Annotated in this window: 117 protein-coding genes, 1 tRNA gene and 1 riboswitch (2 of these 119 cut by a window edge); of the genes, 69 read left to right on the forward strand and 49 right to left on the reverse strand. The window is 63.6% G+C overall.

Annotated features, from left to right (window positions below; all coding sequences use genetic code 11):
• Window positions 1-199, reverse strand: the 5' portion of a protein-coding gene (locus BJ6T_RS46965; RefSeq protein ID WP_167541692.1) for a hypothetical protein. The gene continues 194 nt to the left of window position 1, outside the view; the window shows 199 of its 393 coding nt (coding positions 1-199); the start codon lies at window positions 197-199; its stop codon lies beyond the left edge, outside the window.
• On the opposite strand from BJ6T_RS46965, the gene BJ6T_RS48140 reads away from it, so the two are divergent.
• Window positions 113-382 (forward strand): DUF6314 family protein, encoded by a 270-nt coding sequence (locus BJ6T_RS48140; protein WP_014491562.1) that lies wholly within the window; start codon window positions 113-115, stop codon window positions 380-382. The two genes, BJ6T_RS46965 and BJ6T_RS48140, sit on opposite strands and share 87 nt — an antisense overlap.
• A 35-nt stretch (window positions 383-417) precedes the next feature.
• Here BJ6T_RS48140 and BJ6T_RS06795 read toward each other — a convergent pair whose 3' ends face one another.
• Entirely contained in the window at window positions 418-720 is a 303-nt protein-coding gene (locus BJ6T_RS06795) for a hypothetical protein (RefSeq protein ID WP_014491563.1), read from the reverse strand.
• Window positions 721-1,303: 583 nt separating this feature from the next.
• On the opposite strand from BJ6T_RS06795, the gene BJ6T_RS06800 reads away from it, so the two are divergent.
• Window positions 1,304-1,897, forward strand: coding sequence for a HamA C-terminal domain-containing protein (locus BJ6T_RS06800; RefSeq protein WP_240537950.1), 594 nt, complete (start codon window positions 1,304-1,306; stop codon window positions 1,895-1,897).
• Window positions 1,894-4,410 (forward strand): DEAD/DEAH box helicase, encoded by a 2,517-nt coding sequence (locus tag BJ6T_RS06805; RefSeq protein WP_014491566.1) that lies wholly within the window; start codon window positions 1,894-1,896, stop codon window positions 4,408-4,410. Before BJ6T_RS06800 ends, BJ6T_RS06805 begins: the two co-directional genes overlap by 4 nt.
• A 406-nt stretch (window positions 4,411-4,816) precedes the next feature.
• On the opposite strand, the gene BJ6T_RS45255 is transcribed toward BJ6T_RS06805, so the two are convergent.
• On the reverse strand, window positions 4,817-5,074 hold the full coding sequence (locus tag BJ6T_RS45255) for a hypothetical protein (protein WP_014491568.1): 258 nt from the start codon (window positions 5,072-5,074) through the stop codon (window positions 4,817-4,819).
• Between the two features lie 275 nt (window positions 5,075-5,349).
• Between BJ6T_RS45255 and BJ6T_RS06810 the strand changes: the two genes are divergently transcribed.
• Window positions 5,350-5,595, forward strand: a complete 246-nt coding sequence (locus BJ6T_RS06810) for a DUF6894 family protein (protein WP_014491569.1) — start codon at window positions 5,350-5,352, stop codon at window positions 5,593-5,595.
• Between the two features lie 114 nt (window positions 5,596-5,709).
• Here BJ6T_RS06810 and BJ6T_RS06815 read toward each other — a convergent pair whose 3' ends face one another.
• Window positions 5,710-6,057 (reverse strand): hypothetical protein, encoded by a 348-nt coding sequence (locus tag BJ6T_RS06815; RefSeq protein WP_014491570.1) that lies wholly within the window; start codon window positions 6,055-6,057, stop codon window positions 5,710-5,712.
• Between the two features lie 346 nt (window positions 6,058-6,403).
• Between BJ6T_RS06815 and BJ6T_RS06820 the strand changes: the two genes are divergently transcribed.
• The 3 genes from BJ6T_RS06820 to BJ6T_RS06830 all read left to right on the forward strand — a co-directional run bounded on the left by BJ6T_RS06820 (window position 6,404) and on the right by BJ6T_RS06830 (window position 7,299).
• A complete protein-coding gene (locus BJ6T_RS06820; protein ID WP_014491571.1) occupies window positions 6,404-6,670 on the forward strand; it encodes a hypothetical protein in 267 nt (88 codons plus the stop codon).
• Window positions 6,663-6,959, forward strand: coding sequence for a hypothetical protein (locus BJ6T_RS06825; protein WP_014491572.1), 297 nt, complete (start codon window positions 6,663-6,665; stop codon window positions 6,957-6,959). Before BJ6T_RS06820 ends, BJ6T_RS06825 begins: the two co-directional genes overlap by 8 nt.
• Window positions 6,960-7,020: 61 nt before the next feature.
• On the forward strand, window positions 7,021-7,299 hold the full coding sequence (locus BJ6T_RS06830) for a DUF1488 family protein (RefSeq protein WP_014491573.1): 279 nt from the start codon (window positions 7,021-7,023) through the stop codon (window positions 7,297-7,299).
• A gap of 495 nt (window positions 7,300-7,794) precedes the next feature.
• Here the strand turns inward: BJ6T_RS06830 and rpsU are convergent, their stop codons facing one another.
• Window positions 7,795-8,073, reverse strand: a complete 279-nt coding sequence (gene rpsU / locus BJ6T_RS06840; RefSeq protein WP_014491574.1) for a 30S ribosomal protein S21 — start codon at window positions 8,071-8,073, stop codon at window positions 7,795-7,797.
• A gap of 450 nt (window positions 8,074-8,523) precedes the next feature.
• On the opposite strand from rpsU, the gene BJ6T_RS06845 reads away from it, so the two are divergent.
• The 3 genes from BJ6T_RS06845 to BJ6T_RS06855 all read left to right on the forward strand — a co-directional run bounded on the left by BJ6T_RS06845 (window position 8,524) and on the right by BJ6T_RS06855 (window position 9,343).
• Window positions 8,524-8,733, forward strand: coding sequence for a cold-shock protein (locus BJ6T_RS06845; RefSeq protein WP_014491575.1), 210 nt, complete (start codon window positions 8,524-8,526; stop codon window positions 8,731-8,733).
• Window positions 8,734-8,829: 96 nt separating this feature from the next.
• Window positions 8,830-9,072 (forward strand): hypothetical protein, encoded by a 243-nt coding sequence (locus tag BJ6T_RS06850; RefSeq protein WP_014491576.1) that lies wholly within the window; start codon window positions 8,830-8,832, stop codon window positions 9,070-9,072.
• A gap of 55 nt (window positions 9,073-9,127) precedes the next feature.
• Window positions 9,128-9,343, forward strand: a complete 216-nt coding sequence (locus BJ6T_RS06855) for a hypothetical protein (RefSeq protein WP_014491577.1) — start codon at window positions 9,128-9,130, stop codon at window positions 9,341-9,343.
• Between the two features lie 14 nt (window positions 9,344-9,357).
• Here the strand turns inward: BJ6T_RS06855 and BJ6T_RS06860 are convergent, their stop codons facing one another.
• From BJ6T_RS06860 to BJ6T_RS06870, 3 genes are all read right to left on the reverse strand, one after another.
• On the reverse strand, window positions 9,358-9,540 hold the full coding sequence (locus BJ6T_RS06860) for a hypothetical protein (RefSeq protein ID WP_014491578.1): 183 nt from the start codon (window positions 9,538-9,540) through the stop codon (window positions 9,358-9,360).
• 311 nt (window positions 9,541-9,851) lie between these two features.
• Entirely contained in the window at window positions 9,852-10,859 is a 1,008-nt protein-coding gene (locus BJ6T_RS06865; RefSeq protein WP_028170121.1) for a zinc-binding metallopeptidase family protein, read from the reverse strand.
• On the reverse strand, window positions 10,856-11,230 hold the full coding sequence (locus BJ6T_RS06870) for a hypothetical protein (RefSeq protein ID WP_014491580.1): 375 nt from the start codon (window positions 11,228-11,230) through the stop codon (window positions 10,856-10,858). The genes BJ6T_RS06865 and BJ6T_RS06870 overlap by 4 nt, the downstream gene beginning before the upstream one ends.
• Window positions 11,231-11,248: 18 nt before the next feature.
• Between BJ6T_RS06870 and BJ6T_RS06875 the strand changes: the two genes are divergently transcribed.
• The gene (locus tag BJ6T_RS06875) at window positions 11,249-12,058 is read left to right on the forward strand and encodes a transglutaminase-like domain-containing protein (protein WP_014491581.1); all 810 of its coding nucleotides are present in this window, start codon (window positions 11,249-11,251) and stop codon (window positions 12,056-12,058) included.
• Window positions 12,059-12,118: 60 nt separating this feature from the next.
• Here BJ6T_RS06875 and BJ6T_RS06880 read toward each other — a convergent pair whose 3' ends face one another.
• The 4 genes from BJ6T_RS06880 to BJ6T_RS06895 form a co-directional block, all read right to left on the reverse strand.
• The gene (locus tag BJ6T_RS06880) at window positions 12,119-12,358 is read right to left on the reverse strand and encodes a DUF6894 family protein (RefSeq protein ID WP_014491582.1); all 240 of its coding nucleotides are present in this window, start codon (window positions 12,356-12,358) and stop codon (window positions 12,119-12,121) included.
• A 477-nt stretch (window positions 12,359-12,835) separates the two neighbouring features.
• A complete protein-coding gene (locus BJ6T_RS06885) occupies window positions 12,836-13,072 on the reverse strand; it encodes a DUF6894 family protein (protein WP_014491583.1) in 237 nt (78 codons plus the stop codon).
• Window positions 13,073-13,331: 259 nt separating this feature from the next.
• Window positions 13,332-13,532, reverse strand: a complete 201-nt coding sequence (locus tag BJ6T_RS06890; protein WP_014491584.1) for a hypothetical protein — start codon at window positions 13,530-13,532, stop codon at window positions 13,332-13,334.
• 263 nt (window positions 13,533-13,795) lie between these two features.
• On the reverse strand, window positions 13,796-15,055 hold the full coding sequence (locus BJ6T_RS06895) for a GAF domain-containing sensor histidine kinase (RefSeq protein ID WP_049824956.1): 1,260 nt from the start codon (window positions 15,053-15,055) through the stop codon (window positions 13,796-13,798).
• A 68-nt stretch (window positions 15,056-15,123) separates the two neighbouring features.
• On the opposite strand from BJ6T_RS06895, the gene BJ6T_RS06900 reads away from it, so the two are divergent.
• From BJ6T_RS06900 to BJ6T_RS06920, 7 genes are all read left to right on the forward strand, one after another.
• The gene (locus BJ6T_RS06900; RefSeq protein ID WP_014491586.1) at window positions 15,124-15,540 is read left to right on the forward strand and encodes a response regulator; all 417 of its coding nucleotides are present in this window, start codon (window positions 15,124-15,126) and stop codon (window positions 15,538-15,540) included.
• Between the two features lie 866 nt (window positions 15,541-16,406).
• Window positions 16,407-16,604, forward strand: a complete 198-nt coding sequence (locus tag BJ6T_RS43105; RefSeq protein ID WP_014491587.1) for a hypothetical protein — start codon at window positions 16,407-16,409, stop codon at window positions 16,602-16,604.
• 609 nt (window positions 16,605-17,213) lie between these two features.
• A complete protein-coding gene (locus BJ6T_RS45260) occupies window positions 17,214-17,426 on the forward strand; it encodes a hypothetical protein (protein ID WP_141378927.1) in 213 nt (70 codons plus the stop codon).
• Between the two features lie 431 nt (window positions 17,427-17,857).
• Window positions 17,858-18,322: a hypothetical protein gene (locus BJ6T_RS06905; RefSeq protein WP_014491588.1), complete on the forward strand. Its 465-nt coding sequence runs from the start codon at window positions 17,858-17,860 to the stop codon at window positions 18,320-18,322.
• A gap of 4 nt (window positions 18,323-18,326) precedes the next feature.
• Window positions 18,327-19,037, forward strand: coding sequence for a P-loop NTPase family protein (locus BJ6T_RS06910; RefSeq protein ID WP_014491589.1), 711 nt, complete (start codon window positions 18,327-18,329; stop codon window positions 19,035-19,037).
• Window positions 19,038-19,043: 6 nt separating this feature from the next.
• Window positions 19,044-19,601, forward strand: a complete 558-nt coding sequence (locus tag BJ6T_RS06915; protein WP_014491590.1) for a hypothetical protein — start codon at window positions 19,044-19,046, stop codon at window positions 19,599-19,601.
• Between the two features lie 137 nt (window positions 19,602-19,738).
• Window positions 19,739-20,347, forward strand: coding sequence for a DNA-binding protein (locus BJ6T_RS06920; RefSeq protein WP_014491591.1), 609 nt, complete (start codon window positions 19,739-19,741; stop codon window positions 20,345-20,347).
• A 554-nt stretch (window positions 20,348-20,901) separates the two neighbouring features.
• Here BJ6T_RS06920 and BJ6T_RS06925 read toward each other — a convergent pair.
• The 3 genes from BJ6T_RS06925 to BJ6T_RS06940 all read right to left on the reverse strand — a co-directional run bounded on the left by BJ6T_RS06925 (window position 20,902) and on the right by BJ6T_RS06940 (window position 23,683).
• Entirely contained in the window at window positions 20,902-22,671 is a 1,770-nt protein-coding gene (locus tag BJ6T_RS06925) for a type IV secretory system conjugative DNA transfer family protein (RefSeq protein WP_240537952.1), read from the reverse strand.
• Between the two features lie 97 nt (window positions 22,672-22,768).
• Window positions 22,769-22,984, reverse strand: a complete 216-nt coding sequence (locus BJ6T_RS06930; RefSeq protein ID WP_014491593.1) for a hypothetical protein — start codon at window positions 22,982-22,984, stop codon at window positions 22,769-22,771.
• 411 nt (window positions 22,985-23,395) lie between these two features.
• Window positions 23,396-23,683, reverse strand: a complete 288-nt coding sequence (locus tag BJ6T_RS06940) for a hypothetical protein (RefSeq protein WP_141378929.1) — start codon at window positions 23,681-23,683, stop codon at window positions 23,396-23,398.
• 39 nt (window positions 23,684-23,722) lie between these two features.
• Here BJ6T_RS06940 and BJ6T_RS45265 point away from each other — a divergent pair, with 39 nt between their 5' ends.
• The 6 genes from BJ6T_RS45265 (at window position 23,723) to BJ6T_RS06965 (ending at window position 31,068) form a co-directional block, all read left to right on the forward strand.
• Window positions 23,723-23,926: a hypothetical protein gene (locus tag BJ6T_RS45265; protein ID WP_141378931.1), complete on the forward strand. Its 204-nt coding sequence runs from the start codon at window positions 23,723-23,725 to the stop codon at window positions 23,924-23,926.
• Between the two features lie 147 nt (window positions 23,927-24,073).
• Window positions 24,074-25,624 carry a hypothetical protein gene (locus tag BJ6T_RS45270; protein WP_141378933.1) on the forward strand — a complete coding sequence of 517 codons (1,551 nt, stop codon included), beginning with the start codon at window positions 24,074-24,076 and terminating at the stop codon, window positions 25,622-25,624.
• An 811-nt stretch (window positions 25,625-26,435) separates the two neighbouring features.
• On the forward strand, window positions 26,436-29,102 hold the full coding sequence (mobF, locus tag BJ6T_RS06950) for a MobF family relaxase (protein ID WP_014491597.1): 2,667 nt from the start codon (window positions 26,436-26,438) through the stop codon (window positions 29,100-29,102).
• Complete coding sequence (locus BJ6T_RS06955) at window positions 29,095-29,370, forward strand: hypothetical protein (RefSeq protein ID WP_014491598.1); 276 nt, start codon at window positions 29,095-29,097, stop codon at window positions 29,368-29,370. The genes mobF and BJ6T_RS06955 overlap by 8 nt, the downstream gene beginning before the upstream one ends.
• Before the next feature lie 22 nt (window positions 29,371-29,392).
• On the forward strand, window positions 29,393-29,761 hold the full coding sequence (locus BJ6T_RS06960; RefSeq protein ID WP_014491599.1) for a hypothetical protein: 369 nt from the start codon (window positions 29,393-29,395) through the stop codon (window positions 29,759-29,761).
• Between the two features lie 95 nt (window positions 29,762-29,856).
• Window positions 29,857-31,068: a recombinase family protein gene (locus BJ6T_RS06965; RefSeq protein WP_014491600.1), complete on the forward strand. Its 1,212-nt coding sequence runs from the start codon at window positions 29,857-29,859 to the stop codon at window positions 31,066-31,068.
• A gap of 458 nt (window positions 31,069-31,526) precedes the next feature.
• Here BJ6T_RS06965 and BJ6T_RS06970 read toward each other — a convergent pair.
• Window positions 31,527-31,611: transfer RNA gene (locus BJ6T_RS06970), tRNA-Leu, on the reverse strand.
• Window positions 31,612-31,769: 158 nt separating this feature from the next.
• On the opposite strand from BJ6T_RS06970, the gene BJ6T_RS06975 reads away from it, so the two are divergent.
• The gene (locus BJ6T_RS06975) at window positions 31,770-32,312 is read left to right on the forward strand and encodes a disulfide bond formation protein B (RefSeq protein ID WP_014491601.1); all 543 of its coding nucleotides are present in this window, start codon (window positions 31,770-31,772) and stop codon (window positions 32,310-32,312) included.
• 120 nt (window positions 32,313-32,432) lie between these two features.
• Here the strand turns inward: BJ6T_RS06975 and BJ6T_RS06980 are convergent, their stop codons facing one another.
• Both BJ6T_RS06980 and BJ6T_RS06985 read right to left on the reverse strand, forming a co-directional pair.
• Window positions 32,433-33,518, reverse strand: a complete 1,086-nt coding sequence (locus tag BJ6T_RS06980) for an AbrB family transcriptional regulator (RefSeq protein WP_014491602.1) — start codon at window positions 33,516-33,518, stop codon at window positions 32,433-32,435.
• Window positions 33,519-33,619: 101 nt separating this feature from the next.
• Entirely contained in the window at window positions 33,620-33,907 is a 288-nt protein-coding gene (locus tag BJ6T_RS06985; protein ID WP_014491603.1) for a PsiF family protein, read from the reverse strand.
• Between the two features lie 199 nt (window positions 33,908-34,106).
• Between BJ6T_RS06985 and BJ6T_RS06990 the strand changes: the two genes are divergently transcribed.
• On the forward strand, window positions 34,107-34,589 hold the full coding sequence (locus BJ6T_RS06990; RefSeq protein WP_014491604.1) for a hypothetical protein: 483 nt from the start codon (window positions 34,107-34,109) through the stop codon (window positions 34,587-34,589).
• Window positions 34,590-34,634: 45 nt separating this feature from the next.
• Here the strand turns inward: BJ6T_RS06990 and BJ6T_RS06995 are convergent, their stop codons facing one another.
• Window positions 34,635-35,183, reverse strand: a complete 549-nt coding sequence (locus tag BJ6T_RS06995) for a TetR/AcrR family transcriptional regulator (RefSeq protein WP_014491605.1) — start codon at window positions 35,181-35,183, stop codon at window positions 34,635-34,637.
• 110 nt (window positions 35,184-35,293) lie between these two features.
• Here BJ6T_RS06995 and BJ6T_RS07000 point away from each other — a divergent pair, with 110 nt between their 5' ends.
• From BJ6T_RS07000 to BJ6T_RS07010, 3 genes are all read left to right on the forward strand, one after another.
• Window positions 35,294-35,719, forward strand: coding sequence for an acyl-CoA thioesterase (locus tag BJ6T_RS07000; RefSeq protein WP_014491606.1), 426 nt, complete (start codon window positions 35,294-35,296; stop codon window positions 35,717-35,719).
• A 3-nt stretch (window positions 35,720-35,722) separates the two neighbouring features.
• Window positions 35,723-36,199, forward strand: coding sequence for a PaaI family thioesterase (locus tag BJ6T_RS07005; protein WP_014491607.1), 477 nt, complete (start codon window positions 35,723-35,725; stop codon window positions 36,197-36,199).
• Window positions 36,200-36,297: 98 nt separating this feature from the next.
• Window positions 36,298-36,957, forward strand: a complete 660-nt coding sequence (locus BJ6T_RS07010; RefSeq protein WP_014491608.1) for a DsbA family protein — start codon at window positions 36,298-36,300, stop codon at window positions 36,955-36,957.
• Window positions 36,958-37,036: 79 nt separating this feature from the next.
• Here BJ6T_RS07010 and BJ6T_RS07015 read toward each other — a convergent pair whose 3' ends face one another.
• From BJ6T_RS07015 to BJ6T_RS07025, 3 genes are all read right to left on the reverse strand, one after another.
• Window positions 37,037-37,225 (reverse strand): hypothetical protein, encoded by a 189-nt coding sequence (locus tag BJ6T_RS07015; protein ID WP_014491609.1) that lies wholly within the window; start codon window positions 37,223-37,225, stop codon window positions 37,037-37,039.
• Window positions 37,226-37,324: 99 nt separating this feature from the next.
• The gene (locus tag BJ6T_RS07020; RefSeq protein WP_014491610.1) at window positions 37,325-38,395 is read right to left on the reverse strand and encodes a carboxylesterase family protein; all 1,071 of its coding nucleotides are present in this window, start codon (window positions 38,393-38,395) and stop codon (window positions 37,325-37,327) included.
• 35 nt (window positions 38,396-38,430) lie between these two features.
• Window positions 38,431-39,402, reverse strand: coding sequence for a S1C family serine protease (locus BJ6T_RS07025; protein ID WP_014491611.1), 972 nt, complete (start codon window positions 39,400-39,402; stop codon window positions 38,431-38,433).
• Between the two features lie 284 nt (window positions 39,403-39,686).
• Here BJ6T_RS07025 and BJ6T_RS07030 point away from each other — a divergent pair, with 284 nt between their 5' ends.
• The 10 genes from BJ6T_RS07030 to BJ6T_RS07075 all read left to right on the forward strand — a co-directional run bounded on the left by BJ6T_RS07030 (window position 39,687) and on the right by BJ6T_RS07075 (window position 51,339).
• Window positions 39,687-41,105 (forward strand): M20 family metallopeptidase, encoded by a 1,419-nt coding sequence (locus BJ6T_RS07030; protein WP_014491612.1) that lies wholly within the window; start codon window positions 39,687-39,689, stop codon window positions 41,103-41,105.
• A 262-nt stretch (window positions 41,106-41,367) separates the two neighbouring features.
• Window positions 41,368-43,158, forward strand: coding sequence for a peptide ABC transporter substrate-binding protein (locus tag BJ6T_RS07035; RefSeq protein ID WP_028170111.1), 1,791 nt, complete (start codon window positions 41,368-41,370; stop codon window positions 43,156-43,158).
• 30 nt (window positions 43,159-43,188) lie between these two features.
• Entirely contained in the window at window positions 43,189-44,148 is a 960-nt protein-coding gene (locus tag BJ6T_RS07040) for an ABC transporter permease (protein ID WP_014491614.1), read from the forward strand.
• Window positions 44,114-45,031, forward strand: a complete 918-nt coding sequence (locus BJ6T_RS07045; RefSeq protein WP_014491615.1) for an ABC transporter permease — start codon at window positions 44,114-44,116, stop codon at window positions 45,029-45,031. The genes BJ6T_RS07040 and BJ6T_RS07045 overlap by 35 nt, the downstream gene beginning before the upstream one ends.
• Window positions 45,031-46,026, forward strand: a complete 996-nt coding sequence (locus tag BJ6T_RS07050; protein ID WP_014491616.1) for an ABC transporter ATP-binding protein — start codon at window positions 45,031-45,033, stop codon at window positions 46,024-46,026. The genes BJ6T_RS07045 and BJ6T_RS07050 overlap by 1 nt, the downstream gene beginning before the upstream one ends.
• Window positions 46,023-46,991 (forward strand): ABC transporter ATP-binding protein, encoded by a 969-nt coding sequence (locus tag BJ6T_RS07055; RefSeq protein ID WP_014491617.1) that lies wholly within the window; start codon window positions 46,023-46,025, stop codon window positions 46,989-46,991. The genes BJ6T_RS07050 and BJ6T_RS07055 overlap by 4 nt, the downstream gene beginning before the upstream one ends.
• A 222-nt stretch (window positions 46,992-47,213) precedes the next feature.
• The gene (locus BJ6T_RS07060) at window positions 47,214-48,350 is read left to right on the forward strand and encodes a TRAP transporter substrate-binding protein (RefSeq protein ID WP_014491618.1); all 1,137 of its coding nucleotides are present in this window, start codon (window positions 47,214-47,216) and stop codon (window positions 48,348-48,350) included.
• A 103-nt stretch (window positions 48,351-48,453) separates the two neighbouring features.
• Window positions 48,454-49,122, forward strand: coding sequence for a TRAP transporter small permease subunit (locus BJ6T_RS07065; RefSeq protein ID WP_028170110.1), 669 nt, complete (start codon window positions 48,454-48,456; stop codon window positions 49,120-49,122).
• Entirely contained in the window at window positions 49,122-51,020 is a 1,899-nt protein-coding gene (locus BJ6T_RS07070) for a TRAP transporter large permease (RefSeq protein WP_028170109.1), read from the forward strand. The genes BJ6T_RS07065 and BJ6T_RS07070 overlap by 1 nt, the downstream gene beginning before the upstream one ends.
• A 124-nt stretch (window positions 51,021-51,144) precedes the next feature.
• On the forward strand, window positions 51,145-51,339 hold the full coding sequence (locus BJ6T_RS07075; RefSeq protein WP_014491621.1) for a hypothetical protein: 195 nt from the start codon (window positions 51,145-51,147) through the stop codon (window positions 51,337-51,339).
• Between the two features lie 58 nt (window positions 51,340-51,397).
• Here the strand turns inward: BJ6T_RS07075 and BJ6T_RS07080 are convergent, their stop codons facing one another.
• The 4 genes from BJ6T_RS07080 to BJ6T_RS07095 form a co-directional block, all read right to left on the reverse strand.
• The gene (locus tag BJ6T_RS07080; RefSeq protein ID WP_014491622.1) at window positions 51,398-52,045 is read right to left on the reverse strand and encodes an HAD family hydrolase; all 648 of its coding nucleotides are present in this window, start codon (window positions 52,043-52,045) and stop codon (window positions 51,398-51,400) included.
• A gap of 64 nt (window positions 52,046-52,109) precedes the next feature.
• A complete protein-coding gene (locus tag BJ6T_RS07085; RefSeq protein WP_014491623.1) occupies window positions 52,110-53,135 on the reverse strand; it encodes a helix-turn-helix domain-containing protein in 1,026 nt (341 codons plus the stop codon).
• A 241-nt stretch (window positions 53,136-53,376) separates the two neighbouring features.
• Window positions 53,377-55,281: a diguanylate cyclase domain-containing protein gene (locus BJ6T_RS07090; RefSeq protein WP_014491624.1), complete on the reverse strand. Its 1,905-nt coding sequence runs from the start codon at window positions 55,279-55,281 to the stop codon at window positions 53,377-53,379.
• A 180-nt stretch (window positions 55,282-55,461) separates the two neighbouring features.
• Entirely contained in the window at window positions 55,462-55,683 is a 222-nt protein-coding gene (locus BJ6T_RS07095) for a dodecin (protein ID WP_014491625.1), read from the reverse strand.
• A gap of 146 nt (window positions 55,684-55,829) precedes the next feature.
• On the opposite strand from BJ6T_RS07095, the gene BJ6T_RS07100 reads away from it, so the two are divergent.
• Window positions 55,830-56,711, forward strand: a complete 882-nt coding sequence (locus BJ6T_RS07100; protein ID WP_014491626.1) for a DMT family transporter — start codon at window positions 55,830-55,832, stop codon at window positions 56,709-56,711.
• 5 nt (window positions 56,712-56,716) lie between these two features.
• Here BJ6T_RS07100 and BJ6T_RS07105 read toward each other — a convergent pair whose 3' ends face one another.
• Complete coding sequence (locus BJ6T_RS07105) at window positions 56,717-57,964, reverse strand: glycosyltransferase family 87 protein (protein WP_014491627.1); 1,248 nt, start codon at window positions 57,962-57,964, stop codon at window positions 56,717-56,719.
• Window positions 57,965-58,298: 334 nt separating this feature from the next.
• On the opposite strand from BJ6T_RS07105, the gene BJ6T_RS07110 reads away from it, so the two are divergent.
• The 3 genes from BJ6T_RS07110 to BJ6T_RS07120 all read left to right on the forward strand — a co-directional run bounded on the left by BJ6T_RS07110 (window position 58,299) and on the right by BJ6T_RS07120 (window position 62,020).
• Window positions 58,299-59,300, forward strand: a complete 1,002-nt coding sequence (locus BJ6T_RS07110; protein WP_014491628.1) for a glycoside hydrolase family 16 protein — start codon at window positions 58,299-58,301, stop codon at window positions 59,298-59,300.
• 2 nt (window positions 59,301-59,302) lie between these two features.
• Window positions 59,303-60,778, forward strand: a complete 1,476-nt coding sequence (locus BJ6T_RS07115; RefSeq protein WP_014491629.1) for a GH1 family beta-glucosidase — start codon at window positions 59,303-59,305, stop codon at window positions 60,776-60,778.
• A gap of 192 nt (window positions 60,779-60,970) precedes the next feature.
• Window positions 60,971-62,020 (forward strand): cupin domain-containing protein, encoded by a 1,050-nt coding sequence (locus tag BJ6T_RS07120; protein WP_014491630.1) that lies wholly within the window; start codon window positions 60,971-60,973, stop codon window positions 62,018-62,020.
• Window positions 62,021-62,077: 57 nt separating this feature from the next.
• Here the strand turns inward: BJ6T_RS07120 and BJ6T_RS07125 are convergent, their stop codons facing one another.
• The 7 genes from BJ6T_RS07125 to BJ6T_RS07155 all read right to left on the reverse strand — a co-directional run bounded on the left by BJ6T_RS07125 (window position 62,078) and on the right by BJ6T_RS07155 (window position 70,724).
• Entirely contained in the window at window positions 62,078-62,635 is a 558-nt protein-coding gene (locus BJ6T_RS07125; RefSeq protein WP_014491631.1) for an HNH endonuclease, read from the reverse strand.
• Window positions 62,636-62,856: 221 nt separating this feature from the next.
• Window positions 62,857-63,834: a peptidyl-alpha-hydroxyglycine alpha-amidating lyase family protein gene (locus tag BJ6T_RS07130; protein WP_014491632.1), complete on the reverse strand. Its 978-nt coding sequence runs from the start codon at window positions 63,832-63,834 to the stop codon at window positions 62,857-62,859.
• A 126-nt stretch (window positions 63,835-63,960) separates the two neighbouring features.
• Window positions 63,961-65,724, reverse strand: a complete 1,764-nt coding sequence (locus tag BJ6T_RS07135) for a flavin-containing monooxygenase (protein WP_014491633.1) — start codon at window positions 65,722-65,724, stop codon at window positions 63,961-63,963.
• Window positions 65,725-65,801: 77 nt separating this feature from the next.
• On the reverse strand, window positions 65,802-66,887 hold the full coding sequence (locus BJ6T_RS07140; RefSeq protein ID WP_014491634.1) for a DUF2855 family protein: 1,086 nt from the start codon (window positions 66,885-66,887) through the stop codon (window positions 65,802-65,804).
• 98 nt (window positions 66,888-66,985) lie between these two features.
• Complete coding sequence (locus BJ6T_RS07145; RefSeq protein WP_014491635.1) at window positions 66,986-68,512, reverse strand: acyl-CoA synthetase; 1,527 nt, start codon at window positions 68,510-68,512, stop codon at window positions 66,986-66,988.
• Window positions 68,513-68,522: 10 nt separating this feature from the next.
• A complete protein-coding gene (locus tag BJ6T_RS07150; RefSeq protein ID WP_014491636.1) occupies window positions 68,523-69,698 on the reverse strand; it encodes an ABC transporter substrate-binding protein in 1,176 nt (391 codons plus the stop codon).
• A 51-nt stretch (window positions 69,699-69,749) separates the two neighbouring features.
• Window positions 69,750-70,724, reverse strand: a complete 975-nt coding sequence (locus BJ6T_RS07155) for an NAD(P)H-dependent flavin oxidoreductase (RefSeq protein ID WP_014491637.1) — start codon at window positions 70,722-70,724, stop codon at window positions 69,750-69,752.
• A 181-nt stretch (window positions 70,725-70,905) separates the two neighbouring features.
• Between BJ6T_RS07155 and BJ6T_RS07160 the strand changes: the two genes are divergently transcribed.
• Window positions 70,906-71,793: a LysR family transcriptional regulator gene (locus tag BJ6T_RS07160; protein WP_014491638.1), complete on the forward strand. Its 888-nt coding sequence runs from the start codon at window positions 70,906-70,908 to the stop codon at window positions 71,791-71,793.
• Here the strand turns inward: BJ6T_RS07160 and BJ6T_RS07165 are convergent.
• A complete protein-coding gene (locus tag BJ6T_RS07165; protein ID WP_014491639.1) occupies window positions 71,790-72,443 on the reverse strand; it encodes a DNA-3-methyladenine glycosylase family protein in 654 nt (217 codons plus the stop codon). The two genes, BJ6T_RS07160 and BJ6T_RS07165, sit on opposite strands and share 4 nt — an antisense overlap.
• Window positions 72,444-72,625: 182 nt before the next feature.
• Between BJ6T_RS07165 and gluQRS the strand changes: the two genes are divergently transcribed.
• Both gluQRS and BJ6T_RS07175 read left to right on the forward strand, forming a co-directional pair.
• The gene (gluQRS, locus tag BJ6T_RS07170; protein WP_014491640.1) at window positions 72,626-73,495 is read left to right on the forward strand and encodes a tRNA glutamyl-Q(34) synthetase GluQRS; all 870 of its coding nucleotides are present in this window, start codon (window positions 72,626-72,628) and stop codon (window positions 73,493-73,495) included.
• 103 nt (window positions 73,496-73,598) lie between these two features.
• Window positions 73,599-74,873 carry an ATP-binding protein gene (locus BJ6T_RS07175; protein WP_028170107.1) on the forward strand — a complete coding sequence of 425 codons (1,275 nt, stop codon included), beginning with the start codon at window positions 73,599-73,601 and terminating at the stop codon, window positions 74,871-74,873.
• Here BJ6T_RS07175 and BJ6T_RS07180 read toward each other — a convergent pair.
• Window positions 74,800-75,693, reverse strand: coding sequence for a YihY/virulence factor BrkB family protein (locus tag BJ6T_RS07180; RefSeq protein ID WP_014491642.1), 894 nt, complete (start codon window positions 75,691-75,693; stop codon window positions 74,800-74,802). The two genes, BJ6T_RS07175 and BJ6T_RS07180, sit on opposite strands and share 74 nt — an antisense overlap.
• 162 nt (window positions 75,694-75,855) lie before the next feature.
• On the opposite strand from BJ6T_RS07180, the gene BJ6T_RS07185 reads away from it, so the two are divergent.
• From BJ6T_RS07185 to BJ6T_RS07210, 6 genes are all read left to right on the forward strand, one after another.
• Window positions 75,856-76,050: a twin transmembrane helix small protein gene (locus tag BJ6T_RS07185; protein WP_014491643.1), complete on the forward strand. Its 195-nt coding sequence runs from the start codon at window positions 75,856-75,858 to the stop codon at window positions 76,048-76,050.
• A 2-nt stretch (window positions 76,051-76,052) separates the two neighbouring features.
• Window positions 76,053-76,625 (forward strand): cob(I)yrinic acid a,c-diamide adenosyltransferase, encoded by a 573-nt coding sequence (locus BJ6T_RS07190; protein ID WP_014491644.1) that lies wholly within the window; start codon window positions 76,053-76,055, stop codon window positions 76,623-76,625.
• Window positions 76,626-76,750: 125 nt separating this feature from the next.
• Window positions 76,751-77,500 carry an electron transfer flavoprotein subunit beta/FixA family protein gene (locus BJ6T_RS07195; RefSeq protein ID WP_014491645.1) on the forward strand — a complete coding sequence of 250 codons (750 nt, stop codon included), beginning with the start codon at window positions 76,751-76,753 and terminating at the stop codon, window positions 77,498-77,500.
• A complete protein-coding gene (locus tag BJ6T_RS07200) occupies window positions 77,500-78,444 on the forward strand; it encodes an electron transfer flavoprotein subunit alpha/FixB family protein (RefSeq protein WP_014491646.1) in 945 nt (314 codons plus the stop codon). The genes BJ6T_RS07195 and BJ6T_RS07200 overlap by 1 nt, the downstream gene beginning before the upstream one ends.
• A gap of 193 nt (window positions 78,445-78,637) precedes the next feature.
• A complete protein-coding gene (locus BJ6T_RS07205) occupies window positions 78,638-79,519 on the forward strand; it encodes a 3-hydroxybutyryl-CoA dehydrogenase (RefSeq protein ID WP_014491647.1) in 882 nt (293 codons plus the stop codon).
• Between the two features lie 212 nt (window positions 79,520-79,731).
• Window positions 79,732-79,926: a hypothetical protein gene (locus tag BJ6T_RS07210; RefSeq protein WP_014491648.1), complete on the forward strand. Its 195-nt coding sequence runs from the start codon at window positions 79,732-79,734 to the stop codon at window positions 79,924-79,926.
• A 10-nt stretch (window positions 79,927-79,936) separates the two neighbouring features.
• Here BJ6T_RS07210 and tlpA read toward each other — a convergent pair whose 3' ends face one another.
• Window positions 79,937-80,602 carry a thiol:disulfide interchange protein TlpA gene (gene tlpA / locus BJ6T_RS07215; protein WP_014491649.1) on the reverse strand — a complete coding sequence of 222 codons (666 nt, stop codon included), beginning with the start codon at window positions 80,600-80,602 and terminating at the stop codon, window positions 79,937-79,939.
• 109 nt (window positions 80,603-80,711) lie between these two features.
• Between tlpA and argH the strand changes: the two genes are divergently transcribed.
• The 3 genes from argH to lysA all read left to right on the forward strand — a co-directional run bounded on the left by argH (window position 80,712) and on the right by lysA (window position 83,785).
• Entirely contained in the window at window positions 80,712-82,109 is a 1,398-nt protein-coding gene (argH, locus tag BJ6T_RS07220; protein WP_014491650.1) for an argininosuccinate lyase, read from the forward strand.
• Window positions 82,110-82,202: 93 nt separating this feature from the next.
• The gene (lptM, locus tag BJ6T_RS07225) at window positions 82,203-82,496 is read left to right on the forward strand and encodes an LPS translocon maturation chaperone LptM (protein WP_014491651.1); all 294 of its coding nucleotides are present in this window, start codon (window positions 82,203-82,205) and stop codon (window positions 82,494-82,496) included.
• Between the two features lie 23 nt (window positions 82,497-82,519).
• Window positions 82,520-83,785 carry a diaminopimelate decarboxylase gene (gene lysA, locus BJ6T_RS07230; protein WP_014491652.1) on the forward strand — a complete coding sequence of 422 codons (1,266 nt, stop codon included), beginning with the start codon at window positions 82,520-82,522 and terminating at the stop codon, window positions 83,783-83,785.
• Between the two features lie 215 nt (window positions 83,786-84,000).
• Here the strand turns inward: lysA and BJ6T_RS07235 are convergent, their stop codons facing one another.
• A complete protein-coding gene (locus BJ6T_RS07235; protein ID WP_014491653.1) occupies window positions 84,001-84,909 on the reverse strand; it encodes an NAD(P)-dependent oxidoreductase in 909 nt (302 codons plus the stop codon).
• 222 nt (window positions 84,910-85,131) lie between these two features.
• The gene (locus BJ6T_RS07240; protein WP_014491654.1) at window positions 85,132-85,515 is read right to left on the reverse strand and encodes a carboxymuconolactone decarboxylase family protein; all 384 of its coding nucleotides are present in this window, start codon (window positions 85,513-85,515) and stop codon (window positions 85,132-85,134) included.
• Window positions 85,516-85,692: 177 nt separating this feature from the next.
• Here BJ6T_RS07240 and BJ6T_RS07245 point away from each other — a divergent pair, with 177 nt between their 5' ends.
• Both BJ6T_RS07245 and BJ6T_RS07250 read left to right on the forward strand, forming a co-directional pair.
• Window positions 85,693-87,810, forward strand: a complete 2,118-nt coding sequence (locus BJ6T_RS07245) for a TIGR02302 family protein (protein WP_014491655.1) — start codon at window positions 85,693-85,695, stop codon at window positions 87,808-87,810.
• 3 nt (window positions 87,811-87,813) lie between these two features.
• Window positions 87,814-88,719 carry a DUF4175 family protein gene (locus BJ6T_RS07250; protein WP_014491656.1) on the forward strand — a complete coding sequence of 302 codons (906 nt, stop codon included), beginning with the start codon at window positions 87,814-87,816 and terminating at the stop codon, window positions 88,717-88,719.
• Window positions 88,720-88,854: 135 nt separating this feature from the next.
• Here BJ6T_RS07250 and BJ6T_RS07255 read toward each other — a convergent pair whose 3' ends face one another.
• On the reverse strand, window positions 88,855-89,229 hold the full coding sequence (locus BJ6T_RS07255; protein WP_014491657.1) for a response regulator: 375 nt from the start codon (window positions 89,227-89,229) through the stop codon (window positions 88,855-88,857).
• A 59-nt stretch (window positions 89,230-89,288) separates the two neighbouring features.
• Window positions 89,289-90,167, reverse strand: a complete 879-nt coding sequence (locus tag BJ6T_RS07260) for an MJ0042-type zinc finger domain-containing protein (protein WP_014491658.1) — start codon at window positions 90,165-90,167, stop codon at window positions 89,289-89,291.
• A gap of 181 nt (window positions 90,168-90,348) precedes the next feature.
• Here BJ6T_RS07260 and ftsE point away from each other — a divergent pair, with 181 nt between their 5' ends.
• The 4 genes from ftsE to BJ6T_RS07280 all read left to right on the forward strand — a co-directional run bounded on the left by ftsE (window position 90,349) and on the right by BJ6T_RS07280 (window position 93,531).
• Window positions 90,349-91,008: a cell division ATP-binding protein FtsE gene (ftsE, locus tag BJ6T_RS07265; RefSeq protein ID WP_014491659.1), complete on the forward strand. Its 660-nt coding sequence runs from the start codon at window positions 90,349-90,351 to the stop codon at window positions 91,006-91,008.
• Window positions 91,001-91,969 (forward strand): cell division protein FtsX, encoded by a 969-nt coding sequence (locus BJ6T_RS07270; RefSeq protein ID WP_014491660.1) that lies wholly within the window; start codon window positions 91,001-91,003, stop codon window positions 91,967-91,969. Before ftsE ends, BJ6T_RS07270 begins: the two co-directional genes overlap by 8 nt.
• A gap of 72 nt (window positions 91,970-92,041) precedes the next feature.
• Window positions 92,042-92,746: a YdcF family protein gene (locus tag BJ6T_RS07275; RefSeq protein ID WP_014491661.1), complete on the forward strand. Its 705-nt coding sequence runs from the start codon at window positions 92,042-92,044 to the stop codon at window positions 92,744-92,746.
• 11 nt (window positions 92,747-92,757) lie between these two features.
• Window positions 92,758-93,531, forward strand: a complete 774-nt coding sequence (locus BJ6T_RS07280) for a lysophospholipid acyltransferase family protein (protein ID WP_014491662.1) — start codon at window positions 92,758-92,760, stop codon at window positions 93,529-93,531.
• Here the strand turns inward: BJ6T_RS07280 and BJ6T_RS07285 are convergent.
• Window positions 93,528-94,139 carry a gamma-glutamylcyclotransferase gene (locus BJ6T_RS07285; RefSeq protein ID WP_014491663.1) on the reverse strand — a complete coding sequence of 204 codons (612 nt, stop codon included), beginning with the start codon at window positions 94,137-94,139 and terminating at the stop codon, window positions 93,528-93,530. The genes BJ6T_RS07280 and BJ6T_RS07285 overlap by 4 nt on opposite strands.
• Window positions 94,140-94,249: 110 nt before the next feature.
• Between BJ6T_RS07285 and BJ6T_RS07290 the strand changes: the two genes are divergently transcribed.
• Window positions 94,250-95,434 (forward strand): DUF2125 domain-containing protein, encoded by a 1,185-nt coding sequence (locus BJ6T_RS07290; protein WP_014491664.1) that lies wholly within the window; start codon window positions 94,250-94,252, stop codon window positions 95,432-95,434.
• 106 nt (window positions 95,435-95,540) lie between these two features.
• Here the strand turns inward: BJ6T_RS07290 and BJ6T_RS07295 are convergent, their stop codons facing one another.
• The 3 genes from BJ6T_RS07295 to BJ6T_RS07305 are packed head-to-tail and all read right to left on the reverse strand — an operon-like array spanning window position 95,541 to window position 98,455.
• Window positions 95,541-96,479, reverse strand: a complete 939-nt coding sequence (locus tag BJ6T_RS07295) for a prephenate/arogenate dehydrogenase family protein (protein WP_014491665.1) — start codon at window positions 96,477-96,479, stop codon at window positions 95,541-95,543.
• Window positions 96,476-97,570 (reverse strand): histidinol-phosphate transaminase, encoded by a 1,095-nt coding sequence (hisC, locus tag BJ6T_RS07300; RefSeq protein ID WP_014491666.1) that lies wholly within the window; start codon window positions 97,568-97,570, stop codon window positions 96,476-96,478. Before hisC ends, BJ6T_RS07295 begins: the two co-directional genes overlap by 4 nt.
• Window positions 97,571-97,606: 36 nt before the next feature.
• Window positions 97,607-98,455: a chorismate mutase gene (locus BJ6T_RS07305; protein WP_028170106.1), complete on the reverse strand. Its 849-nt coding sequence runs from the start codon at window positions 98,453-98,455 to the stop codon at window positions 97,607-97,609.
• Window positions 98,456-98,659: 204 nt separating this feature from the next.
• A riboswitch (SAM riboswitch) is annotated at window positions 98,660-98,739 on the forward strand.
• 92 nt (window positions 98,740-98,831) lie between these two features.
• On the opposite strand from BJ6T_RS07305, the gene metX reads away from it, so the two are divergent.
• The 5 genes from metX to BJ6T_RS07330 all read left to right on the forward strand — a co-directional run bounded on the left by metX (window position 98,832) and on the right by BJ6T_RS07330 (window position 103,350).
• Window positions 98,832-100,034: a homoserine O-acetyltransferase MetX gene (metX, locus tag BJ6T_RS07310; RefSeq protein WP_028170105.1), complete on the forward strand. Its 1,203-nt coding sequence runs from the start codon at window positions 98,832-98,834 to the stop codon at window positions 100,032-100,034.
• 15 nt (window positions 100,035-100,049) lie between these two features.
• A complete protein-coding gene (gene metW / locus BJ6T_RS07315) occupies window positions 100,050-100,712 on the forward strand; it encodes a methionine biosynthesis protein MetW (protein ID WP_014491669.1) in 663 nt (220 codons plus the stop codon).
• Window positions 100,713-100,898: 186 nt separating this feature from the next.
• Entirely contained in the window at window positions 100,899-102,017 is a 1,119-nt protein-coding gene (locus BJ6T_RS46970; RefSeq protein ID WP_014491670.1) for a hypothetical protein, read from the forward strand.
• A gap of 122 nt (window positions 102,018-102,139) precedes the next feature.
• On the forward strand, window positions 102,140-102,502 hold the full coding sequence (locus BJ6T_RS07325) for a hypothetical protein (RefSeq protein ID WP_141378937.1): 363 nt from the start codon (window positions 102,140-102,142) through the stop codon (window positions 102,500-102,502).
• 5 nt (window positions 102,503-102,507) lie between these two features.
• Complete coding sequence (locus BJ6T_RS07330; protein ID WP_014491672.1) at window positions 102,508-103,350, forward strand: hypothetical protein; 843 nt, start codon at window positions 102,508-102,510, stop codon at window positions 103,348-103,350.
• A 30-nt stretch (window positions 103,351-103,380) separates the two neighbouring features.
• Here the strand turns inward: BJ6T_RS07330 and BJ6T_RS07335 are convergent, their stop codons facing one another.
• Complete coding sequence (locus BJ6T_RS07335; RefSeq protein ID WP_014491673.1) at window positions 103,381-104,244, reverse strand: alpha/beta fold hydrolase; 864 nt, start codon at window positions 104,242-104,244, stop codon at window positions 103,381-103,383.
• 214 nt (window positions 104,245-104,458) lie between these two features.
• Between BJ6T_RS07335 and BJ6T_RS07340 the strand changes: the two genes are divergently transcribed.
• Window positions 104,459-105,130 carry a TIGR02594 family protein gene (locus tag BJ6T_RS07340; protein ID WP_014491674.1) on the forward strand — a complete coding sequence of 224 codons (672 nt, stop codon included), beginning with the start codon at window positions 104,459-104,461 and terminating at the stop codon, window positions 105,128-105,130.
• Between the two features lie 113 nt (window positions 105,131-105,243).
• Here BJ6T_RS07340 and BJ6T_RS07345 read toward each other — a convergent pair whose 3' ends face one another.
• Window positions 105,244-106,032, reverse strand: coding sequence for an MOSC domain-containing protein (locus tag BJ6T_RS07345; RefSeq protein WP_014491675.1), 789 nt, complete (start codon window positions 106,030-106,032; stop codon window positions 105,244-105,246).
• Window positions 106,033-106,273: 241 nt separating this feature from the next.
• Here BJ6T_RS07345 and clpB point away from each other — a divergent pair, with 241 nt between their 5' ends.
• On the forward strand, window positions 106,274-108,916 hold the full coding sequence (clpB, locus tag BJ6T_RS07350; protein WP_014491676.1) for an ATP-dependent chaperone ClpB: 2,643 nt from the start codon (window positions 106,274-106,276) through the stop codon (window positions 108,914-108,916).
• A gap of 80 nt (window positions 108,917-108,996) precedes the next feature.
• Here the strand turns inward: clpB and BJ6T_RS07355 are convergent, their stop codons facing one another.
• Window positions 108,997-109,263, reverse strand: a complete 267-nt coding sequence (locus BJ6T_RS07355; protein WP_014491677.1) for a hypothetical protein — start codon at window positions 109,261-109,263, stop codon at window positions 108,997-108,999.
• A 178-nt stretch (window positions 109,264-109,441) separates the two neighbouring features.
• Window positions 109,442-110,297, reverse strand: the 3' end of a protein-coding gene (locus tag BJ6T_RS07360) for a M23 family metallopeptidase (protein WP_028170103.1). Its footprint extends 1,208 nt past the window's final position; only the last 856 of its 2,064 coding nucleotides appear in the window; its start codon lies beyond the right edge, outside the window — the gene reads right to left on this strand; it ends in the stop codon at window positions 109,442-109,444.

Genomic DNA, 110,297 nt, shown 5'->3' on the forward strand with positions numbered 1-110,297 from the left:
GTGTCATCGAAGGCCAGGCTACGATGCAGGGTATCGCGATCTTCACGCCCCTGGACGGGGGCGGCTGGCCTATCGCGAGCAGGGATATCTGAAGCTCGCGAACGGCACCATTGTGCAGGCCGAACGCGAATACGTCTTCAGCAACAGCGGCGGAGGATTCAAGGTCTTCTTCAGGGAAGATCCGCTGCGGCTGTTTCACGAGATTTCACTGTCCGCATCTTCCGGAGGAGAGCTGAGCGGACGTGCGCGCCATCTTTGCAGGCACGACGACTATCAGTCGGCCTACATGTTTCGGCCGGATGGAACGTTCGTCGTCCGTCATGTCGTGTCGGGTCCACGCAAGGACTACACGATGAACACGACCTACAGGCGTCTCCCGTGATCAAGCCGGGGCGATGGCGGCGGCCGTGCCGTCTCTCACCGCCAGAGCTCACTCTCCGCCACGCGGTTGATGTCGGCGAGCCGGCGGTTGGCGTCGGCGTTCAGGTCGATGCTGGCCACCAGCGTCAGCAGGCGGTGATAGGCGCCGTCGGCGATTTCGACCGGCAGCGGCTCCTCGTCAAAGGCCTCGACATAGCTGCCGACGAGGCCGCTCAACAGGCGGCAAAGACCGCGCTGGGCGGGATCGTCCCGGCCGAGCGTCTCGAGCTTTTGCTGAAATGTCCGGAAGGTGCGCAGGCCGTGGTGCTGTTGCGAAAGCCACGTATGCAGGTCGTTCATGTGAGCTCCTTCGAGTTACAGAAGAAGCTACCGGTTTATACAGGCGGGATGTGACGATTGGAAGGGGAGGGGGAAATTGAGGCTGCTTCGGCGGGACAGCCTTCGCTGTTTCGCATGGATAGACTTGCGCCTGGCTCGCCCAGCCGTAGCTGCGAAGCAGCGAAGGCTGGTGCGCCATTCAGAACAAAGATGCGAACTCGTATGTTATTGAGATATCAATATAATTTCTAGCCCATTAGCCCGTGAATGCTTCTCAACCTCCCGGAATGCATCACGCGGCTAGTTGTTTGAATTACCGTGGAGCTGGAAGGCGGCCGGTTCGGTCCGGGCTAAGCCCTTCCAATCCTGAGGTTTTTTGTGCACTCGTATAAATTGCCCCTTCACGACCGAACCAACCAATGCGATATCGGACGGGTATATTGCCGGAAGCTCGATGGGACCACAGCGTCCTGTGCCGCCTAACCTCGCTTATACTTTGAGGCCGCGACAACGAACACCACGGAACGAGGAGAGGAGGCGTTTCTGTCAAGCATCACCGCAGCCGATCTGGCAGCTGTGCTCTCCGGCGACCCCGAAGCTCTGGATGTTCATCTGTCGCTCGTTGACCGAGATGTCGTCATCGACGGATACCAGGTCAAAATTCACTGTCACTGCCTCACTGTCGACGGCAACGGGCGGGTATGCCAGCGTCACCCATGAAGGGATGCTGAAGCTTTATTGGGGCGAATCTAAAATCTACAAAGATGCGGCCACCGCCATCAAAGACTGTCTGGCCTCGGTTGCGCCTTTCCTGATCGAGCCGGAGCACGAAGACGCTGGACGGGAGCGCGACCTCATTCTCTTGAGCGACAAGGCTGATTTGAGCGATCCGGCGTTGACCGAGGCGCTCAAACGCTACTTCGATAAGATGTCGCCAATGTCCAAACGCGTTAAATATTGCGCTGTCGCCCTCGTGGGCTTTGATGCTGCCTTCTATCCTGGCGACAGAGCTCAAGCTATTGCGGACGAAATGAAAGAAGCGGCGCGGATCGAACTCAAGAAATGGAGCTCAACGATCGGAACGCGCCTGAAGAAAGAAAAACTGGAGCAGGTTGAAGTCGAGCTATTTTGCCTTCCGCTGCCGTCCGCCGAAGACTTCCGGGCCGCGTTCCTAAAGGCGATGGGGCAGACCGTATGAGCCTGAACGATTTGCAAGGCTGGCTCGTTGCTGAAGGTCTGCGCGAGGACCTCGATCAATTGACCCTACATACTGTCGTGGCTGAACTGGACAATATTGTACCGCCCACCGACAAGGCTGCCTCATTCGACTGGCCTCGGCTTTTGCTGGCAGGAAGCATACTCGCGCAGTCGGATCAACGGACCTATCAAGACGCAGCGCTTCGTATCGCCACTGCGGCAATCACGCTCTCCGACAGTGAGGCCATCAAAGATTCCGGCGCGGTTCTCTTAGGAAAGTTATCAAATTTTCGTGCGGTTTCGCTCGCGACCGAACGCGGGTTGCTCACTGCCGACGTTGAGGGACGGCTAGGGATGGCGTTGCGTATCGAAGCGCAGCGCCGCCAGATGGATCAGTCGATTCTAGTCCAATCCAGTGGGCGATGGATTCAGGTCAATGACTTCCAACAGCGTTTCTGGAGCCAGGCTGACAATTACCAATGGCTTTCGGCATCCGCTCCGACAGCATCCGGTAAGACGTTCTTGGTCTTACAATGGCTGATCGACCAAATCCGATCGACCGAGATGCATGTCGCTGTCTATTTGGCGCCGACAAGGGCGCTCGTTGCTGAGATCGAAGCAAATCTGGTCTCACTGCTCGGAGCCCGCAGCGGCATAGAAGTCTCGTCGCTTCCGATACGGGAAAAGCACGACAAAGCCCACGAAGGCGGTTCACGCGCTATCTTTGTGCTGACGCAGGAGCGCATGCACCTGCTGGCTAACGCCATTGGCGGCGCCTTCAAGGTCGACCTGCTCGTTGTCGACGAGGCACATAAGATCGGGGACAATCAACGCGGCGTCATCCTTCAGGATGCCATAGAGCGCGCCAGTCGCTCCAATCGCACGCTTAAGCTCGTCTTCATCAGTCCTGCCACCCAAAACCCGCAGGAGCTTCTTGCAGACGCTCCGGAAGGAGCTCACACCGCGTCGTTTGAAAGTGACGTTCCAACTGTGCTTCAAAATCTCATCGTGGCCGAGCAGGTGCCGCGTAAGCCAAAACTATGGAAATTGTCGGCACGCAAACACGCGTCCTTGTTGCCGCTTGGTGTGGTCCAGCTCGGCAGCAGCCCGGGCTCGCTAAAGAAAAGGCTGGCATTCATCGCCGCTGCAGCTGGAGAGCGCGGCGGGACACTTGTCTACGCAAATCGCGCCTCCGATTCCGAAGACATCGCCGATCTCATCAGTCAGCTGATACCGGAAGTGCCATCTGACCCTGAATTGCTTGAGCTTGCAGATTTGGCACGCAAAGGCGTTCACCCACGCTACAGGCTCGCGCCGCTGGTCGAGCGCGGCGTAGCCTTTCACTACGGCAATATGCCGTCACTCATCCGCTCGGAGGTCGAGCGGCTGTTCCGCTCAGGCAAGATTCGATTCCTTGTCTGTACCTCGACGCTCATCGAAGGCGTCAATCTGTCTTGCCGAACCATTGTGCTGCGCGGCCCAAGAAAGGGCGTCGGACATCCGATGGAAGCGCACGATTTCTGGAACCTTGCCGGCCGTGCTGGCCGATGGGGTGATGAATTCCAGGGAAACATCATCTGCATCGATCCTCAGGACGCACAGGCTTGGCCTGATGGCGTTCCCGAGCGGGCTCGGTTCCCCATCAAGCGCGAAAGCGACGCCGTGATCGAGCAAGGAGAGAGCCTTGCGGATTATCTGGACCGCCGAGCAACAACTGATTTAGCCGAGTTCGAGGATCCCAACCAATTCGAGCAGGTCGCTTCATATCTGCTCGCTACATTTTTACGGCAGGGATCAATCGCACAATCCAGCCTCGCCAAGCGCCACAATCCGGCGATCATCGAGCGGCTTGAAGCGAGCCTTGCCAATATCGCCGCGCAGATCGCGGTAGGTCCAGATATTGCGGCCCGACATCCGGGCGTTAGCGCCTTGGGCATGCAGCGCCTCCTCGAGGCATTCCGCAATTACAAAGGTGATGTCGAAAATCTATTGCCGGCCGCCGTCGATAGCCAGGATAGCTATGATCGCTTCGTGACGATCATGCGTCGGATCAACCAGTATTTGTTTCCGGCGTTCACGCCAGACGGGATCATTCCACTTCACGCTCTGATCGTCGTGCAATGGCTAAAGGGCTTCTCTCTGTCTCGAATGATCGAGCGGAATATCGACTACCACCGTAGGAACGGCCGGTCATTCAAGCTGCCGGTCCTGATCCGCAGCACGATGGAGATGGTCGAACAAATCGCGCGGTTTCGGGCGCCGAAGTATTTGTCCGCCTATGTCGACGTACTCAATATGCATCTAGCTGCAATAGGACGGGAAGACCTGATCGATGGTGATGTCGATATAGGAACGCAGCTCGAATTCGGCGTTTCTTCACGGACCTTACTGTCGCTGATCGAGCTCGGATTGTCTCCATTGTCTTGCGACGCGATTGATTGTCTTTTCGATTGTCCCAGTAGCTCAATCGCGACAGATGCTTCCAGATTCGTCGGCGTATCGCCAACGATATAGCGCCCGGGCAACCGGATCACGCGGCGCGAACATGGCTGGGTTACTGACTGCCGGCCGGTCATCACTCATTGAACACCAGCCGTCCGCCTTAATGCAGATCTCGACTCGAGCGTCCCTTTGCGCTCGATACGGATTATTTGTCCCACCGTTGTGAGCTTCCGTCCATTTTGCCGCGTCGGAGGCCGTTAACTTGTCTGCATCATTCTCGCACTGCTTTGCGATCTGAATCAGACGGTCGCGGGGAAAAGCATAGTATCTCACGGCATGGGGAAGCAGCGCGAGCGCAATGGCTGCTGCCAACGTGAGCTTGATCAATCTCAGCAAATGGCGCCCCAACCGGCAAACAAAACAGTAGAAGAATGCTCGACAGGCTTCACCTCGGGGCCGCACGCTGCGCCAAGGTATTTCACCGCTTCACAGGCTCAGTCGGTTTCGCGGTATCCCATGGGCGTTTGCCGGACGCGTCACGATCCCATGGGCGCGCAACCGATGCTGATTTCTCTTCCAATACATCTTTAGCGCGTGCGGCCTTGATCTGGTCGCGAATTGACATTTCTGTTGCAGCAGGCGCTTGCTCGGCCGCTCGAACATTAGCACTGGATGACAAGAAGAGGATCGCGCCGACCACCAAGATCTTTTCCATCAATGCCGATAGCACGATCACCCGTTGTTGTCCGATCTATCTTCGACCCCAGCGCGGAGCTAACAACAACGATCGCCTTCCACGCAACGCAGTCGACGCAGTGATAGTCACCCGAAGGCTGCCGTGCAGCTTACGCAGGTGTGCCAGGCTAGACAGCGGACTTTGAGATCCTCGTGCGGGCCGTCGGACCAGCAACCATTTTCTGCCACATCTCTTGTCCTCCATCACCGATCGAGGCTGCACAAGGGGCATCGGTCGCTGGCACATGGAACTCCCGTCTGTCTCCGGAGTGCGTCATGACCCGGTACTATTTCGATCTCGTCGACGATGACGGCCTGTTCCTTGACGAGGAAGGTCTGGAACTTGCTGACTTTCGGGCGGCGCAGGTTGAGGCGGCAAAGTCATTGGCCGACATGGCACGGGATGCGACGTATGAATCTGGCAGTTCTTCAAAGCGCCATATGGCAATTGCGGTACGGGACGACGCCGGTCCCGTGATGCATGTGGGGTTCGAATTTGGCGACGGAGGGCGGCAACAGTGACAGGGCCTATGGGTGCCGGCGTTGCTCCTCGATCCACCTTCGAGCATCCATGAGGTGGCCCCTCGTCGCGCCGCAATAGCGGTCAAGCGTCCGCCTCACGCTTGACTGCGCCGCCTACCTCTTTTTTGCCGACCCGAAATCCGGCTGCCAGGCGACCTCTTTCCGGCTGGGCTGTGCTGCGATCACCTTGGCTTTTTCCTTCTTCGGCTTCTTGGCTTCGCGATTGCCGCGTTGCTGTCCCTTGGCCATGACGTCCATCTCCTGTTGGGGTTCAAGTTCTTTCAGTTCGTCCGACTGCAGGATGCGCCCGCGAGGCGTGCAGACGCGGACATCCATGTAACCGTCGCGCAGCAGCTTTCGCGCGAGCCGCAGTGCAACGATCGCGCTGCCACGGCCGAGATTGGCGCTGCCATATTCGTTGGTCCCCATGACCAGGTAAGGCACGCGCGTTGCCTTAGCCATTGAGGATGGCCGCAGCACACACCAGAAGCAAAAGGAATAACGGAACGATCACCGGCGGGACCATCCATTCCGAGGCGCGAAAACGCGACATCGAGCGCTCCTGCAACTCTGTCGGCGGGAGCGCACGTGACCCTCAGTCACCGGTCGATGCCGTTGAGAAGTGCGGTGATGCGACAACCCTACGCCTGCGAGGCGCCAATAGCGAGTGCTAAAACGCAGTTCGGGCAAGGCTGCACTGCGACGTCAGCGCGCGGCAATGGCGAATGTGCTGGCTATTGCTCAATGACGGGCGCATGGTCGTCGCTGTCGGTCGGTTAGGGCCCCTCTTGCAAAAAGGCAGGCGTGCATGACCATCCGCTCACGGCGAGAGACCGTCACGTTCAGACATCCGTTCCGAATCCGCGGCATCGAGCGGCTGCTGCCCGCCGGCGCCTACGAGGTCATCACTGATGAAGAAACGATCGAGAGTCTCACCTTCTCGGCCTATCGCCGCATCGCGACGATGATTATGGTGCCGGCGGAAGGCGTTCGCGACTCAATGGAGATGCTCTCGATCGGCTCAGTCGATCTCGCCAATGCGCAGGCTGCGGATGCGAGCGCCGCGCATGACTGACCATCCCGTAGATCTCGACAAGCATCGCGGCATGGCTGCGCAGAAGGCTACCGATCTGCGCCGCGCGCTGGCAGACGTCGAGGCCCATGTCAGGGAATTGCGTGAGCGGGAGGCCGAACTTGAACACCGCATGATGACGGTGCCCGCCGCTTCCTGGCCGGAGGCTGCGGTCAAGGCGCGGCACCTGCTCAACCTCTATGCCGCGAGCCTGCCCGCCGAGGATACGAGGCACCGGGCGCTGGTCGCGTCGTTGCTCGACGACTTCGTCCGGCTCTCGGGCGAGGACTGACGGCAGAGCAACTCTCCGCACGCGCGATCGTGCCAGCAACGGTCACTTAAAGGAGGAAGCCATGACGCTCACGAGCGGTCGCTACATCGGCCACGAATATGACCGGATGATCGTGCTGTTCTCGATGCAGGACGGCGGTAAGGAAATTCCCTGCGCGATCTCGACCACCGCGATGGACTACCTTGAGCGCGGCCCGCAGGTCCGCCCCGAGCAGCGCGAAGCCCAATTCGTCCGCCTACGCGACCGCATCGAGGCCCGCGCCGCCAGCAAGTATCGAGCGACGGAACTTGAAGGAGATCCTCGGGGTATCGTGCTGCGCGGCATCGATTTCAGAACCTAACAACATGCCATGTCGTGATCTGGGAATCGTTTAGGCGAATTCTTCACAAGTTGGCCCCGGCGCCCGATAACTCGCCCAGCAGCGACGGACAGGCCGATGCTCAAGACAACGTCGATGCGTTCTGGACGTCGCAAGGAACCCGTAAGCGACTGAAGGCCAGTTAACGATCAATAGTTTTTCTTGAACGATCGACGCGGACGGCCCTGAACTCCGATGGTCCCTCGATCAAACGCTGCCTTCGCATCGCTTGATCATCGCCATTCGCAGAATTGTCCGCCCTCTCGTCTATAACTTTGCCAGCCAGGTGAGCGGCACGCGCGCGTTGGGTCAGAATGCGATGATCACTCGTGCCCGTCTTCGTCATCTCGATCTCCTGGATTACAGACCGCGACTGAAATCTGGCAGCTACGCACCCCCGCTTTTGCTGCGTCGAACTCGGCGCAACCACCATGGCAATTAATCTATGGCAATAACGTTCCTCTACGCGCATTCCCGTTACGCGCGCTCCTTGCCGGCGATCTGCGGCAAGGGAGGCTTGCGCTCGGGAAGCTTCTTCTTCGGGGGCGCCGGCAGCAAACCTTCCCTGATGGCCTGCTTCCGAGCGAGCTTACGGGCCCGGCGAATAGCCTCGGATTTTTCGCGCGTCTTTCTTTCGGAAGGCTTTTCGTATGAGCGCCGCTGCTTCATTTCGCGAAAGACACCCTCGCGTTGCATCTTCTTCTTCAGAACACGAAGGGCCTGGTCGACATTGTTGTCGCGAACAAGTACCTGCAATTGACATTCCTCGCTGGGCTGCGAATGCGCAAGTCCTGCATGCAGCCAATTGCGCAGGAGTCTCGTGGCGATTGCGATGATGGGAGTGACGGCGTCTTCTTCCGCCGGCCTCGAACAAGCCGGTCTATGCGTCACGGCAATCAAGTTCGGTAGAGCAACGTGACCACTGTCAGCCGCGCTGTCAATGGATAGAGCCGTTCCCACACGTCGTTTGGAGCCCCTCGATCGCAAAGGAACGTTCGCCCACACGCGCTCGTGTAGCAGCGCTCTCGGAAACAATTTTGAGTGTTGCCTTGCAAAAAGCCGAAAATGATATATATTAAAGAAATTCGATTAGCCGCTGTGCCTTGTTGAACGCGCCCGCGGGCTCCTTTTCCAAAGACATCGACGAAGTTGAAGTAATCGCGTGCTCGTCACGCGATGCGCGCTCGTGCGCTTTGGAGAATGAAAATGACGACAGGTACTGTTAAGTGGTTCAACGGCCAAAAAGGCTTTGGATTTATCCAGCCGACCGACGGCAGCAATGATGTGTTCGTTCACATCAGCGCGGTCGAACGGGCTGGCCTTGCGGGTCTCGCCGAGGGCCAAAAGGTTAACTTTGAGGCCAAGACCGACAAGATGCGCGGCAAAGTGAGCGCCGAAAACCTCTCGCTGGCTTGATTTGTCGACGTCGCTTTCACGGATGTACTGAAACGGCAGGCTGCCCGCTCGATCTTCGGATGGAGCGGGTTTTGTTTTTCATAATGCGGGTTGAGGATGATCGCCAGGAAATCGGCAGAGCCGTCGCCCGAAGGCATCGCGCGCTCGAACCGCAAGCGATTGGCCGCTGAAGACGGCGCGCGGGCATTGGCTGACGCGGAACGGCAGGCCATCGAGGTGCGAAAGAACATGGCGCGCCTCCGCGAGCTGCGTGAGGCCAAGGAAGTTGCCGACATCGCGTTTCGGGCATCGCTGCCTGCGCCCGCACCGACGAAGCGCAAAAACAGGTCGGCGCGATAGTCGAACTCGCGATCGCACGGCATCATCGTGAAACCGAATTGCACGGGCTGGGTGGATGCCTAGAGTCAAAGCAGACGGCGGGGGAACGATCACTTTCATGCTTGCGCTTGGCGCAGCACGGCAGATGTGCAGGCTTACAACGACGTTTCAGACCGACAAGCAGGCCTTCAGTTATCTTCACAAATATCGAAAAGAATTCGAGCATATAGCCCGTGCGCGGCTCGCCTCCGGCGAGCTCGAAAACGGAATCGTCGTGCTCTCGATGCTCTAAATCGAGAGCGACGATTATGCCCGGGAGTCTTTCGGCTTGGCTTCACGCGCCAATCGGGCCGCCTTCAGACGCTCGTGATTATCGTGCAGGGATTGCTGATCTTTCGCGTAATCGGTCATTGGTTTTTCTGTTCGCACCAATTTGAACGCGTTGTTCGCCTCCCGCAGATGCCGGGCAGCCTTCGCTTCGTTTTTCATCATTTTGATCTCCAGGAATTGGATCAGCGCCGGTCTGGGGCTCGGATATTCGCCATGACAGCCCAAGCGATATTTGCCGGGAGCGGATCAGCGTGAACGCTCCGCTTTGCGCCAGATCTTTCGCGAGGTCTCAGCGCGTTGTCGAACAACGGCAAGCGGACGCTGCCTATAGTTATCAACGCTTTCGCGGGACGCATGTTCCCGAGGGGCGAGCCGAAGCCCACGCCGCCGCTCGTCTGCCAGACGTTCAGCTAAAATGACAACCAAGTGTGGCGCCGCTCACGAGCTAAGCGCTTCCACCAGAACTCAGGTTAGCACATCATCGGCGTTGTGTGCGCGTTTCCTTGCCGATTCCTGAAGGCGGTAACCGCCATATGCACCAAGTGCAGTTTGCCCTCGACTGCGGGTGAAATGTCGAACGGGTACGCGTCGGCAAGGCCAAGTGAGCGGTTGAGGCGGTTGATCGTCAGAGCGAGCGGGGTCCACAACTCAAGGAGCGCACCGAAATCGCTTTCCAGATACGGGTCATTCAGCGTGTGCTTTCCGCGCGCGTCCAACGACAACGGAAGTCCTGCCAGGGAATCCAGGGTCGAGACGATGTGCAGGAAGTGAGCGAAAGTCTCTGCCCAATCCTCCCAGGGATGAGACGTCGCATACATGCTAATGTGACTCGCCGGATCGCAAGACCAATCCTGACGGGCATAATAATAGGCAAGCGCAGCCTGGTAGTTCTCTGTCTCGTCGCCAAACACCCGCCGAAACGGCGCTCGAAAACCCGCTTCGTGGATCAGGGCATTCCAGTAAAAGTGCCCTATCTCGTGTCGAAAGTGACCAAGCAGGGTGCGATAGGGTTCGCGAAAGGAAACACGCCTGATCTCGCGTTGTACGTCATCGGCCTCCGCAAGGTTGAGCGTTATCAGGCCGGATTCGTGACCGGTCAGGACCGGCCCATGCTCGTCCGAGAGAATCTCGAATGCCAGGCGAAATCCACCCGCGAACGCGATCGGCACGCGAAGCCGTCTCAGGTCGTAGATCAGCCTGCGCTTGGCTTCCTCCACGCGCTTCCAAAGGGCTACGTTACGGGGATTCTGTGTGGCGGGAATGACATGGGTCAGGGAGCAGGACATGCAGTAGGAAGTCGTGGAAACCGCGCACCAGTTGCAACCGATGATATTCCGATTGACGCATTCAAGAGCACTTTCCGCACCGATCATCGCCATATTCTCGGGATCGAAGATCAACGGCTGCATGCAGCCGTTGCATTTGGAGAGCTCGAAGGCCGATAGTTGCCCGCAATGAGGACATTTGAAATCTCTCATGATGGCGCACGACCATTGAGGGTGTCGATCAACGCACGTTGCTTCTTCAACGCGCGCTTCCTCAGAATATCAGCATCAACCTCGCTCACGGTTCGACGCGCGCCCTGGTAAGAGGCCATCTCAGATACAGGCCGCGCCCTCCAGTCTTGCGTGGGTTGAATGGACATGGGCGTGACTCCGGATCGCATTTTCATCTTCAACAAAGCCTTCAGTTTGAAACGGGTTCCGGTCAGGCGCTGGGCGGATGTTCTCCACTCAATCGAGCATACGGCTGGCGGTCGGGACAGCGATGGCATACTGTCCACACCCGAGCGCTCGCAGCCTTCATCGGTGACGATGCCCAAATGGGGGTTCGTAACGATCGCGATCATCTCTTTGGAGCTACTTCCATGAAGATCCGCGTCGGCTTCGAGATGATCTACGACTTTCCGCAACCGACCCCTCTTATCGCAGTTGTCGGCACTCACTTCACACGGGCATCCGACATTGTCCTGCCCGATCATCTTGTCAGCGAGCCGTCGGTGCCGATCACGCCCTACCGCGACGGTTTCGGGAATTGGTGCAGTCGTCTTGTCGCGCCAGCCGGCCGCATGCGCCTCTCAGCGGACGGCACAGTCCGAGACAGCGGTCTACCCGACGTGATCGTACCATCGGCCCAACAGCACGCAGTGGAAGATCTTCCGTCGGACACCATCGTATATTTGCTCGGCAGTCGGTATGTCGAGACTGACCGACTTACCGACGTGGCGTGGAAGTTGTTCGAGAAGACCGCGTCCGGTTGGGCACGGGTCAAGGCGATCTGCGACTTCGTGCATAACCACATTGCTTTCGGCTACGAGCACGCCCGCCCGACCAAGACCGCCTGGGAAGTGTTCAACGAAGGCAAAGGCGTTTGCCGGGACTATGCACATCTGGCTATAGCGTTCTGCCGCTGCATGAACATTCCTGCGCGCTACTGCACCGGCTATCTCGGTGACATCGGCATGGCGCCTCCATATGCCGCCGGCGATTTCGCGGGCTGGTGCGAAGCCTATATCGGTGGTCGCTGGTACACGTTCGATCCACGTAACAACATTCCGCGGATTGGTCGCGTCCTAATCGCGCAGGGCCGCGATGCCGCCGACGTTCCGATCACCCAGACATTCGGACCCAACACGTTGCTAAGTTTCAAGGTTTGGGCCGACGAACTCACCGGCTGATCGCAAAAGGGCTGCAATGCGACGGTCCATATCGAATCCCCGGAACCGCGAAAGACAGAACTATTGCCCGGCCTTATTCGCTTCGAAGGTCAACGCGGCTTGAAATACGTGCCCGGCTTCCGTTCGAACCTCGATAGCAACGTCCGGCCGGTTTTCCTCACCGGCCAAATCGCGGGCCAGTCCCGCCAATGTGTGAGCCGCCTCCATCTCGGCCTCACGTTGCGTTGAAAACTCTATTCCGTCTTCGTCCGGGTACAGTTCCCGATCGTCTCTGATATCGAAGAAATATCGGATCATCATGAGCGCCTGTTGGAAAGATGTCTGCGCCAGCGCGAGAGGTCCGCAAGCCGATCCAGGATTCGAATTACATTGGCGGCTGAAGTCCCGGAGAACTGAGCCACCTGTTCACCTCCAGGGCAACATCGATCTGCCGGGCCTTCTGAAGTAGTTCGGCGCGCCGGACGCAAACAGGCATCTCTTGAGCCTGCTGGCGCAAATTGATCGCCTCTTGAGTGAGACGGTATTCGAATGTCGAAGATTGAGACTCGCTACGAACCTGCACGGCTTTCTCCCTTGAATGGGCGGGAGCGCGACAGGCGTTCTCATCACCGATGGTTGCCTCGGGTGGGGCGGTGACGACCTTGATATATGTGCTCGAAGGCGCTCCGACCAGACATGATTGAAGAAATGTTTTTGGACAGCCTCACGGCTAGTCGAGTACTCCAACTGGAGCCGGAGACCCAGTCGAGATGGAGGCGTCTGTTCTCACAGGCAGCCTCAATGTTTCGTGCTCTCACTTCGATAGACGATCGATACGCAGAAAAGCCGTTCAGTCATCGAGCGCACTTCAACCGCCAAATCTGGACGACTGCCTTTGAACACGGACTCTCTGGCGATCCCCGTCAGCGTTTGCATCGCTTCAACTTCAGCAGCCTTCTGATTGGGCAGTCGTAGTCCTTCCTCGTCGGCGAAAAACTCGCGGCCACTCTGGATGTCAAAGAAATAGCGTTCCATAAGAGCACTCCACTTCCGTGCAGGCGGGAGCGCTCTCGGTCTCTCAGTCACCGACGCCTACGGGACAAGCCTCGGCCGGTGATCGGAAGACAATACGCCAGCTCTAACTTGGTTGCCAGAGATTCCGGGGCCAGCCGGGTCTAAGCAGCGGCAACTTGGACAGGCTGCCTCCGTAAGCGCCTCAGAATCGAATTCGAGCCATCGGGCATCGACCACCATCACCTGACTTGGTCAATGGATTGTTCCGACGACAAGACTATCAGACCGGTAGCTGTAATTCCGGCGAATGCGCCCATTCATCCAGGTGGCAGGCGACATCGGCCTGACGGGCCTTCTTGATCAGCGCATCCCTTTCTGGTCCCGGCGGGAGCTTGGCGGCCTGGTCAAGAACCTCTTTGGACCACGCTGTTAGTCGCTCCTGCAACGTGAGTTGTTGTTTGAAACGACGTCGCTTCTGCATAGCGTTCATCTCCAAGTTGATGCCGACAACTGGCGATCTGCTCCGGGCAAAGCCGCGGGCTTACGGTGAATATAACGCTACAGAACAGATAGGTTCGAACCATAACAAAGATCAACGTGACCGAAAAAAATCTGACGCAAGCCGCACACAGCGGCTCTCCATTCAATGCATCGAGATTCGGCTCGCCGACAGGCCGATACAGAAAGCGTCTTTGGTGTCTTGAGCCACTTACTCAATCTACTCTGTTTACTCGCAAGAGCGGCCTAAGTCGTTGCAGGCATGCTGAACTCAAAAACCGTTTCTTTGCCGCTCGAGACAGCCTTAAGCGTCCCGTCATGGGCTCGCGCAATCTCGGATGCGATGTAGAGGCCGAGACCTAAGCCTTGCTGGCTGGGACGGTCGCCGCGGGTGTACGGCAGAAACAGGCTTTGCATCGCCTTATCCGAGATCGGTGTACCGTAGTTCGTCACCCTGAGGGTAAATCTTCCATCCCCCGTCTTCGCAAAAACAATGATTGGCTTGTCGATGTCACCATAGGTGATCGCATTCCCGAGTAAATTGGAGAACAATTGGCTGATCTTGATGCGGTCGCATCGGACCGGCTCGTTTAGGGCAATGTCGGTCTCGATGTTAAGGTCTGGCCACGCCAGACGCATTTCGTTGACAACGTGTTCGATCACGGGGGTCAGTGGCTCGTTTGCGTCGGGCCTGATCGTCAATCCGCCGCCGAGGCGGCCGCGGGCAAAATCCATGATGTTGTCCACCAGACCCGCCATTCGCATCACGGACTTCTGGATTGATGCCGCGATGTCGGGCGCTCGCTCGCTATTCGCATCTTTGAGGAGAACGCGCATGCCGCCGGCTATTGACGCCAGCGGATTGCGGAGGTCGTGTCCTAAGACGCCGATAAACTGCTCCCGCAGCTCCGACGTCTTTCGTTCATCAAGCAGATCGGCTCGAATGCTTTTCAGATCCGCTTCGGCAGACTGCCGCCCCACCTCACTGGCCAGCAGGCTCTCCGACCTCGCGGCAAGGTCGGCTTGAGAGCGCTCGATGCGCTCGTTGAGATCGAGCTGCGCAGCGATCAATTCCCCAAAGAGCCGAACGCTATCGACGATCTCAGGTCGATCTATTTCTCGTGGTCGCGGATCAATCGCGCAAAGCGTGCCCCAAATCTCTCCGTTCGCACGCTTGATCGGAGCCGAGATGTAGCTCCTGAAACCATACATGCGCGGCGTTGGGTGGTTGCAAAATTCGGCATCCGTCTCGACGTCATCGATGACAACGAGTTCGCCATGGTCGCGAATCTCATTGCAGATCGTCGTTTCGACGCGAAGCTCGCTCCCTTCCACGAGGCCGAAATCGATGCTGTCACGAACGGCACAGCACAACCACCGATCGCTGGTCACTCTGGCAACCGCTACAAAGCCCATGCCCGTGATTCGGGTTACAGCATCCAAAATTTTGGGAACAGCGTTGATCTGCTGAACAGCAGTGATGTCGGCGCTGAGGTCAGTCATCATTGAACTATAATCAGGGAGCATTCCGGTTCCAAGACCAACGCCCGAAGAGGTGAAACGTTCGCGGAACAATGCTAGGCGGCGGGAGTTACCTGTCGACCTCTAGAGTAAAGTACCCCCATTCGGTGGCTCACAAATTCCTTGTGTTGATAGTCGAAGACGAGTTTCTCATTCGTCTGAGCGCGGCTGAGATGGTGCGCGAGCTGGGTTTTGAGGTCGTCGAGGCCGTGGATGCGGATCATGCAATCGAGCTTTTGGAGACCACCACCGACATCGCGATCGTATTTACCGATATTCAGATGCCCGGCTCGATGGACGGCATGGGACTTCTAGCCATTGTTCGCAACCGTTGGCCTCCGATCGCACTGCTGGTCACTTCGGGCCAGGTAGAACCTGCCGTCGAGGATCTTCCCGCCGGAGCCCGCTTCCTGGCCAAGCCCTATGTGCAAAGGCAACTCGACCAGCATCTCCATGCTCTCACCGGATGATGGCCAGCCGTCCGTTGCGTCACACGCGCCAGCGATGGAAGTACCTGGAACAGTAGAAGCGCCTGTCGAGTGGTTCGCGTGCGCACGGGCCAGCACCAGCGCCGGACGTTGTCATCTCCGACGGGCAAGGGAGACGCATTTGTCCACTGACTACTCGAAATTGGCTCTCTTTCGAGTGAAGGAGCTGTCAAGGTGCGTTGAGCTGCGGGTGACGGCCCGATTGAAAGTTCCATCGGGGTGTAACCGAGCAGAATGACCAGAGTGTTCGCGGGTAAAGGGCCCGCGTTTGAAGGCGCTGTGTTTCGATTTCGACGCGGCGCCCGCGAAGGTTTCGACTATGGTCAATCATGCAGCGTGCTTAAAGCGTCCAACCGGGTCAGAAGGACGGCTTGCACTTTTGCCTTGGCGGGAGCTCCCAATGTTTGGCGGAAATTGGCTTCCGCATAGGCGTGATCGTACTCGGGACTATCCCGGTCGTGTTGATGGTTACCGCCGTTTTTTGGAGGTGAACCCGCCCGATCCGGAGACGCAATCGACTGCCAATCTACTTTCGGCAGCAATGGGCCAAGATTGATCTGGCTCGGTGGTAAGAAGACTGCTATAGGATGGGTATCACCGCGCGCTTAGTGGCTGTTATCGGTGACTGAGAGCTTTGCGCTCCCGCCTCAACCCAGTGAAGGCGGTAGAATGTCAAAATCTACAAATTCGAAATCCGTGAGTGGCTTGTGCCGCCGCTATTGGTGCCGGTCTTCCTCGCACTGCTGATTGCGGTTGTGGCTATTCTGTAGCTGCAAGCGGTTCAGTCACCATGCGTTCAAAATGCAAATCGAATGCCTGGAGCAAGTTTGGGCCAATGGGAGCCGATAATGGCAAACACTGCAATCATCAGGGATGCCTACGGCGTTCCGGCAATTTTCGTTGGCTCGAAAACAGGCCGGGACGATGCGCCTTTTGTTTTCGTGAGCGTCGGAGGTGAGGAGCGCCGGATGCGCTGCTCGGAGTGGGATGCTCTTCCAATCTGGACCGGCGAGCGTCCTTCTTGGGTCAACAAAGGTGGATCGTGACGGAACCTTCAGTATGAGCAGAACTCGATCCGGTATGCGGACGGCGGCGCTCCTGCTCGCGTCGGGATTAAGCACATCTGCGTTAGCCGCTTCCGTAGCGGAACCGAATTGCAGCGCGATCGAGAGCACCAGTGCCCGCCTCTCCTGTTACGATGCGGCGTTTCCGCCAAAGGCCAAGAAGCCCGCCGAAACCGATAGTGCCTCGTCGTCAGGTTACAAGGACCCATTCGTTGCGGAAGAGGCCCGAACCGCCGCAAAGCTGAAGAACATATGCCGCGGTTGCTGAGACTTCGCCGACCGAGCGGCGTGTCCGATCATGCGCGCTCCAATTTGAGGGTCCAATTTGATGACGAACGAGGATGCAAGAGGTCGTCGGACGGGCCGCCAACGAAGGCGAGCCCTTCGTTTGGCGGGTGCGGTGCTGGATGACAGGGCCGACAGCTCCGCGAGCTCGCAGGAGCACCAGATTCGCAAGCAGCGTCTTCTCGACGGGCCCGCGGAGTTTAGGGAAGTTCGAGTCGATCGTTCAGAGAAGACTTCAAGCGACGCTGATTGATCAGCGTTTCTCGCTGTCTAACGTGTTGATTCGTCGCAGAGCGATGACGGTGCATGGAACATCAGGGTATTGAGTATACGGTGGTTCAAACGATCAATCCACCTGGCTGGAAATGGTCGTTTGAGCGAGCCGGTCGGTCATCGAAAACAGGCATCGGCTTCAATCGAGCAGAGGCTATCATCGCAGCTCAACGTGCCATCATCCAATGGCTCAGGGAAAAGCAGCTTCGATCAAATACGCTCGGTCTGCGACCTGCCGATTCTTGAATTATCTTTGACCTCGGGCGTTGCCACTCGATGCCGATGAACCTTAGGGCGACACGTCGGGACTAACCTTTATCGGGATTTTACTCTCACCCTCCCGGGGCTGGTGATCCGCCGCCTGCGCTTTATTTAAGCGGGCGGCGTTTTTTATTCCCTTTGTCCCAAGCGATGACTCTCTGACAGATGTTTGGGTTTGCTATCGGCGCATCGCCATATATTGGGCTGCCGGGGCGCCTCCATCGGCACAAGGCTGACGTCGCTCGTATCGTCGTCGTTCAAGGTAGGCGACCGATCCGTTTCAAGCCACGGGTAAAGCACCTCATGGTGCACAGGTGTGCCGAAATTTTTACTAGTTTTTTAATGGTAAACGGACTGGTAAACACTAGCAACTCTAGTTCTCGCTAGTTAGGCCCTGAAAGCCTAGGTCATGACGCATGACCTTAGATATCAAGCGCCTCCGCGCTGATGCTTCAAGACTGCAGAACGAGCGATCGAAGTCGCGATCCAGTCGTGAAACGACGGGAACGACGAGGGCGATCCGAGCGGCCCTTCCAGAAATTTACAAGCTGCGCGAGGACAAGGTGCAGTGGTCCGCGATTGCGGCGGCCCTGGCCGCTCAGGGTGTCGTCCAAGGTAAAGATCAGACTCCCTTGACGACCAATCGCCTGACGGCGCTTGTTCGGCAAATCGAACTGCAGAATGAGAAGCGTGCCGCGAAGACGGCAAGGAAAGGAGTGAGTCCGAAGGCGCAAAAATTTGCAATGCAAAATCAGCGTCTATCTCTGTCATCCGAACTTAAGGCAGAAACGCAAGCGGTCGAAGATCGGCCGTCCGAGAGCGAAGACGATATCCGTCGTCTTGCTTTTGAGCGCGTTCAACGGATGACAGAGAAAGACTAGTACGATGTCGCGTATTCTCTTCAGCTGCCAGGAAAAGGGCGGGGTCGGCAAGACCACGCTCGTCCGCGCACTCGCAGAAGCGGTGGAGGGCGCGCCGATCATCGAGATCGACGCCAGCCACCGGCTTCTCGAACTCGCGGAACGGGTCAGCTTCTTCCAGATGCGGGCGGACCGCGAGGCCATCGAGCGTACCGGCGGCCGTGCTGCCCGTGCGGAGTTCGACGCCGTCCTGGACGCATTGTCGGCCGCGACGTTGCCCACGATCATCGACGTCGGTGCTAACACGTCGGTGTCGCTGTTCACGATGCTGGCCGATGTGGCGCCCGAGCTCGCCGCAGAATTCGGGGTCTGCGTGGTCGTGACCAACGAGCCCGGCGCCATGGTCGAGACGCCGAAGCTGCTGGCGCTTTCAAAGCCGTGGACGTCGGCGCGCTTCGTGATCGAGAACCGGCTGCATGGTCCGATCGATCCGTTCTGGCTCCATGCGAACGTCGACGGTGCGACCCTGACCTCGCTCGATGCCCAGGTCCTTGAGGACGGGGCGGAAGACTATCTCCAGTCCGGCGGTCTGGCGATCGTCGACCGGCTCAACCCGAAGAAGCTGCGTGAGGTGCACGGAATCGGTCCCGCCATCCGGATCCAGCGTGACCTCGCAAAGTTCCGCCTGGAAGCCATGCGCGCTGTGTACCCGGCGGCCGAGTGGCTGGTGGGATAGGCCACCATGACGACCTCCTTGGAAAGCATGAAACAGAGCTATGCCAAGGCCGAGGCGGCGCTCACCGCCTCGGTCAGGGCGTTCGAGACCGCCAGCACGAAGCGGTTGTCGGCGTTGCTGGCGTTGCCGCCGCAAGAGCGGTTCGGCCACCTGACCGATCGGTCTCTCACGTCGGCTGACGCTCTCGCTTTGACGCGCTCGTTGCGCGCCGAGACTCAGCCGAAACCGCGCAAGCGCATCTCGCCGAAAACGATCCGACCGCCTCGTCGCTGGGGCCTGAGATCGCTCAGCTCGCCGGCCGGCGTCGCGATCTTTGCGATGGCCGCGTTTTATGGCGCGGTCGTCTGGTTCCGCACGCCGCGTGGCATCACGGTGACGCAGCCGGTCCAGGTCACTCTCCAATATCCGGACGGGAGATTGATCGATGGAGTGATGAGCCCGGGCAAGCTGTGGTGGCTCATCCGCTCGCACAATGATCGCGCCGTCATCCGTATCTGGATGCCGACGACCGGTTATCAGGAGTTCGAGGTGCCGGCGTCGATCGTTCAGCCCGTCCAGGGCTGACGGGTCCCGCCCTGTGGCTTCCCTCCTGCGACAGGCTTCAACGGACCATGAGGCCGCATAGGCGGCAGGGAGGCAAAGGGGTGTAACGGTGTAACGGCACAGGGTCGTTACAGGTTACACCTTTCAGGAGTAACCTCATGACAGCGTATATTACCCGTGCCGAGTTCCACGGTGCCGCCGATCAGATCGATGCCGACGGCCGCAAGCCGTCGGCGAAGGCCGTCCGCGAGATCACGAAGCGCGGCAGCTACAGCACGATCGAAACTCATCTCGGCACCTGGACGCCGCGGGACCAGCGCCTCGAATTGCCGCCCATCCCGGCGGGGTTGACGGCTACCGTTGACAGCCTGACCGCCGACCTCTGGCACATCGCGCTGGACTCCGCCAAGCAGCAAGCGATGGCGGAGATCGAGCGGGTTGTTGCAGAGGCAACGGAAGCCCGGACAGCCGCGGCGCGCGTCGGCGAGCAGGCCGATCGCCTCGCCGCCGATCTCGCCGCGGCCCAGCAGCGCATTTCTGTGTTAGAGGAAACAGTCGCCGAGCGCGACCAACAGATTAACCAGCGCGCCGAGCGCATCCGCGACTGGGAGCTGGAGGCCGCACGGATGGAGGGCGAGATCGCCTCTCTTCACCACACGCTGGCGCGTTTACGGCGGCGCCCGCAGATGCGTCCAAGTCGACCAAGAACGCGGCCCAGCAACCGGCCGCGTAGGCGCTGCCTGCAACGTTCACAGGTTACGCAGTAGCCGCAAACGCTACCTCCTTGGAAAACCACCGGCAGCTCCGAACGCGGACCGGCCTGGGAGCGTCAAACCGACAGATCGCGGTGAAGTCGTCGTCGATCAGTACCTTACTGGAAGCTGCTGCCGGCTCAGGCCTTACGGCGTCGGCGTCGCCTGCCATTCTTGATATGCCCCGCGCTGTGACCGGCCTCCCGTGCCCTCGGCGGTTCGCGCTGATGTCGCCCGTATTGCCGCCCCCAACTCTGCGCGGTACCGGGCCCCGACAATCGTCGAATAGATGATCCGATGATCCCGTCCGGGCCGGCTGTCCGAAGTGGCGGCGGCAACCCAAGTCGTCCCGCTTTCGGCACGAAGCAGGCTCTACCGGTCGCTTGGTCCGGAGCGGCCGTCGGCGATGCCGTGGTAGGGAGCGATCCTGCCGTACTTAGCCCGCTCATCCGCGGTCGGTCACCGATCACGGCCTACCCGCGTCGCCGCCGCCGAACTCGCGACGAGTCGACGAAACACAACAACGCCCGAAGCGGTATTCATCCGCCTATCGGTCCCCAATCAGTCGCCTAGATGCGTGCAACTCGTGGCACCTTGATGATCAAGTTATCGAAGCGCGGGTCGTCGAAGGCGGTCTTTCGGAGACGGAACGGGTGGCGCGTGTAGAACCGGCTGTTGGGAAAGACGATCAGGTCTCGGCTATCAAGCGTCGTCAATTCCTCCTTGGTCATCAGCCGGGTCTCTTGTGACGTGGTCGACGTCGATGCGGCACCCTTGCCTCCTCCGGTCGAGTGCGACTCGATGAGCGCGGAGAAGCTTCCAAGTGCTCGCGACCATCGATCGCTCTCATCGGGATCCGTCGCCGGAACGTCGAACAGGGTCACGATGTCGGCCGTGCTCAGCAGGGTGCGCGCCCCGGGCTCTCCGTAGGTCGTGACGATCTGGGCGCGGTCTTGCCAGATCGTCCAGAGGCTGGCGCCGTGACCCGGGAGTTCGCCGGCTGCTTTCAGGATAGCGTCGAAACGCCCAAGCGTGCTCGCTTCGTCGATGAAGATCACCATGCGCTCGGCAGGATGATGCTCGCGGACAGTGTCGAAGATGTCGCCCAAGAGCCAGCGCAGGAACGGCGCCAAGGTGAGATTGTCTCGGGAGGGCACCGCCACGAAAAGATCGACGTCGCCGCGGGTCAGGTCTCGCAGATCGAACGAATTGGAACTGACCATGCCGGCGGGGCGGGCGTCATTCAACCATGAGAAAGCTTGGCTCGCCGTCGACACGATGGTGTCCCGGGCCTTGGGATCACTTTCCATGATCTTCAGGGCCGCCTGAGCCGCCGGCAATGCATTCAAGGCCTGCAATCCCTTGAAGAAGTCGTCCTCATTGTTGAGCAGTCGCCAGACTTCCGGAATGTCGCGCTTCGGAGAATGAAGGGCGACGAGCATTGCGCCGAGGATCAGGTCGACGGCGCGATTGTTGAAGTAAGCGGCAGCACCGTCGCCAGTGCCATTCGGTTCAGGCAACAACATCCGGGCGGTATGCTGCAGATACAGGATATCCGTCGCGGCAACGTTCTCCAGGGGATTCCAGCTGTCGGTGCCGCCGACAAGCTGTAAGGGGTCGAGGCAACGGACGATGCGGCCGAGTTGGCGGCGCCGGCCAGCAACGGCACGGTAGGCGTCCCCCTTGGGATCGATCACGACGGCGGGCCCGAGCCACGCCGCCAGCTCAGGGTAGGCCAGATTGGGGATCAGAAGCCCCGACGTCTTGCCCTTCCGCGGCGGGGCGATGGTCAAGAGGTTTCCTTCTATCGAGACGCGGACGGCACGTCCGGTTGCCTTGTCGATGCCCAGCTCAAGGCCCTCATCCATCTGGCCGATCTCCGCGGGCGTCGCCCAGCGCGCCGCGCCGTAGATGCCGCTCGGATCGCGCTTGATCTCGATCTTCTTGATCCGGAACAGCGCCACCGTGATGATCAGGAATGCGGCGACCGTGGTGCCAAGCTCGATGCGGCCACCACCGGCGAATTCCTGCGACCGGCCGCGAAACATCAGCCAGTAGGGCCGCAGAAGATTGGGCAAATCGAACGATGCGACGTAGCTGAACCAGCGAGCCGGCTCGATGGCGCCCGCCGGCCAGGCGGCGGAATTGGCGCCGTGCTGTGCCATGACGGCCAGGGGATAGCCGAACACGATTCCGCCAAGCACGACCGTGATGAAGAGGCAGATATTCCAGATAACGCGATGCATAACGAACTCCGAAACTCTTGATGCCCGATCGCTGCGGCGGTCGGACGTCGCTTTTCGCTCGGCAATCGGCGTCCTTGGTTGCGCGATTGCCAAAGGAGAGGTTCTAGCCGAGCAGCTCGGCCGAAATCATTCGCAGAATTTGCAATGCAAATTTAGCGCGACGATCTCGCAACCCATGTTGAAGGGCGCGCTATTGCGCGCCCTCGGTTGCGTCGATGTCGGCGTCGATCTGCCGGATTACGATCTCGGCGCCATTGAGCGGGAGGCAATCCAGCTTGTGGCTGAAGCCTTTGCCGTCGTGGTGCGGCCAGAGCACGCCGATCGCACGCCAGATTTTCTGCTTGCCGCTCCGCGAGACCGCGTAAATCCGATGGGTCGGTCGAGAGGACGTGATCGGGTTGGTCATGTAAGTCTCCTCTTCATTTGCGAGACCGCCGCATTGGCGACCTCGATGGGCCGCTTGCGGTCGAGGCGCATGAGCGGTGTCATCAAGGCGAGCCGCCAGGCTCCCGGAAGGGCCGAGCTGCACACGCGCAGCACGGAAGCGAAAGGCCTTGATGACGACGCGCGCCTCGACAAAAACGGCGCATTGAGAGATCGCTTTGTTGGCGGGGTTTTGTTCTTGAACGGGAGATTGAGTGAAAAGCCCGGGGTCCTCGGAGCGGCACAGCGCAGAGTGGTCGTAAAGGGCAGGCTTCGGGCGGATAGGAAGAAAAAGCCGCCGGACTGCAATCGGATGAGTAGCCTCTGTAGGAGGGCTTGTCGTGCTTCCGGCTAAATGCGAGCAGGCCGGACCGAGGTCCGACCTGCTTTGGCGTTAGTCCGCCTTTTTGGCCAAGACCGCGGCCTCGATCCGCTCAAGCAGCGAGCCGCGCAACGGCAAGGTCACGCCGGCCTTGTTCAAGGCGTGCGCGAGTTTTAAGGCACCCTCGAACTGCGGCAAGAGGGCGGCCAGCTCGACGGGGTCGATGTGGGTCGCGCCGTAGTCGTGCGGAATGTTGCCGTTGAACGCCGCCATGACGACGCGGGCGGAGAACTGGCGGGCACAATCGATCTCATGAATCGTGGCCGACGTCCCGTAGTGGGGGACCGCGATGCGCTTCAACGTTTCGTCGAGCGCGTGCGAGACTTCAAGGATCCTTCTGTGAACGCACATGGTTACCTACTTCCTTTTCTTCAAGCACAGCGGATCGCCGTGCTTGATTGGCATAGCGAGCTCACGATGCTGCATTCAATCAAAGGAAATGCATTGCAAATTTTTTCGGGCACAAGAGAGATCCTGACGTCGGGCGCGACCGGCTCCCTTGCGACGGTGTCCGGCTCGCGCAACACGGCCTATCCCGCTTGACCCGACGCCTTCATTTCTTCGCAATTTGAATGATCGCCTTCACGCGATCTGAAGTTGTGGCCTGCATAAACCAGCGCGAGCTCAACAACGTCGTTAATTCGCTCACGCCGTCACGTGCCCCAGTCGGAAATTGAGAACAAAGCCGTCATGCCGTTTTCTGAACTTCGCAAAGCTGCCGCTTCAGTTGAGGATCACGCGGTCGAAGAAGTAGAATTGAGACCCATCCCGCCGGAATTTGAGGGGCCGCGTGTTCCAGCTCCTCGCGACCCAGACTATGTCCATTCGGTATTTTATGATCCGCAGCGATTCGAGACATTTCCGGACCGGCTGCTAGAGAAGGTGCGCCGCGAATTTCCAGGCCAGCCCCTGTGGCAGCCGGAGCCGGTCCATGTCGCCAGCCTGCATGGGTGGATGGCGACCTACAGTTGGTCCCACACAGAGAAATTTCTTAGAGACGGCTATGTCGCGGAATTGGAGGCTCCAAGGTTCAAGAGCGGCCCTGACCAAACGCGATCGCTTAGAAGCAAACAGGCTTGGGATGCCTTCCTGGTCAATGCTTCCTTTACCGAAGCAATCGCTGATGCTCTTTGGGAATGCAGGCCTCACTACCGGCTCAATTGGGTATTCGGTTATCCGCACACGAATGCACTAGCTCCTATCGTCGGCAAGGTTGATGATACTTACCGAAGGACGCGCGCCGTCGATGACCTAGTCGATACCGAACCGGGCACGACCATCCTCTGTAAAAAAGGAACCCTACTGGTTGGGCCGAGAGCTATCCTTAACAGGCGCCGAAATGGCTCACCTACTGCGATCGCCTATCCTGCGGATCCCGTAACTTTGACAACGGCGTCAAACGGACGATCACTATACAGCGGATGGACCAGCAACACCCGAAGAGAGATCTTGAAACGAGTAAAGCAAGAGGTTCGAGCATGGTGCGAAGCAGGATTCAATCCGGAAGCTTTTTTGATCTGGGTATTGCAGACCGTTGCCATCCTACGAGTGCAGGCGACCGATTGGAAAGGCCGCGAGCGACCAGCCTATGTCCAAGGTGACGCTGATGCGAAGCGTCGAGATGATGCGGCTGAGCTCGATCTGAAGCTGACTGAGTCAGGCCTTCAGCGAGGTGACGATTGTCCAATTGAAGTGAGGCGGGCACCGGTCACCGCACGCGCAGATGTCATATCCATGTTGGCTGGCGGCATCGGGCTCGAAGACGAAGCGATCTGGCGGGACAATGAGGTGCTCCGGGCCAATTTGGCCCGGCAAGATATCGGCAGCCTCGCCGCATGGATCGGGCGTCTGAAGCGTTTCCATCGAGAGACACTCAGCCCCTGGCACGCCCGGCTGATTGAGGAGATCTTGACCGATACTCCGGTCTCGCTGAACGAGTTGGAAATGACCGGGGATGACTGGTCCGCTCCGCACCTCATTCGCGCGCAGTTTCCTGACGATGTCTGGCGAGGCCTCGTGGACGCAGCACTCTACAGCGAACGTGGTGAGACCGATGTTGAGGTGAGCTACGATTGGAACGATGACCCGCTCCAACAAGCCGCAATTTTGCTGAATGAAGGGGAACGCAACGAGGAAAAGGTGGCCATTACCGGCCCTCTGCTTGATCTCAGCGCGCGCCGCCGCGGCTGGTGGAGTGAGCAGCTTGAAGAATTCCGGCAGGCCGGTTCGCTGACCATCTAACCTAGGAAGAGAGCCGCCTATCAGGCCTACTGAAACGTCACATGGCGTACGGGAACGTATTGTCGGAGCGAGCGGCAGGTCGTCATCGTAGCGCCACGGCGAAGCAGTAGCGCCCATGGACAGCGCATGCGGTGCAAATGGTTTCTTGACGTTTTAGAAACTGGCCCAGTGCGCTCATGTGTCCGGCCTGTTTGCGCGGTGCGCACGACCGCTGGCCCCGATGGAAGTTCGCGGAACTAGCCCCAATCATCTTCTCGCACTCGAAGTGCTAGGCACTCGGCGGGTTTCCTAGCCCCCGGTTCAACCGGGTTGCCATCACGTTCATTGCACTCCCTGCAGTCGGTAACGGCTCCCATCGGGTCGATGGTCGGGTTCAATGCAGCAAGTAGCGAGCGAGTGCGCTTTCCAAATAGCGCCGTAGCGAGCGAGCAGCTTGCGGTCCAAAAGCGCAGACAGTTGCTGTCTGTCATGCCGCTGCCATCGCCATTATCGGGGGCCTGGCAGGTCTAAGCCGCGAATCAGGATCGCTCAGGCGATCTGCGCCGCCTTGTTGGCGAGCGCGATGGAGGCCAGACGCGCCGGACGAGGCGCGAGCAGCGTGTCGACCCAGACGAAGTTCGGGGCCTTGGTGCGCCGCCCACCGGATCGCAGAAGTCATGCCCACGATCAAAAGCTTTGCGCAGATACTGGTCACTCATCTTGGTGACAATTGCGCAATTTGCATTGCAAAGTTCGCCGACCGCAAAATTTGAAATGCACGGCACAAGGCTTTTAGGCGTGCTTCTTGTGGCCTCCTTCGATGGAGGCCCCGATGGTCGCGACGATCGCGGCAGGCACGACGGCGAGTTATTACAGCAAGCAGTCCGAGTATTATCTGGGCGGCGGAGAGTCGGCCGGTCGTTGGATCACCGCGACCAATGATTTCGGCGCGACACACGGTGCGCTCGTCGACAACGCCCTGTTCGAACGCCTCCATGCTGGCTTAGATGCTGACGGCCAACCGCTGTTGTCGAACAACGGCGATGGGGTCAACCGGGTCGGCGGGATTGACCTGACGCTATCGGCGCCGAAGTCGGTCTCCGTCGTATTCGCGCTGGCCGATCCTGAGACGCGGCGCGCGATCGAGCAGGCTCAACACGATGCCTGCGAAGCGACCATCGCTTTCCTCAGTCGGAATGCCGCGTTCTGCCGGCGCGGAAAGAACGGGCTCAGGCTGGAGCGCGTTTCTGCCCTCACGGTTGCGTCCTTCCAACACGGCGAGGCCAGGCCGGTCGCGCATGACAACGGCCGCGTCTTCGCCGACCCCAATCTGCATAGTCACCAAGTTATCCTGAACTGCGCCGTTCGCGAAGACGGCACCGTGGGAGCTTTGGACGCTCGACATTTGTTTGCGCACAAAATGGCGGCCGGCGCCGTCTACCACTTCGCACTTTCTTCAAATTTGAAGAAACTTGGGTTCGAAATCGGCGAGGTCGGCAAGAACGGCACCTTCGAAATCATCGTGCCGCGGACGCCGGGCGGCGACGATCAATCCGTAAGCCTCGGCAAGAGCTTTGTGGCATTGCAGCGCCACTTCTCAGCCCGTCGGCGAGAAGTGGAGGAGGCGATCGCCGCGGAGGGGCTGTCGACAGCGGAGGCGCCCGCGCTGGCTGCCGCAATCGCGCGCGGTACCCGTTCGTCGAAGCAAGAGGAGCGCACCACTGACCGCTTCGAACTGTGGGCGCAGGAAGCCGCGCCGTTCCTCGACGTTGACCGGCTCTTGGAAAACCTTCGCACGTCACGGACGTGGGATCCTGCTGAACGGGAAAAGCTGATCGCCGAGCGCGTCGCAGGCGTGCCGGCGCAACTGACCGAACACGAAAGTGTCTTTGAGCGCCGCAATCTGTATGCGGCCGTCGCGACGTCCCTGGTCGGCACGGACGCGGACGCGCTGCGGGTCGAGCAGGAGGTGGAAGGGCTGATCGCGGCAGGCCGCATCGTCGAACTTGGACGAGACGCCCTTCAGCAGCCGCTGTTTTCCACGCCCGAGCAGATCGCAATTGAGCGCGAACTGGTCGCCGTGGCCGAGCGCCTGTCGCGGGAGCATCGCGAGGCGCCCGATCCCGAGCACGTGCTACGGCTCTGCCACTCGCGTGATCTGTCCGACGAGCAAACGCGCGCTGCACAGATGGCGACGACGTCCGCCGCCATCGTGGTGATCGAGGGCGCCGCTGGCAGCGGGAAAACCACCACGTTGGCAGCAATCGTGGCGGCACATTCCGACAGCCAGAATTATGGCGCTGGTGCGCGGCCGAGGCGGATTATCGGCGCCTCCCAATCCTGGAAGGTCGCCAAAGAATTACAGACGCTGGGCATCGAAGCCATGGCCACCGACGCCTGGCTTGCCCGCACCAAGGAGCCCTTCCTTGACGCCAACACCGTGCTCGTCGTGGACGAGGCTGGGCTGTTGTCGTCGCGCCAGATGCTGGCGATCACGCAGAAGGCGGCGGAAGCGCGCGCGAAAGTTATCCTCGTCGGCGATCGGGAGCAGCTCCAGGCCCTGGGTGCCGGTCCCGGATTGTCCATCCTCGCCAGCGTCACAGGGACTACGCGCGTCGACACCATCGTGCGGCAGCGCGAAGCCTGGATGCGGGCCGCCGTGACTGATTTCGCCAAGGGCCGTGCCGAACAGGGGCTGGCGGCGTTCGAAGAGCGCGGTCTCCTGACGTTTGCGAGCGGCGAGAAGGCGACCGTCACGTGCGTGGTGGATGCTTGGGAGAGCGCCCAGCGCTCGGCGCCGAAACCGGCGGTCTTGTTGATCGCCAAGACCAACGCGCAGGTGCGCGCGCTCAATGACGAGGTTCGCGTTCGGCTGAAGCGCGATGGACGCATCGTTGGCGAGGATATCGAGGTCGCCGCCGTGACGCCGTCTGGCCACGGTCAGACGCTCGCCTTCGCGGTCGGCGACCACATCCGCTTTCTGGTTCGTCATGATCGCCTCTCCGTCATCAACGGCACAACCGGCTTCATTACCCGCATTGAGGGCCGCGAAACGCCGGATCCCACACTCCACATCGATATCGACGGACGCCCCGCACGGTTCCGCGTGTCGGAGCTTTTCGACGAGCATTGCCGTGCTCGGCTCGGCCACGCCTACAGCACGACGATCTACGGCTCCCAAGGTCTGACCACCGATCAAGCCTTTGTCTGGGCCGGTCCCGCGATGACGCGGCACGACGCGTATGTCGCGTTCTCGCGCGCGCGGGATCATCTCGTGATTTTCGCCGATACGCGCGAGATCGACGCTCAGGTCCGTCTCGATTTGCCGTTATCGGAGCGGCTCCGCGCAACGATCACGCCCGAGCATCGTCTGGCTTGGTTTGCCGGACGATTGTCGCGGCTGCAAATCAAGACCTGCACGCTCGATCCCATGCTCGACCATGCCGCGCGGGTCCATGACCGCGAGCGCGAGCGGTCGCCGGAGTATGCCCGTGGCTAAGTCGGGCATCCCGAAGATGCGGTTACGGCCGCAAGCGAGCGCCGGGGCCTCCCTGGCGGCGCCGCTGGCTATGGCGGCGAAGCCGAAGCGCGCGAAACCGAACAGCGCCGGGACCGCTCCGCGGCCGTCCGACCCCGAGTTCTGGACCGTGATCAATGAGATCGCGGACCCGACACCGATCGTGCCCGCCGAGCTTGAAGCTATCGAGCGCTACTTCTCGGCGGTACTCGATGACGTCTTCGCGCCATCCCGCAAGACGTCCCCTTAAACCAACCGAAAGGACCACCTCCATGCCTGACCACGATCTTCCCGTCGATCCTAACACCATCCTTCCCATGCGCGTTGAGACCTTTGCCGAGTTCGCCGTCGAATCCGCGCTCTGGCTGGTGCGGGAATCGATGGATGCCATCGCCAACGAGACCGAATTCGATCCTGATCCGGAAAACTGCTTCAGAGTGCTGGGCCGGTTGCCCGCGATCCGTGAATTGCGCGATCTGACGGAAGAACAGCGTCACGACATGTTCGTGGAGGGCTTCCGCCACATTCCGAACGGAGCGCACGAGGCGTTCGAACTGCTGTTGGCCGAGCACAAGCCGCTGTTGTGGGAGGGCTTCCGGCAGCGCTGGAATGTCGTCGCCAACGAGGTTTCGCTCGCCTGATCTTAACCGTGCAGGGGAGCAAGGACGAAGTATCTCTTCCCCTGATTCCCCTGCATGGTTAGACTCGTTTTCAGTATCGCGTAAGGAAGCTCGTCATGGCCCGCAAGCACCTTCAGGTCTCAGAAGCGCCCGACAACGCCGCCAGGCCGCGGCCGCGCAATGTCTTGATCTATATTCGGGTCTCGACCGAAAAGCAGTCCAACAACCAGCTCAGCCTCGATTCGCAGGAGGAAAATCTGATCGCGCGCTGCAAACGCGACGGCGACCATATCGCCGGCATCTTCCGTGAGGAGGGCGAGACCGCCACCAACATGAAGCGCCCGGCCTTCGAGCAGATGATCGCACGCGCGACCGACGGTACGCGTAGTGTCGACGCGATCATGGTGTATTCGTTTTCGCGAGCCTTCCGAAACCAGGTCGAGCAGGAGCTCACGGTTCAAACCCTGCGCAAGCACAAGGTTGAACTGATTTCGCATGCCGAACCGCTGGCCAACGATGACACCGGCGACATGTTCAGGAAGTTCATCGGCATCGTCAACGAATACCAGTCCAAGGAGACGGCCCGTTCCACCATGAGAACGATGAAGGCCAATGCGCAGCTTGGCTACTCCAACGGCGGCATCATTCCGTTCGGCTACAAATCCGTCGACGCCGAGATTATCGGCAACAAGCAGAAGAAGAAACTCGCGACCGAGCCGGTCGAAGCGGAGGTCGTGATCCGCGCCTTCGATCTGGCCAAGAACGGGGATGGCAACAGCGGTCCTCTGGGAACGAAGAAGATCGCGGAGTGGCTGAACGCGCACGGCTATCGCTCGCGCAACGGCTCGCTGTTCGGGACCGGCACCGTGCACGAGATGCTCACGCGCCGCGCCTACACTGGCGTGCGGAACTTCAACGAATTTGATCGGAAGGGTGACGGCGAGCGCAAGGCGCAGTCCGAGATCGTCGAATACGAAATTCCCGTCATCATTGACCAGGCGACCTTCGAGGCGGTCCAGGCCCTGCTGGTGTCGCGCCGTCCGAGGTCTCGCGGGCCGCGGCTCGCTTCGGCGCCGTCTTTGCTCGGCGGCCTTGTCCGTTGCGACTGCGCCAAGTCCTGCGCCCTGACGACCGCCACCGGCACCTCACGGACCGGCGTCATCTACAGCTATTACAAATGCATCCAGTCCATCAAAAAGGGCAGCATAAGCACGACGACGGCGCCTCCTGCGGCAATCGCAAGATCGCCCGGCCTGTCATCGAAAAGCTCGTGGTTGAGGCCCTGCTGGACCAGCTCCTACAGCCCGAACGGGTCACGGCCATCCTGACCGCCCTCAAGGCCCGCCGTGACGACCGCCAAGCTTCGGCTGACCGCCGTCTCGTCGACCTTGCCCGCCAAGTCACCGATGCCGAAGAACGCCTCTCCCGGCTCTACGCCTCGATTGAGGCGGGGACCATCGACGGCACCGACCCGACGCTGAAGGAACGCGTGGCGGCCCTGAAGACGACCCGGGACCGGGCCCTTGAGGCCCTCGATTACGCGAAGAAGTCGAGCGCGCTCCCGATCGAGATCGACCCTGTCGCCGTTGACCGATTTACCCGCTTGATGCGCGAACAGCTCGTGTCGGGCGATGTGGCCGCCCGGAAAGCCTATCTGAGCGCTATCGTCGATGCGATCGTCGTGTCCGACACCACCATCCGCATCATCGGCTCAAACGACAACATCCGGGCCACCCTCGGCCCGAACGGTCAACCCACGCCCACGGTTCGTAAATCTGTTCAGGAATGGTGCCCCTGGCCGGAATCGAACCAGCACTCCTTGCGGAACTCGATTTTGAGTCGAGCGCGTCTACCAATTCCGCCACAGGGGCTCCCGGTCGGCCCCTGGAAAAGGGCCTCGCAAAGCGGGCGGACTATAGCCATCGACAGGGCAGGGTCAACCCGCGCCAAAGTGATCCCGGCTGTTCTCGACAGCCGCCTGGGCCGGGGTTAGAGCCTTAAGAAAGCGACCCATCCGAAAGAGGCTGCCGTGACGACCCAGAGTGCCGCAATACCTGCATTCAGGCCGGCTGGGACCGGTCCCGCGCTGACCGCCTCGGTGCTCGTCACGCTGATTGCCGCAGCGACCATCGCCGGCGCCTGGTTCTTCCAGCTCGTGCTGGAGATCCTGCCCTGTCCGCTGTGCCTGGAGCAGCGCTACGCCTATTATCTCGCGATTCCGGTCGGTGCGCTGACGGCGCTTGCGGCACGGAGCGGGGCGCCGCGGCCGCTGCTGCTCGCGGGCCTTGCGATCCTCGCGCTGGCGACACTCGCCAATGCCGGCCTCGGCACCTACCACTCCGGGGTCGAATGGGGGTTCTGGAAGGGCCCGACCGATTGCTCCGGTCCCGTCATCAATCTCGGCAATGCCGCCGATCTGCTGTCCAAGCTCGACACCGTCAAGGTGGTGCGCTGCGACGAGGTGCAGTGGCGCTTCCTCGGTCTCTCGCTCGCCGGCTACAACGTGCTGATCTCGCTGTTGATGGCCGCGATCGCGGCGTGGGGATTTTTGCGGACGGCGAAGCGCGCGTAGCCGCCGTAGGGCGGGCACAGGCGCGCTCCTTGCGCGCCGTGCCCACCATGCTTCCGTGATGTCGGTACAAGAAGCGGTGGGCGCGCTTCGCTTTGCCCACCCTACGAGGGCTGTGCCCCGTCAATCATCCACATCGTCCTGCGTGCGACCGAACAGGTGCACGATGCCCGGGGTCGCGATCGTCACGAACACGAAGCGCGACAAATGATGGGCGCCGACGAAGATCGGGTCGATGTGCAGCGTGAGCGCGAGCGCCAGCATCGCATCCATCGCGCCCGGCGCGAAGGCGACGACGACATCCGATAATTTCACCTGCGTGGTGAGCGCGACGATGCCGACGAAGATGGCGGAGACGGCGATGGCCACCGCAAACGAGCCGAGCGCCGCATGGATGTGGCCGGCGAGCGTCTTGATCCGCATCCGCGCGAAACGGCTGCCGATCAGCGCGCCGATGCCGATCAGCGCCACGCCGCGCACCCAGTTCGGCAGGCCGCCCTCGACCCAGTCTGCGCCATGCAGCACGCTGGAGGCGATCATCGCGCCGAACATCCAGCTCGCCGGAAACTTGATCAGCCGCAGCAGGAGCGCCGCGGCCAGCGAGGCCGCGACCAGCTCCACGAGCTCGAGCGGCGAGGCGATCGTCGTCGTCAGCGACGGCGCGACGGAGGGCGCCACGCCCGCGAACGCGAGCACCATCGGCAGCGCCGCGGTGAGGATGATGACGCGCATGGTCTGCACCACCGCGATGCCGGGCAGGTCGGCGCCGCGCTCGACCGCCAGGATCGTGATCTGCGACAGCGCGCCGGGGCTGCCGGCGAGAAAGGCCGACGTGCGGTCCCAGCCATGGATGCGCTGGAGGTAGTAGCTCGAGCCGAAGGTCGAGCAGAAGGTCGCGAGCGCAAGCAGGCCGATGGTGACGGGATAGGCGCTGACCTGTTGCAGCAGGTGGCGCGAGACCACCGAGCCCAGCGAGATGCCGAGCAGTACCAGCACGGTCTGGGTCAGGATCGGCGGCAGCGCCAGCTGGCGGCCGGCGATCGCGGCGATCCCGACCGCGATCATCGAGCCCGAGATCAGTCCCCCGGGAAGTCCGGCGACCAGAAACACGAGGCCGCCGGCGGTGCCGATGACGAGCGTCTCCACCGTGCTCAAGATATTGGCACGGCTTGGCCATTCGAACGGCAGGGAGGCGGTGATTTGCTTCACGCCACCTTATCGCAAATCAGCGAGAGGCACACAATTGCAGCCTCGTCATGCCGCAATGCGCGCGCCCCTCACGGATGCTCGCGAGCCGTAGCGTGACGGATTTACTTCTTGTCGGCAGCGGGGGCGGCGGTGCCGGCCTTCGCTTCCTTCATGCACTCACGGCGAAATTTTTTGCGCTCCTTGCCCTTCAGTGCCTTGGCGTCCGCTTGCTTGGAGCATTCGAGCGACTCCGCCGAGCGCTCCTTCGGCGCCTTCTTGTCGGCGGGGGCGGCGGCAGTTGTGGTCTTGGTGTCGGTCTTGGCAGCCGGCGCGGCGGTCTGCGCGAAGGCGGTGCCGGTGGCGAGCAGGGAGGCCAGGGCGACGATGGCGAGGCGAGACGTGAAGGTCATGGTGGTGCACTCTTGCGAGATTGCGGAGAGTTGGGAACGTCGGCTCGCCTTGCTGAACGCGACATGAATAATCCGAGCCGGGGGGATCACTATATTTTGGCGGCAGGCGCCATCGCTTCCTTGTCGCGGCCGGGCGGCACGCTAGGATAGCAATCCTCGTTTCGCTTCCGTCGGGGAAGACCAAGGAGGAGGACCAAGGATGACCATTCAATCAAAATTGCTGTGTGCGGTTGCATTGACGGGCTTTGCCGCGCTGGTCGCGAGCGCGCCGGCGCAGGCGCTGACCTCGCAGGAGTGCAGCGCGAAATACCAGGCCGCCAAGAAGGACGGCTCGCTCGGCACCATGAAATGGAATGACTTCCGCAAGGCCCAGTGCGGTGCGGATGCGACGCCTGCCGCGGCGCCGACCGCGGCCGCTCCGGCGGCGCCGGCCGAGCCGAAGCAGGCGAAGAAGGAGGCGGCCCCGGCCGCCGCGCCAACCCCGCCGGCCGGACCCGCGATCTATCCGAACGCCGTCGATCCGAAATACGCCAAGGAGACCGCCGGCAAGGCGCGCCTCCACACCTGCGTCGACCAGTACAATGCCAACAAGACCACCAACGGCAATGGCGGCATGAAGTGGATCGAGAAGGGCGGTGGCTATTACAGCGAGTGCAACAAGAAGCTGAAGGGCGCCGCCTGAGCTTCGACATGATGCGATGGCCGGAGCAAAGCTCCGGCCATTTCGCTAGTCGAGCAGCTTCTCGGCCGACTTCGCCACGAGCTGCGAGCGTTTGCGCGGACCGCGCTCGACGAAGAGCAAGCTCTGGCCGAAGATGAAGCAATAGAACAGGAAGGCCTGCGCCTCGGCCGCCTCGGCCTCGAGGCCGGTCGCGCGATAGAGCTCGGCGACGTGCTTGAGCCGCGCCGCGTCCACGCTCGCGACCGCCGCGGCGGCGTTTTCGTCCGAGCGGGCCCATTGCCGGATCGCGAGCTCGATCGCCATGCCCTCCGGATTGAGCCGCTCGGAATAGAGCTGGATCACCGCCTTCAGCCGCTCGCGGGGCTCTTGCCCATCGAGGCTTGTCTGCTGCGCGATCGATGCCGCACGTCCCTCGCGCCAGCGTTCCAGCATGGCATCGAGCAGCGCGGTACGGTCGGCGAAGCGGCGGTAGAAGCCGCCCTTGGTGACGCCGAGATTCTTGGCGAGCACCTCGACCCGCACCCCCTCGACCCCCGAGCGGGCGAGCTCGGTAAACCCTGCCTCGACCCAGACATCGCCCTTGCCGTCGTTCATGAAGGAAGCCTCACCGGTTCTTGATACGGTGCCGTATTGCTAACGCGAGCAGGCGCTGATACGCTACCGTATCAATGATCAAAAGGCGGAAAACGGCGGGAGGAATTGCGATGCAGGAGGCGACCTATCGCGGCACGGTCTATCCGTGGCAGTGCGATCACGTCGGCCACATGAACATCATGTGGTATGTCGGCAAGTTCGACGAGGCCAACTGGAATCTGTTCGCCCGCCTCGGGCTGACGCCGAGTTATCTGCGCTCTTCCGGCCGCGGCATGGCCGCCGTGCAGCAGAACATCACCTACAGGCGGGAGCTGCTCGCCGGCGACATCGTCGAGATCCGCAGCCATTTGCTGGAGGTCCGCGACAAGTCGATCCGCTTCCGGCACGACATGACCAATGCCGAGACTGGCGAGATCGCCGCGTTCTGCGACATCACCGGCGTCCACATGGACCGCAGCCAGCGGAAGTCGGCGCCGTTCACGGATGCGATCCGCGCGGTCGCTCTGCAGCATCTTGCCGAGCCGGCCGAGGCCTGAGCCATGGCCGCTTTCGAGCCGAAAAATCCGGGCTATCGCGCCGCCGCTATTGCCATGTTCGACGGCCAGCCGGCGATGCGCACGCTCGGCATCGTGATCGTCCGCCTCGCGCCGGGCGAGGTCGAACTGGCCATGCTGCATTCGGCGGCCTTCACGCAGCAGAACGGTTTCGTCCATGCCGGCATCATCACGGCAGGCCTCGACAATGCCTGCGGCGTCGCCGCCTTCACCCTGATGCCGCGCGAGGCCGACATCCTGACCGTCGAGTTCAAGACCACGCTGCTGGCACCCGCCCGCGGCACGCGCTTCGTCTTCAAGGCCGAGGTGGTCAAGCCCGGCCGCACGCTGACCTTCTGCGAGGCCAGGGCCTTTGCCGAGCACGAGGGCAACACCACGCCGATCGCCACCATGACCGCGACGCTGATGGCGATGCTGCCCCGCGCGGCGGCTTCGCCAGCGCCGGTGGCGATCCGCGCATAGCATGGCGATGACATCGCGCCCGCAACGCTCTATATGACGCGTAACAGTTCCCGGTCGCGAACCGTATTTGCAGCGATGGGACCGAAACGGGGCGAGATATGGCTGGATTCAGGAACAAGGGCCTCGTGGCGACGCGGCGTGCGGCGCTGACGCTGATCGGGGCGGGTGCCCTTGCGGCAGGTCGGATCACCTCTGCGCGCGCGGCCGCCGCCGATGACGAGGTGCTGACCGAAGCCAAGGTGCTGCGCGACCCCGATGTTCCCGTGGCCGGTAATCCCGACGGCAACATCAGCATCATCGAATGGTCCGACTACAATTGTCCCTATTGCCGCAAGCTCGAGCCGGAGCTGCGCCAGGTCGTCCAGGACGACGGCAAGGTGAGGCTGGTGATGAAGGATTGGCCGATCCTCGGGCCGGTCTCGGTCACCGCGGCGCGGATCGCACTCGCGGCAAAATTCCAGGACAAGTACCATCAGGCGCATGACGCCATGATGGGTGTCAGCTCGCGCCTGACAGAGCCGCGCATCAACGAGCTGCTCGCGGCCGCCGGCGTCGACATGGACCGCCTGAAGCGCGATCTCACCGACCGCGCCAAGGACATCAACGCCGTCCTCAAGCGCAACAACGAGCAGGCCGAAGCCTTCGGCTTCAGCGGTACCCCCTCCTTCATCGTCGGCAAGTACCGCGTGCCCGGCGTGCTCAGCATGACCGAGTTCGAGCAGGTCATCGCCGATGCCCGCAAGGCCAAGATGAATTGAGGCGAGCCGGATCGATCGCCGTCAACGCAAAGGCGCCGCCGCGGACCCGCGACGGCGCCTTGTTCGTGATACGGCGTCGTTACTTCGACGAGATGCGGACCCAGTCCTTGTGCGCGCGATCGCGCAGGGCATCCCAATCGGCCTTGGCGACGTCCCAATTCACGATGGTGCGATTGGTCGTCGCGACCTCGCCATTGGCGACCGACGACGTCTGCATGGAGTCATAGACGTATACGCCGCAACCGAGCAGCAGCGCGCCCAAAATCATTCCAAAAACGTCTGCATCTGCGAACCTCCGGTGACGGGCGATAACGTCGGCCCGGAGTGATGGTTCCGCGGCAGTACGGCGCGGATAAGGACGACCCGTTCATCCGCCGTTCAGCCACTCCAGCAGCTCTGCGTTGATCTCGCGCGGATAGGTGTGGCTGAGGTCGTCGATCTCGCGATAGGCGACATCGGCGCCGGCGGCGGAGAGGGCCGCCTGCGTCTGGCGCGCGGTCTGTACCGGAAACATCCAGTCGAGCTTGCCGTGGGTGATGAAGATCGGCAGTCCCTGCAGGCGCACGGCGTCCGCCATCTCAGCCATCAGCGGATGGAACGTCGCCGACACCGGCGCGAGATGCGTGAAGGGCGAGGCGCCGTCGAGCCCGGTGACGTAGCAGAAGGTGCCGCCGTCACTCATGCCGCTCAGCAGCAGGCGCGAACCGTCGACGGTCCAGCGGCTGCGCACGGTGTCGAGAATGCGCATGAGGTTCGGCGTGTCGCTATCGTCGCCCATCAGCGCCCATGTCGGGCCGGTCGCGGTCGGCGCCACCAGGATCGCGCCAAGGCTGCGGGCATCGCGCAGCCAGCTCCAGAGAAAACCGCGGCCGTTGCCGCTGCCGCCATGCAGCGCCATCACCAGCGGCATGGCGCGCTCCGGCGAGTAATATTCTGGCACATAGACCGAGAAGCCGCCGCGGCTGCCGGGCTCGTTGTGGTCGTGGAAGATGCCGGTGTGTTCGCCCGCGCCGGCTTCCAGCCGCGTCAGCAGATCGTCATTCTCGCGATTGGCGGCGTTGAGGAAGAAGTTGCTCACCGGCGGAAACTGGGTCGACAGCGGGTACAGCGCCTCCTGCGCACGAGGCAGATGGCGCAGCGCGCGGAAGACTGCGACGAGATCGCCATTGCCGCGTTCGACCTCGCGTATGCCGGCAAAGGCGGCGAGCGTCTCGTTGCAGGCGCGGTCGAGCCGCTCGCGCAGGCCGGTGAACTGCTCGGGCCAGGCGCCGATCGCAGCGTGCGCCGCCTGCAGCGCCGCGTCGGGCGCGCCGATCGCATTCATCACCGAGGCAAAGGCCGGCGGATGCAGGTGCCGGGTGAAGAAGCCGAGCGCTTCCAGCGCGTTGAGCAGCGGCGGCAGCACGGTCACGATGTCGTCAACGACGGCCTCGCTCATCGCCGCTTTCCTTGCTTGATGTCGGTTCGATCTCGTCAGTGCAGCTTCGGCGCCTTCAAGAGCTTGAAGCGGTCGGTCGACGTCACCGTGACGTCGAAGGTGACGCCTTCATGATGCACGGTCAGCGGCACGTCGACGCCGGCGGCGCCGAGCGCCCACATCTTCTTGTAGAAGGCGGTCTGGCTCGTCACCTCCTCGCCGTCCACCGCAAGGATGACATCGCCGGTCTTCAGCTCCGCGCGCGCGGCCGGGCCGTTGGTGGAGATCCCGATCACGACCAGACGGTTGTCGATTTCGGTCGAATAGAGCCCGAGCCAGGGGCGCGACGGCTTATTGACGCGGCCGAATTTGCGCAGATCGTCGAGCACCGGCTTCAACAGGTCGATCGGCACGATCATGTTGACATGCTCGGCCTTGCCGTCGCGTTCGCGCTCGAGCTGCAGCGAGCCGATGCCGATCAGCTCGCCGCGCTCGTTGAGGAGGGCTGTGCCGCCCCAGTTCGGATGCGCGGGATAGGTGAAGATCGCCTCGTCCAGCAGATATTCCCAGTAGCCGGCGAATTCCTGCTTGGCCACAATCTGGCTCGCGACCGATCGGGTGCGGCCGCCGGCGCCGCCGACCACGACACGGTCGCCGACCCTTGTTTTCGCCGAGTTGCCGAGCGGCAAGGGTTCGACGTCGAGGTGACCGAGCGCCTGCACGAGGCCGAAGCCGGTGACGGAATCGAAGCCGAGCGCATGCCCCTCGACGACGCGCCCGTCGGCGAGATGCAGCCACACCGATTCCGCCTCGGTAATGAGATAGCCGATGGTCAGCACCAGCCCGTTGTCGATCACGACGCCGTTGCCGGCGCGTTCGGTGCCCAGCGTTTCGGCACTGAAGGCGTCGGGCGGGATGATGGCGTGCAGGCCGACGACGGACGCGAGCGAGCGGTCGAGATCGAAACCGTAATCGCTCGCGCGCGGCTGATTGGCCGACGGCACTCTCCATTCGGTCAAGGCGGGCATGGAGTTCTCCTGGCTGAGAGCATTGCCCCGCCTTGGCCGGCGGAACGACGCGCGAAGCATTCATAATTTAGGCTGGAGGAGGCCGTCTTGAAAGCCTCGTTCCCAACTATTCCGGAGATCGCCGCGTGAAATCTTCGACAGGCAGAGGACGCCCGCACAGGTGGCAAGCGGCCGCGCGATCCGGCACCGGCCGCATGGCTGCTGTCCCGCGACGTGCTAGGCGGGGTGCAATGAAGCTGCTAACCATTGCCGCTTCGTTTGACCAAGAGATCACGGACCGAAGCATGGATAACCGCAGCGACATCTGGCGTGGCGTCGACACGATCAAGGCGCGTTTCATCGACCTCAGCGACAGGGTCTGGGGCATGCCCGAGGTGTGCTACACCGAGGCGCGGTCCGCCGCCGAGCACCTCGCCGAGCTGCGCCACCAGGGTTTCCGCATCACCGAGAACGTCGCGGGCATCCCGACCGCGGTGATGGGCGAGTGGGGTGAGGGCGGTCCGGTCATTGCCTTCATGGGTGAATATGACGCGTTGCCGGGCCTCAGCCAGGAGGCCGGCGTCGCCGAGCACCGTCCGGTCGAGACCGGCGGCCATGGCCATGGTTGCGGCCACAATCTGCTTGGTTCCGCGGCGCTGCTCGCCGCGACAGCGATGAAGGACTGGCTCGCCGAGAACAAGGTGCCCGGCCGCGTGCGCTATTACGGCTGCCCGGCCGAAGAGGGCGGCGCAGCCAAGGCCTTCATGGTGCGCTCGGGCGCGTTCGAAGGCGCCGACATCGCCATCACCTGGCATCCGCACAGCTTCTGGGAAGTCGCGGTGACGCCGTCGCTCGCCAACACGCGCGCGGATTTCATCTTCACCGGCCGCACCTCGCATGCGGCGGCCTCGCCGCATCTCGGCCGCTCCGCGCTCGACGCGGTGGAGCTGATGAATGTCGGCGTGAACTACATGCGCGAGCACATGCCGAGCGACGCGCGCGTGCATTATGCCCTGCTCGACACCGGCGGCATCGCCCCCAACGTGGTGCAGGCGCATGCGCGCGTGCGCTATTCGATCCGCGCCCGCGATCTGCCCGGCATGAACGAGCTGGTCGGACGCGTCAGCAAGATCGCAGAAGGCGCGGCGTTGATGACCGAGACCAAGGTCGAGATGAAGATCATCTCCGCGGTCTCCAACATCCTGCCGAATACGCCGCTGGAGCAGGCGCTGCACCGGGTGATGGAAGAGCTGGGGCCGCCGCATTTCGACGACGCCGACAAGGGCTTTGCCAGCCAGATCCGCGCCACGCTGAGCGACAAGGACATCGCGTCGGTCTATTACGCGATCGGCATGGAGCCGACCGATCGGCCGCTGGCTGACTTCCTGGTGCCGCTCGATGCCAAGCGCAACCCGCTGGTCGGCTCGACCGACGTCGGCGACGTGAGCTGGGTGGTGCCGACCGTGCAGGTTCACGCACCCACGGTTGCAATCGGTACGCCGTTCCACACCTGGCAGGTGGTGGCGCAGGGCAAGAGCGGACACGCTCACAAGGCCATGGTGCAGGCGGCCAAGGCGATGGCCGGGATCGGCATCAAGGCGTTGATGGATCCGGAGCTGATCAAGGCCGCGAAAGCGGACTTGCAGAAGCGGACCGCCAAGACACCTTACGTCTGTCCGCTGCCGGACCACGTCGCGCCGCCGCTGACCATGTCCGTGGCGTAGAATTTCGCCTCGATACTTCGTCTGATGCCGCGAACAAATTTTCTGCAGTGCAGCGTGGATTCCGGTGCGATTTAGCGCCGGATTGCCGAACGCTTGGGCTGCGGAGCAGGGTTTTGCCCAACAGACAGCCAGAACACCGTTTGCATACGCATGGTCGCAGTTGACGCGCGGCCTATTCGGTGTGCCATCTACCGCCAGCAAAAAACCCGGTGGCCGCGGTGCGGCTGCCTGCATCCATACGGGAACCAGACGGGGGACAACCATGCTGGATAAAGAACTGCGTTCGATGATCGGTGACGTGAAGGACGGGCGGATGGATCGCCGTTCCTTCATCAAGCGTATGGCCGCGGTCGGTCTTACCGCCCCCCTCGCCAACCAGATCCTCGCGCTCGGCGGCGTCGCCATGGCGGAAGGCGCCTCGACCTACAAGCCGACCAAACGCGGCGGCGGCGGTGCGTTGAAGCTGCTGTGGTGGCAGGGTCCGACCCTGCTCAATCCGCATTTCGCCACCGGCACCAAGGACCAGGACGGCGCGCGCCTGTTCTACGAGCCGCTCGCCTGCTGGGATCCCGACGGCAACATGAAGCTGGTTCTGGCGGCCGAAATTCCCTCGATCCAGAACGGCGGCCTCGCAGCCGACGGCAAGTCGGTGACCTGGAAGCTCAAGCCCGGCGTCAAATGGCATGACGGCGCGCCGTTCACGGCCGACGACGTCGTGTTCAACTGGGAATATGCCAAGGATCCGGCGACCTCCGCCCTGACGATTGCGACGCTCCGCGACATCACGGTCGAAAAGGTGGACGACCTCACGGTTCGCATCCTTTTCAACAAGCCGACGCCGTTCTGGGCCGACGCCTTCGTCGGGGCCCCCAACACCATCATCCCGAAACATCTGTTCAAGGACTATATGGGGTCCAAATCGCGGGAGGCGCCGACCAACCTCTCGCCGGTCGGCACCGGCCCCTACAAGTTCGTCGAGTTCAAGCCGGGCGATCTCGTCCGTGGCGTGATCAATCCCGACTATCACATGGCGAATCGCCCCTATTTCGATTCGATAGAGATGAAGGGTGGCGGCGATGCGGTCTCTGCCGCGCGCGCGGTGATCCAGACCGGCGAGTATGACTTCGGATGGAATATCCAGGTCGAGGACGACGTGCTGCTGCGCCTGGAGAAGGGCGGCAAGGGAAAGACCGTCTACGCGGTCGGCGGAGACACCGAGTTCATCGCACTGAACTTCACCGATCCCAACACCGAGGTCGATGGCGAACGCTCGTCGATGAAGACCAAGCATCCGCTGTTTTCCGATCCGGCGGTGCGCAAGGCACTCTCGCTGCTGATCGATCGCGAATCGGTCAAGAAGGCGATCTACGGCCGCGCCGGCCGCACCACCGCCAACTTCCTCAACGGGCCGGAAAAATTCGTGTCCAAGAACACCACGTGGGAGTTCAGCGTTGAGAAAGCCTCGAAGGTCCTCGACGAGGCCGGCTGGAAGCCGGGCGCCGACGGCATCCGCGAGAAGGACGGGAAGAAGCTGAAGCTCGTCTACCAGACCTCGATCAACGGCCCGCGCCAGAAGACACAGGCGATCGTCAAGCAGGCCTGCCAGAAGGCGGGGATCGACGTCGAGCTGAAATCGGTCGTCGCTTCAGTGTTCTTTTCCTCCGACGTCGGCAATCCCGACACCTATTCCAAGTTCTACGCCGACATGGAGATGTTCCAGATCCCGCTGAGCCAGCCCGATCCGTCGCAGCACATGCGTCGCTACCTTTCGAACCTCGTCGCCACCAAGGAGAACAAGTGGCAGGGCACCAACTTCCCGCGCTGGGTCAACAAGGAGTACGATGAGACCATCCAGGCCGCGGACGGCGAGATGGATCCGGTCAAGCGCGCGGCGCTCTACATCAAGGCCAATGACCTCATGTACCAGGACACCGTGTTCATCCCGGTGCAGCACCGCCTGAAGGTCGAGGCGGCCGCCAACAATCTGCGGCCGGTCGTTTCCGGCTGGGCCAACGAGACCGACAATCTGTTCGACTGGTACCGGGAGGAATGATCACGCAGGCCTGAACCGGGATCGTCCTTTATGAGTCAGTATATCCTGCGTCGTCTGCTGATCGCCGTTCCGAGTCTGCTTGGCATCTCGCTGGTGCTGTTCGTCGTGCTTGCCCTAGCACCCGGCGATCCCTTCTCGGAACTGGCGACCAATCCGAACGTGCCGCCCGAAGTCGCTCTCGCGCTTCGGGCGAAGTTCGGCCTCGACGATCCGATCTACCTCCGTTACCTGCACTGGCTCAACGCCATGCTGCACGGCGACTGGGGTTTCTCCTTCGTCAGCCGGATGAATGTCGACACGCTGATCCTCCAGCGTCTGCCGGCGACGCTCTACGTGATCGGTTCGGCGCAGATTCTGGCGCTCCTGATCGCGATCCCGGTCGGGGTCTATGCGGCGACAAAGCCCTATTCGCTGTTCGACCAGATTGCCAACACGCTCGCCTTCATCGGCTTCTCGCTGCCGACCTTCTTCACCGGCATCCTGTTCATCCTGATCTTCTCGGTCACGCTGGACTGGCTGCCTTTCGTCTATACGACCGACATCAAGGGCACAGGCATCCACTGGGTGCTGGAGATGATCCGGCAGGCGATCATGCCGGTGGCGGTGCTCGGTCTGTTTCAGGCAGCGTCTATGACGCGTTTCGTTCGCTCGGCGATGCTCGACGTGATCCGGCTCGACTATGTCACCACGGCGCGCGCCAAGGGCCTCGGACAGGCCAAGGTCATCGTCAAGCACGTGATGCGCAACGCCATGATCCCGGTCGTCACCCTGATTGCGTTGCAGATGCCGGCCGTGTTCGGCGGCGCCATCGTCACCGAGCAGATCTTCCGCATTCCCGGCATCGGCTCGCTGCTGATCTCCTCCATCCTTTCCAACGACACGCCGGTGGTGATGGCCGTTACCTTCGTCTTCGCGTGCCTCGTCGTGCTGTTCAATCTCATCGCGGACGTCCTTTATGGCTGGCTTGACCCTCGCATCTCCCTCCGCTGAGCGGCGCGTCTACTCGCCCTGGCGCGAGATGTGGCGGCGCTACAGTCGCCACAAGCTCGCCGTGGTCAGTGCGTTTCTGCTCCTCATTCTGATCCTGGCGGTGGTGGCCGGCCCCTTCGTCTGGCGGGTCAAGATCGACGACATCGATATCGTGGCGGGCATGCAGGGGCCGTCGCTCGCCCATCCGTTCGGCACCGACGATCTCGGGCAGGACATCCTGGCTCGCATGATCTATGGCGGGCGCATCTCGCTCGCGGTCGGCCTTGCCGCAATGCTGGTCTCGGTCTTCATCGGTGTCCTGATCGGCGCGCTCGCCGGCATGTCGCGCGGCGCGCTCGGTCACGGCCTGATGTGGCTCACCGATCTCTTCCTGTCCCTGCCGCAACTGCCGCTGCTGCTGCTGCTGATCTATCTCTTCCGCGACGGGCTGAAGCAGATGTTCGGTCCCGAGGGCGGCATCTTCATCCTGATCGTGCTCGTGATCGGCGGCTTGCGCTGGATGCCGGTCGCGCGGCTGGTGCGCGCACAGTTCCTGTCGATCCGCGAGAAGGAGTTCGTCGAGGCCGCCCGCGCGCTCGGCGCAAGTCCGGTGCGCCAGGTGGTGCGGCACATCCTGCCCAATGCGCTCGGTCCGGTGATCATCGCCGGCACCATCGACGTCGCTGCCGCCATCATCGCGGAATCGACGCTGTCCTTCCTCGGCCTCGGCTTTCCGCCGGACACGCCCACCTGGGGCCGGCTCTTGTACGACGCCAAGGATTTCCTCGACATCGGCCCGCACTGGGCGCTGTTTCCGGGCGGCGCGATCTTCATCGCGGTGGTCGCCATCAACTTCATCGGCGACGGCCTGCGTGACGCGCTCGATGCGCGGCGGGTGATCTGATGGCGCCGCTGCTGGAAATCAAAGGGCTGAAAACCCACTTCTCGACCGACGACGGCATCCTGCAGGCCGTCGACGGCGTCGACATCTCCATCAACAAGGGCGAGACGCTCTGTGTCGTCGGCGAATCCGGCTGCGGCAAGACCGTGACCGCGATGTCGATCCTGAAGCTGATCGCCATGCCGCCCGGCCGCATCGCGGCGGGCCAGATCATCTTCGAGGGCCGCGATCTCGTGCCGCTGACGAGCCGTCAGCTCGACGAGATCAGGGCCAAGGAGATCGGCTTCATCTTCCAGGAGCCGATGACCTCGCTCAATCCGGTGCTCACCATCGGCGAGCAGATCGCCGAGAGCCTGCGCCGCCATGAAGCGGTCACGAAGAAGCAGGCGCTCGAGCGCACCATCGAGATGCTGAAGCTGGTGCAGATCCCCAACGCCGAAGGCCGCGTGCACAACTATCCGCACCAGTTCTCCGGCGGCATGCGCCAGCGCGTGATGATCGCGATGGCGCTCGCCTGCAGGCCGAAGCTGATCATTGCCGACGAGCCCACCACCGCGCTCGACGTCACCATCCAGGCGCAGATCCTCGACCTCTTGCAGGACATGAAGGAGCGCTTCGGCATGGCGGTGATGCTGATCACCCACGCCATGGGCGTCGTCGCCGAGACCGCGCAGCGCGTCGTCGTGATGTATGCCGGCAAGGTGGTGGAGGAAGCGCTCGTCGACGACCTCTTCGGCAATCCCGGCCACCCCTACACCCAGGGGCTGATCCGCTCGATCCCGCGCATCGATCTCGACAGCGAGCACAAGACAAGGCTCGAAGCGATCGGCGGCTCGGTGCCGATCCTGATCAATCCGCCGGTCGGTTGCCGCTTCGCCCCGCGCTGCAAGTTTGCCATGAACGTCTGCACCGAGAAGGAGCCGCTGCTGCGCGAGATCGCGCCCGGCCATCGCATGGCTTGTCATCTCGGAGATACGCAGTTGGGAGGCACGGCATGACCGAGCCCTTGCTCCGCGTCAGCGGCCTGAAGAAATATTTCCCCGTGCTTGGCGGCCTGCTGTCGCGCCAGGTCGGCAGCGTCTATGCGGTCGACGGGGTCTCGTTCTCGGTCAACCGCGGCGAGACGCTCGGCCTCGTCGGCGAATCCGGGTGCGGCAAATCCACCACCGGCCGCTGCGTGCTGCGCCTGATCGAGCCGACCGACGGCGAGGTCGTGTTCGACGGCCAGGACGTGCGCCAGCTCAGCGGCAATGATCTGCGCGCGATGCGGCGAAACATGCAGCTCGTGTTCCAGGATCCATTCGCCTCGCTCAATCCGCGCATGACGGTCGGTGCGATCCTCGGCGAGGCCTTCACCATCCACAATCTCACGTCCTCGGCCAAGGAGCGCGAGGAGCGCGTCGCGGGCCTCTTGGTGAAAGTCGGACTCAAGGCCGAGCACATGCGTCGCTATCCGCATGAGTTCTCCGGCGGCCAACGCCAGCGCATCGTGATCGCGCGCGCGCTCGCGGTCGAGCCGAAGCTGATCGTCTGCGACGAGCCGGTGTCCGCCCTCGACGTGTCGATCCAGGCGCAGGTGATCAATCTGCTGGAGGATCTCCAGGCCGAGCTGAACCTCACCTATCTGTTCGTCGCGCACGACCTGTCGGTGGTCGAGCACATTTCCGACCGCGTCGCCGTGATGTATCTCGGCCGCATCGTCGAGCTGGCGAAAGCGAGCGATCTCTACCGCAATCCGCAGCATCCCTACACCAGGGCACTGTTGTCAGCGGTGCCGGTGCCCGATCCCAAGCTCAAGCGCGAACGCATTCGCCTCAAGGGCGACGTGCCGAGCCCGATGAAGCCGCCATCCGGCTGCCACTTCCACACCCGCTGCCCGATCGCCCAGCCGCGCTGCGCCGAAAGCGCGCCTGTGTTGAAGGAAGGGGCGGGGGGCCACTTCGTGGCGTGCCATTTGGCGTAATGGTGCAGTGCGCCAAGCGCAGCAGGCGCCTTTACGCTGCCGCTTAATGTAATCCGACAGGCGGGGAATAATTCGAACAGGCGAGTTGGCGGCGTCCTGCACGCCCGCCGCGTCGTAGCGTCGCATCGTCAGGAACTTTCTTGCCAAAGTCCGGCGCAAGTCCTTGTCTTCTCCTTACAAAAAAGGGGCGATCCGTCACGGATCGCGCTGAGGGAGGACATCATGACGAAGACGAGCAAGGACGGCGCGTCGACGCGTCGCCGTTTTCTCAGGACGGCCGCAGCAGGGGCGGCCGCCACTGTCGCCACTCCAACCATCGCGCTGGCGCAGGGGCCGATCAGCATGCGTTGGCAGAGCACCTGGCCGGCCAAGGACATCTTCCACGAATACGCGCTCGACTATGCCAAGAAGGTCAACGACATGACCGGCGGCGACCTCAAGATCGAGGTGCTTCCCGCCGGCGCTGTGGTGCCGGCCTTCGGCCTGCTGGATGCGGTGTCGAAGGGCACGCTCGACGGCGGGCACGGCGTGCTCGCCTATCACTATGGCAAGCAGAACGCGCTGGCGCTGTGGGGCTCGGGTCCGGGCTATGCCATGGATGCCAACATGCTGCTCGCCTGGCACCGCTATGGCGGCGGCAGGGAGCTCCTCGAGAAGCTCTACGCCTCGATCGGCGCCAACGTCGTCTCGTTCCCATACGGGCCGATGCCGACCCAGCCACTCGGCTGGTACAAGAAGCCGATGACCAAGGTGGAGGATTTCCAGGGCCTGAAATTCCGCACCGTCGGCATCTCCATCGACGTGTTCACTGGCCTCGGCGCAGCGGTCAACGCGTTGCCGGGTGGTGAGATCGTTTCGGCGATGGACCGTGGCCTCCTGGATGCGGCCGAATTCAACAACGCCACATCCGATCGCGTTCTCGGCTTCCCGGATGTTTCCAAGATCTGCATGCTCCAGAGCTACCACCAGAACGCCGAGCAGTTCGAGATCTTGTTCAACAAGACCAAGTTCGACGCGCTGCCGGAGAAGATGAGGGCGATCATCGCCAATGCTGTCGACGCGGCCGGCCAGGACATGGCCTGGAAGGCGATCGACCGCTACTCCAGGGACTACGAGGAGCTGCAGACCAAGGACAAGGTCAAGTTCTACAAGACGCCGGACACGATCCTCCAGAAGCAGTTGGAGGTGTTCGACCAGGTGGCCGAGAAGAAGTCGGCAGAGAACCCGCTGTTCAAGGAGATCATCGAATCGCAACTGGCCTTCGCCAAGCGGGCGACGCAGTGGGAGCAGGATACGGTGGTCAGCCGCCGCATGGCCTATACCCACTATTTTGGTCCGAACGCCAAGAAGAAGAGCTAGCCGGCTCATCGCACGATCGAAGCGTCATCCGGGACCGCAACCCGGATGGCGCTTGTCTTGTCTCTAGACAACAGCGACACTAGGATTGGCGGTGGCAACGCACATGAATGCGCAGCGCTTTCTGTACACCATTGACGCGATCAGCACGTGGACCGGCAAGATCGCGGCCTGGCTGGTCGTGGGCCTGATGGCACTGGTCTGCGCCGAGGTCTTCAAGCGCTACATCCTCAACATGCCGACCGCCTGGATCTTCGACGCCTCGAACATGCTGTATGGCACCCTGTTCATGGTCGCGGGCGCCTATACGCTGGCCCAGAACGCCCATGTTCGCGGCGACTTCCTCTACTCTTCGATGCGGCCGCGCACCCAGGCGAGCCTCGACCTCGTGCTGTACCTCGCGTTCTTCCTGCCCGGCATCACCGCGCTGGTCTATGCGGGATGGGACTATGCGCTGGATTCCTGGCGCATCAACGAGCATTCCAATGTCACCGCCGAAGGGCCGCCGGTCTACCACTTCAAGTTCATGATTCCGCTCGCGGGCGCTCTGGTGCTGCTGCAGGGGGCAGCCGAAATCGCCCGCTGCGTGCTCTGTCTCAAGACGGGGACCTGGCCGAGCCGACTCGCCGATGTCTCCGAAATCGACGTCATCGCGGAGCAGCTTGCGCACAGCGAACATGTCGACGAAGAGGCGCGGAAGGCAGCGATCGCACGCGCACAGGACATCGAGGAAAGCGCGCGGCAGCGCGGCATGGGCGGAGACCTGCAGGGATGATCAGCGATCCGGCACTCGGACTCTTGATGCTCGTCCTCATCGTGGTCGTGATCATGATGGGCTTTCCGACCGCCTTCACCCTGATGGGGCTCGGCATGTTCTTCGGCTTCTTCGCCTATCACCGGGCGGGCGAAGCCTGGGGCGACAACCACATCTTCGACCTGATGGTCCAGCGCACATATGGTGCGATGACCAACGACGTCCTGATCTCGATCCCTCTGTTCGTGCTGATGGGCTACGTCATGGAGCGCGGCGCGCTGGTCGACAAGATGTTCTACTCGATCCAGCTCGCCTTCCGCCGCGTGCCTGCCTCGCTCGCGGTGGCGACGCTGATTGTCTGCACGTTCTGGGGCATCGCAAGCGGGCTCGTCGGCGCGGTCGTGGTATTGATGGGCGTCATCGCCTTCAATCCGATGCTGAAGGCCGGCTATGACGTCAAGCTCGCCTCGGGCGTCATCACCGCCGGCGGCACGCTCGGCATCCTGATTCCGCCCTCGGTGATGATCATCGTCTACGCGGCCGTGGCCGGACAGTCGGTGGTGAAGCTCTACGCGGCGGCGATGTTTCCTGGCTTCTTCCTGGCCTTCCTCTATCTCGTCTACATCGTCGGCTGGGCACTCCTCAATCCGAAGATTGCGCCGAAGCTTCCCGAAAGCGAAGTCAAGGTTCCGGTCCGTCCGTGGATCGTCACGCTGCAGCAAGCCTATTCGCGCAAAGTGCTGCCGGCGCTCGTTGCGGCGCTGCTGGCGCCTGCCAGGATCGTCAATGCCGGCGTCGATGGCGCCCGCGTCACCTATTTGACGTTGGTGAGGAGCCTCGGCTATGCGCTGGTGCCGCTGGTCCTCACGCTCGCAACGCTCTGGGCCGCCTGGTGGTATGTCGTGATCCACCAGCAGGCTGACATTCAAACGCCGGTCGCGGCCGCAACGCAGCAACAGCCGCGCGCAGAGGAGACGCTCCAGCCGCTCGGCGCGGGCGCCCAGGAGCAGGAGAGCGCCGAAGAAAAGCTCGAGGAACTCGGCGGCGCTGCGAGCCGGTCGGAGAGGGCCACGACGAACGAGCCTGAGGTGCTCCAGCAAATGGGCAGTGCCGAGCTGCGGGGCAAGACCACGGCCGCGCCCGCGGAGTCCGGACCGCCGCCCGAGTTCTATACTTACTTTGCCGTCGTCGCCGGTATCTGCGCGCTCATGCTCCTCTATTATTACTGGACCATGGAGGCCGAGCAGTTCGAGGTGCTGCGGCTCCTGGTCATGTCCGTGATGCCCCTCGGCATCCTGACTGTGGTCGTGCTCGCCGTGATCCTGTTCGGCATCACCACCGCGACGGAATCGGCGGCAGTGGGTGCGGCCGGCGCCTTCCTGCTCGCGTTCCAGGCCAGAACGCTGGACTGGAAGCGCACCAAGGAGGCGGTGTTCCTGACCGCCAAGACCACCTCGATGGTGTGCTGGCTTTTCGTGGGCTCGGCGCTGTTCTCGGCGGTGTTCGCGATCCTCGGCGGCCAGGCGCTGCTCGAAAGGTGGGTGCTCTCGCTCAACATGTCGCCGGTCCAGTTCATGATCCTGTCGCAGGCGATCATCTTCCTGCTCGGCTGGCCGTTGGAATGGACCGAGATCATCGTGATCTTCGTGCCGATCTTCCTGCCGATGCTGAAGCACTTCAACATCGATCCGATCCTGTGGGGCGTGCTGGTCTTCGTCAACCTCCAGGCCGCATTCCTGTCGCCGCCCGTGGCGATGTCGGCCTTCTATCTGAAGGGCGTGGCGCCAAAGCACGTCACGCTCAACCAGATCTTCTCCGGCATGATGCCCTACATGCTGATCGTGATCCTCTGCATGGTGTTCATGTACATCTGGCCCGGCCTGACGCTGTGGCTGCCGAACTATCTGTACGGAAGTTGAGCATCGGGCCGCCCCTTGGGCGAAGGAGTGGGCGGAAAAACTCATTTCGGACTGTGAACCATCTTACACCACATGCCTCCGATGGTGCTAGAATGGTCAGGCTTCTTGCTTGAAGGAGGCCCCGATGCTGACACCCTTCAACGTGTCGTACTGGGAACAGAGCGCCCGTGACTGGACGATGAGGCTTGGCGCGCTCATGCCCCAACCGCGCAAAGAGCCCGCTGAGCCCAAACCACAGCGGCCCCCGTGGCGGCACTTCGACGATACCCATGATTGGGACTCGACCGCGGAGGAATGGGTCCCCAACCACGACAAGTGATCGAGCCCGGACCGAGCCTGCCTGGACGCCTTCACCGACGTTACGATGTTACGCATATTCATCCATGAAGCAGGCCATATTCCGAGAGGGCCTGCCTGAACGCCTCCATCGACGTGTGGCGATGCGCGAACAGCCCCGCCTCACGCGCGCCGGCAACATTGGCCATGAGATCGTCGACGAACAGCACGGTCTGCGGCATCGCGTTGAGCTCGGACAGGCAGCGGCGATAGCAGCGCGGGTCCGGTTTCGCCGTATTGAACCGGGCCGAGGCGTAGATTCTCGAGCCGAACAGCGGACGCAGATCGGGGAGCAGCGCGTCGATATGGTCGGCGACCAGCGTGGTGTTGTTGGTGAGGATGGCAACATCGACGGTCTTGCGCAGGCGGCGCACGATCTCCAGCATCGCGGCATTCGCCTGCATCGAACGGCGCCGCGCTTCCACCCACTCGTCGAGCGACAGCGGATAGCCGATGCGTTCGCCGAAGCCTCGCAGATAGTCCGCAGCATCGAGCGCGCCGGAATCGCCGAGCGACTCGAAGCCGCTGTCCCAGATCGCCTCGTGGATGAACGCGCTGCTCGTCCCCGCCAGCTCTGCCAAGCACGCGACACGCTTTGCCCTGTCATAGTCGCAGAGCACGTTGTCCATGTCGAACAGGACGAGCTTGATTCCATCAGTCACGGCAACACTCTCGGATTGGCCGAACATCCGGCCGTGATCGGTGTCATATCCCGACTACGCGCAGGGGACAAATCCGGCACCGTCTCTACGGCTACGAGGTGCGACGGCGGGCCAGTTGATGCAGCACCGTATCGATGGTCGGGACCGCACCGGTCTCGCGGAGCCAATTGTCGGCCAGCTCCCTCAGTTCGCCCGGCGTCAAGCCGAACTTGCGGCGGAATGCGCGAATGAAGGTGGAATCGCTGCTGAAGCGCATGCCGACGGCGAGGTCGATCAGCCGCGTGTCCTCCGCGGACGGCGATATCAGCTGGCGGAAAGCGAGATTGAGGCGCTGCTCCCTCACATAGTGCGAGAGCCCGCCATCCGCCTCGAACAGCCGATAGAGGGTCGCGCGCGAGATCTGGAAGTGGCGGCACAACTCGTCTGCGGTGAGCGCGTCGGTCTCGAGATTGTCCGCGATGCGGCGCTTGATCATCGCAAGATAAAGATGCCGCTCGGCGCGTTCGACTCCGGCCGCAATGTCGGCGGTCCCGCCGGCGGCCGCGGCAACGATGTCGGCGATCGCTTCGATCGTGGCCTCTGCGCTGCCCGCCTCGGGCTCGGGTGGCAGCGTAAGCGCCGCGTAATGGCTGGCAAGCAGGCGCGTATGAGGATGGTTTGACGGCAGCAAGGTAGCCGTCGCCGAATCCGGATGAGCAAGCCGTGGCGCCAGCATGGCGCGTTGCAGGATGATCGCCATCAGGCGGGTACGACTGCCGCCGCCGCGCAGCACGGTCCGGTTCGGCTGCGCCATGTCGATCAGGCAGATGGCGCCGGGCCCCATCGTCACCTCGCGCCGGCCCGAGCTGAATCGCATCTCGCCCTCGACACACAGGGTGATCTGAAAGTGATCCATCGCACCGCGGGCGACGTGCGCAGGCGTCCGGTCGTATTCCTGATCGGTCGCGCGGGTATCGACCAGCAACGCATTGCGGGTCATCATCGTCACGGTGGTGACATGGAAGTCGTCCTCCGCGGTGAGCGGAACGACATCGCAGATGTCGGCCGTCATGGCGCGCAACTGTTTCAGCGCGTCCACCCCGCGCCCCGGGATGTCCGCCAGCATGGTCTCGTTCACGGCCGTCTCGTCTGCATTGCCCCACGATGAGGCCGTACCGCATGGACCCGATCGTCGAAGTCCGGCGGCCCCCCAACATCAGTTCCGCATGTAGCCATTCAGAAATCAGTGCGCAAGCGATGGTGGGCAAGGCCGCCGGCAGGATTTGGCGCGCGCCGATGTGCCGGATGTGCACACCGCGCTAGCCGCGCTTGCCAGCTACGCGGGAAAGGGCAGCGTTCGCTACGCCTGGCAGGCTTCGTCACGCGCTCTTCGCGGGCCAGGGCACGACCTGTCCCGACATAACCGTGCGGTCACGGCCGCTGTCCTTGGCGGCGTAGAGCGCGCGGTCGGCGCCGGCGACCAGCGTGTTGCAGTCCAGCGCGGTCTGAGATGGAAGGCTTGTCGCAGCGCCGATGCTTGCCGTAACCAGGCGGGAGGGCGGATTTTGTGTATGCAGCATCGCGAGGTCGTGCAATGCCTCGCGAATCTCTTCGCCGACTTCGGCGCAGCCATCCGGGCCGGTGTTCGGCAACAATACGGCGAATTCCTCGCCGCCGTAGCGCGCAGCGAGGTCCGCCGGGCGTTTGGCCTGAGCGGACAGGATCCGGCCGAGCGCGCGGAGGCAGCCGTCACCCGCCTGATGTCCGTAATGATCGTTGAATTTCTTGAAGTGATCGACGTCGATCAACAGGAGCGAGATCTGCGTGCCGTCGCGCCGGGCGCGCGCCCATTCCTCAGCGAGGCGCTCGTCGAACGCGCGGCGGTTGGCAAGCCCGGTCAGGCCATCGGTGGTCGCGAGCGATGCGAGTTTGTCCTGCAAGTCCTTCTGCTCGGTCATGTCGCGCACGACCGCGACGACACCGTCGACCTCGCCGCTGTCGGAGGCTCGGGTCACGTGCAAGGCCGCCTCGGCCCAGATATCGCCCTTGTCGCGATGGCGCTGGCGATAGACGAACCGCGCTTCCTCGGCCTCGTCGTTCTTCAGCGATGCGATGGCCTGCTCGACCCGCTCCATGTCGTCCGCGTGGATACCGGCCACCGCCGACGTACCGAGCAGTTCCTCGGGAGACCAACCGATGATGCGCACGCACGAGGGAGAGACGTAGAGCAGTCGGTTGTCCAGACCAATCCGGGATACCATATCGCTGGATTGCTCCGCGAGCAGGCGGAAATGGGCTTCATTCGCGACCAGGGCCTGCGCCATTCGCTGCCGCTGCCAGAGCTGGCGGACCAGGTAGAAGCCGATCACCGCGATCAGCACGACGAGGCCGAGCACAAAGGCCGTGCGTACGGCTGCCGCGCGTCGCCAGGGCGCCAGCACGTCGTCCTGTGACTTGCTCGTCAGCACCATCAGCGGATAGCGGCTGCTGCGCTGGTAGTAGCTCAGCCGCTGCACCCCATCGAGCGGCGACTTGAAATAGTAGATCGCCGCCGCTGGGCGACTTTTCCATTCCCTGAACAGAGGCGTATTGGAGAGGTCGCGCCCGATGAAGGCGCTGGTCTCGTCGTGGCTGCGCGCCAGCATGATACCGGCGTCGTTGAGCAGCGATGCCGAGCCGTTCGACCCGACGTCGAAGCGCTCGTAGAATTTCGCGAAATAGGCGACGTCGATCGTGAGCAGCGCGACGCCGGCAAAGCTGCCGTCGGGATGGTTGATCCGGCGTGACGCGGTGATGATCCACTGGCCGCCGGCGCGGCTCTTGATGGGCCGGCCGATCAGCGTGTCCTTCGCCGGGGAATCACGGTGCTGCCGGAAATATTCGCGATCGCTGTTGTTGAGCTTGGAGAAGTCGACATGCTCGGTCGTGGCAAGCCATCGGCCGGTCTCGTCATAGACGAAGATACCGCGGATGCGGTCTGATGATTTGCGGGTCGGCAGGTAAGTCTGGAGCTTCGCGATCGTGTCCGGGCCGGTCCCGTCGAGTTCGAGCCGATGGACCAGCCCGACCAGGATCGTATCGGCAAGCTCGAACGTGTCGTCCGCGTGCTGGACCAGGGAATGCGCGAGGTTGGCGACGTCGATCTCGGCGTTCCGGAGGTCGGAGTTGTGCGTTTCCCATTCGCGCCAGACGCTCAAGCCGAGGATCGCCAAGCAGATCAGCACGACGAATCCGCCCGCCCAGAGCGGAAGGCGCGTCTTGCCGAGTTCGCGGTTCGAGACCAACGGGCTTGCTCCAAATCGGAGCAAACCTCTCACTTTGGCCTTAACGGCCTGTTGCAACTTCCGCGATGATTTTGCGCGTCCGTAATCCGCCGGATGAGGTCGCCGATATTTTGATCGACTCTCATCGCCGGATGTTAACTACGTCGCCGCGGCATGACGGCTTCGCGCGCGTCTGCCGCGTCAGTCGACCAGCGTGAAGCCGACGCGCAGCGTCACCTGGTAGTGGCGGACGGCGCCATTCTCGATGTGACCGCGTGTCTGCACCACCTCGAACCATTTCATTTCGCGAACGGTCTTGGCGGCGCGGCTGATCGCGTTCTTGATCGCATCCTCGATGGAGGTTTCGGATGATCCGACCAGCTCCAGGATCTTGTAGACGTGATCCGTCTCGGCTGTGGGCATGGTACGTCTCCCTCGTTTGCGTTGCGGCACCACCGCCACCCGCTCCCATTTGAACGGGTACCGGCGTTCCGGGTTCCATCGTCCGCCATGGCCCGCATGCGCCAGCCGAGGTGGAGTGCGTCGCACCCGCCTGCTAAGCGCTGTCCATGGATTCGGCGCGGCGCGACAGAACGATCGGCTTTCTCTGCCTCGGTGTGACCGCGTTCGGCTGGGCGCTGAACTGGCCATTGATGAAGCTGCTGCTCCAGCAATGGCCGCCGCTGTTCGCGCGCGGGCTGGCCGGCGTCTGCGCCTCGCTCATTCTCGGCGCGCTCGCACTGGGCCGGAAGGAATCCTTCGCCGTTCCGCGCGAGGCGATTCCGCGGCTGTTGTTTGCGACCCTCACCAACGTCCTTGCCTGGATGGGGCTCGGCACGGTCGCGATGAAATATGTGACCGTGAGCGAGGGGGCTCTGCTCGCCTATACGATGCCGATCTGGGCCATGCTGTTCGCCTGGCCTGTGCTGGGTACGCGGCCGACCATGCGGGATATTTTGGGTCTCGTCCTCGGTGTCGCCGGCGTCGGGCTGCTCCTCGGCGGCCACGGCTTTGCGTTCGGCGCCGACAAGCTGCTCGGCATCGCGCTCGCGCTGCTCTGCGCCATCCTGTTCGCGTTCGGCAATGTGCTCAACCGCAAGGCGCTGCCGATGCCGCCGCTGGTGGTCGTCGCCTGGCAGGTTGGGCTCGGCTGCGCCACGATGCTGATCCTCGGCATCCTGTTCGAGCAACCCGATATCACCGCGATCACCCCGCTGGGTCTCGGCTGCTTCGTCTATATGACGCTGGTGCCGATGGGCGTCTGCTACGTCACCTGGTTCGAGACGTTGCGCCGCCTGCCGCCGACCTCGGCCTCGACCGGCATGCTGATCGTCCCCGTGATCGGCGTCGTCTCCGCCGCGATCATCCTGGGCGAGCCGCTGGGCCTGCGCGAATGGGCGGCGATGGCGCTCACGCTCGGCGGCGTGACGCTGGCATTGCAGCGGGCCTAGAGGCGTTATTCCGCGGCCTGCGATAGGATGGGCGCCGGCTGCGTCCCGCGCCATAGCAGCCGCAGCAGCAGGATCAGGAGCGCCATCAGGGCGAAGCCGCCCAGGGCGGGCGCGAAATGTTGGTCGGGATCGGCCTTCTGCCCGAATTGCACCGCGAGCCGCCCCGACTGCAGCAGCCCATAGGCTCCGGCGAACAGGATCAGCCCGTATATGATGCCCCGCTCGCGCGGGCTCGCCATCCTGGTGAGATCGGGCAGCATCAGGGCCAGACCGATCCCGACCATCGGCAGATCGTAATCATAGGCATAGGGGCTGATCATCACGGATACCATCACGGCGGCACCGAGCGTGAAGGCCGGTGAAGCGCCCCGCGCCGCACCGAGAAGGACGGTGAACAAGGCCAGCCCGGCAACGGCCGTCTGTCCCCAGAAGGCCGCGCTTGCGGGAAGGCCGGCTTTGTACAGCGCAGCATAGGTCGAGATCATGCGGAAGAGCGGGTAGAAGCCCTGCTCGAGATAGCCCGCCGATTCCCTGATCGCTCCGAGCCACGCGAACCAGATCTGCCCCCCGAAGAGGAGCGTGCAGAGCAGCGAGCTTGCCAGTACGACGGCCGCGGCCGTTCCGAGCGCAATCCAGCGCCGCGTCACCAGCAGATAGACCCCGGCGGCAATCGCCAGGTGCGGCTTGATCACCATGGCGCCGAGCGCGAGGCCCGCCAACAGCTGCCGCCGCTCCACGTTGAGGCAGACCAGCCCGATCAGCGCCCCCGTCAGAAAGCCGTTCTGCCCGCAGCCGATGGTGATCGCCATCGCCGGAAACAGGATCACCAGCACCTGCGCGAAATTCCGGCCGGCGATCGCCCGGAGCGTCACGAGATAAAGTGCAAGCGTCGCGGCGGTGAACAGGAGATAGCCGACGCCGATCGGCAGGAATGCGAACGGCGCGAGCAGGAGGTCGTATTGCGGCGGATAGGTCCAGGGCATGAAGCCGGTGGCGCCGCCGGCGGCCTCCATCTGCATCTTCAGCAGGGCGTCGAAATGATAGACCTGGTCGAGATCGCCGCGCCAGACGTGCTGCGCGACGATGTGGAAGGCATCGAAATCGGCGAGCTCGCGATCCGTCCAGCCGCCGAAGCGTGCGAACCAGAAGGCCTTGAAGACGGCGATCGACGCCAGCGCCGCCAGCACAAAGCGAACATAGGTGGTCCGCTTCGATGGCGAGGACTGAACCGCTTCCAGCGTCTCGGCAAACATGAGCGACGACCTTGGACCTGATGGATCGGCGGCTGGACGGGCAGGGCCGCGGATCCCGGCCAAACTGCCATCGGAGGCTTAAGGGACTGTAACGAATGCGGAAGGATTTGGCCGCCGGCGCCTCTCTGGCGGCGCTGGGGCGCGCGGAACTGGGCCTGGCTAACCGCCGATCTTGCGCCGGGGTGACGCGATTTCCGGCCGACCTGAATGCGATGTCGAAATGACCTTTTCGAAATCGCCCGCCCGCACAGATGGCCGTGCTTGCCCGCTCGAAGACAGGCGAGCTAACCTGCGCATATCCTGCCAAGTTTTCTGCCAAGTTCGATGTGCGGCGATGATCGACAGTTGGACGAAGGGCGTTCTGGTTGCGATCGGCCTGTCTGCCGTGCCCGCGCCGGGCGTCGCGCAGGACGATCTCGATGCTGCGCCCTGCACGATGGCGCTGCAAGTGAGCACCGATCCTTCCATGATCGAGTGCCGCAAGCTTGAGACGGCCAATCCCGCCTTGCTCGCGTTCCTGCCGCTGCGCCGGACCTTCAACGATGACTTTGACGAGCATCCGCTTGCGACAGGTCGCTGGGTGCCGCATTACGCCGGCGGTGCGGCCTGGCCGGAAGCGCGCTATTGGGGCGGTGACGGCTCCGACTTCAAGCGCAAGACCAGCGCCAATGGCGAGCAGCAGATCTACGTCGATCCGCGCTATTCGGGGCGTGCGGGGACGCCGCTTGGGCTAGATCCGTTCAAGGTGAAGGACGGCGTGCTCTCGATCGTCGCCAGCCGCACGCCGCCGGAACTGAAGTCCGTTCTGTTCAACAACGAGTACATCTCGGGAATCCTGACCACGCAGGGCACGTTCGCGCAGAAGCACGGCTATTTCGAAATCCGCGCCAAGGTGCCGGTCGGCCATGCGGTGTGGCCGGCGTTCTGGATGCTGGCGGACGACGGCGGCTGGCCGCCGGAGGTCGACGTGCTGGAAGGCCGCGGCGAGCGGCCCGGCGATCTCGTGATGACGACGCATTGGCGGATTCCGTCGACCCAGAAGATCCAGTCCTGCGGCTTCGACTATGCGGTCGGCGATGCTTCGAGCACGTTCCATAATTACGGTGTGCTGTGGGAGGAGGATCGCCTGGTCTATTTCATCGACCGCAAGCCGGTCTCCGACATCAAGGTGCCGATCGGCTTCGACGATCCCATGTACATGATCGTCAATCTCGCGATCGGATCGAAATTCTTTCTCGGCGTCGGTCCGGTCGATGCGCAATCGCCGCCCACCGTCGCATTCGAGATCGACCGGATTTCCGCCTATCAGATCGACATGGAGCAGGCTCGGAGATAGCGATGTCAGCTGATGTCTCGCGGCGCGATCTTGCGAAGCTCGCGGGGCTCGCCGCGCTTGGCGCTGCGGCGGGTGCCAAGGCTGCAGATAGCTGGGCTGCAGATAATGAGACGCCCGACCGCCACGCGCACGCGCCCTTTCCCAAGGACTTTTTGTGGGGCACGGCGACCTCGTCCTACCAGATCGAGGGCGCCGTCGACGAGGATGGCCGCGGCAAGTCGATCTGGGACATTTTCAGCCACACGCCCGGCAAGATCGAGGACGGCTCGACCGGCGACCGCGCCAATGAGCATTATCACCGCTACAAGGACGACGTCGCGTTGATCAGGGCGCTCGGTGTCAAAGCCTACCGCTTCTCGATTGCGTGGCCGCGGGTGTTTCCGGATGGATCGGGCCAGCCCAATCCGAAGGGGCTCGATTTCTACGACCGGCTCGTCGACGAGCTGCTCGCGAGCGGCATCGAGCCCTGTGCGACGCTCTATCACTGGGACCTGCCGCAGGCGCTCCAGGATCGCGTCGGCGGCTGGCAGTCGAGCGACACCTCGAAGGCCTTTGCAGATTACGCCGCCTATGTCGCCGCGCGCCTGACCGATCGGGTCAAGACCATCTTCACCGTGAACGAGGTCGGGCGCTTCGTGAATTTCGGCTATGGCTGGGGCATCGACGCGCCCGGCCTCAAGCTGCCGGCCGCGCAGCTCAACCAGGCGCGCCATCACGTCGCGCTGGCGCATGGGCTTGCTGTGCAGGCGATCCGCGCGTCGGGCCGCGCCGGCACCCGCGTCGGTGCGGCCGAGAATATCGCAGCCTGCGTGCCCGCGCTCGCAACGCCTGAAAATATCCGCGCCGCCGAGATCGCGACGCGCGAGCTCAACGCCGGGTTTCTTGGCGTGGTGCTGGAGGGCAAGTACACCGACGGCTTCCTCGCCTATGCCGGGGCGGATGCGCCGAAATTCACCCCTGAGGAGTTGAAGATCATCGGCACGCCGAACGATTTCGTCGGGCTCAACATCTACGCGCCGCAATACTACGTCACGGCCTCCGATCGCGCGTCGGGCTTCCGCGTGCTGCCGTTCCCAGCCTCGTTCCCGCACATGAACTCGGAATGGCTGCGGGTCGGCCCCGAGGTGATCTACTGGGTCCCGCGTCTCGCCGCAAAAATCTGGAACATCGAGACCATCTACATCAGCGAGAACGGCACCTCGTCCGAGGACAAGATTTCCGCCGACGGCCAGGTCTACGATCTCGACCGCATCATGTTCCTGCGCAATTACCTGACCCAGATGCAGCGTGCGATCGCCGAGGGCGTGCCGATTCGCGGCTATTTCCTGTGGAGCCTGATGGACAATTTCGAGTGGATTTTTGGCTACGGCAAGCGCTTCGGCCTCTACCGGGTCGATTTCGAGACGCAGGCGAGGGTACCGAAGCTGAGCGCGGCGTTCTATCGGGATGTGGTGATCCGCAACGCGATCGGTGTGTGAGGCGGATGCCATCGTCAACATGGCGAACAAGGAGGGCATTTCTCCGAGCGATTGGATAGCCGGAACTGCCGAAGCCGGCCCGAACCGGCACTGGAAGAATGTGAATGCGACAATATCGATGCAAATCGAAAAGACCTGCGCCGTGGCAAGAGGCCAAATGGGCATCTACCACGATGGAAGCAGGAGATCATGATGAAGCAGACGACAGGGCTGTCCTTTCGCTACGAGCTTGAAAAGCAAAAGCCCCGGCTTGGCGACGGCGGCACGACGCGCGGCGCTTCGGTGCATGAATTTCCGGCAAGCGTCGGCATCGCCGGCGTGTCCATGCGCCTCGATTCCGGCTCGATGCGCGAGTTGCATTGGCACGCCAACGCCGCCGAGTGGGGATATGTCGTATCCGGCCGTTGTCGCACGACGTTGCTCAATCCTGACGGAGCCACCGAGACGGACTCGTTCGGCCCCGGCGACATCTGGTATTTCCCGCGCGGCTGGGGTCATTCGATTCAAGGCCTGGGGCCTGGCGAATGTCACTTCATCCTGATTTTCGACAACGGGGATTTTTCCGAGGATCACACCTTCAGCATCACGGATTGGCTCTCGCATACACCGGCTGCAGTCGTCGAGCAGAACCTCGGGATCGACGCGCAGACCCTGGCAAAGCTGCCCAAAGGCGAGGCCTATTTCGCGAAGGGTCCCGTGCCGAACGATCGCTCACCGGACGCCGGTTCGCGGAACTACCCCGAACTCGTCAGCGCGCACCGCTATCCGCTGCTTGCGCAACAGCCGCGTCGTGTGGCCAACGGAGGCATCCAATTTATCGCCTCGGTCAAGGAATTCCCGATCTCCAAAACAATGGCAGGATCGGTGCTGGAGATCGAGCCGGGTGCGATGCGCGAGCTGCATTGGCATCCGAACGCCGATGAATGGCAGTACTACATCGAGGGGCAGGCCGAGATGGCCGTGTTTCTGGCCGAAGGGCAGGTCGTCACCGATCAGTTTAGTGCGGGTGATGTCGGCTACGCCCCGATGGGCGCCGGGCATTACATTCGCAATACGGGCAATGGCGTGCTGCGCGTCCTTATTGGCTTCAACAACGGGCATTATCAGTCGAACGACATCAGCGCGTGGTTGGCATCGAACCCCGGAGATGTCCTGGCCAGCAATCTCGGCGTACCGCGGGAGACGGCCGACAAGCTGCGGCACCTGACATCGTTCATGGTTCCCGGGCGGTCTGAGATCTAGTCCCGCGAAAGCGTTCCTCTGGCTTTCGTCCGATGCATATGGACGCTGGACCGGATGCTACGGATCCAGCTCCGTATCCCAGTAGAGATAGTCCAGCCAGCTGTCGTGCAGATAGTTCGGCGGGAACAGGCGGCCGTTGCGGTGGAGCTGGTGCACGGTCGGTGCGAACGCGCTCTGGCGCGGAAACATCTTTGCCTGCGCCGGCGTCAGATTGCCCTTGCGCAGATTACAGGGCGAGCACGCCGCGACCACGTTCTCCCAGGTGGTCTGGCCGCCTTTGCTGCGCGGAATGATGTGATCGAAGGTGAGGTCTTCCGGCGAGCCGCAATACTGGCAATTGAAACGGTCGCGCAGGAAGACGTTGAACCGGGTGAACGCGGGATGCGTGGTCGGCTTGACGAAGGATTTGAGCGAGACGACGCTCGGCAGCTGCATTTGCAGCGTGGGACTGTGAACCGCCTGATCGTAATGCGCGACGATGTTGACGCGGTCGAGGAACACCGCCTTGATCGCGTCCTGCCACGACCAGAGAGACAGCGGGTAGTAACTCAGCGGCCGGAAGTCCGCATTCAGCACCAACACCGGCCAACTGCCTTGCGAGACATGTGCGTTCAAGTAACGCTCCCGGCCTCCAATATACGCTGCGAAGCAGCATGTACTGACATACTACATGCAGCGTGACGGGATTGTGAAGCCCGTTGAGCGACTTATTCAGATGCAAGCAATGCGGCGGCGGGGTGGCAAAGCGCTCAAAACCGCCGTGATTTGGGGGCGAGGACGACGCCCCGGGGGAGGCAGGGTCGACCCGACGGCGCATCGCGGCTTCGCCCGCCCAGCTATTCCCGCACCCGCTCCAGCTTCTGCAAGCACCGCGTCGCGCGCACCACGGCCGGCATCTCCTGGTCTCCGAAGCTGGCCTTCCAGTTGGTGACGCCGACTTCGCCGACATAGATGTCGCCCCTGGAGTCCAGCGCGAGGCCGTGCGGTGCCAAGAACTTCCCGCTGGCAACGCCTGGCCCGTTCTCGCCGCCGAGCCGCGCGATGCGGTTGCCCTTGGCGTCCACGATCGACAGCCGCGGGCCGAGATTGGGCACGTTGCGGTTGATGTCGAGGCCGGGTCCGAGCTCGCCGATCACGAAGGTCGGGCTCTTGGCTCCACCGCAGCAGCATAGCGCGCAGGGGCGATGCAGATTGTTCCACTGCGTCTCGTACTTGCCCTCGCCATTGAACACCTGCACCCGGTGGTTCTCGCGGTCGGCGACATAGACCCAGCCGTCTGCATCGGTGGCGATGTTGTGCACGATGTTGAACTGGCCGGGGTCGGTGCCGGGCTCGCCCCAGCTCTTGAGGAGCTTGCCGTCCGGCGTGAACTTGTGCACGCGCGCATTGCCATAGCCGTCGGAGACGTAGATCTCGCCCTTCGGGGACAGCGCGGTGTGGGTGCAGCGATGGAAGGGCTCGCCGCTCATGAACGGCGACGGCTTCTCGGGGATGCCGATCGTCAGCAGCACCTTGCCGTCGGTGGTGCATTTGCGCACGGTGTGGTCGCCGTCATCGGTGCAGTAGAGATTGTCGTCGGCATCGATGTGCAGGCCGTGCGCGCGCGAGAACAGGCCTTCACCCCAGCTCCGGAGGAAATTGCCCTCACGATCCAGCACCACCATCGGATGGGCCCCGCGGTTGAAGACGTAGACGCGGTCCTTGCTGTCGACGGCGACCGAGGCGACGTCGGTCAGCGTCCAGCCGTCGGGCAGCTTTGCAAAATTGTCGACGACGCGATAGCGGTGCTCGCCGGTGCCGAGAATGGCAGGCATGTGTGGTCTCTCCTCTTGTCATTCCGGGGCACGCGTAGCGTGAGCCCGGAATCCATTGTGCGGCAGATCGTGTGGATGGATGGATTCCGGGTTCGCGCTACGCGCGCCCCGGAATGACGATCGTAGTCACGTCCCCCCCAAAATCCCTTCCTCGATCGCCTTGATCTGGAGCGCGAGATATTTCGAGTTGATCCGGCACTGCGCGAGGCTGCCGGCGATGAACCAGAGGCCGGGCTGCCCGGTGCGCGCATACATGTTGCGCAGTTCGAACCCGTCGCCAAAGCCCCAGACCGGTCCGACGCGGTCGGCGACGCCGTCGCCGAACAGTTTTCGCACCAGATATTCCTGCGGCTTGTAGCCGGTGGAGAGCACGATGAGGTCGGCCGCGATCATCGAACCGTCCTTCATCCGAGCGCCTTCGGTCGTGAAGCTCTCGATGTCTGCAAACTGCCTGAGCCCGATCGCTCCCTCGACGATCAGGTTGGAGCAGCCGACGTTAAAATAATAGCCACCGCCGCGAGTGAGGTATTTGAACTGCCAGCCGGTGCCGGCCTCGCCGAAGTCGAGCTTGAATCCGACTTTGCGCAGGCCGTCGAGCAGCTCCTTGTCGAGCTCCTTCGACTGCTCGGTCAGCATCACATGGGTTTTCTTCGCGAGCGGCGTCGGCATCGAGGTCGCGATCAGGTCGTTGTCCTCGAGGGTGCCTTCGTTGTAGGTCGCATAGGCGAGCTGGGCCGACGGCTCGATATTGGTGACCAGCGTCGGCGAGCGCTGCACCAGTGTCACCTCGGCGCCGCTCGAGCAGAGATCCTGCGCGATGTCGTGGCCGCTGTTGCCGGTGCCGATCACGATGGCGCGCTTGCCGGTCCAGTTCTCGCCGTCCTCGTAGCGGCTCGAATGCAGCTGCGTGCCTTTGAAATTGCTGAGGGTCGGAATATCAGGCACGTTGGCGATGCCGCTGACGCCGGTCGCCATCACGACATGGCGCGGCTGCATGGTGCGCTTGCTGCCGTCGGCGCGCCGCAGCGTGACGGTCCAGCAGCCCTTCGCGTCGTCGTAGGCGCCGCCCTCGAACTCGGTGCCTGTCCAGAAATCCAGCTCCATCGCGTCGACATAGGCTTCGAACCAGTTGGCGAGCTTGTCCTTCGGGATGTAGGTCGGCCAGTTTGGCGGGAACGGCATGTAGGGCAAATGATTGACCTGCACCTGGTTATGCAGGGTCAGCGCGTGATAGCGCTTGCGCCAATTGTCGCCGATCCGCGTCTCGCGATCGACGATCAGGGTGTCGATCTTCAATTGCTTCAGCCGTGCTGCAATCGCAAGGCCGGCCTGGCCGCCGCCGACCACCAGCACGGCAGGATCGCGATCGGCGTAGTCACGCGCTGCGTTGCGCAAGTCGAGCCAGTTCGGCCCGCGGAAATCGCGTGAATAGGCCTGCCCTCGCGGCCGCGACGTGCCGAGTTGCTCCTCGAAGCCTTTGAGCTCATCGAGCGCGGTGAGCAGCGTCCACGCCTTCAGCCGGTCGCCATCGCCGGTATCGGGCACGAGCCGGACGATGCCGGTGCCGCGACCGATCACGGTCTCGAAATTGAAGATGACCTCGATATTGCTGGTGCCGGCGCGCGTGACCCAGCGCGGCGCCGCGCGGTTGGGCGCGATCGTGAAGCTCGCCGGCGCCGCCGGTGGCGCGAGCGCCCTCAGCGCTTGGGCAATCCGGTCGTGGCCAGCGATCGTTTGCAGGTTCCAGCTCAACGCCAGCACATCGCGCCAAAAACTGTCGGCGAGGAAGAGATGGTCGAGTGCGGCCGGATCAGGCTTGCCGAGCGTGCGCTCGAACTCATCGAGCCAGGCTTGCGCCGAGACGGAAATATCCTTCGTCTTGTCCAGCATGCGCGACCTCGTGGCCGTCTTCGCGGCGTTTCCTCTGAGGTTGACGCTATACCGGTTCGACGGGCCTCGAAAGCGGTTTACCCGAGCAGAGAGAGCATGTGGCCCTGCTCCGGCGGAATACGCCCTTTCAGCGTGTCGAGAAACACCTGGCGCACCGCGTCGGGGCCGCGGCTCTCGACCACGATCAGGCTTCTCTCCAGCAGCGGCGCAAAACCGGACCATGCCGCGCCAAAGCGCTGCTCGATGCCGCCCGGGCCCCATTCCTTGGCGCGCTTGCGGATCTGGTCGGGCGCGAAGAACCAGCGCGGCTTTGCACCGGGCAGCGCGCCTTCGTCGGGCTCGGTGGCGCGATGCGTCAATCCGACGCGTACGGAGCATTTCATCCGGTCGTCGAAGTGCTGATGCAATCCGGCGCGCAGCGCGCTGTTGCCGGCCATATCGACGAAGGCGACCGGCGCATCCGATGGCAGCGACGCAATGCGGTCGTAGGTGACAACCTCGTCATAGCAGCCGAGCGACGAGACAAAGTCGACATTGCCGGCGGACGTCAGCCCGATCACCTTGCGGCCGCGGGTGTGCAGCAGATGGGCGAGGCCGAACGCGGTCTTGCTCGAGGCGCTGGAGAGCAGCACGGTGCGTGCGCCGAAGTCGTCGTTCTCGGCCAGAAAGTCGTCGACCAGGAACGACAGCATGAACAGCGGCCGCAGTAGCGCCTGGTAATCGCCCTTCCGGCCGGCGTAAGCGGGATCGCCGCTGACGCGGGCATAGGCGTTGTAGACCGGCGCCACGCCCTGCCGGTGCGCGGCACCGTCGCGAAGGCCGCGCTTGCTCACGTCGGCCGCCTCGATGACGAGATGCGTCGCCATCGGGAAATAGCCGAACAGGCGCTCGCCCACGGCGACGTTCGGATGCCTGGAGGCGATCACCTCGCCAAAGCCCCATACCGGAATGTTGCCAAAACCGTTCGGCGCGGGAAAGAGCTGCCAGTATTTCAACTCATCGCCCATCACCGCATAGGTGATGTTGTTGGCGGTGAAGGCGAAGCGGTCGACCTTCAGGAGCAGGGCGTCAGTCGGCAGCGCATCCGCGCCGGGAAGCTCGGTCGTAACCACCTTGCATTGGTCGAGGTCATTTTTCGCAACGACGAAGTCGATCGATGTCATGGCTTTGATCCCGGCTTTGTCCGTGCCGGCATTTCATCGTTCACCCATGATCCTTTTGCAACAGCAACATAGTTTAAAACGCCGTTCGCAGCCGTTCGTTACGCGCCGGCGCGCGCGTGGCCCGCCCAATAGGGCTCCCGCAGCTTGCGCTTGAAGATCTTTCCCGTCGCCTCGCGCGGCAGTGCGTCGCGGAACTCGACGTCCTTCGGCACCTTGAAATTGGCGAGCCGCTCGCGCAGGAACGACTGGACCGCGGCGGACGAGAGTGCTGCGCCCGGCTCCGGCTCGACATAGGCGCAGAGCCGCTCGCCAAATTCGGCGTCGGGAATGCCGAACACGGCGCAATCGCGCACGCCGGGCATTCCGATCAGCGCGTTCTCGATCTCGGCGGGGTAGATGTTGACGCCGCCGGAGATCACCATGTCGCGCTTGCGGTCGCACAGGAACAGATAGCCGTCCTCGTCGAGATAGCCGACGTCGCCGACACTGACGAGCCCGTCGCGGCCGGCCTCGGCGCGCGCCTCGGCCTTGCCGTGATAGTCGAAATCCGGCACCGAGGCCTGCCGCATGTAGATCTCGCCGGGTTCGTTGACGTCGCACGGGCTGCCGTCGGCACGGAAGATCTTGACCACGCCGCCCTCGATGGCGCGGCCGACGGTGCCGGGCTTCTTCAGCGCCTCCGCCGCGGAGTGCCACACCGGAATCCCGGTCTCGGTCGAGCCGAAATATTCGTTGATGACGCCTCCCCACCAATCGATCATCGCCTTCTTCACGTCGGGCGGGCAGGGCGCCGCGCCATGAACGACAAAGCGCAGCGAGGACAAGTCGTAACGTCGCTTCATTTCGTCGGGCAGCCGCAGCAGGCGCACGAACATCGTCGGGACCATGTGCATGTGCGTGACGCGATGGCGCTCGATCAGTTGCAGCAGGTCTTCGGGATCGAAGCGCGGCTCCAGCACGATGGTGCAGCCACTGCGATAGGCCAGCATGCCGTAGGAGTGCGGAGCGGAATGGTACATCGGGCCGTTCACCAGCACGACCTGATCCTCGTTCGGCTTGACGCCATAGGCGATCGCCCCGACGCGCTCGGATGCCGCGACCTGCTCGGGGCGCATCGGCATGCGCCGCACACCCTTCGGCATGCCCGTCGTGCCCGACGTGTAGAACATCGGCGCGCCGCGGCGTGGCGGCTGGGTGAGCTCCGCCTGGCTGTCCCGCCATTTGTCCCAATCGGTCAATCCGTCTGGCACCTTTGTGAGTGCGGCGGGGATGTCGAACGCGCCGGCGATCTCGGGCGGCGTCGGCACGACCATCAGCGCCAGGCCCTCCGGCAGGCCGTCGCGAATCTGCGGCAGCAGGTCGGCGTGGCAGATCAGGATGTCGGCGCCGCTGTCGGCCAGGATATAGCGGACTTCGGCGGCCTTCAGGTGCCAGTTGATCGGCACCACCGGTCGGCCGAGCGCGGCGGAAGCCGCGACCACTTCGAACAGGGCGAAGTCATTGCGCAGCATCATGGCGACCGGCGCGCCCTCGCGCCCGCCGAGCGTGCTGATCCCGCCTGCGGCCCGTCTGATCCGCGCATGGAGGTCTGGATAATCGATTCGGCGCTCGCCGCTGATGATCATGGGACGTCCTCTACCGGTCATCGAGAATGTCGCCGAACGGCACCCAGCTCTTGCCGTTGAAGCGGCGGAGCTGAAGCTGCTGGAACGGTAGATAGTCGTCCGGACCGGTCGACACGCTCATTCCGGGCAGCAGCAGCGGCAGCTTCACCTCTTTCAGCGACGCGGCCTGCTTCAAGATGTTGTCGCGGCTGACATCGTCCTTGCAGGCGCTCAGAACCGTCATCAGCAGTGTGGCATAATGATAGCCCGCGGCGTAGTTGGAGTTCGAGAGATCCGCGGTCGGCATGTATTGCTTCATGAACGCGAAATATGACTTCACGCCGGGATCGTCGGCCCATTGCGGATCCATCGTGTCCTTCTGGTTGCTCGACGAGATCAGTCCGACCGCATTGTCCAGGCCCGCCGGCTCCAGGAACGAGATCGAGGAGGCCGAGGTCGGAACGAAGAACATCTCCGGCTTCCAGCCGATCTCGGCTACGCCCTTGACCATCTGCGAGGTGAACTTGCCGAGCACGACGCCGAACAGCACGTTGGCGCCTGAGGCCTTCAGCGTCGAGAGCTGCGAGCTGATCGTCGGTGCGCTGGTCTCGTAGCTCGCCTCCGCGATGATCATGCTTGCGGCCTTGGGCCCGAGTGCGCGCTTGAAGCCCGCGACATAGTCGCGGCCGAAATCGTCGTTCTGGGACAGGATCGCGATCTTGGCGTCGGGCTTGGACTGCAGGATATACTTGGCATAGACGACGCCCTCGGATTCGTAGGCCGCCATGCCCGGCATCGTCCAGGGATTCTTCTGCGGATCGGCCCATTTGGTGGCGCCCGAGAGCACGAACAGCTGCGGCACCTTCTTGGCGTTGAGGTAACGCTGCACGGCGCTGTTGGTGGCGGTGCCGAGCGAGCCGAACATCATCAGCACCTCGTCCTGCTCCACCAGCTTGCGGGTCTGCTCGACCGTCTTCGGCGGCGAGTAGGCGTCGTCCAGCGTGATGAACTTGACCTTGCGGCCGTTGATGCCGCCTTCCGCGTTGACCTTCTCGAAGAACGCCTCCTGCGTCCGTCCGATCGCCCCGAAGCCGGAGGCAGGGCCGCTATAGGGCAGGGTCTGCCCGATCCGGATCTCGTCCGCACCGGCGCCGCCGGCGGCAAACGTCAGCAACGACAGGCCTGTCAGCGCGGCTGTCAGCTTCATGGTGTCCTCCCGTTTGTCTGGTCAGTCCAATTTTTTTGTCGGACCAAGCCGTCAGGCACTGGCGCGCATCATAAAGTCGTGACGCGCCTGATCGAATTCGCCCTTCATCCGGTCGACCAGCTCGGCCACCGGCGGCGCATCCAGGATCTGGCCGATGCCCTGGCCCGATCCCCAGATGTCGCGCCACGCCTTGGATTTCATGTTGCCGCCGGAGCCGAAGTTCATCTTCGTCTTGTCGGCAACCGGGAGATTGTCCGGATCGAGCCCCGCGGCGGCGATCGAGGGACCGAGATAGTTGCCGTGCACGCCGGTGAACAGGTTGGTGTAGACGATGTCGTGCGCGGCGTGCCGCGTCAGCGCGGACTTGTAGGCTTCGTCGGCGTTGGCTTCCTTCGTCGCGATGAAGCGGGTGCCCATATAGGCGAGGTCGGCGCCCAGCGTCAGTGCGGAGGCGATGCCAAAACCGTCGCTGATTGCGCCCGACAGCAGGATCGCGCCGTCGAACCATCGCTTGACCTCGCGCACCAGCGCGAACGGCGAGAGCGTGCCGGCATGGCCGCCGGCGCCGGCGCACACCAGGATCAGTCCGTCGACGCCTTGCTCCGCCGCCTTGCGCGCATGCTTGACGTTGATGACGTCGTGGAACACCAGCCCGCCATAGGAGTGCGCGGCCTCGACGATCTCGGCGGGCGGTCGCAGCGAAGTGATGATGATGGGCGCCCTGTGCTTCACACAGGTTTCCATGTCCTTCATCAGCCGGTCGTTGGAGGCGTGGCAGATCTGGTTGACCGCATAGGGCGCGACCTTCTTGCCGGGATTGCGCGATTTGTATTCGCCGAGCTCGTCCCCGATGCGGCTCAGCCACTCGTCGAGCTTGTCCACCGGACGGGCGTTGAGCGCCGGAAACGAGCCGACGACACCGGCCTTGCACTGGGCGATCACCAGCTCCGGGCCGGAAACGATGAAGAGCGGCGAGCCGACGACGGGCAGCTCCAGATTGTTCTTGAGCAGAGCGGGCAGTGCCATCCAATCCTCCTGACGACGCGCGTCAACGGCCTGCCGGCCGGGGGTGAGCGCTTCCATGTCGATTGTCGCGCCGGCGGGGTGTCCGCCGCCCAGCGCTTTGATCCCACTATAGGGTTGGACGGCGGGCAGCGGATCGTTCAATATTGAACAAGCGGATATTCAGATTTGTACGGAGCCGGCGGTGGATTGGGATCTCTGCAAGACCTTCGTCGCGGTCGCCGACACCGGCAGCTTCACCGCTGCGGCAAAACGTCTGCATGCCAGTCATCCGACCGTCAGCCGCAAGATCGCGGCGCTGGAGGCGCAGCTCGGCACCAAGCTGCTGGCGCGGGCCGCCGATGGCTTTGTGCTCACCGCCGACGGCCGTACGCTGCGCGAACATGCCGAGGCGATGGCGGCCGCTGCGCTCCGGGCCGAGGCCGCCGTTGGTGCCGGTGGTCGCAAGGCGCGCGGCACGGTCAAGCTGTCGATCGGCGCGACGCTGGCCTCGCACTGGCTGATGCCGCGGCTGCGCTCTTTTCTCAGCGCACATGATCACATTCGGCTCGAGATCATCACCCATCCGTTTCCGGCCAGCGTGCGCCGGCGGGAGGCCGACGTCGTGCTGCGACCGGTCGATAGCGGCGAGGAAAATCTGGTCGGTCGCAGGGTGGGCCGCCTCGGCACCGGCTTCTATGCCTCGCGCGACTATGCCGCGGGCCGGTCCTTGCCGGAGCGGAGCGGCGAATGGAAGGGGCACAGCGTCATCGGTTTTGCCGATCAGGACTCGAACGCGCAGCTGGCCCGCTGGAGCGATGCGATCACCCGGCAAGGCACCATGGTGATGCGCTGCTCGTCGCAGGGCGACATGCTGGCGGCGGTGCGTGCCGGAATCGGAATCTCCGCGCTGTCCTGCTTCGTCGCGGAGAGCTATCCGGACCTGGTGCGCGTCGCGCCGCAAAAACTCGTCAGCGTCGCCGATCTCTGGCTGCTCGCCCATCCCGATCTGGTCGAGTTGTCCGCAGTGCGCGCCGTCGTCGACTTCGTGGCCGATTGCGCCCGCGCCGATCGCGAACGGCTGCGGGGCTAGGGCTGGTTGCCGATGACACCTTCGCGCTTCTTGATCACGCGATAATAGCTCCACCACAGATGCGCCGCCGCACCGCGTAGGGGACGCCAGGGTTCGGCGAGCGGCGCCATCTGCTTCTCCGTCGGCCGCGCCTTGAGCCCCAGGCCAACCTTGATCCCCTCCTGCACGGCGATGTCGCCGGCCGGCCAGGCATCGCCGTGTCCGAGGCAGAACAGCAGATAGACATCGGCCGTCCACGGACCGATGCCGGGCAGCGTGATCAGCGTATGGTGCGCGGCCTCGGCATCTTCCTCGGCGAGCACGTCGAGGTTCAGCCGCTGCGCGCTGATCTCGCGCGCGAGATGTTTCAGCGTCTTGATCTTGGCCGCGGAGAGGCCGAGCCGTCCCAGCCGGTCGGTACGGGCGCGGCGTACCGCGTCATGGTCGAACGGATCGAAGGCGGCGGACAGCCGTCCCCAGATCGCCGCGGCGCTCGCCGTGGAGAGCTGCTGCCCGCAAACGATGTGGGCGAGCCCCGTAAAACCCGGCTCACGCCGCCGCAAGGCGGGCATGCCGGCGATCTCGAGCACGGGCTTGAGGCGCGGGTCGCGCTTGATCAGCGCGTGGACGGCCTCTTCGAGGTCGGACTGGGTTTCGAGGTGGATGGTCATGGTGGCTCAACTTGTCATGCGCGGGCTTGCCGTCTCTGCTAAGGCTACGCCGGCCCAATACCGAGACGCCCGCCGAAGCCTTCGGCGTAGGCGGGACCCGCGCATTCATCTCCTATCGTAACAGAGTCCTGGAAGATGGATTGCCGGGTCAAGCCCGGCAATGACGAATACACCGAGAACTCATGCCACCCGTTTTCCGATTTGCCCCCAGCCCGAATGGCCTCTTGCATCTCGGCCACGCCTATTCGGCGCTGCTCAATTTCGACCGCGCGCGTGAGACCGGCGGGCGGCTGTTGCTGCGTATCGAGGACATCGACGCGACGCGCTGCCGGCCGGAGTTCGAGACAGCGATCTACGACGACCTCGCCTGGCTCGGCATCGCCTGCGAAACGCCGGTGCGGCGGCAGTCGGAGCATCTCGCGGTTTATCGCGCCGCGCTCGAAAGACTCTCGGCGCTTGGTCTCGTCTATCCCGCGTTCGAAAGTCGCGCGGAGATCGCCAGGCTCGTGGCCGCGCGCGAGGCCTCCGGGCCATGGCCGCGCGATCCCGATGGCGCACCGCTTTATCCGGGTGACGCCAGATCGCTATCGGCCGGCGAGCGCGACCGGCTCATTGCATCCGGCGTGCCTTACGCGCTCCGGCTCGACATGGCGGCCGCCTGCCGACGCGTTGCCGGTCTGACCTGGAACGAGCTTGGCGAGGGGCCCGATGGCGAGCGCGGCATCGTCGCGACGCGACCGGAGGCCTGGGGCGACGTCATCCTGGCCCGCAAGGAGACGCCGACCAGCTACCATCTGTCCGTCGTCGTCGACGACGCGCTTCAGGGCATCAGCGAGGTCGTGCGCGGGCTGGACCTGTTTCACGCCACCTCGGTTCACCGCCTGCTCCAGGTCCTGCTCGATCTGCCGGAACCCGCCTACCGCCACCACGCCCTGATTCTGGACGAGGCGGGCCGGAAGTTGTCGAAATCGGGCCGCTCGACCGGCCTGCGCGAGCTGCGCGCTGACGGCGCCACGCCCGCCGGCATCCGCCGGTTGGTGGGATTAGGTTAAGTTTCTCTGGGGGTTAGCAAAACGCCGCCGTGACTCCAGGGGTTCCGCCGTGCGATGCTTGCTTGAGAGCCTGGGGATCGAAGGGGACCCTTCGAAGGGATTCATGGCGGCGAAAACGCGCTCAGCGCGCACCACGCGAACGTCCCGGCGACCGCCTCGGAAGCGGTCCGGGGCGACCGGCCGGTTGCGCAAGCGCCACGCCAAGGCCGTGGCGCCGGACGTGGTCCAGGCCGCACTCGCCGCGTTCGCCCATGAGGTCCGTACCCCCCTGACCGGTATTCTCGCGATCAGCGACCTGCTCGCCACCTCCGATCTGGGCGAGCGCGAGCGGCGCTGGGCCGACACCATCAAGGCCGGTGCCGAGCATCTGGCGAGCCTTGCCACCCTGTTCGTCGATGCCGCCAGGACCGGCAAGGGGGCGGGCAAGGGTGGAAGTGCCTTGCGGCAGGATTTGTTCGATCTGCGCGCGCTCGCCCGCAGCGCCGGCGATTCGCTCGCCGGACGCGCCGCGGCCAAGGGCCTCCAGGCCCAGGTCGATATCTCCGAGAAGCTGCCGGGGCTGGTGGTCGGCGATCCCGTCCGTCTGCGCGCCGCGCTCGAGAACCTGATCGACAATGCTGTCAAGTTCACCGAGCAGGGCGGTGTCGCGCTCGCGGTCACGCCTTGGCGTCTCGCCAAGGGCAAGGCCGGAGACAAGGCGAAGGGCAAGGTCGGCGTCGCCTTCGCGGTGTCCGACAGCGGCATCGGCCTGACCATGGCCGAGATCAAGCGGCTGTTCCGCCCCTTCACCCAGGCCAATGTCACCATCGCCTCGCGCTTCGGCGGCGCCGGCTTGGGCCTTTCCTCGGTCAAGCAACTGGCGCGCGCGATGGGCGGCGACATCACGGTCGCACCGCGGCGCGGCGGCGGCGCCACCTTCACATTGACCATGTCGCTGGACGCGACGGAATCGCGCAAGTCCGGCAAGTCGAAGGGCGAAGCCGAGGCTGATGCGATGGCCGCGCTGCGCGTGCTCAGCGTCGAGGACAACCCGTTCGGCCGCGTCGTGCTCAACACCATCCTGACCGAGCTCGGCCACCATGCCGAGTTCATCGGGCGCGGGGAGGACGCGGTGAACCGGCTCGCGCAGGGCGCGTTCGATGCGGTGCTGATGGATATGGTGCTGCCCGGGATCGACGGCGTCGAGGCCATCAGGCGGATCCGGACCATGCCGGCGCCGCTGGCTCAGATCCCCATCATCGGCGTGTCCGGTCGCGGCGAGGACGAGGCGGCCTCGCGCGAGGCCGGCGCCGACGCCTTCCTGGTCAAGCCTGTGTCTCCGCGCGCTTTAGCAACTGCGCTGCTTGAAGCGAAACGCCGTGAGGAAGCCGCGACTTGATGATCGCGGCGTTGAGCTCGCCGCCGTAGACGAAGATCGCGGCGATGAAATACAGGAACACCAGCGCGATGATCACCGAGGCGAGCCCCGCATACATCGTCACGTAGTTGTTGGCGAAGCGCGCCAGATATTGGCCGAACACGATGCCCGAGATCAGCGACGCCACAATGGTGAAGACGATGCCGGGCAGGATCTGGAGGAAGGTGCGCCGTCCCGCCGGCAGCCAGGCATGCAGGATGATCAGCGCCACCACCAGCGCACCCACGGTGATGCCGTAGCGCAGCCAGGTGAGGATGCTCTCGTTGGACTCGACGAACAGCGGGATATGGCGCCGCGCCGCCTCGATGAAGAGGGGTCCGAGCACGATCAGGAACGCCATGGCAAGCGCGGTGAAGGCCGCGACCAGCGTGTAGCCGATCGATTCAAGGCGCAGCCAGTACCAGCGCCGCATCTCCACCACCGCATAGGCGCGGTTCAGCGCGACGCGGAGCGCCTCGACGCCGTTGGAGGCGAAATACACCGACAGCGCTGCGCCGATCGTCAGCACGCCCGTGCGGGTCGTGGTCAGCACGTCGTGGACTTCCCCCGAGATCGAATCGGCGACCTGCTTCGGCCAGACCTGAAGCATCAGGCTTGCGGCCTGATCGGCAAGTTCCTTGGAGCCGAAGAAGCCGGCGAGCGAGGTCAGCACGATCAGGAACGGGAATAGCGCCATCAGGGTCGACAGAGCGATATGGCTTGCGATCGCCCAGCCGTCATCGGCGAGGAAGGTGTAGAAGGCGTCCTCCACGACGACGTAGATGTAGCGGATGGCCTTCACAGCTTACTCCGGATTCGTCTTTCCCCGCATGCGGGGAGAGGCGAAGAAGACAGGCGACGAGCGCAAATCGGAATTCATCCAGCTAGCTTCTGATATTATTGGCTTAAAAGCCAGATCGGGAACGCCATGGCGGACCAGCGCACACGGTGTTATCTACCCCTGATGGCATCTCTCCTGAGTACTTTCATCCTGCCGGTGGCAGCCGGCGCCGTGGCGTTGGTGCTGCTGCTCGGTCTCGTCAACATGATGCGCGGCGGCTCGCCCAACACCTCGCAGAAGCTGATGCGCTGGCGCGTGCTGCTTCAGTTCGTGGCGATCGTCATTGCCATGCTCGCGGTCTGGGCTATGGGGCGATAAATATGGTCACACTGAATCGCATCTATACGAAGACCGGTGACGACGGCACGACAGCGCTCGGAACTGGCGAACGCCGTCCGAAATACGATCTGCGCATCGAAGCCTATGGCACCGTGGACGAGACCAATGCCGCGATCGGCGTTGTCAGGCTCCACACCCATGACATGCCCGAGTTCGACGCGATGCTCGGCCGCATCCAGAACGATCTGTTCGACCTCGGCGCAGACCTCGCAGTGCCCGAGCGTGAAGGCAAGGCCGAGCGGCTGCGGGTGGTGGCAAGCCAGGTCGAGCGGCTCGAGCGCGACATCGACGCGCTCAACGACAAGCTGGCGCCGCTCACCTCCTTCGTGCTGCCGGGTGGCACGCCGGCCGCCGCCTACCTCCACGTTGCCCGTACGATTTGCCGCAGGGCGGAACGCGTGATGGTGGAACTGGCGGCCCGTCCCGGCGAGCCCGTGGGCGCTGCTGGCATCCAGTATATGAACCGCCTGTCGGACTTCCTGTTCGTCGCCAGCCGTGCCGCCAACCACAACGGCGCCGGCGACGTGCTCTGGGTTCCGGGCCAGAATCGCTGACCCATTGAGGTCGATATTTCTAAGGTCTAAAATTTGGCCCTGTCGCGCGTTGACCGGGCCGGATCAGGCCTTTAGGTTCCGCGCCAGTTGATAACCCCCCTCCCAAATTGAGTGAAAGAGGATCGATGAAGGTCTTGGTGCCGGTAAAGCGGGTGGTTGATTACAACGTCAAGGTCCGCGTCAAGGGCGATGGATCGGGCGTTGAACTCGCCAACGTGAAGATGTCGATGAACCCGTTCGACGAAATCGCGGTCGAGGAAGCGTTGCGCCTGAAGGAAGGCGGCAAGGCCACCGAGGTCGTCGTGGTTTCCATTGGACCGGCGCAGGCCTCGGAGACGATCCGCACCGGTCTCGCCATGGGCGCCGATCGCGGCATCCTGGTGAAGGTCGAGGGCACCGTCGAGCCGCTCGCGGTCGCCAAGATCCTGAAGAAGGTTGCGGAAGAAGAGCAGCCCGGCCTGATCATCCTCGGCAAGCAGGCGATCGACGACGACAGCAACCAGACCGGTCAGATGCTGGCCGCGCTGCTCGGCTGGTCGCAGGCGACGTTTGCTTCGAAGCTCGAGGTCGAAGGCTCTGACTTCAAGGTCACCCGCGAAGTCGACGGCGGTCTGCAGACCGTCAAGCTGAAGGGACCGGCGATCGTCACCACGGATCTCCGTCTCAACGAGCCGCGCTACGCCTCGCTGCCCAACATCATGAAGGCCAAGAAGAAGCCGATCGCGGAGAAGGCCGTCGCCGATTACGGCGTCGACGTCGCCGCGCGTCTCGAGGTTCTCAAGACGACGGAGCCGGCGGGCCGCAAGGCGGGCGTCAAGGTCAAGGACGTCGCCGAGCTGGTGTCGAAACTCAAGAACGAAGCCGGGGTGCTCTGATGACGACGCTTCTGATTGCCGAACACGACAATGCGTCGCTGAAGGACGCGACCAACAAGGCCCTGACCGCGGCTGCCGCGCTCGGCGCGGATGTCGACGTGCTGGTGGCCGGCCAGAACGCCAAGGCTGCGGCGGATGCCGCCGCCAAGCTTGCCGGCGTGAAGAAGGTGCTGCTGGCCGAGGGCGAGACTTACGCCCACGATCTCGCCGAGCCGCTGGCCGCGCTGATCGTCTCGCTGGCTTCCGGCTATGACGCGATCGTCGCGCCCGCGACCTCGCGCTTCAAGAACGTGATGCCGCGGGTCGCGGCCCTGCTCGACGTCATGCAGGTCTCCGAGATCACCAAGGTGGTCGCCCCCGACACCTATGAGCGCCCGATCTATGCCGGCAACGCCATCCAGACGGTGAAGTCGAAGGACGCGAAGAAGGTCATCACGGTGCGCACCTCGACCTTTGCTGCGGCGGGTGAAGGCGGCAGCGCCGCCGTCGAGAACGTCGCCGCAGTGGCAGATCCGGGCCTGTCGTCCTTCGTCGGCGAGGAAGTCGCCAAGAGCGACCGCCCCGAGCTGACCTCGGCCAAGATCATCGTCTCCGGTGGCCGTGCCATGCAGAGCCGCGAGAACTTCGCCAAGTACATCGAGCCGCTCGCCGACAAGCTCGGTGCCGGCGTTGGTGCCTCGCGCGCGGCGGTGGATGCCGGCTATGCGCCGAACGACTGGCAGGTCGGCCAGACCGGCAAGGTGGTGGCCCCCGAGCTCTATGTCGCGGTGGGCATTTCCGGCGCGATCCAGCATCTGGCCGGCATGAAGGACTCCAAGGTGATCGTCGCGATCAACAAGGACGAGGACGCGCCGATCTTCCAGGTCGCCGATTACGGCCTGGTCGCCGACCTCTACCAGGCGGTTCCTGAGCTCACCGACGCGCTCGCCAAGCTCGGCAAGTAAAAACGCGCTAAAAACACCGGCCGGAGTGGTACACTCCGGCCGGTTTTTCTTTTTCGAGGCGTTTTCTTTGGCGTGGGGCACGCCGGGGAAGCGATCCAATCTAGGTTTCGAGCCAAGGTTCTGATTAAATCGGGCCTCCCGGCTCGGGGGATGAGGCAGGCGCGATCTGCGCGCCGTTCCGGTGGATGACATTATGGCGGCAGTGATCAAGAAGGTCGGCGTGATCGGCGCGGGTCAGATGGGCAATGGCATCGCGCATGTCGCGGCGCTGGCCGGTTTCGACGTGGTGCTCAACGACGTCTCGGCCGACCGGCTCAAGTCGGGCATGGCCACCATCAATGGCAATCTGGCGCGCCAGGTCTCCAAGAAGGCCGTCAGCGAGGACGACAAGACCAAGGCGATGGCCCGCATCAAGCTCGCCGAGAAGCTCGACGACCTCGCCGATTGCGACCTCGTGATCGAGACCGCGGTCGAGAAGGAAGAGGTCAAGCGCAAGATCTTCCACGAACTCTGCGCGGTGCTGAAGCCGGAGGCGATCGTCGCCTCCGATACCTCCTCGATCTCGATCACGCGGCTTGCCGCGGCCACCGACCGGCCCGAGCGCTTCATCGGCATTCACTTCATGAATCCGGTGCCGCTGATGGAGCTGGTCGAGCTGATCCGCGGCATCGCCACCGACGACCAGACCTTCGAGGCCTCCAAGGAATTCGTCGGCAAGCTCGGCAAGCAGGTCGCGGTCTCCGAGGATTTCCCGGCCTTCATCGTCAACCGCATCCTGCTGCCGATGATCAACGAGGCGATCTACACGCTGTATGAAGGCGTCGGCAATGTCGAGGCTATCGACGCGGCGATGAAGCTTGGCGCGCATCATCCGATGGGCCCGCTCGAGCTCGCCGATTTCATCGGCCTCGACACCTGCCTGTCGATCATGCAGGTGCTGCACGAGGGCCTCGCCGACTCCAAATATCGCCCGTGCCCGCTGCTGGTGAAATACGTCGAGGCCGGCTGGCTCGGCCGCAAGACCCAGCGCGGCTTCTACGACTACCGCGGCGCCAAGCCGGTTCCGACGCGCTGACCCAATTTCCGGTTCCGTAGGGTGGGCAAAGGCGCAAAGCGCCGGTGGAAATTGGTGGGCACGCTTCCGCCTTCGCTCTTCGAGCTACGGCGGACAAGCCGCTTTGCCCACCCTACGGCGCTGCCGCCCTCCGGCCGTGCATCCGCACCGTGACAATTCATGTCGCGTTAACCGCTCGCCCCTAGGGTGCGCCCGGTAAGAGGGTTTGCGTAATGGACATGATGGCGATGGTCAGCACCATGCTGGCCGCTCAGCAAGGCGCGCTGCAGTCGAATATCACGGCGACGCTGATGAAGCAGAATGCGGACGCGGAGAAGTCCACCGTCCTGACGCTGCTCGGCGCCGGTCAGCCCTCGCTCGCCAATGTCGGCGCCGGCGTCGGCGGCAACCTCAACGTCACCGCTTAAGACACTCCGCCTAGAGCGACGCGGCGGCCTTGCCGGTCGCAGCCCGGATCAGCTTGAGCGCGTCTTCGCTCGCCCATTCCGCCGGCCCCGCGATCGTCGCGATCTCGCAGCCCTGCGGGTCGACCAGCACCGAGGTCGGCATGCCCAGAGCCCGACCTATGGCTTTAAGATCCTGGAAAACCTTGGCTTTCTGATCGTTGAAATAGCCGAGCCGGGTCAGATTGGCCTCTTTCAGGAACGTCTTGGGCTTCTCGGCGTCGCGGGTGTCGATGTTGATCGCCACCACCTCGAAATTCGGGCCCGAAAGCTTGCCCTGGAGCTCGTCCAGCGCCGGCATTTCCTTGCGGCAGGGCACGCACCAGGTGGCCCAGAGGTTGACCAGCAGCGTCTTGCCGCGGAAATCGGACAGCTTCTTCGGCTTGCCGTCGGCGTCCTCGAAGACCAGGTCGGGCAGTTTTAGCGGCGCGCTCGCCATGGTCAGGGCGGCCAGTTCGCCATGGGCCAGGGGAGCGATTTTCTGCGCCGTTGCCACCGCGGCCCGACAGGCCGGGTCGCCTGAGGGCGCCCGGTTCAGGCCCAGCCCGTACAGCGCGGCGAAGCCGGCCAGCCCTCCGATCGCCACGGTGGCGATGACGAGGGGGATTCGGCGCGTGGCGGAGGGCGTCTTGTCGAGCATATCGTTTGTCATCCGGTCGCAGATATGGCTATCAGGGGCCTCTTAATACGGCTGGCTCCGGCCAGCAAACGTGCGGCAGCAGCGGCAAGCAAGGCGTGAGCAGGGGATCATGAGCAACAAGATGTGGGGCGGCCGGTTCTCGGAGCGTCCCGATGAGATCATGGAAGAGATCAACGTCTCCATCGACGTCGATCGTCACCTCTTCGCCCAGGACATTGCCGCATCCAAGGCGCACGCCGCGATGCTTGCCGCGCAGGGCATCATCACGGGCTCTGATGCGAAAAATATCGGCAAGGGTCTAGACACGATTTTGTCAGAGATCGGCAAGGGCGGCTTCGCGTTCAAGCGCGCGCTCGAAGATATCCATATGAACGTCGAGAGCCGCCTGTCCGAGCTGATCGGCCCCGCCGCCGGCCGGCTGCACACCGCGCGCTCGCGCAACGACCAGGTTGCGACCGATTTCCGTCTCTATGTCCGTGACATCATCGACGAGACCGATGCCGCGCTCGCCGCGTTCCAGGCCGCGCTCGTCAATCGCGCGCTCGAACATGCCGCGACCGTCATGCCCGGCTTCACGCATCTGCAGACCGCGCAGCCCGTGACCTTCGGCCATCATCTGCTCGCCTATGTCGAGATGGCGGCGCGCGACCGCGGCCGTTTCCAGGACGCCCGCAAGCGGCTCAATGAATCGCCGCTCGGCGCCGCCGCGCTCGCCGGCACCTCGTTCCCGATCGACCGCCACGCCACCGCGAAGGCGCTCGGTTTCGACCGCCCGATGGCGAACTCGCTCGATGCGGTCTCCGATCGCGACTTCGTGCTGGAGACGCTGTCGGCGGCCTCGATCTGCGCCGTGCACATGTCGCGCTTTGCCGAGGAGATCGTGATCTGGACCTCGCCGCTGGTCGGTCTCATCCGCCTCAGCGACAAGTTTACCACGGGATCCTCGATCATGCCGCAGAAGCGCAATCCGGATGCTGCCGAGCTCGTGCGCGCCAAGACCGGCCGCGTCATCGGCGCGCTCAATGGCCTCCTGATCGTGATGAAGGGCCTGCCGCTCGCCTATCAAAAGGACATGCAGGAGGACAAGCAGGGTGCGATGGAGGGCTTTGCTGCCCTGTCGCTCGCGATCCGCGCCATGACCGGCATGGTCCGCGATCTCGTGCCCGACGAAGCGAAGATGAAGGCGGCGGCGGGCGACGGCTATGCCACCGCGACCGACCTTGCCGACTGGCTGGTGCGGACGCTGAAGATGCCGTTCCGCGACGCCCACCACGTCACCGGCCGTATCGTGGCGAAGGCCGCCGAGGGCGGCGTGGCGCTGCACGAGCTGCCGCTGAAGGAGATGCAGGCGATCGAGCCCAAGATCACCAAGGATGTGCTCGGCGCGCTCTCGGTCGAATCGTCGGTGAAGAGCCGGACCAGCTTCGGCGGCACCGCGCCGAAGAACGTGGCGTCGCAGGCCAAGGCCTGGGCGAAGCGGCTGGAAAAAGAGCGAAAATTGGGCTGAGGGAAAAATTTCGCTTATGTTTCATGGTCATCCGGCTCTCGCCAGAGCGCGCCAATCTCTGTATGGTGCGGCCCGCGTAGTGGGGATTTCGTCGTGACGTCAAAGTTTCGCCCGGCCGGCTCGGGGTGGGCCATCATTGTCTTGAGCCTGACGGCGCTCGCGCTTGCCGGCTGCGGCCGCAAGGGCCCGCTGGATCTTCCGCCGACCGCCTCCAGTGCATCCACGGCCAATGTCGCGCCTTCAACCGACACCGAGACCGAAGCCCAGAGGACGCCGAGCGTGTTCAATCCCACCTACGGTGCGGACGCGGCGCCGACGGCCGCCAAGGGCAAGAAGAAATCGTTTATCCTCGACCCGCTCCTGGACGAACCTCCCGGCAAAAATTGAGCCGGGATAGCTGAGCCGACGCCATGAACCATTTCGACTATCGCAACGGCGTGCTGCACGCCGAGGCCGTGAACCTGTCCGAGCTGGCCGCAACCGTCGGTACGCCGTTCTATTGCTATTCGACCGCGACGCTCGAGCGGCACTACCGCGTCTTCGCCGACGCCTTCGCCGGCGAGAAGGTGTTGGTCTGCTACGCCATGAAGGCGAATTCCAACCAGTCGGTGCTGCGCACGCTGGCCAAACTCGGCGCCGGCGCCGACGTGGTCTCCGGCGGCGAATTGAAGCGTGCGCTGGCCGCCGGCATTCCCGCCAGCAAGATCCTGTTCTCCGGCGTCGGTAAGACCGAAGCCGAATTACGCGCCGCGCTGGCCGCCGACATCCTCTGCCTCAACGTCGAATCCGAGCCCGAGCTCGAGCTGTTGTCGCGGCTTGCGACCGAGATGGGCAAGACCGCGCGCATCTCCGTGCGCGTCAATCCCGACGTCGATGCCGGCACGCACGCCAAGATCTCGACCGGCAAGTCCGAGAACAAGTTCGGCATTCCGATCGCCTATGCCCGCGAGGTCTATGCGCGCGCCGCAAAGCTTCCGGGCATCGAGGTCACAGGCACCGACGTGCACATCGGCAGCCAGATCACCGATCTCTCCAAGATGGAGACCGCGTTCCGCATCCTCTCCGAATTCGTGCAGACGCTGCGCAGCGACGGCCACAACATCAGCCACGTCGATTTCGGCGGCGGCCTCGGCATTCCCTATTACATGGATCGTGAGGCGCCGCCCGCGCCCGACGCCTATGCCGCCATGGTCAAGCGCGTCAGCCACAATCTCGGCTGCACGCTGATGTTCGAGCCCGGCCGCATGATCGTCGGCAATGCCGGCATCCTGGTCGCCAAGGTGATCTACGTGAAGCACGGCGACGGCAAGAATTTCGTCATCATCGACGCCGCCATGAACGATTTGATCCGCCCGACGCTGTACGAGGCGCATCACGACATCCTGCCGGTGACGCAGCCGGCCGCGGGCGCTGCCACGATCATGGCCGACGTCGTCGGCCCGGTCTGCGAGACCGGCGACTATCTCGCATTGGATCGCACGCTGCCGACGCCGAAGCCTGGAGATCTCATCGCCATCATGACCGCCGGCGCCTATGGCGCGGTGCAGGCCGGCACCTACAACACGCGGCCGCTGGTGCCCGAGGTGCTGGTGAAGGGCGATCAATACGCCGTGGTGCGCCCGCGCATCGAGGTCGAGCAGCTGATCGCGATGGATACGCCGGCGCCGTGGTTGTGAGTTGGCGAAGCCGGCCGAACAACTGCGGTGTCGTCCCCCCGCGTAGGCGGGGACCCATAACCCACAGGGAGTGGTTGTACGCGAAGCTGGTAACTCCGAGTCTTCGCCACACGTTTCCCTGTGGTTATGGGTCCCGGGCTCGCGCTTCCGCCTTCGCTCTTCGAGCTACGGCGGACAAGTCGCGCGCCCCGGGACGACGAGCTGAGCGTGTGGCGCTACTTCCCGGCCAATCCACCCTTCGCTCCGCCAACCACAACGCCCGCCTTCTTCTCGATCGGCTTGATCGCCGCGGTGAAGTCGGACTCGGCGCCTTCCGCGCTGATCACGGTCTCCCATAGCCGTCCGATCGCGTCCGCGACCTCCATCGACAGGCCGAGCTGCTTCATCTCCTCCAGCGCCAGCCGCACGTCCTTCACCATCAGCCCCGTGGCGAAGCCGAAGTCGAACGTTCGTGGCAGCACCGAGCGCGGAAACTTGTCGCGGCTCGCGGTGTTCATGCCGGAGCCGGCATTGATGACGTCGATCATCACCGCAGGATCGAGCCCCGCCTTGACGCCCATCACCACCGCTTCCGAGGTCGCCACGATCGCGGTCGCGGACAGGAAATTGTTGGCGAGCTTCATGGTCTGCGCCGCGCCCGGCTTCTCGCCGATGAAGAACACTTTTCCGATCACGTCGAGCGCGGGCTTGAGCAACTTGAACTCGGTTTTGGGCCCTGAGACCATCACCGCCAGCGTGCCCTTCTCGGCGCCGCCGACGCCGCCGGAGACGGGGCAGTCGATCTGCACGATGTCGCGTTTCGCCAGCAGGCCGTGGATCTTCGCCGCCATCGTCGAGCCGACCGTGGAGAGATCGATGAAGCGCCTGGCGCGGCTCCCTTCGATCACGCCGTTCGCTCCCGTCGCGACCTCGAGCGAGGCCTGCAGCGAGGGCAGGCTCGCCATGACCGTCTCGACCTGATCGGCGACGTCCTTCGGCGAGGTTGCAGCGGTGGCACCGCGCGCCACGAGCCTGTCGACGGCCTCCTTGCGCGTGTCGAACACGACGAGCTTGTGCCCGGCCTCGATCAGCCGCCGCGCCATCGGGAAACCCATGTTTCCGAGGCCGATGAATCCGATGTGCATGGTGTTTCCTTCTTTCTTCTTCGTTGTTGTGAAAGATGCGCCGGTGTCGTCCCGGGGCATCGCGAAGCGATGAGCCCGGGACCCATAACCCCAGGGAGAAATTGTTGTGCGAGAGGGCAACTCCGATCCCCCGTAGCCACATCTCCCTGTGGCTATGGGTCCCGGGCTCGCGCTTTGCGCGCCCCGGGACGACGTCGGAGAGAGGTTGGCCTCAAGCGTTCCTCACGCCTTGCCGTCGATCTCCGCGAACACCTCGCGCGCGATGCGAAAGCTGTCGACCGCGGCGGGCATGCCGCCATAGATCGCGACCTGCATCAGGATTTCGCGGATCTCGTCGCGGGAGACGCCGTTGGTCAGCGCGCCCTTGAGATGCGCGCGAAACTCGTGTTGACGGTTGAGGATCGCGATCATGGCGATGTTGAGCATGCTGCGGGTCTTGCGCGGCAGTTCCTCGCGGCCCCACACGGTGCCCCAGCAATATTCGTTGAGCATCTCCTGGAACGGACGGTTGAAATCGTCGACGTTCTTCAGGGCATTGTTGACATAGGCCTCGCCCAGCACCGCTTTGCGGACTTCCAGGCCCTTGTCGTGCATCTTCTTGTCCATGGCGTTTCCTCTATTTCCCTTGCGTTTTCCTCAGAATGGCGCGCGGAAATTACGGGGTTGCGCTCGGCCAGTCACGTCCTCGTGTTATGCGGGAAAAGGGCGCTCTCCCGTACGGGAACGGATGCCTCAGTGCTGCCGTTGTGCTACGCTTCTCTCCCGGGCAACCTGGAGAATTGATTGAACGGCGTCACCCCCGACCCGTCAGACCCGATCCGCGATGGCGACGCTCTGTCGCGGCTGAAGCTGGCGCAGGCCCTCGATCGGGCCATTTATGCCATCGCGTGGGAACGTGCCTGGCCACATCTGGCGCGGGTGCTGACTGTCGTCGGCCTGTTCCTGGTGGTGTCGTGGGCCGGCCTCTGGCTGGTGCTGCCGTCCGTCATCCGTGCCATCGGTCTCGTGGCTTTTGCCGGCATCGCAATCGCCGCTCTGGTCCCGCTGATTCGTTTCCGCTGGCCGGGCCGCGACGAGGCTCTGAGCCGGCTCGACCGCGGCTCCGGTATCCGTCACCGCCCGGCGACGACGTTGACGGACACGCTGAGCTCGAAAGACCCGGTCGCGCTGGCGCTGTGGCAGGCGCAGCGCGAGCGCACGCTGGCTTCGCTCAAGCGCATCCGTGCCGGCTTGCCGCACCCGCGCCTCGCCCTGCACGATCCCTGGGCGCTGCGCGCGCTGGTCATGGTGATGCTGGTCGCGACCTTCTTCGCCGCCGGCGACGAGCGCGCGATGCGGTTAGGTGCAGCGTTCGACTGGAACGGCGTGCTGGCGCCCTCCAACGTCCGCGTCGATGCCTGGATCACCCCGCCGCTCTACACCGGCAAGCCGCCGGTCATCCTGTCGGCCGCCAACAAGGAGGCCGCTGCGCTGCCTGCGAGCGGCCCACTCGCAGTTCCGGCCGGCTCGACCCTGATCGTGCGCTCCTCCGGTAGCAGCCTCGATGTCGTCACCTCCGGCGGCCTCAAGGAGGTCGCGCCCACCGAGGCCGCGCCGAAGGGCACCAACGAGAAGCATTTTACCATCACCGGCGACGGCACCGCGCATGTCCGCGCGCCCTCCGGCCAACCGCAATGGGCCTTCGCGGCGACGCCGGACCGCCCGCCGACGATCGCGCTCGCCAAGGATCCCGAGCGTCAGGCCTACGGCGCGTTGCAGCTCTCCTACAAGATCGAGGACGATTACGGCGTCACCGGCGCCGCGGCGCAATTCGTTCCGCGCGCAACCGAAGACAAGGACGGAACCAAGGACGCGGACGGCAAGGCCGCGCGTCCGCTGTTCCAGCCGCCGCAATTCGCGCTGACCCTGCCCAATGCGCGGACCCGCAACGGCGTCGGCCAGACCGTGAAGGACCTCAGCGAGGATCCTTATTCCGGTGCGGACGTGACGCTGACGCTCACCGCCAAGGACGAGGCCGGCAACGAGGCGAAGAGCGAGCCCTTCAACATGCGCTTGCCGGGCCGGCTGTTCACCAAGCCGCTCGCCCGCGCGCTGATCGAGCAGCGCCGCATCCTGGCGCTCGACGCCAACAAGAATTCCGACGTCTACGCCGCGATCGACGCGCTGATGATCGCGCCCGAGATGTTCACGCCGGAGGCCGGGCAATATCTCGGCCTGCATAGCGTCGCACGCCAGCTCGAGGCGGCGCGCACCGACGATTCCCTGCGTGAGGTCGTGGCGAGCCTGTGGGCGCTCGCGGTGACGATCGAGGACGGTAACATCAGCGACGTCGCCAAGGCGTTGCGCGCGGCGCAGGACGCGCTCAAGCAGGCGCTTCAGCGCGGCGCCAGCGACGAAGAGCTCAAGAAGCTCATGGACAATCTGCGGACCGCGCTCGACAATTACATGCGCCAGTACGCGCAGCAGATGCGCAGCAATCCGCTGGCGCGGCCGGCCATCGGCCTCGACGACCAGATGAAGCGCATCGAGCGGCTGATCCAGCGCGGCAATCGCGAAGCGGCGGCGCGCGAGCTGGATCGCCTGGCCCGCGCGCTGGAAAATCCTCCAGGACCGCCCAGCGCCGAGCAAAAAGAGCTGGACGAGATTGCGCGCGAGCTGAACGACCTGCTGCGGGAGCAGAATGCGCTTCGCGACGAAACCGACCGGCAGAGCAAGGACTCCAAGCGCGGCCAACGTACCAAGCCTCTGCCGCCCAAGGTCGCGGAGATCCTGCGCAAATCGAGAGAGCTGCGGCAGAAGACGCGCGGCGCGACCAGCGATCAGCTGGAGGACCTGGCAAGGCAGCAGGACGCCTTGCGCGAAGAGCTCAGGACCTGGCGTGAATCCCAGGGAGCGAGATAGCTCATGAAACACACCTCAATCTGGCAGAACGGCAAGGTCGCGCGCGGAAGGCTCGCCACGGCTTGTCTCGTGCTGATGCTGTCCTGTTCCACGGCTTCGATTGGGCTCGCCCAGTCGTCGCGCGCCGACCAGAAGAGTCTGGATGCACTGCTCGACAGCGCCGAGCGGTCGATGAAGCAATCCGCCGACAGCCTGAAGGACAAGAATTCGGACGAGAGCATCGGCCAGCAGTCCCGGGCGATCCGGGACATGGAGAAATATCTCTATCCCGACCCGAACGATCCCTCGGCGTCGCGCGAAGGGTCGCAGGATACGCAGGGCCGGCAGGAGCAATTGAAGAAGCGGCTGGAGGCCCTCAAGAAGAAGCTCGCCGAGATGGGCTTGCAGCAGGATGGCCAGAAGGGCCAGCGCGGGCAGAAGCAGCCGGGGCAGCAGGGCCAACAAGGTCAGCAGGGCCAAGGTCAGGGCCAGGACGGCGACCAGGATGGCGATGACGGCTTCGACGCCGCCGAGAACGCCATGGGAGACGCCGGCAATCAGATCGGCGAAGGCGATGCCGACGGTGCGACGACATCGCAGGGCAAGGCCATCGACGGCCTGCGCAAGGGCATGCAGGATCTCGCCGACGCGCTCGGCGGGCAGCAGAACGGCGAAGGCCAGGATCCGGGCGACGGTGACGGCCCCGGTCAGGCTGTCGGCCGCCAGCAGAGCGGTGGCGAACGGACCGACCCACTGGGCCGGCCGCTGCGCGGCAAGGAATACAGCGACGACTATACGGTCAAGATTCCCGGCGAGATCGATGCCCAGCGCGCGCGCCGCATCCTCGAAGAGCTCCGCCGCCGCCTGAGCGATCCCGCGCGTCCGCAGATCGAGCTCGATTATCTCGAGCGTCTGCTGAAGGATTTTTGACGTCACACTCGATGTCATCGCCCGACTCGATCGGGCGATCCAGTATTCCAGAGACGGTTGTGATCGAACCGAGAGGCCGCGGCGCACTGGATGCCCCGGTCAAGGCCGGGGCATGACAGCGGAATACGCCGCGCTCTACGGCTTCTTTGCTGCCAGCGCGTCCGCGACCGCCGTACGGATGTCGGCGACCGAGAACGGCTTGGTCACGACGTCATGCACCAGCGCATTCAAATTCGAGGCGCGCTCGCGCTGGTCGGCAAAGCCGGTCATCAAGAGAATGGTCAGGTCGGGAAAATCGCGCGCGGCGGAGAGCGCCAGCGCGATGCCGTCCATCACCGGCATCTGGATGTCGGTGAGCAGGAGATCGAACGCGCCGTTCTCGCGGGTCAGGATTTCCAGCGCCTCGGCGCCGTCCTGCGCGGTGACGGTCTCGTGGCCGTCCATGGCGATGGCGCGCGCCACCAGCTCGCGCATCGAATCCTCGTCGTCGGCGATCAGGATTTTCGGCATGAGACCAACCTTGGGACCAACCGCGCAGCCAACCTTCCTCGCGGGATCTACGAAATCGACTATACGCTGCCGCCGGCAATGTCGCGCCGGTTGAAGAACCGGACGTCGATATTGCGGCCCTCCGCCGGCGGCGAGGCCAGGCGCGAGCGGAAGAAGGCGCGCTCACCCGGCTGCAGCACGGTCTGCTCCAGCACGGTGTTCCAGGCATAGATTTCCGCTCCCTGCGCGTCGCGCACCGCAAAGCGCAGCCGCGGGATATCGAGCGGCTTCTTGCTTTGACCGACGATCACACCCTCGATCACCAGCACCTGCTTACCGTCCACGGTCTCGCTGGAGAGCTTGACGTCCTTGAACGCCAGCCCGCGCAAATTAACTTCGAGTCCGACCATCTTGTAGAATGCCGCCGTCTGCGGCAGCAGCCGGACCACGTCGCCGCGCCAGATGATCAGCGCCAGCACCAGCGCGCCCATGGCGGCGCAGGCGGTCGGCAGGCCGAAATGGGATTTTCGCGGAGCCTCGGTGGGGGCCTGACGCCTCACCCGCGCCCCGCGGCGGCTGAACAGGCCGCGGAACCAGGACTGGTGCTGCGCGCCGGCGACGTCCTCCTCGGCGGCGCGGGACGCCGCTGACCATTCGTCCTCGGTCTCCTGGGCGTCCTCGGCCGGCCAGTCGCTGGCGATCGAGGGGCTGTCGACGACGGGCGTGTCGGCGGCGCCCTCGTCCCTGGCGTAGGAGTTCCACTGCTCGGCGAGGTCGGACTGGTCGTCGGCCTGGCTGGCCGCCGCCATGGCCGGGACGGACGCCTCCTCGATGGCATCCTCGGCATAGGCGACCCAGGTCTCCTTGCAGCGGGAGCAGCGGACCGTTCGTCCGTTCGCCCCCAGGCTCGCGGGCTTGATGGCGTAGGATGTCGTACAATGGGGGCAGACGATATGCATGGACACGAGCCTTGATGCACGGACTGGTCTTGACGATGCTCCGGTCGCGGAGAACCGGGCATCCGAGATGCTACAGAGCGACCGTTAACGAACCGGAAACCATAACGGCCGCAAAACCCGTTGATCGCGTGTGGCGGAGCGCAGCAGCGCGGCCCGCGCCCCCTCTCGAACGGAGCTGAGCTTGGTTCGGTTCGAAAATGTCGGATTGCGTTACGGACTGGGGCCGGAGATTCTGCGCGACCTCAGTTTCGAGATTCCGGCGCATTCCTTCCAGTTTCTCACCGGCCCGTCCGGCGCCGGCAAGACCTCGCTGCTGCGTCTGTTGTTCCTGTCGCACCGGCCGACGCGCGGCCTCGTCAACCTGTTCGGCCACGACATCTCGCAGCTCGGCAAGGACGAGATCGCGGATTTGCGCAAGCGCATCGGCATCGTGCTCCAGGACTTCCGCCTGCTCGACCACATGACGACCTATGAGAACGTCGCCTTGCCGTTCCGCGTCATGGGCCGTAGCGAGTCGAGCTATCGCAAGGAGGTGATCGACCTGTTGCGCTGGGTCGGCCTCGGTGACCGCATGGACGCGCTGCCGCCGATCCTGTCCGGCGGCGAGAAGCAGCGCGCGGCGATCGCGCGCGCCGTGATCTCGCGGCCGCAGCTCCTGCTCGCCGACGAGCCGACCGGCAGCGTCGATCCGACGCTCGGCCGCCGGCTGCTGCGGCTGTTCATCGAACTCAACAAATCAGGCACCGCCGTCATCATCGCCACTCACGACATCGGCCTGATGGACCAGTACGAGGCGCGACGCTTCGTGCTGCACCAGGGACGGCTGCACGTCTATGAGTAGGCCCGACGACCGCGGCGTGCTGGTCGATCTCGGACACGAGCGTCCGCAGCTTCCGCCCAAGGCGCGCAACATGTCGCCGATCGTGCCGCGCGCCTCGATCCACGGACGCGCGCTGGTTGCCGTCGTCGCCATCATGACCTTCCTCGCCTCGATGACCACGGGCACGGTGCTGCTCGTCAGCGCCTCCGCCGCGGAATGGCAGTCGGACGTTGCAAGCGAAATCACCATCCAGGTTCGCCCGCAGGCCGGCCGCGATCTCGATCGCGACACCGCGGCGGTGACGGAGGCCATGCGCGCGCAGGCCGGCATCGTCGAGGTCAAGCCGTTCACCAAGGACGAGAGCGGCAAGCTGCTCGAGCCCTGGCTCGGCACCGGCCTGTCGATGGACGATTTGCCGGTGCCGCGCATGATCATCGCGCGCGTGCAGCCCGGCACGCCGCTCGATCTCGGCGCCTTGCGCGCGCGCGTGACCCAGGCCGCCCCAAGCGCCAGCGTCGACGATCACCGCGCCTGGATCGAGCGGATGCGCTCGATGACCAACGCCACCGTGCTCGCCGGCATCGGCATCCTCGCACTTGTCATCATCGCGACCATCATCTCGGTCTCGTTCGCGACCCGCGGCGCCATGGCGGCAAACCGCCCGATCGTCGAGGTCCTGCATTTCGTCGGTGCCGGCGACCGCTACATCGCCAACCGCTTCCTGCGTCACTTCCTCAGGCTGGGGCTGGAGGGCGGCGTGATCGGCGGCGGCGCCGCCATGCTGGTGTTCGGCTTCTCCGAGTCGATCGCCGGCTGGTTTTCCGGGACCCCCGTCGGCGACCAGTTCGCAGCTCTGCTCGGCACCTTCTCGCTGCGGCCGTCGGGCTACATCGTGCTCGCCGTGCAGGCGGTTCTGATCGGCGCCATCACCGCGGTTGCCTCGCGCCAGACGCTGTTCGCGACGCTGAATGACGTCGATTGAGCCCGATAAACCGGACTCCACTTCGCCTCAAAACGTCTTAAAATCATCCGGAGAAGGGATCACCGACATCATATGACCTCGCCGACCGACGATCGATCGCCGAAATTGCCGCGCGGCTGGCTGCGCGCGGCATTGGTCTCGACGATCGCGTTCGTCTTCGTCGGCGCGGCGGCGGGCTTCATCGGCTTCCTGTCGCAATTGCGCGGCGCCGAGATCGCGCCGGACCACAAGGCTGACGGCATCGTGGTCCTGACCGGCGGCTCCTCGCGGGTGTCGGATGCAATGGAGCTCCTGGCGGCCGGTTACGGCAAGCGGCTCCTGATCTCCGGCGTGCACCCGACCTCGACGGCGAGCGACATCTCCCGGACGCTGCCGGAGAACCAGTCCTTCATGCATTGCTGTGTCGATCTCGACCGCACCGCGGTCTCGACCCGCGGCAACGCGGCGGAAGCGCGGCGCTGGGCCGAGGGGCGCGGCTTCAGATCGCTGATTGTCGTCACTTCGAACTATCACATGCCGCGCGCGCTGGTGGAGTTCTCGCATGCGATGCCGGAGACCACGCTGATCCCGTTCGCAGTGGTCGGCGAAAAATGGCGTGAGGAGCCGTGGTGGACCTCGGCCTCCACCTTGCGGCTGCTCTTGTCCGAATACGTCAAGTACATCGCCGCCGAGTTGAGGGTGCGGCTGGAGGATTTCGGGATTGACCTTTCGCCCGAGATGTCGGAGCAGCCTGCAGGCGCGGCGCCGAAGCGGCCCGCCACGGCACAGGCCAATTGATCGGACCATCGATGTTTTTGATTTTCCTGCGCTCGCTCCTGTTCAACGTGCTGTTCTACGCCGTGCTCGTATGCCTCGCGATCGTGGCGCTTCCGACCTTCGCATTGCCGCCGCGCGCCATGCTGACGGTCGCGCAATGGTGGGCGAAGGCGACGCTGTTCCTGATGCGCGTGATCTGCAACATCAAGGTCGAATTCCGTGGGCAGGAGAAGATCCCGGCAGGGCCGCTGGTGATCGCGGCGAAGCATCAATCGTTCTGGGAGACGTTCGTGCTGCCGGGCTTCTTCAACCGTCCGATCTTCATTCTCAAGCGTCAGCTCATGCAGATCCCGGTGTTCGGCCAGTTCCTGGTCAAGACCGGAATGATCGCGATCGACCGCAAGGCCGGCGTGAAGGCGCTGCTGGACATGACGCGGCGGGCGCGCGAGGCGGTGCGCGCAGGCGGGCAGCTCGTGATCTTTCCGGAAGGCACACGCCGGGCGCCCGGCGCCGCGCCCGATTACAAGACCGGCTTTGCGCAGATCTACGCGTCCTGCGGCGTGCGGTGCCTGCCGATCGCGCTCAATTCCGGCCTGTTCTGGCCGCGCCGCACCTTCATGCGCTATCCCGGCACGCTGGTGGTCGAGTTCCTCGATCCGCTGCCATCAGGCCTGCCGAAAGACGAGTTTCTCTCGCGCGTGCAAACCGCCATCGAAGACGCGACCGCTCGTCTTGTGGAAGCGGGCCGGAAAGAGCAGGAGCAGTTGATCGGCTCGTCGCCGAGCTACGCTCCGTCGGAGCGCTAGCGGTTCTCTCGATCTTCGGCAGGAGCCGGCGCGTGCAGCGAATGCGCATCGCCATGCAGCATGGTCGCGAGCTGATGCAATTGCGTGTCGCGAAAACCTTCGGCCTCGATCGCTTTCACCGTTGCCGTCACGTAATCGCGGTTGGCGCCGGACTGGCCATGACCCTGGACGACATGGCGATGCTGGTCGGCGAGCGACAGCCGGCCGGCATACTGAACATGACCGCGGTCGACGACATAGGCGAGCGCGGAGACGCGCTGACGCGCATCATTCTCCAACCACACCGAGCGCATCACCTCGCGATAGACGGACGTGACCTGCTCGCGCGCCCGCAGATAGGCGACGACGTCGGAGCGGTCCTTCTCGGCGACGCGAAAAGCAATGCCGCGGCAGGCGCCGCCGCGGTCGAGCCCGAGCACCAGGCCCGGCTGCTCCGGCGTGCCGCGATGCACGAAGGAGTAGACACAGAGCGCGCGGTGCTCGCCGACCAGCCGCGCCGGGACGCGTTCCCTGAATTCGAAGCCCGGCCGCCACATCAGCGAGCCATAGCCGAACACCCAGAGGTCGCCCTTGGCTGTGGTGACGGAGGGGAGGGTGATTTCCGACATTTCGGGCACGGCTACCAGAACGACGCCCCCAAGCGAAGCGAATTCTCGGCCTTTCGGCGCGGCCGAACCCCGCTTACATTTGACAAAATCTGGGGCCAAAGGGTCGCCGCATGTCAGATATGACCGTTGCCACAGGCCGCCGCCCCCGCTGGGGCCTTTTCATCGCCCCCATTATCCTCCTGATCCTCGCCGTCGCGTGGAGCTGCTTCTGGTTCTATGCGGCCTCGCAGGCCGAAATCGCCGCAGACGCATGGCGGGCGCAGGAGGCCAAGTCCGGCCGCATCTATGATTGCGCCAAGCGCTCGATCGCCGGCTTCCCGTTCCGTTTCGAGGTCCAGTGTTCCGGCGCCAGCGTCGCCCTGGTGTCGCAGAACGCCAGCAAGACGCCGTTCACGGCCAGGCTCGACAACATCCTGGTCGTCGCCCAGGTCTACGATCCCAAGCGCGTCATCGCCGAATTCTCCGCGCCGGCGACGCTCACCGACGGCGTCACGCAAAACACCTTCGTGGTGAATTGGAGCAAGGGCCGCAGCAGCGTGGTCGGCCTGCCGGCGGTGCCGGATCGCGCCTCCATCGTGTTCGACGATCCCGTCATCAATCGTCTCGACAGCAGCGTGCAGGTGCCGCTCGCGCGCGCCAAGCAGGTCGAGCTGCACGGTCGCCTCGCGGACGGGTCGCCGTCGGATCATCCTGTGATCGAGACCGTGCTGCACGTCGCGCAGGGCAGCATCCAGGGCGTTCATCCCTTGCTCGCCGAGCCGTTCGAGGCGGACACGCGCGCGAAGATCACGGGTCTCTCCGACCTCACGCCAAAGCCGTGGCCGCAACGCTTCCGCGAGATCCAGGCCGCCGGCGGTCACATCGAGATCGTGCAGTCGCGCATCCAGCAGGGCGAGATGATCGCGGTCGCGGCCGGCACGCTCGGCCTCTCGGCCAATGGCCGACTCGACGGCGAATTGCAGATGACCGTGACCGGCCTCGAGCGCGTGATCCCGGCGCTCGGCATCGAGAAGATGCTGGAGGAGGGTGTGCCGCAGGCAACCCTCGACCGCGTTGCGCCGGGCGTGAAGTCGCAGGACCTCAACAATCTGTTCGGCGCACTCGACCGCGCCGTTCCCGGCCTCGGCAAGGTCATCAAGCAGAACGCCAATGCCGGCGTTGCGGCCGGCATCAATTCGATCGGCACCGAGAGCACGCTTGAGGGCAAGAAGGCGAGGAGCTTCCCGCTGAAATTCGTCGACGGCGCCGTGCTGCTCGGCCCGATCAAGGTCGGGCAGATCCCGCCGCTGTATTGATCCTCGTCATTGCGAGCGAAGCGAAGCAATCCAGACTTTCTCCCCGGAAACAGTCTGGATTGCTTCGTCGCTGCGCTTTTCGCAATGACGGAGGAGAGAGGGGTGGTTACGGCTTCTTGCCGAGCTGCGCATGCGGCCGGCCGAAATCCGGTGCCGCCGAATCCTGGCCGATCTCGACGATGCCGCGGCGGATGGCGCGGGTGCGGGTGAAGTGGTCGAACAGCGCCTCGCCGTCGCCGCGCCGGATCGCGCGGGTGAGCTTGGCGAGATCCTCGGTGAAGGTGCCGAGCATCTCCAGCACGGCTTCCTTGTTGGCGAGGAAGACGTCGCGCCACATCGTCGGGTCGGACGCCGCGATGCGGGTGAAGTCGCGAAAGCCGCCGGCCGAGAACTTGATCACCTCGGACTCCGTCACCTGCGCCAGCTCGTCGGCGGTGCCGACGATGGTGTAGGCGATCAGATGCGGCAGATGGCTGGTGATCGCGAGCACGAGATCATGATGATCCGGCGTCATGATCTCGACCTTGGCGCCCATCGCCGCCCAGAAGGCGCGCAGCCGATCGGTGGCCGCCGCATCGACGCCTTCCGGCGGCGTCAGGATGCACCAGCGGTTGATGAAGAGCTCGGCGAAACCGGAGTCGGGGCCCGAATGCTCGGTGCCCGCGACGGGATGCGCCGGCACGAAATGAATGGTCTTCGGCAGATGCGGCGCCATGTCCCTGACGATCGCGCCCTTGACCGAGCCGACGTCGGAGACGATCGCGCCCGGTTTGAGATGCGCTGCGATCTCCTGCGCCACCGGCCCGCAGGCACCGACGGGAATGCAGAGGATGACGAGATCGGCATCCTTCACCGCTTCCGCATTGGTCGCCACGACCTGGTCGACGATGCCGAGCTCCAGCACCCGCGCGCGCGTCTTCTCCGAGCGCGCGGTGGTGACGATCTCGGAGGCCAAGCCCTGGAGCTTCGCAGCGCGCGCGATCGAGCCGCCGATCAGGCCGAAGCCGATCAGCGCAACGCGCTGGAAGTGCGGTGTGGTGCTCATTTGCCGGCCAAGAAGTCGCGCAAGGCCTCGACGACGAGGCGGTTGGCCTCCTCGGTGCCGATGGTCATGCGCAGCGAATGCGGCAGGCGGTAGTTCTTCAGCGCGCGCAGCACCAGCCCGCGCTTGGTCAGATACGCGTCGGCCTCGTCCGCGGTCTTGCCCGTTTCGGGGAAGTGGATCAGCACGAAATTGGCGACGCCAGGCGTCACCTTCAGACCGAGCTTGCCGATCTCCTCGGAGAGCCAGTTGCGCCAGGTCTCGGTGAACTGCTTCGACATCGCCTGGTGCGCGGTGTCCTCGATCGCGGCGACCGCGGCATACATCGCCGGCGTCGACACGTTGAAGGGACCGCGGATGCGGTTGACCGCGTCGATGATGTGCTCCGGACCGAACATCCAGCCGACGCGCAGCGCGGCGAGGCCGTGGATCTTGGAGAAGGTGTGCGTCACCACGGTGTTCTCGGTGGTGGCGACGAGCTCGATCCCCATCTCGTAGTCGTTGCGCGAGACGTAATCGGAATAGGCGGCATCGAGCACCAGCAGCACGTGCGACGGCAGGCCGGCGCGCAGCCGCTTGACCTCGTCGAACGGCACATAGGTGCCGGTCGGGTTGTTGGGGTTGGCGAGCCAGACCAGCTTTGTCTTCGGCGTCACGGCGTTGAGGATGGCGTCGACATTGCAGGTGTGGTTGGTCTCCTGCGCGACCACGTTCTTGGCGCCGACCGCCATGGTCGCGATCGGGTAGACCAGGAAGCCGTGGGTGGTCGATATCGCCTCGTCGCCGTGGCTGAGATAGGTGTGGGCGAGCAGATTGAGGATCTCGTCCGAGCCGGCGCCGCAGATGATGCGGTTGGGGTCGAGCCCGAACGAACGGCCGATCGCTTCGCGCAGCACGCGCGAGGTTCCTTCCGGATAGTCTTCCAGATGCGCCGCCACGTTCCTGAACGCCTCGATCGCCTTGGGCGAGGGCCCGAACGGCGTCTCGTTGGCCGAGAGCTTGAACACCTTGCGGCCCGGCTCAGCCACCGGGCTCTTGCCGGGCGTGTAGGGCGCAATATCGAGAATGCCGGGATTCGGCACGGGGCGGGACATCTTCAACTCCGGAAGTAGCTTTAGGCGGTTCGCGATCTACGATTTCGACCCGGTCGGGGGCACCGTATAGCGCGTTGCGTGGCTGCCGACGAGGGCCGTGGAGCGCACCGAGGCCCCCGCCTCGATCAGGGCAGCCTTGATTTTGTCGATGCTGGTCGCGCTCGTGACCGAGACCAGCAGCGCCGCGCCGTCGAAGGCGGTATCCGGCACCGCCACGATCTCGGCGAGCGGCGACAGGGCGCGGGCGACCTCGGCGTTCCACCCGGATACGCGCACGCTGAAGGTCTCGACCTCAGTCACCACGGCGCTGTCGGCGACGCGCGAGATCGCAAACACCGGCAGTGAAGCCGGATGGTCGGCGCGCTCGACGAAGGGCATCCGCGCGATGATCTTCGGCACGCCGTCGGCTTCAAGCTCCAGCCACCATGGCGTGCGGCTCGAGGTTGCCGAGACCAGCGCCAGGTCGCCCTTGGATTTCGCCACCGCCTCGACCGCGGCCTGCGCGCTGAAATGCGCGACGTAAGGCACCGTGAAGCCGAAATGGAAGCGCACGGAATCGCGCATGGCCGGCTCGCTCACCGAGATGTCGGCATGCACGGAGAACGGCGCCTGCACATAGGTGAAGGTCGAGATGATGACGCGCCAGATGCTCTCGACCGTGTCGAGCGGCAGGATGCCGCGATGGCGCTGGACGATGTCGCGCATCATCGAGGCCTCGCGCGCCGGGCGGAAAGCCGAGCCGACCTCCTGGGTCTGCTTCACCTGGATCAGGCGGTCGATGATGTCGCCGCGCTGCATCAGGAGACGATGCATGCCCTCGTCGATCGCGTCGATCTCCTTGCGCAATTCCTGGAGCGATGGTGGCGCGGGCGGACGGTGGGACATATCTGACTGGACTGTTGAGAGGCGTTCCAATGCGGATCGGCCAGGCAAGCTGGTAGGTTCGGATCCGCTGCGATCGATATCCTGATTAGGCAGTCGGGGCGGCGAAAGCAAAGAGAAATGACGTCCTTTTGGGCTGATGTAACAGAGACGAATTTGGCTAATCCGGACCGCGACTTGACGAAAACCGCCCAAGACAGTACGTTTTGCCTGTTCCGTGGTCATTTGAGCCGGCCGGCTTGCAGCCACGTTAAAAAACTCGCTAAACAGGCCGGGGACCCTTTCGATCCCGGCCGAACCAATCGTTCAGGCCGGGTTTTTCATGGCCTGATGTTCACTGCGATCGAACGTCTGATCGCAAACGAGGTCGATGTCAGAGATGGGTGGCGTCAAGTCTGTGCCGAGTCCCGCGATCAGTGCCGACGACCGGTCGCATGAGGCGGATCATCCGAATTCGCAGGTCGCGCAGTTCGGCGCCGAGCAGCCGCTGCGGCTCGATTGCGGCATCGATCTCACCCCGTTCCAGATCGCCTACCAGACCTATGGCGAGCTCAACGCCGATCGCTCCAACGCGGTGCTGATCTGCCATGCGCTGACGGGAGATCAGCATGTCGCCAACGTGCATCCCGTCACCGGCAAGTCGGGCTGGTGGGAGACGCTGGTCGGTCCCGGCCGGCCTCTTGATCCTCAGCACTACTTCATCATTTGCGCCAACGTGATTGGCGGCTGCATGGGTTCGACCGGGCCGGCCTCGATCAATCCGGCGACCGGCAAGGTGTGGGGCCTGGATTTCCCCGTCATCACCATTCCCGACATGGTGCGCGCGCAGGCGATGCTGATCGACCGGCTCGGCATCGACACGTTGTTCGCGGTGGTCGGCGGCTCGATGGGCGGCATGCAGGTGCTGCAATGGACCGCGGCCTATCCCAAGCGCGTGTACTCCGCGCTGGCGATTGCCTGCGCAACGCGGCACTCGGCCCAGAACATCGCTTTCCACGAGCTCGGCCGCCAGGCAGTGATGGCCGATCCCGACTGGCACAACGGCCGCTACACGGATCAGGGCATCCATCCGCATCGCGGACTTGCGGTGGCACGGATGGCCGCGCACATCACCTATCTTTCGGACGCCGCGCTGCATCGCAAGTTCGGCCGCCGCATGCAGGACCGCGAGCTGCCGACCTTCTCGTTCGACGCCGATTTCCAGGTCGAGAGCTATCTGCGCTACCAGGGCTCGTCCTTTGTCGAGCGGTTCGACGCCAACTCCTATCTCTATCTGACCCGCGCGATGGACTATTTCGACATCGCTGGCGACCACGGCGGCGTGCTGGCGAAGGCGTTCGCGGGCATCGAGACGCGCTTCTGCGTGGTCTCCTTCACCAGCGACTGGCTGTTCCCGACCTCGGAATCGCGCGCACTGGTGCATGCGCTGAACGCGTCGAGCGCGCGGGTGTCGTTCGCCGAGATCGAGACCGATCGCGGCCACGACGCCTTCCTGCTCGACGTGCCCGAATTCTTCGATATCGCCCGGGCCTTCCTGCAATCGGCAGGGAAGGCGCGCGGGCTCACCGCCAGGATTGACTGACAAGGACGGCTAGCGATGTCTGTGCAGGAAGTGCTGCCGCTGGGCGGCGTTGCGACGGAGCAGTCCGGCCAGTTTCGCGCCGATCATCTGCTGGTCGCCGAGATGGTCAAGCCCGGCTCGAAAGTGCTCGACGTCGGCTGCGGCGAGGGCGATTTGCTCCAGTTACTGGAGACCCGCGGTATCGACGGGCGCGGCATCGAGCTGTCGCGCGAGGGCGTCAATCGCTGCGTCGCCAAGGGCCTCGCGGTGGTGCAGGGCGATGCCGACACCGATCTCGTCAACTATCCCGACGACGCCTTCGATTACGTCATCCTGTCGCAGACGCTGCAGGCGACGCGGCAGCCGCGGGTCGTGCTGGAGAATCTGCTGCGCATCGGCCGCCGCGCCATCGTGTCGTTCCCGAATTTCGGCTTCTGGAAGATGCGGCTCCAGCTCCTGGTCGGCGGCCACATGCCGCGCACCGAGAATCTGCCGGCGACCTGGTACGACACCGCCAACATCCATTTCTGCACTATCAAGGATTTCGTTGAGCTCTGCGACGCGATCGACGTCAAGATGGAGCGCGCCGAGGCGCTGGATCTGTACGGCCGTCCATTGCGGCTGCGATTGCCGTGGTGGGTGTGGAACATGTTCGGCGAGCAGGGCGTGTTTCTGCTCACGCGCGGGCAGGGGAAGTAGCTTCTCGTCACTGCGGGCGCAGTGAATCCGGCAGGCGCCCACCCCGAGCGGTCGGCCGGATATCTCGTGCGGGCAACTAGACTAAAGTACTCGACTCGGCGGCCGGCCAAAGTTGAGCCTCTCGGTTGCATGTCCTCATTTCCTTAAGTCATAATGTTGCTGGGGAAATGGCCAGGGGCTGAGACTATGGGTAGAGCGCTGCCGGCACTTGCTGTGCTGTTCAGTGTCAGCTTGACGTGCGAACCAGTATTCGCCCAGAGCGGCGGCGACATCGTCAACATCTTCGGCGGCCTTGTTCAGTCCGCCATCAACCAGGCCATCCAGGCCGAGTGGCGCAAGCTTCCGCCGGCCGAGATTTCCTGCATCGACGATAATCTTCGCCAGCGTGGCACGTCCGTCGGACAGGTGATCCAGCAGGGCTTCAGTCCCAGCGACGGCCGGCTTGCCGAGCTGCGCCGCGTCTGCCGAACCGGGCTCGTGCAAAATCCGACGAACCTCGCCTCGAGCCCGAGCGTGATCTCGATCTATGCGGTCGACGGCCTCAGCCTCGGCGCGAAGGTCAGCTTCGAAAGCTCCGTCTATCGGCAGTACCAATGTAGTCCCAGCGAGCAGTTCAACGGCTTTACCTGGTGCGCACGCAAGGTGCCGGAAAGCTCGAAACGAGGGCCGTTCGTATCGTCCTACTCGATCCTGCATTCGCCCGACGGCACGGTCTCTTACGTGAACCGGTTCTTGGAGCCGGCCTGGTTCAGCGGCAACGAGGCGAATGAGGATATCGCGCGACTTGCGAAAAAGTACGGGGCCCAGCCCAACGTGATGGCAATGCCGCAAATCGACGGCCTGCAAGGGCTCATGGCCAGCTGGGGCGCGGTCAGGTTGGTGTCGCTCGACGCAAGCAATGTGGCCCAGCTCGCGCAGGGCCGGGACATCAGGGCCGGGCTGATGGTGGATTTCCTCGGCAATTTTCGTCGATCCGCGCAGCTCGGCTTGCCAATCTACCGCCTGGCCGGGGGCCGGGATTCGTCTGGGCTGCCAACTGGGATCAGGGCGGGCGAGGCACTTTGCGATTCTTCGCGGTGGATGCGTCCACGCTGTCGGGACCCGACGCCGTCCAGCCGCAGGCTCAGGCGAATATCGGCGCGCCTTCGATCGCCGAGCCGGCCGCACCTGCGCCGGCAGCTCCTTCTGCGCCGCCGCCCCCGCCGGTCTCGGCGGCGCCGCCACCGCCGCCGGTCTCATCGCCGCCGGTGGTCGCTCGTCTCGATCCCGACGAGCGTGCGCGGCAGCGGATCAAGGATACGCTGAGCCGGGTTTCCTATCATCGAGGAGATCTTCCGAACGAAAACTACAAGACGAGGCTGGATGCGATCGCGTCCCGGCTCGCCCCCGTCAGCGACGCCACGGATTCGGCCACGCTGACGAGCCTCATGTCGGACTGCGATACGGCTTCGGCGATCTTCGATGAAGCCGCCGAGTTCACCCGGGTCTCCGAGGTGGCGGGCCGGAAAGTGGCGATCGTGAACGCAAAGCTGCAAGGCATCAGCTTCGATGCGCCGCTGGTGCAGGAGTTGAAGACCTCCGTCGGCGGCGTCGGAACCGCCCAGGCTGAGGGAGATATCGCGGCCTTGAAGCGTGCCTTGAGCTCGCTCAACGGCCTCTACGATTCCGGCCGGCTCGATCGCCTCGCAACGGCAAGGGCAAACGGATTTGAGACCATCGAGAGCTACGAGGATTACAAGGATCGCCAATCCAGGCTCAGTGGGTCGGGAATCATCCTGAATAAGAAGTGAGTGTCATGCTGAGCAATGTCGAGACGTTCTTTGTTCGCCTCCTGCGAGGGACGGTCATCGCGACCGCGATGGTTTCCTTCCTCATCACGATCCTGGCGCTGATCTTTGCATTGTATGCGCAGTTCGCTCCGAACCCGAGCGTGCGGATCGCCGAACAGATCGACCGGTTTCGCCAGGCGACAGATCCGGTCAAGCTGATCAAGGAGGTCTTCCCGTCGGATGCGCCGATCGTCAGGGAGACCGCGGGCTCCGACAACGTGGCCTACGAAAAAGGCAAGCGCCTGGACCCGGAGATCCTGCAGCAGTTCAACAAGTTTCTCGATGGCGCGCTGGGAGCCAGCTTCGAAAATGCTTCGCAGTTCTCGGACTGGCTCTACAACAACGGAGCGCGATTCCGCGGCTATGCCACGTTGGACGACAGGAATGCGCTTGATGAGGGCAACATCGAGGTGTTGTGGCGCTCCTTGCTGTTCGACTATGCCAAGCGGCTGAGCGCGCGGGCACCGGCGCTGGCGACGGCGAACAAGGACAAGCAATACTCTTCCTCGATCGATCGCATCGCGGCTGCCACGCCTCCCACCCGCGCGCCGTATTTCGTCGTGTGGTTCTTCAACAAGCTGCAGGGCGAGCTGCAACTCGTCTCTCAGGAATTCCAGGAAGAGCAAAACCGCAGACTGGCCTTGAAATTGATGGTCCCTGTCGCTTTGTATGTCGCCGCGGGTGCCTTTTCCTATTTCATCTTCATCATGTTCCTGTTCTTGCTGGTCTCGATCGAAGCCAGCGTCAGGCGTTTGGCGTCTGCCGAAAACCCGGCGTTACCTCCGCTGCCGGCTGCCTCCCAGGTCTGAGACCTGGCGCGGCAGGCCGCGGCTGGCGGTCTAATGCGCCGCCAGCGACCGCGGATCGCGCACCGGCCAGCGCCCGGCTTCCACCAGCGTCACGAACCGCTCCACGCTCTCGTTGAACAGCGCGGGCTCTTCGAGATTGAGCACGTGGCCTGATTTCGGAAACATCGCGAGGCCCGCCGCCGGCAGGTGCTTCTTCAGGAACAGGCTTGCGCCGACGCAGGGATCGTCTTCGTCACCGCAGATGATCAGCGCGGGCGTTACCACACCTCGAATGGCATCCGGCATCGTGTAGATCGATGGCCGGCCGCCCTGGAAGCCGCGCATCGTGTTCGCGGAGCCCTTGGCATCGTGCCGCGCCAGCGCGGCGTAGAAATCGGCGTGGCCGCGCGGGTCCTTCACCAGGAACGGAATTCGGCTCGGCGCCTCGCGCGTGACCTTTGCGACCTCGGCGGAGCCGAGCGTCTCGAACTGCTCGGCATTGGCGCGGCACTGCTTGCGCCAGTTGTCGAGATTCTCGATCTCTGATCCTGAGCCCACGCCGGCCAGCGTCATCGACAGCGCGCGCTGCGGCGCGTTCAACCCGATCTGGAGCGACGAATAGGCGCCCATCGACAGGCCGACCAGATGCGCGCGCTCGATCTTGAGGTGATCGAGCACCGCGAGCGCGTCGGTGTAGAAGTGCTTGTAGGTGTAGACCTCGCCATCAGGCACGTCCGACGGCGTGTAGCCACGCGCGGAATAGGTGATGCAGCGATGGCCGCGCGAGAAGTAGCGCATCTGCGGCTCCCAATTGGTGTAGTCGGCCGCGAACTCATGCAGAAAAATAATCGGCGATCCCTGACCCGCTTCTTCGAAATAGATGCGGACGTCATCCCTGGTCGTGGCGTGGGGCATTAACTGTTTCCCTCTCTTCAAGCCGCCTTTCGAGGATTGCAGTTAATGCTGTTGTCCGCAATGCGGCAGCCTCACGCCAGCATCGGCGCAAAATCATCGCAGCCATTCGCGGGCGTGGCGTCTTTTTCTCGCCACATCCGGCGGCTTAACGGCCGGACGAATGCCGGCCTCGGCACGGGCCGGCTGGAGTGGGGGTGTCAACGAAGGATGAAGTATGTTGGAGTTGTTTGCGTCTCGCCTGTCGCGTTGTGTTGTCGCGCTGGCGATTTTCTTCGCGGCGGTTGCCGCGTTCGTTTCTCCGGCCTCAGCGCGGCCGCATCATCGTCATAGCGCAGAGCGGCACGCTTACGTGCACCACGCCAGACATCATCATGACCGTCATTATCGCCACCATGCCCGTAGCTCGCGCTTCGAGCGCGGCGCGGCGCAGTTGCAGGCGAGCGGCTTCGCCGACACCCAGGCGAGCTACAATCCGAATGCCAATGTCGGCGGCATGGCCAACAACGGAATGGCCAATAGCGGTGGCGGCTTCGGCGGCGGATCGGGCCTCGTGTCCGAGGCACGCCGTTATATCGGCGGCAATCCGACCGGGCGCGGCAGCCTGTGGTGCGCGCGCTTCATGAACATGGTGCTGCAGCACACCGGCCATCAGGGCACCGGCTCCGACATGGCGAGCTCGTTCGCGCGCTACGGCACGCGTGTCTCCGGTCCGCAGGTCGGCGCCATTGCGGTCATGTCGCGCGGTCGCCGGGGCGGCCATGTCGGCATCATCACCGGCGTGGACGCGCAGGGCAATCCGATCATGATTTCCGGCAACAACGGCAATCGTGTTCGCGAGGCACCGGTCTCGCGCGGCCGGATCTATGCGTATGTGATGCCGAACTGAGACTCGTCATTGCGAGCGAAGCGAAGCAATCCAGAATCCCACCGCGGAGACCGTCTGGATTGCTTCGTCGCTTTGCTCCTCGCAATGACGGAGGGTGTTGAGGCGGCGTGCCGTCACACCAGCTTCGGCTCTTCCACCGCCACCGTATCCCCGACGCCGATGTCGCCATCGGCGATGACCTCGGCATAGATGCCGCAATCCATGTGGCCGAGATTGCGCGACAGCGTCGGTGGTATCTCGAGATCGCGCTGCGCGGTCTCGGGATCGACGTTGACCGCCGGGCAGCGGACGATGCGCTTGACCACTTTTAGCCGGGCATCACCGATCACGAGCGTCTGGCCGACGAGGTCGAGCTCGGACCAGGCCGGCCAGCCCTTCACATAAAGATTGCCGCGGAAGCGCAGGGGATGCACGGCGGTGCCGCCGAGCATGGTCTCGATCGCCCGGACGCTGCCGAGATTGATGATCGACACGACCTTGCGGGCGACGTCGGAAAAGCTGTGGTCGCGGCCGGACAGAACTTTTGGCGGGCCCTTCAGCTCCGGCTGAAAATTCTCCGTGAAATAATCCTCGATCGCGGTGCGGCCGGCCGTGGTCTCGAGGTCCCCGCTGGCGACGATCTGGCCGTCCTTGCGGATGGTCAGGCGGTTGGTCGCGTCCTCGAACCGGCTGTCGAGAGATGCCAGCCGCTCATTGCGCGCCAGCATCAGGAACTGGATTTTCGGCTTCCAGCTAGGTGCCTCCGGATCGAAGCCGCTCGGTCCGTTCTCGATGGCGTAGCGGCGGTCGGCGGGCAGGGTCTGGCCGATCCGCAAGGGGACCCGGGGCAGGGATTCCGGCGTCAGGCCCTTGATCGGGTAACGGTAAAGGCCGGTGATTTCGGCGGTCTGGCTGGCTGTCATGTCGCTACTTAAGGGATTCGACCTGCTGGCGCCAAGCAGGCGGACCCGTGCACGAAATTGTGAACGCGCCTCTTCCGATCCGGGGCCAAGCTTCCCACATCTGGGTCAGGCCGGCGCCAGCGCCGGCTGCTAACGACCGCTGCCGGTTGAGGAACGTCAACGCGTCCAGCGGAAACCCAATGAAGATGCCGTTTGGAGTGCCTTAGAGGGCTCCAGGGGCAGGCCGAGGGAAAGAAAAGACATGAACATCGATAAATATACTGAACGCTCCAGGGGCTTCGTCCAGTCTGCGCAATCGCTTGCGGTACGCGAGGGACATCAGCAGTTTTCGACCCTGCACGTCCTGAAGGTTCTGCTGGACGACAATGAGGGCCTCGCTGCCGGTCTGATCGACCGCGCCGGCGGCAATTCCCGCGCCATCCTGAAGGCGACCGAGGACGCCCTCAACAAGGTGCCGAAGGTCTCCGGCGGCGGCGCCGGCCAGATCTATCTGGCGCCCGAGCTCGCCCGCACTTTCGACGCCGCCGAAAAGGCCGGCGAGAAGGCCGGCGACAGCTTTGTCACCGTCGAGCGGCTGCTACTCGGCCTCGCGCTGGAAAAGACCAGCGAGGCCGGCGCGATCCTGGCCAAGGGCGGCGTCACCCCGCAAAATCTCAATGCGGCGATCGAGGCGCTGCGCAAGGGCCGGACGGCGGACTCCGCGACCGCCGAGAACGCCTATGACGCGCTGAAGAAATATGCCCGCGACCTGACCCAGGCTGCGCGCGACGGCAAGCTCGACCCGGTCATCGGCCGCGACGAGGAGATCCGCCGCACCATCCAGGTGCTCTCGCGCCGGACCAAGAACAATCCCGTCCTGATCGGTGAACCCGGCGTCGGCAAGACCGCCATCGCCGAGGGCCTCGCGCTGCGCATCGTCAACGGCGACGTGCCCGAGACCCTGCAGGACAAGAAGCTGCTCTCGCTCGATCTCGGCGCGCTGATTGCGGGTGCGAAGTACCGCGGCGAGTTCGAGGAGCGGCTGAAGGCCGTGCTCCAGGAAGTCACCGCGAGCGAGGGCACCTTCATCCTATTCATCGACGAGATGCATACGCTGATCGGCGCCGGCAAGGGCGATGGCGCGATGGACGCATCCAACCTGCTCAAGCCCGCGCTCGCGCGCGGCGAGCTGCACTGCATCGGCGCCACCACGCTCGACGAGTACCGCAAGCACGTCGAGAAGGATGCGGCGCTGGCGCGGCGCTTCCAGCCGATCTTCGTCAGCGAGCCCTCGGTCGAGGACACCATCTCGATCCTCCGCGGCTTGAAAGACAAGTACGAGCAGCACCACGGCGTGCGGATCACCGATTCCGCGCTCGTGGCGGCGACGACGCTGTCCAACCGCTACATCACCGACCGCTTCCTGCCGGACAAGGCGATCGACCTCATGGACGAGGCGGCCGCGCGGCTGAAGATGCAGGTCGATTCCAAGCCGGAAGAGCTGGATTCGCTCGACCGTGAGATCATCCGGCTCAAGATCGAGCAGGAAGCTCTCAAGAAGGAGAGCGATCTCGGCTCCAAGACCCGTCTCGAGGGGCTTCAGAGGGAGCTCAGCGAGCTCGAAGAGAAATCCGCGGCCCTGACGTCGCGCTGGAGCGCGGAGAAGAACAAGCTCTCCAACGCCCAGAAGCTGAAGTCGGAGCTCGACGCGCTGCGCGTCGATCTCGCCGACGCACAGCGGCGCGGCGAATTCCAGAAGGCCGGCGAGCTGGCCTATGGCCGGATCCCGCAGCTCGAGAAGCAGCTCGCGGACATCGAGGCGCGTGAGGGCTCCGGCGATATGATGGAGGAGGCGGTCACCGCCAACCACATCGCGCAGGTGGTCTCGCGTTGGACCGGCGTGCCCGTCGACAAGATGCTGGAAGGCGAGAAGGAGAAGCTCCTGAAGATGGAGGAGCAGCTCGGCAAGCGCGTCGTCGGCCAGGCCGAGGCCGTGCGTGCGGTCGCGACCGCCGTGCGCCGTTCGCGCGCGGGCCTGCAGGACCCGAACCGGCCGACCGGCTCGTTCATGTTCCTGGGGCCGACCGGCGTCGGCAAGACCGAGCTGACGAAGGCGCTCGCGGAGTACCTGTTCAACGACGAGACCGCGATGGTCCGCCTCGACATGTCCGAGTACATGGAGAAGCACTCGGTCTCGCGGCTGATCGGTGCGCCTCCCGGCTATGTCGGCTATGACGAGGGCGGCGCGCTCACCGAAGCGGTGCGGCGCCGGCCCTATCAGGTGGTGCTGTTTGACGAGATCGAGAAGGCGCATCCTGACGTCTTCAACGTCCTGTTGCAGGTGCTCGACGACGGCCGCCTGACCGATGGCCAGGGCCGCACCGTCGATTTCCGCAACACGCTGATCATCATGACCTCGAACCTTGGTTCGGAGTATCTGGTGAATCAACCGGAGGGCGAAGACACCTCAGCCGTGCGTGAACAGGTGATGGGAATGGTGCGTGGGCATTTCCGGCCCGAGTTCCTGAACCGTGTCGACGAGATCATCCTGTTCCACCGCCTGCAGAGGAGCGAGATGGGGCGGATCGTCGAGATCCAGTTCGCCCGGCTGCAGAAGCTTTTGACCGATCGCAAGATCGTGCTGACGCTCGATGCCGCGGGCCGCGACTGGCTTGCTGCGAAGGGCTGGGATCCCGCCTACGGCGCGAGGCCGCTGAAGCGCGTGGTCCAGCGCTACCTCCAGGATCCGCTCGCAGAGATGATCCTGGCCGGCGACGTCAGGGATGGGGACAACGTTGCGATCTCGTCCGAAGGCAACGTGCTGACCTTCAACGGCAAGGCGCCGCAGACCGCGGAGATCGCCCAGTTCGAGGCGCCGCCGGTGTCGAAGCGGAAGCTGAACTGATCGTTGCACTCACTGCAAAACGAAAAATCGCCCCGGAGAGGCCCGCCTCTCCGGGGCGAATTGCTTTGACGAGGTTCGCTCTAGCTGACCGCGGATGTTGAGCCGGGTTCGGCTGGACCTTGCTCGTCGCTGTCCTCTTCGAGCTCCGACAGGATGTCGACAAGCTCGCGCACGCGTCCGTGCGCCAGCGGGCGCAAATCATTGATCATCGGCTCGTCATTGGCGAGCCAGGCCTGGGCTTCGGCGAGTTCCTCGACCGTCGCGCCGGTTCCGATGATCTGGGCGATGGTGACTTCGTCGGCTCGATCCACGGTCTTGACGACATCGTCGCGTGAGAGGCGCCGCATGGGGATCCTCCTGTTGGTCGGCTTCCGTCAGCATTTAACCGGGAAACGCGTGTGCCGGTTCCACCGGGCTGGTTCCCTCCGCGCTGCCGGCAAACAGATGGCCTGCTTTGTCGATTCCGACGTCGCATCCAGATCATGTTTTCCCGAGATGTCCGGTCGATTTCGGCCGGTTAGGGGATCAGCGGTTGGTGACCTGCAACGGGCCGCCGGTTGCGTCCGAAATGCGGGCGATGGCGCCGTTGCGGCCGCTCATCATGGCGTCGAGCCGGTCGCGTTCCTTCTCGAAGCCCGCCAGCACCGTGCCTTCCAGCGAACGGCCGCGCGGCAATTTCACGCGCAGCGGATCGACGAAGCGGCCGTTGACCAGGATTTCGTAGTGGACGTGAGGGCCGGTCGACTGGCCGGTCGAGCCGACGAAGCCGATCACCTGACCCTGCCGCACCTTCTTGCCGATCTCCATGCCCTTGGCGAAGGCCGACATGTGGCCGTAGGCCGTCTCATAGCCGTTGGAATGCTTGATCCGGATATATTTGCCGTATCCGCCTTCAGGTCCGGCCTTCTCGATCACGCCGTTGCCGGAGGCGAAGATCGGCGTGCCGTAGGCGGTGGCCCAGTCGACGCCGGTGTGCATCTTCACATAGCCCAGGATCGGGTGGCGGCGGCCGCCGAAGCCCGAGCGCATGATCGCGTTGTTGACGGGCTTCCTGACCAGGAATTTCTTCGCGCTCTTGCCGGTCTCGTCATAGTAGTCGACGACGCCGTCGTCGGGGCTCTGGTAGCGGTAGTATTTCTTGGTCTCGCCGCCGACCGTGAGGGAAGCGAACAGCACGTCGTTCTTTTCGCTCGAGGTCACACCTTCGTCTTCGCCGGCATAGAACACGTCGAACGAGTCGCCCGGCTGCACCTTGCGCTGGAAATCGACGTCGTAGGAGTAGATCTTGATCATGTCCTCGATGACCGGCATCGGGACTTTGTTGCGCATCGCGGTCTCGTAGATGCTTTGGTAGAGCCGCACGCCGGTGCCGTCATCGTCG

Source organism: Bradyrhizobium japonicum USDA 6, assembly GCF_000284375.1.
Taxonomy (GTDB): Bacteria; Pseudomonadota; Alphaproteobacteria; order Rhizobiales; family Xanthobacteraceae; genus Bradyrhizobium; species Bradyrhizobium japonicum.

Bases quoted from the DNA above. Each gene is read 5' to 3' on its own strand.
- BJ6T_RS06795 (WP_014491563.1), bottom strand. From the start codon at position 720: ATGAACGACCTGCATACGTGGCTTTCGCAACAGCACCACGGCCTGCGC.
- BJ6T_RS06800 (WP_240537950.1), top strand. From the start codon at position 1,304: ATGTTCATCTGTCGCTCGTTGACCGAGATGTCGTCATCGACGGATACC.
- BJ6T_RS06805 (WP_014491566.1), top strand. From the start codon at position 1,894: ATGAGCCTGAACGATTTGCAAGGCTGGCTCGTTGCTGAAGGTCTGCGC.
- BJ6T_RS06810 (WP_014491569.1), top strand. From the start codon at position 5,350: ATGACCCGGTACTATTTCGATCTCGTCGACGATGACGGCCTGTTCCTT.
- BJ6T_RS06815 (WP_014491570.1), bottom strand. From the start codon at position 6,057: ATGGCTAAGGCAACGCGCGTGCCTTACCTGGTCATGGGGACCAACGAA.
- BJ6T_RS06820 (WP_014491571.1), top strand. From the start codon at position 6,404: ATGACCATCCGCTCACGGCGAGAGACCGTCACGTTCAGACATCCGTTC.
- BJ6T_RS06825 (WP_014491572.1), top strand. From the start codon at position 6,663: ATGACTGACCATCCCGTAGATCTCGACAAGCATCGCGGCATGGCTGCG.
- BJ6T_RS06830 (WP_014491573.1), top strand. From the start codon at position 7,021: ATGACGCTCACGAGCGGTCGCTACATCGGCCACGAATATGACCGGATG.
- BJ6T_RS06845 (WP_014491575.1), top strand. From the start codon at position 8,524: ATGACGACAGGTACTGTTAAGTGGTTCAACGGCCAAAAAGGCTTTGGA.
- BJ6T_RS06850 (WP_014491576.1), top strand. From the start codon at position 8,830: ATGATCGCCAGGAAATCGGCAGAGCCGTCGCCCGAAGGCATCGCGCGC.
- BJ6T_RS06855 (WP_014491577.1), top strand. From the start codon at position 9,128: ATGCCTAGAGTCAAAGCAGACGGCGGGGGAACGATCACTTTCATGCTT.
- BJ6T_RS06860 (WP_014491578.1), bottom strand. From the start codon at position 9,540: ATGAAAAACGAAGCGAAGGCTGCCCGGCATCTGCGGGAGGCGAACAAC.
- BJ6T_RS06865 (WP_028170121.1), bottom strand. From the start codon at position 10,859: ATGAGAGATTTCAAATGTCCTCATTGCGGGCAACTATCGGCCTTCGAG.
- BJ6T_RS06870 (WP_014491580.1), bottom strand. From the start codon at position 11,230: ATGATCGCGATCGTTACGAACCCCCATTTGGGCATCGTCACCGATGAA.
- BJ6T_RS06875 (WP_014491581.1), top strand. From the start codon at position 11,249: ATGAAGATCCGCGTCGGCTTCGAGATGATCTACGACTTTCCGCAACCG.
- BJ6T_RS06880 (WP_014491582.1), bottom strand. From the start codon at position 12,358: ATGATGATCCGATATTTCTTCGATATCAGAGACGATCGGGAACTGTAC.
- BJ6T_RS06885 (WP_014491583.1), bottom strand. From the start codon at position 13,072: ATGGAACGCTATTTCTTTGACATCCAGAGTGGCCGCGAGTTTTTCGCC.
- BJ6T_RS06890 (WP_014491584.1), bottom strand. From the start codon at position 13,532: ATGCAGAAGCGACGTCGTTTCAAACAACAACTCACGTTGCAGGAGCGA.
- BJ6T_RS06895 (WP_049824956.1), bottom strand. From the start codon at position 15,055: ATGATGACTGACCTCAGCGCCGACATCACTGCTGTTCAGCAGATCAAC.
- BJ6T_RS06900 (WP_014491586.1), top strand. From the start codon at position 15,124: ATGCTAGGCGGCGGGAGTTACCTGTCGACCTCTAGAGTAAAGTACCCC.
- BJ6T_RS43105 (WP_014491587.1), top strand. From the start codon at position 16,407: ATGGCAAACACTGCAATCATCAGGGATGCCTACGGCGTTCCGGCAATT.
- BJ6T_RS45260 (WP_141378927.1), top strand. From the start codon at position 17,214: ATGGAACATCAGGGTATTGAGTATACGGTGGTTCAAACGATCAATCCA.
- BJ6T_RS06905 (WP_014491588.1), top strand. From the start codon at position 17,858: ATGACCTTAGATATCAAGCGCCTCCGCGCTGATGCTTCAAGACTGCAG.
- BJ6T_RS06910 (WP_014491589.1), top strand. From the start codon at position 18,327: ATGTCGCGTATTCTCTTCAGCTGCCAGGAAAAGGGCGGGGTCGGCAAG.
- BJ6T_RS06915 (WP_014491590.1), top strand. From the start codon at position 19,044: ATGACGACCTCCTTGGAAAGCATGAAACAGAGCTATGCCAAGGCCGAG.
- BJ6T_RS06920 (WP_014491591.1), top strand. From the start codon at position 19,739: ATGACAGCGTATATTACCCGTGCCGAGTTCCACGGTGCCGCCGATCAG.
- BJ6T_RS06930 (WP_014491593.1), bottom strand. From the start codon at position 22,984: ATGACCAACCCGATCACGTCCTCTCGACCGACCCATCGGATTTACGCG.
- BJ6T_RS45270 (WP_141378933.1), top strand. From the start codon at position 24,074: ATGCCGTTTTCTGAACTTCGCAAAGCTGCCGCTTCAGTTGAGGATCAC.
- mobF (WP_014491597.1), top strand. From the start codon at position 26,436: ATGGTCGCGACGATCGCGGCAGGCACGACGGCGAGTTATTACAGCAAG.
- BJ6T_RS06960 (WP_014491599.1), top strand. From the start codon at position 29,393: ATGCCTGACCACGATCTTCCCGTCGATCCTAACACCATCCTTCCCATG.
- BJ6T_RS06965 (WP_014491600.1), top strand. From the start codon at position 29,857: ATGGCCCGCAAGCACCTTCAGGTCTCAGAAGCGCCCGACAACGCCGCC.
- BJ6T_RS06985 (WP_014491603.1), bottom strand. From the start codon at position 33,907: ATGACCTTCACGTCTCGCCTCGCCATCGTCGCCCTGGCCTCCCTGCTC.
- BJ6T_RS06990 (WP_014491604.1), top strand. From the start codon at position 34,107: ATGACCATTCAATCAAAATTGCTGTGTGCGGTTGCATTGACGGGCTTT.
- BJ6T_RS06995 (WP_014491605.1), bottom strand. From the start codon at position 35,183: ATGAACGACGGCAAGGGCGATGTCTGGGTCGAGGCAGGGTTTACCGAG.
- BJ6T_RS07000 (WP_014491606.1), top strand. From the start codon at position 35,294: ATGCAGGAGGCGACCTATCGCGGCACGGTCTATCCGTGGCAGTGCGAT.
- BJ6T_RS07005 (WP_014491607.1), top strand. From the start codon at position 35,723: ATGGCCGCTTTCGAGCCGAAAAATCCGGGCTATCGCGCCGCCGCTATT.
- BJ6T_RS07010 (WP_014491608.1), top strand. From the start codon at position 36,298: ATGGCTGGATTCAGGAACAAGGGCCTCGTGGCGACGCGGCGTGCGGCG.
- BJ6T_RS07015 (WP_014491609.1), bottom strand. From the start codon at position 37,225: ATGATTTTGGGCGCGCTGCTGCTCGGTTGCGGCGTATACGTCTATGAC.
- BJ6T_RS07020 (WP_014491610.1), bottom strand. From the start codon at position 38,395: ATGAGCGAGGCCGTCGTTGACGACATCGTGACCGTGCTGCCGCCGCTG.
- BJ6T_RS07025 (WP_014491611.1), bottom strand. From the start codon at position 39,402: ATGCCCGCCTTGACCGAATGGAGAGTGCCGTCGGCCAATCAGCCGCGC.
- BJ6T_RS07030 (WP_014491612.1), top strand. From the start codon at position 39,687: ATGGATAACCGCAGCGACATCTGGCGTGGCGTCGACACGATCAAGGCG.
- BJ6T_RS07035 (WP_028170111.1), top strand. From the start codon at position 41,368: ATGCTGGATAAAGAACTGCGTTCGATGATCGGTGACGTGAAGGACGGG.
- BJ6T_RS07040 (WP_014491614.1), top strand. From the start codon at position 43,189: ATGAGTCAGTATATCCTGCGTCGTCTGCTGATCGCCGTTCCGAGTCTG.
- BJ6T_RS07045 (WP_014491615.1), top strand. From the start codon at position 44,114: ATGGCTGGCTTGACCCTCGCATCTCCCTCCGCTGAGCGGCGCGTCTAC.
- BJ6T_RS07050 (WP_014491616.1), top strand. From the start codon at position 45,031: ATGGCGCCGCTGCTGGAAATCAAAGGGCTGAAAACCCACTTCTCGACC.
- BJ6T_RS07055 (WP_014491617.1), top strand. From the start codon at position 46,023: ATGACCGAGCCCTTGCTCCGCGTCAGCGGCCTGAAGAAATATTTCCCC.
- BJ6T_RS07060 (WP_014491618.1), top strand. From the start codon at position 47,214: ATGACGAAGACGAGCAAGGACGGCGCGTCGACGCGTCGCCGTTTTCTC.
- BJ6T_RS07065 (WP_028170110.1), top strand. From the start codon at position 48,454: ATGAATGCGCAGCGCTTTCTGTACACCATTGACGCGATCAGCACGTGG.
- BJ6T_RS07075 (WP_014491621.1), top strand. From the start codon at position 51,145: ATGCTGACACCCTTCAACGTGTCGTACTGGGAACAGAGCGCCCGTGAC.
- BJ6T_RS07080 (WP_014491622.1), bottom strand. From the start codon at position 52,045: ATGTTCGGCCAATCCGAGAGTGTTGCCGTGACTGATGGAATCAAGCTC.
- BJ6T_RS07095 (WP_014491625.1), bottom strand. From the start codon at position 55,683: ATGCCCACAGCCGAGACGGATCACGTCTACAAGATCCTGGAGCTGGTC.
- BJ6T_RS07100 (WP_014491626.1), top strand. From the start codon at position 55,830: ATGGATTCGGCGCGGCGCGACAGAACGATCGGCTTTCTCTGCCTCGGT.
- BJ6T_RS07105 (WP_014491627.1), bottom strand. From the start codon at position 57,964: ATGTTTGCCGAGACGCTGGAAGCGGTTCAGTCCTCGCCATCGAAGCGG.
- BJ6T_RS07110 (WP_014491628.1), top strand. From the start codon at position 58,299: ATGATCGACAGTTGGACGAAGGGCGTTCTGGTTGCGATCGGCCTGTCT.
- BJ6T_RS07115 (WP_014491629.1), top strand. From the start codon at position 59,303: ATGTCAGCTGATGTCTCGCGGCGCGATCTTGCGAAGCTCGCGGGGCTC.
- BJ6T_RS07120 (WP_014491630.1), top strand. From the start codon at position 60,971: ATGAAGCAGACGACAGGGCTGTCCTTTCGCTACGAGCTTGAAAAGCAA.
- BJ6T_RS07130 (WP_014491632.1), bottom strand. From the start codon at position 63,834: ATGCCTGCCATTCTCGGCACCGGCGAGCACCGCTATCGCGTCGTCGAC.
- BJ6T_RS07135 (WP_014491633.1), bottom strand. From the start codon at position 65,724: ATGCTGGACAAGACGAAGGATATTTCCGTCTCGGCGCAAGCCTGGCTC.
- BJ6T_RS07140 (WP_014491634.1), bottom strand. From the start codon at position 66,887: ATGACATCGATCGACTTCGTCGTTGCGAAAAATGACCTCGACCAATGC.
- BJ6T_RS07145 (WP_014491635.1), bottom strand. From the start codon at position 68,512: ATGATCATCAGCGGCGAGCGCCGAATCGATTATCCAGACCTCCATGCG.
- BJ6T_RS07150 (WP_014491636.1), bottom strand. From the start codon at position 69,698: ATGAAGCTGACAGCCGCGCTGACAGGCCTGTCGTTGCTGACGTTTGCC.
- BJ6T_RS07155 (WP_014491637.1), bottom strand. From the start codon at position 70,724: ATGGCACTGCCCGCTCTGCTCAAGAACAATCTGGAGCTGCCCGTCGTC.
- BJ6T_RS07165 (WP_014491639.1), bottom strand. From the start codon at position 72,443: ATGACCATCCACCTCGAAACCCAGTCCGACCTCGAAGAGGCCGTCCAC.
- gluQRS (WP_014491640.1), top strand. From the start codon at position 72,626: ATGCCACCCGTTTTCCGATTTGCCCCCAGCCCGAATGGCCTCTTGCAT.
- BJ6T_RS07175 (WP_028170107.1), top strand. From the start codon at position 73,599: ATGGCGGCGAAAACGCGCTCAGCGCGCACCACGCGAACGTCCCGGCGA.
- BJ6T_RS07185 (WP_014491643.1), top strand. From the start codon at position 75,856: ATGGCATCTCTCCTGAGTACTTTCATCCTGCCGGTGGCAGCCGGCGCC.
- BJ6T_RS07190 (WP_014491644.1), top strand. From the start codon at position 76,053: ATGGTCACACTGAATCGCATCTATACGAAGACCGGTGACGACGGCACG.
- BJ6T_RS07195 (WP_014491645.1), top strand. From the start codon at position 76,751: ATGAAGGTCTTGGTGCCGGTAAAGCGGGTGGTTGATTACAACGTCAAG.
- BJ6T_RS07200 (WP_014491646.1), top strand. From the start codon at position 77,500: ATGACGACGCTTCTGATTGCCGAACACGACAATGCGTCGCTGAAGGAC.
- BJ6T_RS07205 (WP_014491647.1), top strand. From the start codon at position 78,638: ATGGCGGCAGTGATCAAGAAGGTCGGCGTGATCGGCGCGGGTCAGATG.
- BJ6T_RS07210 (WP_014491648.1), top strand. From the start codon at position 79,732: ATGGACATGATGGCGATGGTCAGCACCATGCTGGCCGCTCAGCAAGGC.
- tlpA (WP_014491649.1), bottom strand. From the start codon at position 80,602: ATGCTCGACAAGACGCCCTCCGCCACGCGCCGAATCCCCCTCGTCATC.
- argH (WP_014491650.1), top strand. From the start codon at position 80,712: ATGAGCAACAAGATGTGGGGCGGCCGGTTCTCGGAGCGTCCCGATGAG.
- lysA (WP_014491652.1), top strand. From the start codon at position 82,520: ATGAACCATTTCGACTATCGCAACGGCGTGCTGCACGCCGAGGCCGTG.
- BJ6T_RS07235 (WP_014491653.1), bottom strand. From the start codon at position 84,909: ATGCACATCGGATTCATCGGCCTCGGAAACATGGGTTTCCCGATGGCG.
- BJ6T_RS07240 (WP_014491654.1), bottom strand. From the start codon at position 85,515: ATGGACAAGAAGATGCACGACAAGGGCCTGGAAGTCCGCAAAGCGGTG.
- BJ6T_RS07250 (WP_014491656.1), top strand. From the start codon at position 87,814: ATGAAACACACCTCAATCTGGCAGAACGGCAAGGTCGCGCGCGGAAGG.
- BJ6T_RS07255 (WP_014491657.1), bottom strand. From the start codon at position 89,229: ATGCCGAAAATCCTGATCGCCGACGACGAGGATTCGATGCGCGAGCTG.
- BJ6T_RS07260 (WP_014491658.1), bottom strand. From the start codon at position 90,167: ATGCATATCGTCTGCCCCCATTGTACGACATCCTACGCCATCAAGCCC.
- BJ6T_RS07270 (WP_014491660.1), top strand. From the start codon at position 91,001: ATGAGTAGGCCCGACGACCGCGGCGTGCTGGTCGATCTCGGACACGAG.
- BJ6T_RS07275 (WP_014491661.1), top strand. From the start codon at position 92,042: ATGACCTCGCCGACCGACGATCGATCGCCGAAATTGCCGCGCGGCTGG.
- BJ6T_RS07280 (WP_014491662.1), top strand. From the start codon at position 92,758: ATGTTTTTGATTTTCCTGCGCTCGCTCCTGTTCAACGTGCTGTTCTAC.
- BJ6T_RS07285 (WP_014491663.1), bottom strand. From the start codon at position 94,139: ATGTCGGAAATCACCCTCCCCTCCGTCACCACAGCCAAGGGCGACCTC.
- BJ6T_RS07290 (WP_014491664.1), top strand. From the start codon at position 94,250: ATGTCAGATATGACCGTTGCCACAGGCCGCCGCCCCCGCTGGGGCCTT.
- BJ6T_RS07295 (WP_014491665.1), bottom strand. From the start codon at position 96,479: ATGAGCACCACACCGCACTTCCAGCGCGTTGCGCTGATCGGCTTCGGC.
- hisC (WP_014491666.1), bottom strand. From the start codon at position 97,570: ATGTCCCGCCCCGTGCCGAATCCCGGCATTCTCGATATTGCGCCCTAC.
- BJ6T_RS07305 (WP_028170106.1), bottom strand. From the start codon at position 98,455: ATGTCCCACCGTCCGCCCGCGCCACCATCGCTCCAGGAATTGCGCAAG.
- metX (WP_028170105.1), top strand. From the start codon at position 98,832: ATGGGTGGCGTCAAGTCTGTGCCGAGTCCCGCGATCAGTGCCGACGAC.
- metW (WP_014491669.1), top strand. From the start codon at position 100,050: ATGTCTGTGCAGGAAGTGCTGCCGCTGGGCGGCGTTGCGACGGAGCAG.
- BJ6T_RS46970 (WP_014491670.1), top strand. From the start codon at position 100,899: ATGGGTAGAGCGCTGCCGGCACTTGCTGTGCTGTTCAGTGTCAGCTTG.
- BJ6T_RS07325 (WP_141378937.1), top strand. From the start codon at position 102,140: ATGTCGGACTGCGATACGGCTTCGGCGATCTTCGATGAAGCCGCCGAG.
- BJ6T_RS07330 (WP_014491672.1), top strand. From the start codon at position 102,508: ATGCTGAGCAATGTCGAGACGTTCTTTGTTCGCCTCCTGCGAGGGACG.
- BJ6T_RS07335 (WP_014491673.1), bottom strand. From the start codon at position 104,244: ATGCCCCACGCCACGACCAGGGATGACGTCCGCATCTATTTCGAAGAA.
- BJ6T_RS07340 (WP_014491674.1), top strand. From the start codon at position 104,459: ATGTTGGAGTTGTTTGCGTCTCGCCTGTCGCGTTGTGTTGTCGCGCTG.
- BJ6T_RS07345 (WP_014491675.1), bottom strand. From the start codon at position 106,032: ATGACAGCCAGCCAGACCGCCGAAATCACCGGCCTTTACCGTTACCCG.
- clpB (WP_014491676.1), top strand. From the start codon at position 106,274: ATGAACATCGATAAATATACTGAACGCTCCAGGGGCTTCGTCCAGTCT.
- BJ6T_RS07355 (WP_014491677.1), bottom strand. From the start codon at position 109,263: ATGCGGCGCCTCTCACGCGACGATGTCGTCAAGACCGTGGATCGAGCC.